Source organism: Methylobacterium sp. 174MFSha1.1 (genome assembly GCF_900116815.1).
In the GTDB taxonomy this organism is placed as follows: domain Bacteria; phylum Pseudomonadota; class Alphaproteobacteria; order Rhizobiales; family Beijerinckiaceae; genus Methylobacterium.
Map to the genome: position 1 here is coordinate 54980 of NZ_FPCB01000014.1, position 112205 is coordinate 167184.

Below are 112205 nucleotides of genomic sequence, written 5' to 3' on the forward strand. Positions count from 1 at the left end.
CCTGGCGGCCGTCCACCCACACCGCGTCCACCGCCCGCGAGCCGGCGGCGAAGATCCAGCCGTCGAGGACGGCGTCGCCGCGTCGCTCGATCAGGGCCGGGTCCGCCCCGGCGAGCGCCACGCAGTCGGCCGGCGCCCCGGCGGCGAGCCCCCCCGCTTCCGCGTCGAGCGCCTGGGTGCCGCCGGCGAGGCCGGCCTCGAACAGCGCCCGGCCGGTCGAGGCGCCGGGCGCGGCGAGCACGTTGCGCTGCCGGTTGCCGAGGCGCTGGGCGTATTCGAGCTGGCGCAATTCGTCGGCGGCACCGACCAGCACGTTCGAATCGGTCCCCACCCCGTAGCGCCCGCCGGCCGCGACGAAGCCGGGAGCGGGGAAGATGCCGTCGCCGAGGCTCGCCTCGGTCACCGGGCACAGGCCCGCGACGGCGCCGCTCCGCGCGAACCGAACCGTCTCGTCGGCGGTCATGTGGGTGGCGTGGATCAGGCACCAGCGGGAATCGAGCCCGGCTTGGTCGAGGAGCCACTGCACCGGCCGGGCGCCGGACCAGGCCTCGCACTCCTCCACCTCCCGCACCTGCTCGGCGGCGTGGATGTGGATCGGACCGCTGCCCGCGAGCGCCACCGCGGCGGAGAGGTCCTCCGGCGTCACCGCCCGCAGGCTGTGGGGCGCGACGCCGAGCGTCGCCCCGGGAAGAGCCGCCAGAGCGGCGCGGGACTCGTCGACGAGGCGGGCGAACAGGTCGAGGTCGCTGATGAAGCGACGCTGGCCCTCGTTCGGCGCGAGCCCGCCGAAATTCGACCAGCGGTAGAGAACCGGCAGCAGCGACAGGCGAAGCCCGGTGAGCGACGCGGCGGCGGCGATCCGCTCCGCCATCTCGGCGACGTTGGCATAGGGTCGGCCGTCCAGCGCGTGGTGCAGGTAGTGGAACTCGCCGACCCGGGTGAAGCCGGATTCGAGCATCTCGACATAGGCCTGTGCGGCCACCGCCTCGGCCTCGTCCGGGCTCATCCGCAGGGCGAAGCGGTACATCGTCTCGCGCCAGGTCCAGAACGTGTCGGAGGACGGCCCCCGCCGCTCGGCGAGCCCCGCCATGCCGCGCTGGAAGGCGTGGCTGTGCAGGTTCGGCAGGCCCGGCACCAGCAAAGCCACCCGCGTGTCGCCCGGCTCAGGCCTCCGGCCGGCCTCGACGGCGGCGAACCGGCCCGCCTCCAGGGTGAGCCGGAGATCGGCCTGCCAGCCCGTGGGCGTGAGACCTTGCGCTGCGTGCAATACGGTCATCGGCGCGTCTCCTGCATGGGCCTGTCGCGCTCCTGCGCGTGCCATCATGTCTATACAAAGCACATCGCTCATGTCTATACATATGCGGCGAATCACGGAGGAGACGCGTATGAGCGGGAGTGAAGGCGTGCCGCAGGTCTGGCGCAACGTCCGGCTCGCCACTTTCGCGAGCGGCCTCCCCGGCCTCGGCGCGGTGGAGGGTGCCGCGCTCGCGATCCGCGGCGGCCGCATCCTGTTCGCCGGCCCCGAGGCCGACCTGCCGGGCGCGGCGCTCGCCGGCGCGGAGGTGATCGACGGCGAGGGCCGCTGGATCACCCCGGGGCTGATCGACTGCCACACCCATCTCGTCTGGGCCGGCGACCGGGCGCACGAATTCGAGCTGCGTCTCGCCGGGGCCTCCTACGAGGAGGTGGCGCGGGCCGGCGGCGGCATCGTCTCCTCGGTCGGGGCCCTGCGAGCGGCGAGCGAGGACGACCTCGTGCGCCAGACCCTGCCGCGGCTCGACGCGCTGATCGCGGAGGGCGTCACCACGGTCGAGGTGAAGTCGGGCTACGGCCTCGATCTCGCCAGCGAGCGCAAGGCGCTGCGCGCGGCCCGGCGGCTCGGGCAGATGCGGCCGGTCGGCATCCACACCACCTTCCTCGGCGCCCACGCCCTGCCGCTGGAGGCCGGCGGCGACAAGGACGCGTTCATCGCGGAGGTCGCCGACACGATGCTGCCGGCGCTGACAGCAGAAGGGCTGGTCGATGCGGTCGATGCGTTCTGCGAGGGCATCGCCTTCTCGCCCGACCAAGTCGCCCGGGTGTTCGACCGGGCGCGGGCTTTAAGCCTGCCGGTGAAGCTCCACGCCGACCAGCTCTCGAATCTCGGCGGTGCCGCGCTCGCCGCGCGCTACCACGCCCTCTCGGCCGACCACCTCGAACACACCGACGAAGCCGGCGCCGCCGCCATGGCGCGGAGCGGCACCGTCGCGGTGCTGCTGCCGGGCGCCTACTACTTCATCCGCGAGACCAGGCTGCCGCCGGTGGCACTCTTCCGCCGGCACGGCGTGAGAATCGCGGTCGCGACGGATGCCAATCCCGGCACCTCGCCGCTGACCTCGCTGCTGCTCGCCATGAACATGGCCGCCACCCTGTTCCGCCTCACCGTCGACGAGTGCCTCGCCGGCACCACCCGCGAGGCCGCCCGCGCCCTCGGGATCCTGTCCGAGGTCGGCACCTTGGAGATCGGCAAGCGCGCCGACCTCGCGGTGTGGTCGGTCGAGCGGCCGGCCGAGCTCGTCTACCGCATGGGCTTCAACCCGCTCCACGCCCGCATCCGGGGGACACGATGACCGAGACGATCACCCTGGTGCCGGGCGCGGTGCCGCTCGCCGGCTGGCGCGCGATCTATCGCGGCGCTCCGGCCGTCCTCGATCCCGCCTGCGCCCCGGTCGTCGCCGAGAGCGCGGCGGCGGTCGCCCGCATCCTCGCCCGGGGCGAGCCGGTCTACGGCATCAATACCGGATTCGGAAAACTCGCGAGCGTGCGGATCGACGCCGCGGATCTCGCGACGCTCCAGCGCAACATCGTGCTCTCCCACGCCGCCGGCGTCGGCGAGCCGAGCCCCGTGCCGGTGGTGCGGCTGATGCTGGCGCTCAAGCTCGCGAGCCTCGCGCAAGGCGCCTCGGGCGTGCAGCCCGCGACCCTCGACCTGCTCGGGGCGATGCTCGACCGCGACGTGATCCCGGTGGTGCCGTGCCAGGGCTCGGTCGGCGCCTCGGGCGACCTCGCGCCGCTCGCCCACATGGCCGCGGTGATGATCGGCGTCGGCGAGGCGGATACCCCGCAAGGCCGCCTGCCCGCCGCCGAGGCCCTGGCCGCGGCCGGGCTCGCGCCGGCCTCGCTCGGGCCGAAGGAGGGCCTGGCGCTCCTCAACGGCACTCAGTTCTCGACCGCCAACGCGCTCGCCGGCCTGTTCGAGGCCGAGATCCTGCTGCGCACGGCCCTCGTCGCCGGGGCGCTCGCCACCGACGCGGCGCGGGGCTCGGATGCGCCGTTCGATCCGCGCATCCACCTGCTTCGCCGCCACCGCGGCCAGATCGAGACCGCCGCGTCGCTCCGGGCGCTCATGGCCGGCAGCGCCATCCGGGCCTCGCACCTCGTCGGCGACGAGCGGGTGCAGGATCCCTACTGCCTGCGCTGCCAGCCGCAGGTGATGGGCGCCTGCCTCGACCTCCTGCGCCAGGCCGCCGAGACGCTCGCCACGGAAGCGAACGGCGTCTCCGACAATCCCCTCATCTTCCCCGAGACCGACGAGGCCCTGTCGGGCGGCAACTTCCACGCCGAGCCGGTGGCGTTTGCCGCCGACATGATCGCCATGGCTTTGTGCGAGATCGGCTCCCTGTCCGAGCGGCGCATCGCCATGCTGGTCGATCCGGCCCTGTCGGGCCTGCCGGCCTTCCTGACGCCGAAGCCGGGGCTGAATTCCGGCTTCATGATCCCGCAGGTGACCGCCGCGGCGCTCGTCTCCGAGAACAAGCAGCGGGCGATGCCGGCGAGCGTCGATTCGATCCCGACCTCCGCCAACCAGGAGGACCACGTCTCGATGGCCGCCCACGGCGCCCGCCGCCTGATGCCGATGGCCGAGAACGCCGCCGCGGTGGTGGCGATCGAGGTGCTGGCCGCCGCGCAGGGCTGCGACTTCCACGCGCCGCTCACCTCCAGCCCGGCTTTGGAGGCGGTGCGGGCGCGGCTGAGGGCGGAGGTGCCGCATCTCGACGAGGACCGGCATTTCCATCCGGACATCGCGGCGGCTTTGGCGCTGGTGCGGGACGGGAGCCTGGTCGCGGCGGTGGACGGCGTGCCGCTGCCGGTTCTCGGCTGACGCTTCGCCTGAGTCACCCGGCAGATCCGACACCCTCCGCGTCATCCCGGGGCTCGCCGTAGGCGAGAACCCGGGATCCATAACCGCTGACGCCGAAGAATCGGGCGATACGCGTTCCGACTCGTCCTCGACCGTCAGCGGTTATGGATCCCGGGTTCCGCTTTCGCGGCCCCGGGATGACGATGGAGGACTTCAATTCTGCTCGTTGAAACAAAGACTTCCTCCTACCCGGAGCCCCCGCCCATGACCCGCATCGACAACGCCCGCATCGTCCGCGCGCCCCACGGCCCGGACCTCACTGCCAAGAGCTGGCTCACCGAGGCCCCGCTCCGGATGCTGATGAACAACCTCGATCCCGACGTCGCCGAGCGGCCGGGCGAGCTGGTGGTCTATGGCGGCATCGGCCGGGCGGCGCGGGACTGGGCGAGCTTCGACCGCATCGTGGCGGCGCTGCGCGATCTCGACGACGACCAGACCCTGCTGGTGCAATCGGGCAAGCCGGTCGGGGTGTTCCGCACCCACGCGGATGCCCCCCGCGTGCTGATCGCGAACTCGAATCTCGTGCCGCACTGGGCGACCTGGGAGCATTTCCACGAGCTCGATCGCAAGGGCCTGATGATGTACGGCCAGATGACGGCCGGCTCCTGGATCTACATCGGCAGCCAGGGCATCGTGCAGGGCACCTACGAGACCTTCGTCGAGATGGGGCGCCAGCACTATGCCGGCGACCTGTCGGGCCGCTGGATTCTCACCGCGGGCCTCGGCGGCATGGGCGGCGCCCAGACGCTCGCGGCCACCATGGCGGGCGCCTCGTGCCTCGCCGTCGAGGCGCAGGCCTCGCGCATCGAGTTCCGGTTGCGCACCGGTTACGTCGACGTCCAAGCCCGCGACCTCGACCATGCCCTGGAACTGATCGAGGAATCCTGTCGCACCAAGACGCCGCGCTCGGTCGCGCTGCTGGGCAATGCGGCCGAGATCTTCGCAGAGCTCTACGCCCGCGGCGTGCGCCCCGACTGCGTCACCGACCAGACCTCGGCCCACGACCCCGTCAACGGTTACCTGCCGGCGGGCTGGACGGTCGGCGAGTGGGAGGCCAAGCGCGAGACCGACCCCGCTGCCGTGGCCGCGGCGGCGAAACGCTCGATGGCTGTGCACGTGCGGGCGATGCTCGATTTCCACCGCGCCGGCGTGCCGGTGGTCGATTACGGCAACAACATCCGCCAGATGGCGCTGGAAGAGGGCGTCGAGGACGCCTTCGCCTTCCCAGGCTTCGTGCCGGCCTATATCCGCCCGCTCTTCTGCCGCGGCGTCGGGCCGTTCCGCTGGTGCGCCCTCTCGGGCGATCCCGAGGACATCTACCGCACCGACGCCAAGGTGAAGGAGCTTCTGCCCGACAACCATCACCTCCACCGCTGGCTCGACATGGCGCGGGAAAAAATCCGGTTCCAGGGCCTGCCGGCGCGGATCTGCTGGGTCGGCCTCGGCGACCGCCACCGCCTCGGCCTCGCCTTCAACGAGATGGTGCGCAAGGGCGAGCTGAAGGCCCCGATCGTCATCGGCCGCGACCACCTCGATTCCGGCTCGGTCGCCTCGCCGAACCGCGAGACGGAGGCGATGCGCGACGGTTCCGACGCCGTCTCCGACTGGCCGCTCCTCAACGCCCTCCTCAACACCGCGTCGGGCGCCACCTGGGTGTCGCTGCACCATGGCGGCGGGGTCGGGATGGGCTTCTCGCAGCATGCCGGCATGGTGATCGTCTGCGACGGCAGCGAGGCCGCGGACCGGCGCCTGGAGCGGGTGCTGTGGAACGATCCCGCCACCGGCGTGATGCGCCACGCCGATGCCGGCTACGAGGATGCGGTGGCTTGCGCCCGGGAGCACGGGTTGGATCTACCGTCGCTCGGCTGAGCGCCCTTGCAATTGGACCGGTCCAAGCCCTCTCTGTCATCCCGGGGCCGCGCAGCGGAACCCGGGATCCATAACCGCCGACGCCTCAGGACGAAGCGGAACACCTTGAGCGAATTCTGCACCGTCAGCGGTTATGGATCCCGGGTTCTCGCCTTCGGCGAGCCCCGGGATGACGCCGAGGGATGTCGATCCATGTGCCAGTTTTCCGAGATAACCAAGGAACTGGTGTTGGCGTAGCTCCATCGTTTTGGAGGAGCTGTCCGCACCCTGCTCGACGTACTTCAGGAACTTGGTGTCCGCCTGCTTCGATTGCTTCAGGAGGCTTCCGGGCGGCGAGATCCGCGGGACCTCGAATTCACTCGCCGCCGACCCGACATCGCTCCTCCTGCGCCCACCTCGTCCACACCGGCAGCCTCCGGGATTGCGGGGAGACCGTGCACAACCCTCCGCGCCGATCGATCGTTCTCCCCGCTGTTCCCGATATACGTCCGCGTGGCATCGCGCCCGTCCCGCCAACCCCGGGCATCGCGCAGGCGGTCGTCCGTGAACCGGGATCATGACGGTCAATCCATCCCCCGCTCCGCCGCGCCTCTCGATCATCGATCCGACTTGCCGCCGACCGCCGGGGCGTACTTCACGAACGCTTCACCCTGGCGAGACCCCTCGATCTCCCGCCCATGCGCATCGCCGTCCGATCCCATCGACCCCCTGAATCCGCTCGTACGATGCGAGGTCAGACGAGTCGAGATCCCGATCCTCCACCCCGGAGAGTCCCACAGGAAAGCTTCCGCGAGTCGAGTCCAGCTTGCTCGCTCCCGTTCGACAGATGCCGTGGCGGGGTGATTCGTTCCGGAGAGTCCGGTGGACTCCTGTGGGTGCCCTGTGGACCCCGTCTCGACTCGCGATTGCCGTCCCCGACTCGGGGTCGGACTCGCCATCCGACTTTTCCCCAGAATGCACCGCTTAGAGTGTTACAGGAATCTTTATCGATTTAGGCGCTCGGGCGGCGGCGATTCCTGGAACTCGCCCAAATGCTTAATACGGGTGGGCCGTTCCCGAAGTACCGAGGATTCGTCCCCGAAGTACCGCGCCTCCTGTCCCCGAAGTACCGTGCCGGCGTTCCCGATCGCACGGTGGGCGTTCCCGAAGTGCCGTTCCGACCCCGCAGCGTTCCCGAAGTGCCGACTCGACCTGAGTCATTCACAGGGATTCCGGGGATTTCCCCTCGGGGCCGTTCCTGCCGCTCACCGTCTCCCCCGTACATCGGGAACGGGCGGGCCTGTGGATCAATGGGCGTCGCGCACGAAGCGCTCTGCGAACCCCAGGAAGGCGCTCTCGTAGTGCTTCGGCTCGCGGGTCGCGTCGCCCTCGAGCCAGTGGTCGAACTCGGTCTTCAGCCCGTACACGTCCCAACCCGGATGGGCCTTGCGGCAGAGCGCGATCGTCTCGTCGGAGAGATGACGGAAGAGCGGCAGCACGGACGCGGCCTTCGGCTTGCGGGTGCGTGTGGAGCCGGATTTGGGCTTCGGGCTCGCCTCGATCAGCCCCTCGCCGGTGACGAGGTCGCGGCGGATCATCCGCAGGTGCGGCTCGCCGCGCTCCTTCTCCTCAATGCGCAGGACGAAGCCCGGCAGCTCGTCCGCCTTGGCGATCTTGGCGATCTCGAACTTGAACCGGCGGTAGGTGCCTTCCGCACCCGACTTCTCGAACAGGGTCGGCAGGCTGATGGCGAAACCCCCCTCCCCCGCCCCGCCGGCATGCTTGCGGGCGATGCGGTAGAGCCAGCGCTCGCGCCCGCCGGTGATACCGAAATAGGCCGGGTCGATGGCGAGCACGCCGCCATCCATCAGCACGCCCTCGTAGAACCAGTCCGACAGGGTGATCGACATGCCGCGGCTGGCATTGGTCTCCTCGTCGATCGTGTCGTCGAACGCGTCGATCCAGCTGAACTGGCGCTCCTTGCGCTTGGCCTTCTCGGCCCGGATGTTGGTGCGCACCGAGGTCGATTGCAGGCGAAACAGCGCGTCGCGCAGGAGCTTGTACTGCCGCCCGCCGGTCTCGCGGCCGATCCCCTTCAGGAGGTCGTAGGGCATGAAGTGGAGCTTGCGCGGGATGTCGTTGCGGCCGCGCTTCTTCATCTCGCAGATCGTCGAGGCGGCCCAGATCAGGATGTCGGCGTCCCAGATCGTCGCCATGCCGTAGGCCTGGTTCGGCAGCACCCGCACCCAGACCGAGCCGTCGGGGCTCGTGTAGTCGATCTCCTTCAGGCGCTTCTGTTTGGCGATCGAGAAGAACGGCCGCTCCATCGTCTCCCGCTGGTCGCGGAAGTGCACGAAGGGCACCACCATGTCGATCTGGTCGTTGCGCCGATGGCTCATCGTCACGCCCGTGTCGCGTCCCTGGCCGGCATGCAGGCCCGTCCCCGCGCCGTGCCGCCCCCTGCCGTCCCGTCGTTCCGCATCGCTCTCATGGCGCCGACGCTAGGGGCCGCCCGCCTTCCAAATCGTGGACGGAACAGGGTTTTCGGATCTCGTCCCCAATCCTCTTCAATCGCGGTTAACGTCGAATCCGAGAATCCGGCCCCGGAACCTCCGCCGCCGGCCCGCCGTTCTCCCGCAACAGCCAAGCTGCCTTTTCGAGACTCCGCCATGCGCCTCGCCCTCGCCGCCCTCCTCCTCGCCACCGGCGTCGCCGCTGCCCACGCCCAGGGCACCGCCCGCGGGGCGCAGGACGGCGCGGCGCGGGGCGAGGCGATCGCCGGGCCGGTCGGCGCGGTGGTGGGGGGCGCCATCGGCGCCGCGGTCGGCACGGCCAACAGCATCCTGGGCATCGACCGGCGCGAGCGCTTCCGCATCTACGCCGCCGGCGAGCACCGCCCGTCCTTCCGCCACGAGGGGCCTCTGCGCGTCGGCACGGTGCTGCCGCCCGAGGGCGTGGTCTACTACGACGTGCCGCCCGAATTCGCCCTCAAGGGGTTCAACTACACCATCGTCAACGACCACCCGGTCCTGGTCGAGCCGGGCACGCGCCGCGTCGTCGAGGTGATCGATTGAGATGTGCGGCGCGCGATCGTCCGTGACGCGAGGGGCGTATTCGGGCTAAGAGCCGGGGTCACCCTCCCCGGCCCGCGATGTCACGCCCTCCCGATCCGCCGACCGCCCTGTGCGATCCCGATCGCCTCGCCGCGCTCGACTCCTACGCGATCCTCGACACCCTGCCCGAGCGGGGGTTCGACGACGTCGTGCGCCTGGCGGGCCGGCTCTGCGACGCGCCGATCGCGCTGGTGAGCCTCGTCGCCGGCACCCGGCAATGGTTCAAGGCCCGGACGGGCTTTCCGCTGCCGCAGACCGATCTCGGCCGCTCGGTCTGCGCCCACGCCCTGGCGCAGCCGGATTCGCTCCTCGTCATCCCGGACCTGACCCGGGATCCCCGCACCCGCGACAACCCGCTCGTCACCGCCGAGCCCGGCATCCGGTTCTATGCCGGGGCGCCCCTGCGCACGCCCGAGGGCCACGTGCTCGGCACGCTCTGCGTGATCGACTACGTCCCGCGGCCGGAGGGCCTCACGCCGAGCGAGGCCGACGACCTGCGGGCGCTGGCGCGCCAGGTGATGGGCCAGCTGGCGCTCCGCCGGGCGAATGCCGAGCAGGAGGCGGCCCTGCGCGTGGCGCGGGCCACCGAGGAGCGCTACCGCCGGGCGGCGCAGGCGACGAGCGACGCGATCTGGGACTGGGATTTCGCCACCGACCACGTGCTCTGGAACGAGGCGCTGGAGGCGGCCTACGGCCACCCGCTCGCCGATGTCGTGCCGACCGGCGCGTGGTGGATCGACCACATCCATCCCGACGACCGCGCCCGGATCGATGCCTCGATCCACGCCGTCATCGACGGGACCGGGACGGCGTGGCGCGACGAGTACCGCTTCCGGCGCGCCGACGGCACGTTCGCCCACGTCTTCGACCGCGGCTCGGTGATCCGCGACGAGGCCGGCCGGGCGGTGCGGATGATCGGCGCCATGCTCGACCTCACCGAGCGCCGGCGCGCCGAGGCCGAGCGGCGCGACTCCGAGCGCCGGCTCGACCTGGAGCGCGGCCTGCTCGAAGCGGTCTTTCGGCAGGCGCCGGTCGGCATCTCGGTGGCCGGCCTCGGCCCGGGGGCGCCGAACCTGATCAACGCCCAGGCCGAGGCGATCCTCGGCCACGCCCTCGGCGAGGCCGGGCTCTCCCGCTACGAATCCTTCTGCGCCGTGCACGCCGACGGGCAGCCTTACGCCCCCGACGAGTACCCCTCCCTGCGCGCCCTGCGGGATGGCGCGATGGTGACCGCCGAGGCGATGCGCTACCGCCACGCCGCGACCGGGGCGCTTCGCCTGCTCGAAGTCTCGAGCAGCCCGGTGCGGGACGAGGACGGGACGATCCGCGCGGCGGTGACGGTCTTCCTCGACGTGACCGAGCAGCGCGAATCCGAGGCGGCGCTCCGCCGCCTCGCCCTCGTCGCCGAGCAGTCGAGCGACTTCATCGCCATCGCGGATGCCGACGGGGTCATCGATTACGTCAATCCGGCCGGCCGGACCCTGGTGGGGCTGGGCGACGACGCGGCGCCGGGGGCGCGCCTGACCGATTTCTTCCCGCCCGACGACCTGCCCTTCGCGCAAGGAACGATCCTGCCCGCCATCCGGGCCGGCGGGAGCTGGAGCGGCGAGTTCCGCCTGCGCAACCTCGCCACCGGGGCCGTCACGCCGGTGCGCTACAGCCTGTTTCCGCTGCGCGGACCCGGCGGCGCCTTCGAGGGCTTCGCGGCGGTGAGCCACGACATCTCGGCCCGCAAGGCGGCGGAGGCGCAGCAGGAGATCCTCAACCGCGAGCTGAGCCACCGGCTCAAGAACACCCTGGCGATGGTGCAGGCCATCGCGGTGCAGACCCTGCGCAATGCCACCGACCCGGCGGCCGCCCGCGAGGCGCTGGTGGCCCGGCTGGTGGCTTTGGGCAAGGCGCACGACATCCTGCTCACCGGCGAGGGCGAGAGCGCCGACTTGCGGGCGGTGCTCGCGGGCGCGCTCGCCATCCACGACGACGGCCGGCCCGGCCGCTTCCGGCTGACTGGGCCCCCGGTGCCGTGCGGAGCGCCGGCGGCCCTCTCCCTCGCCCTGATGACGCACGAGCTCGCCACCAACGCGGTCAAGTACGGGGCCCTGCGCGTGCCGGAGGGCTACGTCACCCTCGACTGGACGGTCGGCGGCGCGGGCGCGCCGGTCCTGGCCCTGCGCTGGCAGGAGCATGGCGGTCCGCCGGTGACGCCGCCGACCGCCAGGGGGTTCGGGTCGCGCCTGATCGAACGGGGGCTGGCCGGCACCGTCGACGGCGAGGTCGCCACGCATTACCCGCCCGAGGGGGTGGTGTGCACGCTGACGGCGCCGCTGGCGGAGCTGCGGCGGGGGGAGTGAGGGACGCGGGTGCGGTTGCCCCACCGGGATTCACACCCTCCGGGTCATTCCGGGGCCGCGCAGCGGAACCCGGGATCCATAACCGCCGACGGTCGAGGACGAAGCGGGACGCATATCTCTCGGTTCTTCGGCGTCAGCGGTTATGGATCCCGGGTTCTCGACTGCGTCGAGCCCCGGGATGACGTGGAGAGTGGTCGGTGTACGTCCTGGAGTCACTCACGTGACACGAGATCGTGTGGTCTCTCAGAACCGCACCACCTCGCTCCCGTTCACCGCCCGCACCACCCCGCTCGGCCGCCCCGCCGTCCCGCTGAGCCTGAGGTGGCGCTCTCCCCCCGGCGCCAGATGGAACCAGTTGTCGGACGGGCGCCCTTCGCCGTCGAGCGCCACGTGCACGCCGAGCGCGTGCCGCTCCGCCGCCACCCGCAGCACGGCGCCGTCCCGGTCCTCGGTGAGGGCGGCGGAGAGGCCGATCTCCCGCGGCGTCGCGTCCCGGCCGGCCGGGAAATGGAATGCCTCGGCCAGGAGCGTCCCGTCGGCGCGCACGAGCCGCAGATGCGCGAGGTCGTGTGCCGCCGGGCCGAAGCGGTAGGATGCGGTCGCGTCGAAGAAGCGGCCGAGCAGGGCGGCCGAGGACAGGGTGATCGTCCCGCGGGGTGCGAGCGACAGGGCCCGCTCCGCCCGGGCGGCGACCTTGCCGGCGGCGGTGGCGAAGGTGAGCGCCAGGGTGACGTCGAGGGCCTCGGCGGTCTCGTTCACCACGTGGGCGTGGAGGCCGTTCAGCCCCTCGTCCGAGAGCAGGGCCTGGACCGGCCGGAAGGCGCGCTTGAGGGCGTACCAGGCCGATTTCGGCCGCCCGGCCACGTCGATCACGCCCCAGCCCGCCCCCGGCGCGAGGTCGCGCCAGAGCCAGACCAGGCCGCCGGCGGTGAGCGAGCCGGCGCGGCGCCATTCGGCGAAGGTCGTCTCCATCACCTCCGCGACCGCGGCCCGTCCCAGGGTCAGGTAGCGCTCCGGATCGTCGCGGCGCACGGTTTCCGGATCGACGCGGTAGAGGGCGCCGACGTAATGGTCGCGCACGCCCTCGAAATCCCAGTCGGCGCCGCGGTCGCGCGGCACGCCGCGGGCCCAGGCGGGATCGCGCGGATCGCTCAGGCCCGCCTCGTGCAGGGAGACGGGTTCGGGCACGTTGGCGAAGGCCAGGCACTCGGAGGCGAAGCGCACCTCGGCCCGGCGCGCATCCTCGAACGGCCGGCCATAGGCGCCGACGCCGTAATAATGGGTCACGCCGGCATTCGTGGAGAACGGCAGGTCGCCGCCCGAGGGCGAGTTCGGTACCACGATGAGGTCGGGCCGGCGCGCGGCCGCGGCCTCGCGCAGCATCGCCTCCACCGCCGTGGCCCGCCAGGCCGATTCGGGAAAGCCGAGCATGGCCGCCTGCTGCTCGACCTCGCTGCCGCCGCCGACGACGCAGAGCGAGGGCGAGGCTTGCAACCGGTCGAGGAGCTGCGCGATCTCGGATTCAAGCGCCGTGCGGAAGGCGGGATCGTCGGTCGGGTAGTCAAAATTCGCCAGCATCAGGTCCTGCCAGACCAGGATGCCGAGCTCGTCGCAGAGGTCGTGGAAGGCTTGCGCCTCGTACAGCATCGTGCCGCCGACCCGCAGCATGGTCATGCCGGCCTCGGCGGCGAGCGCGAGCAGCGGGGCGTACGACGCGCGGTCGCCCGGGAGACCGACGAGGTCGGCCGAGGTCCAGCAGGCGCCGCGGCAGAAGACCGGCACGCCGTTGACCGCGAGGCTCAGGCCCTCCGCGAAGGGGCGCAGCTGCGTGATGGTGCGGAACCCGACCCGGCCGAAATCGAAGGTCTCGCCCCCGGCCTCGACCGAGACGGCGTGCAGCCGCGGCTCGCCGTGGCTGTGCGGCCACCACAGGGCGACGTCCGGCAGGGCGAGCCGGCCCGCGTACCGGCCGGGCGCGGTCTCGGCCAGCAAGGTCTCGCGGCCGTCGCAGCGGAGCGTCACGGGGCCGCCGGCCCCGGGCAGGCTCACGGCGAGGTCGAGGATCCCGGTCCCGTCCTCGACGCGCGCCCGCAGGTCGATCCCGGTCGGCCGACCCCCCTCCCCTCTCCGGGTGATCGGCCGGTACGGGCCGACGGCGTCGACGCTCGGGCACCAGCCGGGCATGAAGCCGAGCAGCGTGGTGCGGGCGTGGCGCAGCGATCCGGGCGTGGCGAGCTGGGGACGCCAGCGGCCGCGCTTGTGCGGCCGGGCGAGGTCCTGCGCCAGCGAGCGGAACGCCAGCGCGAGCGTGTGGTGGCCGTCGAGACCGACCGCGACCTCGTGGGCGAGGAACATCGAGCGCGAGGTGAGGAGGAGATGACCGTCGAGCCAGACCTCGCAGAGCGTCGCCAGCCCCTCGAAGCGCAGGATCTCGCGGCCCGCTCCCGAGAGCGGCGTGCGGTACCAGATGTCGGAGCCGTGCAGCGGCGTCGGCTCGCGGTCCGACCATTGGCCGGCGGCGCGCAGCGCCCCGGCGGCGGTGCCGGGCACCGGGGCGGGGAGGAAGCCCGAGAGGCCGTCGAGGTCGCCGGGACCGGCGCAGGCACCGGGGGCGATCACGATCATCTCCCACGGACCGTCGAGGGTCCGGTCGACGGTCCGCAGAAGGGCCATGCTGGTGTCGGTGCCTGTGTGATGGGAATGGGTCAAAAATATCCCACCCACGACCTCGGGATGAGGTCGTGGGTGGGATCGGAAAGTCGACGACGTCGCTTGAGCATTTTTCGACCAAATGGCCGCCGGGTTCGCTTGATCTATTCCGAACAAGTAGAGCGCGGGATCCCCTCTCCCGTGTGGGAGAGGGGTAGGGGTGAGGGTGGAGACGGTGCCGCAGGAAGACTGAACTGTTCCGCGGCTCAGCTCCACGGTTCAGGGTCATTGCGGAAGCCGAGCCACCCTCACCCCTAACCCCTCTCCCACACGGGAGAGGGGGACGCGCTTCATTCTGAAGTCGAACAGATCATGCGGACAATCTGTCAACCCGCCGCGAGCGCCCGGTCGAGCGCCGCGAACACCGCCGCATAGGTCGCCTCGGCCGCCGCCAGACGCTCCGGCAGCCCCGCGAGCTTGCCGCGGGCGAAGGCGCGGGCGAGCTGGAACTGGAACGCCTTGGCCTCCTGCCCCAATCGCGTCGCCGCCTCCGCCGCCTCCCCGAATGGCCCCGCCCCCTGCGCCGTCAGCCAGGCGAGGTGGCTGCCCAGCAGCTCGAAATTGGCCCCGAGCTGGCGGGTGGTGTTGAAGGCGTAGGAGTGGAAGGCCGAGAGCGGGCGCTGCACGAAGGCGTCGGGCTTGCCCGCCAGGGTCTCGCGGAAGGCGGTGACCGGGTTGCGCTCGGGAGCGTGGGCGCGGTGGCGCCGCAGCAGCGCCAGGGCGGCGTCCGCCAGCGCGGATCCGGTCAGGGCCGGGCCGCACGGCTTCACGAACTCGGCGTAGGGCAGGAGGCGGCCCTTCGCGAAGATCCCGTCGTAATCGGCGCCGTGGAGCTGGAAGCGCCCGGCATTGTGGAGGTAGTCGAGGAACCGCGTCTCCGGGTCGAGGGAGAGGATCGCGATCGTGGTCTTCGAGGCCTCGCGGCCGTAGGTGGTGCCGGCGGTGTCCGGCAGGTAGAAGGCGTCGACCTCGACGAGCACCGGCAGGCCCCGCGCCGCCTGGACCAGGCTGTGGCCCTCCAGGGTCTCGTAGAGCGCCAGCTCCAGGATCTCCAGACCGTAGAGCGCCTCAAGGTCGGCGGCCTTCGGCTTGAAGAAGGTGAACTGGTCGCCCTCGAAAGCCTGCCGCAGGGTGAAGCCCAGCATCGCCTCGGGCGCGAGCCCCCGCAGGTGCAGGAGCTCGATCCAGAGGTCGACGTAGCAGTTCGTCTCCGGCCAGGTCCGGTCGGCGGCGTGGAGCGCGTGCGGGAGATGGGGGGCCGCGGACGGAGACGTCCGCGGCTTCTCAAGAGACAGGGCGAGGGCGGCCGACATCGCCGCCTCAGCCGAAGAGCTGGTCGCGGACGCTCGCCGGCCAGGCGTCGAGGTCGAGGCCGTGATGGCGCAGGAGCGCGAGGGTGATCCGCTCCAGCCCGAAGCCGACGCAGGCGGTGTGGGCGACGGAGCCGTCGGCCTGGTCGATGCCCCAGGTCGAGCCGAAATGGTCCTGGTGGTAGTTGAAGCTGAGGCAGGCGGTCGGCTTCTCGACGCTGTTGACCGGCACGTTCAGCTCGAACTTCAGCGCCTGGGCGCGCTGGTTGTTGGCCAGCATCTTGCCGGCGCGGCCGAAGAACGGGTCGTTGGCCGGGTCGATGGCGAGTGGCAGGCCGAGGTCGCTCATCATCTTGGTGCCGCGCGCGAGCCACAGCTCGCGGAAGGCCAGCACCTGCTCAGGGGTCCCCATGCGGACATATTCGCGCATGCGGAACAGCTGCATGCGGGTCGGCTCCAGCGAGGGCTCGTGCCGGAAGCAGTAGGATTGCAGGTCGAACAGGAGGCCGTCCGCCGGCAGCCGGCCGCGGGCTGCGGCGACGGGGTAGAGTGGGTAGCAGGCGGCCGGGGTCAGGACGATGTCGGTCGCAGCCTGCTTGGCGGTCCAGTCCTCGTCGGCATCGAGGCAGGCGAGCAGCCGGGCGTGGTCGGCCTCGTTGCCGCAGAAGCTGTGCACCGTGCCGGCGAGGTGCGGGAAGCCCTTGAGGTAGCCGCTGCGCTCGAAGCTGGAGCGGGCCATGCCGGGCGGGAAGCGCAGGGCCTCGGCGCCGTCGGCGCCGCCGATGCGCGAGACGAGGCGGTCGAGGGCCTCGACCACGCTCTCGAAGGCGCCGGAGCGGCCGTAGAGGCCGTCGACCCCGGTACGGATCAGGAGGCCGCGGTCGAACAGCCGGTCGAGGAACGAGCGCGGCGCGGGCGCGTCGGTCTCGTCGTCGAGGGCCGGGAGGAGGTCGGAGGAGAGGCTCTGGTCCATCACGCGCTCAGGAGCTTGCCGCTGCCCTTCTGCACCAGCAGGAGGTTGGCGGTGTTGGAGAGGATGCGGTCGTTGCTGATCATCAGCGGCGCCGAGAGGACGTCGCGCAGCTGCCGGCCGAGGCTGAACGGGGTGCCGTTCTTGTAGCCGAGGATGCCGACCACCGAGAGGGCACGCTGCACGATGTCGACGGCTTGGGCCGAGACCGTGGTCTTGACGTTGTTGAGCATGATCGAGAAGCCGATGGCGCTCAGAGCGTCGGGGTCGCCCTTGGCGGCCTCGTAGCGCTCGAGCCCGGCGACCACCGTGCTCTTCATCGCCTGGAGTGCGTTGGCGGCCTCGGCGAGGCGCAGCGCCCCGGGTGGCACCTGGCCCGGCTTCTTGCGCGCCTCGCCCTGCACGAAGGCGCGGGCACGGTCGACGGCGTAGCTCGAAATCCCGAACCACACGCTGCCCCAGAGCAGGTGCGAGGCGGCGAGCATCGATTGCGCGGCGATCTCCGCGAAGGGCTTCTGCAGGACCTGCACGAGGGGCAGGCCCTCGGCCTTGAGCAGGAAGCCGTCGCTGCAGGTGCCGCGCATGCCGAGCGTGTCCCACACGCTGGTGCGCTCCAGGGTGATCTGGTCGGCGAGGAGCGCCACCAGCACCTGGTCGGAGGTCGCGGCCTCGGGGTGGCGGCGGGCGGTGGCGAGGATCAGGTCGGCCTGCGCGCCGTAGGAGATGACGCTCGCCTCCTTGGTGAGGCGGAAGGTGTCGCCGTCAGCCTCGACGGCGCAGAGGCTGTTGCGCAGGTCGCCGCCGATGCCGGCCTCGGTGGTCGAGGAGGCGATGAGCAGCTGCTCGTCGGCGATCCGCTCCATCAGCCCGCAATGCCAGGCGCTGTCGACGCCGTGGGTGACGAGGCTCGCGAGCTTGATGTGGTGCATCGCGAACACCATCGCGGAGGCCGAGCAGGCGCGCCCGAGGATGGCGCAGAGCTCGGCGATCTCGCTCATCGAGGCCCCCTCCCCGCGCAGGGAGCGCGGGATCTGGATGCCGAACAGGCGCTCGGCCTTGAGGGCCGCGACCGCCTCGGCCGGAAACCGGCCCTCGCGGTCGACCGCGTCGGCATGGCGGGCCGCGATCTCGGCCACCCGCTTGGCCCGCGCGTCGAGGGCGCCGGCCGGAGGTGCCGCGACGGGCAGAGCCGCCGCGACCTCGACGTGCATGTTCATGCGGCCTCCTGCTGGCGAAGGCCCGCGACGGTGTCGCGGATGATGCGGATGGTCGAGAACGAGCGCCGGCCCAGGGCCGAATCGGGGAACTCGATGTCGAACCGCTCCTCGAGGGCCAGCATCAGCTGCACCGAGCCGAACGAATCCAGCCCCTTCTCGAACAGGTCGTCGTCGTCCGAGAGCGTATCGACCACGTTCTTGAGTGCTTCGAGCGACTTCAGCACGTCCCGGATGTCAGAGATCTCGACCATGAGGCACCACCTTCCTGTCTGAGGCACGAGTCGCATCTGGCAGATGAGGATGCAATCTCGGGCGCAAGGCTTGGTAAATTTTCTGATGTTTATTTTAGTGAAAGATCTGATCCATTGCGGCGGCGGGGAGTGGAGCCGAGTGGATGCAGGACACTAAACTCTGAACAGCTTAACGGCCGGCAAACCGCCGGAGCGATGGCGCGACAGGATTTCGTCAAGCTTACGGATTTCGTCGGGAGAGGGCGTGAGGCCTGCCGCGCCGCGCAAGGTCTCGCGTCGTGTCGCCGTCCGGTGGCGGGATGAAGCGGGGTGCTTTCGGTGGCTGTCGATTGGCGCCGATCCGGACCCTAGACCCGGCGGGACCCGCGATGAAGCGGCCGGCGCCGCCCCACTTCGGTGTAGTCCGCCTGCCCGTCCGGAGGGGCCGCTGCCGCTCCGGGTGGAGGGGCGCCAGCCGAAAGCCCCCTCCCCCGCCGGTGGCGCGGCCCATCGGCGGGAGGACCCGGGCACGTCGCAGGCGCGTTTGGCTTGCGCGGGGCTTGCGCCGCATCCGGTCGGGCGATTGCGAATCGGGTGGGAAACGGGCCAATTGCAGTTTCAGCGCCGAACCGGCGAGTTTTCTGCAAACAGGGCCAGCGAGGATGAATCAGCATAGGCCGCCGCAACCCCCTGCCCCGGTCGCGCCCGCCGCGATGATCGGCGCCCATGCGGCGACGCTCCGCGAGCAGCTGCAGGCGATCTCCTCCGGGTTGTTTCCACCCACCGCCGCCAAGGGCCTGCGCCGCTTCACCTCGACCGAGGCCGCCCGGATCATCGGCGTGACGGTGTCGCGGCTGCAGCAGCTCGCCGCCGACGGGCTCGGGCCGCAGCCGGAGGTCTCGGCCAACGGGCGCCGCTCCTACACGCTGGCCGACATCCACGGCCTGCGCGCCTATCTCGACGAGAACACGAGGGGTGGCCGGCGCTACCAGCCGCGGCGCTCGGCCGCCGAGCACCTGCAGGTCGTGGCGGTGGCGAACTTCAAGGGCGGATCGGGCAAGACCACCACCACCGCCCACCTCGCCCAGGCCCTGGTGCTGCGCGGCTACCGGGTCCTCGCCATCGACCTCGATCCCCAGGCCAGCCTCTCGGCCCTGATGGGCGTGCAGCCCGAGCTCGATGTCGGGGCCGACGAGACCCTGTACGGCGCGATCCGCTACGACGACGCCAAGCCGCTGCGCGACGTGGTGCGCCCGACCTACTTCACCGGCCTCGACCTCGTGCCGGCCAATCTCGAGCTGATGGAGTTCGAGCACGAGACGCCCCGCGCGCTGAGCCGCCGCCGGGCCGGCGAGCCCCTGTTCTTCGACCGGGTCGCCCACGCGATCGACAGCGTGGCCGAGTCGTACGACGTCGTCGTCATCGATTGCCCGCCGCAGCTCGGCTACCTGACGCTCTCGGCGCTCTGCGCCGCGACCTCGCTGCTGATCACCGTGCATCCGCAGATGCTCGACGTCGCCTCGATGAGCCAGTTCCTGGCGATGACCGAGGACCTGCTCGGCGTCGTGGCGGAATCCGGGGGTAAGCTGCAATACGACTGGCTGCGCTACCTGGTGACCCGCTACGAGCAGCAGGACGCGCCGCAGACCCGCATCGTCGGCATGCTGCGCACCCTGTTCGAGGACGCGGTGCTGACCGCCCCGATGCTGAAGTCGTCCGCCGTCTCGGATGCCGGCCTGTCGAAGCAGACCCTCTACGAGATCGGCCGCGAGAGCGTGACCCGCTCGACCTACGACCGCGCGCTTGAATCGCTCGAGGCGGTCAACGGCGAGATCGAGGGCCTGATCCGCCGCGCCTGGGGCCGGCCATGAGCCGCAAGTCGAACCTCGACGCGTTGTTCGGCGCCCGGCCGAAGCCGACACCCGCCCCCGAGGCCCCGCCGGCGCCGGAGGCCGAGGCGTTTGCAGCTGCAAACCCCGCGCCGCCCGAGCCCGGGTTTGCAGCTGCAAACGCGGGCACTCAGGAGCCCCGCCCTCCGGAGCGCAGCCGCAGCGGGCCGGTGCGGGCGATGAGCAGCACCCTGCGCGGGCTCGCCGCCCGGGCCGACGCCGCGGCGGAGATCGAGGCCGGCACCGTCATCGTCGAGATCGAGCCCGAGCGGATCGACGATTCCTTCATCGCCGACCGGGTGGCCGACGCCAACGATCCGGGCCTCGCGGCTCTCGTCGAGAGCATCCGCGAGAGCGGCCAGCAGGTCCCGATCCTGGTCCGGCCGCATCCCGAGAACCCGGAACGCTACCAAGTCGCCTATGGCCGCCGCCGCATCCAGGCGGCGCGGCGCCTCGCGCGGCCGGTGCGGGCCGTGGTGCGCCCGCTCAGCGATGCCGAGCTGGTCGTGGCGCAGGGCAAGGAGAACCTGGAGCGGCAGGACCTGAGCTACATCGAGCGCGCCTTCTTCGCGCTCCGGCTCGAGGAGCACGGCTTCTCCCGGGCCACGATCACCGCCGCGATGGGCGTCGGCAAGGGCGACCTCTCGACCCTGATCTCGGTAGCGCGCACGGTGCCGGCAGAGATCGTGCGGGCGATCGGCCCGGCGCCCGCCGCCGGGCGGCCGCGCTGGATGCTGCTCGCCGAGCGGATCAAGGCGGCCAAGCCCAGCCGGATCGACGGCCTCCTCGCCGAGCCCGGCTTCCGGGACAAGCCGACCAACGAGCGCTTCGCCGCCGTGCTGACCGCGCTGGCGCCCCCCGCCGCGAAGCGGCCGGCGCCGCAGGTCTGGAGCGACGAGGCCGGCCGCGGCATCGCCCGGATCGAGCGCAGTGCCGACCGGGTCGCCCTGTCATTCGACGAGAGCCTGGAGCCCGGCCTCGCCGATTACGTCCTCGACCGGCTGCCGGAAATCCTGGCCGCCTACCGGGCCGGCCGCGCGCGATCGTGACGGCGCACCCGGCCGGGAACCGAAGCACCCGGCCGGGCCTGTCTCCGGACGATTGTCCGCAGAAAGGTTCGCCATGCGCCCCGTCCTCCTGCTTCTCGCGCTGCTGAGCCCCGCCGCGGCGACCGCCCAGACCGCACCCGATCCGGCCCCGGCCGAGGGGCGCCGGACCTGCGAGGCCAAGGCCGACAGCAGCGGAATCACCGGCGACAATCGCGCGACGTATTTGCGCGAATGCGAGGCCGGCGAGCGCCTGAAACAGGGGGCTCAGCCACGCTGAGGCGAACGGCGGCGGATCCGGCGCGTTGGTGCCGCACAGGCACTCGCCGCGGAGCATCCGATGACCGATTGGCGGCCCATCGATCGCGCGCCCCAGGACGGGCGCTGGATCATCGCCATCCACCGGGACGAGCCGGACCGGCGCGCCGTGATCCGCTGGGATCCCGGGCGGCTCGGGGACGGCCGGCCCTGGCACGTCGCCACCACCGATTACGGCTACGCGCCGGACGCGTTCACCCACTGGACGCCGTTCCCGGACCCGCCGGAACCGGGGCAGGGGACCTGACCGGTGCCATGCCCCCCGACGCGACCGCCTTCACCCTCGGGGAGATCGTCGCGCGCCTCGGCGCCGCCACCCTGTGCGGTTTGGTCCTCGGGTTCGAGCGGGAGTGGCGGGCGAAGGATGCGGGCCTGCGCACCCATGCCCTCGTCGCCTTGAGCGCGGCGGTCGTCACCACCTCGGCGCTCAGCCTCGACGCGATGGTGCGGCGGGAGGGGGGCGACGCCGATCCGCTGCGGGTGATCCAGGGATTGGCGCAGGCCATCGGCTTCATCGCGGCCGGAACGATCTTCGTCGCCCATCGCAGCGTGAAGAACCTGACCACGGCCGCGAGCGTCTGGTTCTCGGCCTCCGCCGGGATCGTGGCCGGGGCGGAGCAGTTCACGCTGCTTGCGGTCGCGATGGGGTTCGGCCTGACGATCCTGATCGTCTTGCGGCTGCTCGACCGCTTCGGCCTGCCGGGCCGCGAGGAGGAGTGACCGGCGAGATACCCCAGAGGTCTCGGCCTCAAGGGTCTCGTCCTTTTGGACGGATTGCACTGTCCGAGCCGACATGGGACAAAATACGAGCACCGCCGCGATGGCGTCGCGGCGGTGCTCGCCCTCGACGAGGGCCTTCCTCCCCAGACTTCGGGCCGCTCTCGAGGGCGGCCTTTTTCGTGTCTGTGATCACACTGGTATCCGGCGATGCGCGCCGGCACAAGCACAATTGTGCGTCATTCGCGGGCATCTGGCATTTTCGTGCGCAAGCGGCGGCCGGCCCGGGGGAGGGGAGGGCGGTTCGGTTGTGTTGGACGGGGCACGGATCTTCTTTTCTCCCGGCGAAGATATGACCTGTTGGATGAAAGAAGAGACGCGTTCCCCTCTCCCGTGTGGGAGAGGGGTTAGGGGTGAGGGTGGCTCGGTTTCCGCAATGACCCTGAACCGTTGAGCCGAGCAGTTCTACACTGGGTGTTTGATTCTGAGCCCGAGCCACCCTGCGCGATCTGCGATCGCCCCGACCCCTCTCCCGGACGGGAGAGGGGATCCCGCGCTTCAATTCGTCCCGACATCTTTCCCGAACGGTTCGTTTGACTTCGGGAGGAGGAGCGCGCACCGCCGAAAATTGCAGGACCGACCGATAGGGCAGGGGAGGGGGACCCGCTCCCTCAGATCGGATGCGCCCCGTGCCCCGTCGGCACGCGCCGGTCGGTCTTCGGGCCGCCGGCCTCGGGCCGGATCCGCACCGGCACCGACTTCGCCGCCGGGGTCCCCGACTGGATGTCGTGATGCGAGAGCGCCATAAGGGGGTTCATCTCTGGGTAGTAGGCGCCCAGGCAGCCATCCGGCAGCGAGAACGGCGTCACCGTGAGGCCCGTGACCTCGCGGGTGATCCCGTCGCCGGCGTCGCTGACCAGCGAGACGACCTGGCCCTCGCTCAGGCCTGCCCGGCGGATCTCGCCCGGGTTCATCAGCAGCACGTCGCGGGTGCCCTCGATCCCGCGCAGGCGGTCGCTGTAGCCGTAGATCGTGGTGTTGAACTGGTCGTTCGACCGCATGGTGATCAGCCGGTAGCGGCCGGGCGCGTCCTCGAAGCCCGTGGCGGACATCACCTCGGGCGCGGTGAACTCCGCCTTGCCGCTCTCGGTCTTCCAGATCCGCTCGCGCGCCGAGTTGCCGCGATAGAAGCCGCCGGGGATCCAGAGCCGGTCGTTGAAGTCGTGGAACTCCTCCCGGTAGGTCTTGGCGATCTCGTCGCGGATCAGGCCGTAATCGCCGACCCAGGCGTCCCAGGGAACCTTCGGATTCGGCGCGAGCGTCGCCTTGGCGAGCCCGGCCACGATCGCGACCTCGGACTTCAGGAAGTCGCTCGCCGGGGTGCGGCGGCCTTGCGAGCCGTAGATGCAGCTGAACGTGTCCTCGATGCTCACCGCCTGCGGGCCGCTCGCCTGCCGGTCCTCCTCGGTGCGGCCGAGGCAGGGCAGGAGGTAGGCGATCTCGCCGTTGACGAGGTGGGAGCGGTTGAGCTTCGTCGCGACCTGCACGGTGAGGCGCATCCGCGTCCAGGCCTTCTCCATCCGGTCCTGGTCGGGGATCGCCCGCACGAAGTTGCCCCCTAACCCGATGAAGCTCTTGATCTCGCCCGAGACGATGCCCTCGCAGGCCTCGATCGTGTTGACGCCCTTCTCCCGCGGCGGCGTGAAGCCGAACTGCTCGGCCAGGCGGTCGAGGGGCACCAGCTCCGGCTTCTCCGAGATGCCGACGGTGCGCTGGCCCTGCACGTTGGAGTGTCCCCGCACCGGCGACACCCCGGTGCCCTCGCGCCCGATATTGCCCCTGAGCAGCAGGAGGTTGACGACCATCGCGACGTTCTCGAAGCCGTGCACGTGCTGCGTCAGGCCCATGCCGTAGAAGGTGCAGACCCGCTCGGCCTCGACGTAGACCTGTCCCGCCGCCTCGATGTCGGCGCGGGCGATCCCGGATTCGCGTTCGATCTCCTCCCACGGGGTCGCCCGGACCTTCGCCTCGAAGGCCTCGAGCCCGGTCGTGTGCTGGGCGATGAAGTCGACGTCGAGGACGCGGGTGCCCTTCGCCTTGGCGGCGTCGTCGGCGGCAAAGACGTGCTTGCACAGGCCGAGCATCACCGCGATGTCGCCGCCGGGCCGGACCTGATGGTACTGCGCGCTGATCGGCGTCGCCTTGCGGGTCAGCATCTCGACCGGGCTCTGCGGGTTGGTGAAGCTCTCCAGGCCCCGCTCGCGCACGGGATTGAAGGTGATGATCTTCACCCCCCGCTTCGCGGCCTCCTGCAGCGGGTGCAGGAACCGCGGCGAGTTGGTGCCGGTGTTCTGGCCGAAGAAGAACATCGCGTCGCATTTCGACAGGTCGTCGAACACGACCGTGCCGACGCTGGCGCCGATCACCTTCTTCAGCGCCACCGAGGTCGTCTCGTGGCACATGTTGGAGGAATCGGGCAGGTTGTTGTTGCCGTAGAGCCGGGCGAACAGGGCGTAGAGGTACGAGGTCTCGAGGCTGGCGCGGCCCGACGAGTAGAACACCGCCGATTTCGGATCGAGCCGGCGCAGCTCCGCGCCGATCTCGCGGAACGCCTCGTCCCAGCCGCAGGCGACGTAGCGGTCGCTGGCGCGGTCGTAGCGCAGGGGGTGGGTCAGGCGGCCGGTCTGCTCCAGGTCGTAGTCGCTCCAGCCGCGCAGCTCGGTGAGCGTGTGCTTGGCGAAGAAGTCCGGGGTGCAGCGCCGCGTGGTTAGCTCCCACAGGGTCGCCTTGGCGCCGTTCTCGCAGAACTCGAAGGGGTGGTAGTTCGCCGGCTTCGCCCAGGAGCAGGAGACGCACATGAAGCCTTTCGGCTTGTTCTGGCGAAACAGGGTCTCGGTGGCGAGCGGCGTCGCCCATTCCTTGCCGAACACCTCGGCGATGCCGCGCACCGAGCCCCAGCCGCCGGCCGGGCTGTCGTAATGGACCGTGTTCTCCTCGACCGACATGCCGGCTCTCCCCTGCGGCGGGCGAAGGCCGCCGTGGACAGGGAACCCGCAGGGATTGGGTAAGTTCGAAAGCGGCGGTCTCAGCCGCCCTGCGCGCTGCGCCGCAGCCGGACCAGGGCCCGGTCGAGGGCGCCGAGGAAGGCGGAGCGGTCCTTGGCCGAGAACGGTTTCGGGCCGCCGGTCACCGCGCCCGCCTCGCGCAGGGACTGCATCAGGTCGCGGGTGGCGAGCGCCATGCCGACGGAGGAGTCGGTGAAGGCCTTGCCGGTGGGGGCGAGCACGCTCGCACCCGCCTTCACGCAGCGGCTCGCCAGGGGCACGTCGGCGGTGACGACCACCGCCTGCGGCCCGGCCCGTTCGGCGATCCAGTCGTCGGCGGCATCGAACTTGTCGGAGACGATCACCCGCTCGATCCACGGCTCGCGCGGAACATTGATGAAGCTGTTGGCCACCACCACGACGTGCGCACCGTGCCGCCCGGCGACGCGGTAGACCTCGTCCTTCACCGGGCAGGCATCGGCATCGACGTAGACGGTGATCATCGGGTCAGGTGCCGGGATTGAGGAAGAGGCTGTCGAATTCCGGCGGGGCGTAATCCCGCCCGGTGATGTCGGTGATGACGACGTGGTTGTGGCCCTCGGCCTCAAGTTCCTGCGCCTTCTCCAGGGCGCCCTCGGGCGAGGTGCGCTGGTGCGAGAGCGGGCCGGTGGCGGTGTGGGCGGTCACGACGAGCTGCATTGTCATTCTTGTGCGGGCGGGTGCGGCGCTTATCGCACGCTTTCGCGCGGCGCGGCGAGCACCCGGCAGGGGAGGGGAGGGCGGCAGCCCGGCGCCGGAAGGAGGTCCGATGCCGACAGGCCGCTCTCGCCGCCCCGACCTTGACGCCGGAGTGGCCCGGCCAGGGTCGCGGATGAGGGTTAACGGTGTGTTGATGGGGCGCGCCCGCCCTGGACCCTCCCCCCTCTGCGGGGGAGGGTGGCCTGCGAAGCAGGCCGGGAGAGGGGAGCGCGACGCTGGTTCAGATGGCCCCCTTCACACCGGTTCAATCATATCCGGAAGCGGCGTCCCCTCTCCCGCCCCGCATCCACGGGGCACCCTCCCCCGCAAAGGGGGGAGGGTTCTTCAGGCGCACCGCCCTTCGCCCGAAACCTCTCACGCCGCCTTGGCGGCCACCGCCGGCCCGGCTCCCGCGAGCGCCGCCTCGTAGACCTCCACGTAGCGCGCCGCGACGCTCGACCAGCGGTAATCCGACAGGTCCTCCGCGTCGCGCCGGAAGGCGCCATGCTCCAGGCGACCATAAGCCTCGCGGATCGCCGCGGCGGCGCCCGCGGCATCGGCGAAATCCGTGAGCGTAATCGAGGGGTGGCGCTGTTTCAGCCAGGTGAAGGCGTCGTTGGGATGGGCCACCGGGACGAGGCCGGCGCTCAGGGCCTCGATCAGCGCGATCCCGAATCCCTCGTATTGCGAGGCCGAGACGAACAGGCTCGACTGCCCGATCAGGTCGCGGACCGCCGGGGCGTCGAGGCCGGTATGCAGGCTCACCGAACCGGTGAGCCCCAGGCGGTCGATCTCGGCGGTGAGGTCCTGCGCGGTGACGTCGGACGGCACGCCGACGATCCGCAGGCGCCAGCCGGCCCCGTCGGCGTCGAGCGCCCGCATGGTCGCGAGCAGCCGGTCGAGGCGCTTGTTGTGGGCGAAGCGCCCGATCGTCAGGAGCGCGCGGCGGGGCTCGGGGGCGGCGGCGCCGGCGAATTTCTCCAGGTCGACGCCGTTCTGGATCACCGGGACGCCGCCGGGCGTGATGCCCTGAAAGAGCCGGGCGTCGCTGTCGCTGCACGCCACGATCGCCTCGTAGCCGCGCACGCTCATCCGGGTCGGGCCGTCGAACCACAGCTTCTTCAGCCGCGAATGCGCGCTGGTGTGGAAGAAGCCGCCATGGGTCGTCGCCACCATCGGGCGGCGGTGCAGGGGCTTCGCGAGCGCGAAGGCGTCGAAGAAGAAGTCGATGGCGTGGACGTGGACGAGGTCGGCGTCGCCGAGGTGCCGGAAGGCCGAGGGCGCGACGGGGTAGCGATGCGAGCCGAAGAACGGGATCCGCTCGATGTCGATCCCCTTCAGCCGCTCCCGTGCCGGCAGCCGCGCCTCGGGCGCCGAGAACAGCCGGTCGAGGGTGAGCACCCGGACGCGGTGGCCGAGGCGGGCCTGCTCGCGGGCGAGGTTGGCGACGAAATCCTCGAGCCCGCCGCGGTTGGGCAGGAACTGGCGGACCACGTGCAGGATCGAGAGGGAGGAACGCGTCGGGGTGCTCACGATGTCGCTCACGGCTCGCAGGAGGGCTTGGTCCGGCCGGCGGCCTGGATCGCGGCGACGACCGGGGCGGTGGCGCCAGCGGGATCGAGCCGCAGCGGATAATCCGGCGCCCACAGGTCGCCGGCGGCCCACACGGTCCAGCCGACCCATTGTTGCGGGTTCGCGTTGAGGTAGCGCAGGATCGCCCCCAGGCGGTCGGCGCAGCCGCGGTTGCCGGAGGCGCCGATCTCGCCGAGGAAGGCGCGGCGCCCGTTCTGGGCGAGCCAGCCGGTCAGGCGCTCCACCGCCTGCAGGGCGTCGGCGCCGCGGCTGCATTCGGCATGGGTGCCGGAATAGTCGGCGTCGAGGTACTGGTGCACCTCGTAGGCGAAATTGTTGCCCGGATCGACCGTGCCGAGCATGATCGCGGCGTTGTTGCCGGTCGGCAGGTCGGCGGTCCAGCTATGCGCCCCGGTCCAGCCGGAGCCCGGCACCAGCACCAGCTGCTTGGCCCCCGTCTCCCGGATCGCCGCGATGGCGGCGTTGGCGGCGGTGAGCCAGCGGTCGGCCGGGATGTCGTGCGGCTCGTTCATCAGCCCGAACACCACCGAGGCGTCGCCCCGGAAGTGCCGCGCCAGGCGCCGCCAGACGTCGGCGAAGGCCTCCGGCGTCACCATCTCGGTGCCGATCCGCGCCTTGCCGTAATAGGCGTAGTTGTGCAGGTCGATCACCGTGCGCATCCCGGCTTGCGTCGCGGCCGAGACCGCGGCTTCGAGGCGGGCGAGCTCCTCCGGATCGAGGGGCTGGCGCAGGCCCGGCTGCAGCCGCTCCCAGCGGATCGGCAGCCGCATCGTCGTCATCCCCAGACCCGCGAAGCGGCCGATCGTCGGCGCCGAGGGGTAGAGGTAGTCGAAGCCGTAGCGGCCCGGCACGGTGCCGAACTCGGCCCCGCTGATGTTGACGCCGCGCAGGCAGGCGGGCGCGGCCGCGGCAGGGGAGGGGGGAAGCGCCAGGATCAGGCAGGCGAGGGCGAGGAGGCGGCGCATCTCATTCCGCCGCGTGCGCGGGAGCCGGGGAGAGGGGTTGCGCCGGGGCCCAGCCCCGGCGGGTGAAGAAGGCGGTCGCGCGGCTGTCGATGTCCCAGTTCGCCCGCACCCAGCGGGCGAGCACCAGGTTGATGACGATCGTCCAGCCGACATTCGCCACCGCGACGCCCATGATGCCGAACGGCACTGCGACGAGGCAGAGCAGGACCGCGTAGACGGAATACAGGATCGCGTTGCTGATCAGGATGTAGCGCTCGCCGCCGCCGATCGTCAGCAGCGTCGGGCCGGGGCCGAAGAAGGCGCCCACCACCGCCGACAGGCTGAGCACCATCAGCACGTCGGTGTGCGCGGCGAAATCCGGCTTGAACAGGCCGAGCGCGAAGGGCGCGCCGACCGCCATCACCACGGCTCCGGCCGACGAGATCCCGAAGCTCGCCAGCGACAGCCGGCCGATCAGGCGCTGCGCCCCCTCCCGGTCGCGGGCCTGGAAGTGGCTCGCGATCATCGGCATGCTGACCGTGTCGATCGCCGCGCTCGGCAGGTTGATCAGCGTCGCGTAGCGCAGGGCGACGAAGTAGAACGCCGCCTGCTCCATGCCGAGGGCGGCGCCGACGATCACGGTCTCGAGGAAGGCGGCCGCGGCCACGATCACGTTGTTGGCGGTGAACAAAAGGCTCTCGCCGCGCCAGGCCGGCGCCTTGTGCGGGTGGCGGAAGCCCCCGCGCCAGGAATCCCAGCCGTGCAGCCCCGCGAGGTGGCGGATCTGGTAGAGCGTCATCGCCAGCAGCAGCCCGAGCACGATCTCCATCGCGACCGTCGCGCCGGTGAGGAGGCCGGCCGACGCCGCGCCCCAGAGCAGCACCGAGCAGGCGCCGCGCCACACCACCTCCCGGGGCAGGAGCGCGAGCCAGATCCGGCCGTGGACGCGAAAGTAGTTCTGCAGGTACTCGGACAGGGCGAACACGCCCGCGAAGGCGCAGGCGAGGTGGAGCCGGTGATAGGGGTCGGGCAAGGCCTCCTCGGCGACGAAGACCACCGCGCTCGAGGCCAGCATCAGCAGAATCGCGGCGGTGACCCAGCCGAGGTTGTAGCGCACCAGGGCGTCGTTGTGCGGCACCACCCCGTCGCGGGCCCGGTAATGCTTCAGCACCAGGTTCTGCTGGCCGAGGGCCGCGATCAGCCCGAGGCCGCTGCCGAAGGTGAACAGGAACACGTAGACGCCGTACTCGTAGGTGGTGAGCAGGCGGCTCGCGACGAGCAGCATCACGAAGCCGAGGACGGCGCTCGCGATGCGGGCGACGAAGGCGGAGGCGAATTGCTGCGTGCGGCCCGACCGGCGCAGCCGCGCGACGAGTGTCAGCATCGTGTCCGTGGCCTCTCGCTGGGCGCGGAGCCTTTTGCCCGCCCGCCGCTCCGGCTTCCGGGTTAGCAGTCATCCCCTATCGGGACTTTAACGCGATCCCTCGCACCCGCTGCGAATGCCGAGACATCGTCGCCGCGCCGGCCCGGGACGAGAAGCTTATCCATTCGCAACGACTCAGATACGAGGTTGTCGGCATTCGTCCAATCTGTCGTTAACCCTGCGCTGAATTAAGACTGCATCTCCGGTGGGGCGGGCTGCATTCACTTTGCGCGGGGTGCGACCGGCCGGTAATTCTTCATCGATCCCGGCGATGGTCTTGCCTCGACACGGATCTCCTCAACCCCGATTGGATGCGTCCCATGCCTGACCGCGCCCTCGACATGGCGCCCGGAGCCGCGAGCGTCGACCGTCTCGACCTCGAGGGCGTCACCGTCAGCGACCTCACCCGCGACGAGCTGCTCGCCCGCCTGCGCGACGTCCTCGACCGGCGCGCCCAGCTGTGCCTCGGCTTCTGCAACGCCAACATGCTGCTCAAGGCCCTGTGCACGCCGGCCTACGCGGCGTCCCTGCGCAGCTTCCTGCTCGTCAGCGACGGGCTCGGCATCGACCTGTGCTCGGCCCTGTTCCGCGGCCGCTTCTTCCGCCAGAACCTCAACGGCACCGACCTGGTCCCGGCCTTCCTGGCCGCCGAGACGACGCCGCGCACGCTATTCCTGCTCGGGGCCAAGCCCGGCATCGCCGAGGCGGCGGCGCGCAACCTGGCGCTGCTCTATCCCCAGCACCGGGTCGTCGGCGTGCAGGACGGCTACTTCGCGGCCGAGGAGCTGGGGGCGGTGATCGCCGGGATCAATGCCGCCTCGCCCGACATCCTGCTCGTCGCCCTCGGCAATCCGGGCCAGGAGACCTTCATCGCCGAGCACGCGCATCGGATCGACGCGCGGCTGCTGATGGGTGTCGGGGCGCTGCTCGACTACACGGCCGGCGCGTCGGTCCGGGCCCCTGCGGCGTTCCGCCTCGTGCGGCTCGAGTGGTTGTTCCGCCTCCTGCGCGAGCCGCGCCGCCTCGGGCGCCGCTACACCGTCGACATCGTGGTCTTCGTGGCGATGATCCTGCGCCTGCGGCTGGCGAGCCTCGTGCGCGACCGCCCGGTCCGCGTCGCCCGCTCGTGAGCCCGGCCTGCGGCCGCGAGAGCGGCGGCGGCGCGATGGGGGCTGGCCTCTCGTAGACAATTCGGCAAACTTGAAGACCTAGAATAATCGACGAGGGCAACGGCATCGGGCGCTGCTCGGCGGACAGGGCGAAGGACGAGTTCAGATGCTGACCGACCGCGCAGGCAGAGGACCGAACTCGGGGCCGATCTCTGGGGCGATCCTTGGACCGGCCGCGGAGAGCTTGGCGGCGGAGCCGGTTCCGGTCGTGCTCGGCGACGCGTTCGGCTGGTTCAGCCCGGGCGCACGCCGGCGCGGCGTGCTCCTGTGCGGCACCCTCGGCTTCGAGCAATGGTGCGCCTACCGCTCCTGGCGCGAGCTCGCCGCGATGATCGCCGGCACCGGCTGCCCGACCCTGCGCTTCGATTATCCGGGCCAGGGCGATTCCCGCGATCCGGCGGGCCCCGAGATCCCGGCGGCCCTCGACGCGATCCGGGCCGGCATCGCCTACCTGCGCGAGCGGGCGGGGGCGGAGGAGGTCGTGGTGGTGGGCCTGCGCCTTGGCGCGACCCTCGCCGCGCTCTCGGGCGGGGACATCGACCGGCTGGTGATGCTGGCGCCGTTCGCCACCGGCAAGGCCTATCGCCGCGAGATGGCGATGCAGTCGCGGCTCATCGACGTGATGCCCGACCGCACGCCGATGCCGCAGGAGCCCGACTCGCTGATGGTCGGCAGCTTCCTCCTCGGGCCGCGGACCCTCGCCGACCTCGCCCGGCTCGACCTCGCGGCCGCCGAGCGTTCCCCGGCGCCACAGATCCTGATGCTCGGGCCGAAGATCGAGACCCTGGCCGAGCGCTACCGGGCGCTCGGGAGCGTGGTCGAGACCGGGCCGCTCCCCGACCTGACCCAGCTCGTCTCCGACCCGCTCTTCCCGCGCCTTCCGGCCGAGACCTTCGCGCGGGTGCGCGACTTCGCGGTGGCGCAGGCGCCCGCACCGGCGGCCTCCCCACCCGTCCCCGTGTCCGCCCCCTCGCCGTGCCGGCTCGCCGACGTGGCGTGGCAGGAGGAGGTGTCGCGCTTCGGCCCCGGCCTCGTCGGCATCCTGTGCCGGCCGCTTGGGGCCTGGGGCGGCGGCACGGTGCTGGTGGTCAATTCCGGGCGCAACCCGCGCGCCGGCCACGGCCGTCAGACGACGCAGCTCGCCCGCAGGCTGGCCGCGTCCGGCATCGCCTCGTTCCGCTTCGACCTGCGCGGCGTCGGCGACAGCGCCGAACGCCCGGACGGATCCCCGCCGCTCTACACGGTGGACGCGGTCGAGGACGTCCAGGCCGCGCTCAACCATCTCGAGGCCCGGCAGCACACGCCCTGCGTGGTCCTCGGCGTCTGCAGCGGCGCCTTCCTCGCCTTCCAGACCATCTGCCGGGACGAGCGGCTGTCCGCGGCGGTCCTTGTCAACCTGTACTGCTTCGACGTCGAGCCCGGCACCGACGTCGAGACGATGATCCGCGATTCCTTCCGCGGCGAGGTGAGCTACGCGGAGCGGGCGCGGCAGGGCGCCCTCTGGCGCCGGATCGTCAGCGGCGAATTGCCCATCGGCCGGATCCTGCGGGCGGTGGGGCGCGACGCCCGGGCCCGGCTCGCGGCCTGGACGGCGCGCATCCCGGGCCTTGCGCCCGGCGGCGTGACGGTGGCCCGGCGGGTGGCGCGGCTGCGCCGCCGCGGTGCACGGATCCACGCGGTCTACGGCCGGGGCGACCGGGGCATCGCCGCGCTCGCCGCCAATCTCGGCCAGTCGCCCGAGGGCCTCGCGCGCCAACTCGGCTATCCGGTCACCGTCCTCGACGACGTCGACCACAACCTGAGCCGGCCCGCCGACCAGGAGCGGCTGTTCGCGATCGTGCGGGACGCCGTCGCGGATGCGCGCCGCGCCCGCGGCACGGAGCCCGAAGCCGCCCCGGCGGCCCGCGCGCGCGACGTCCCGGACCCGTCCGGCGCCCGACCGGCCTCCGTCGCGGCGGTGCGGGCGTGAGCGGGGTCGCGATGACCGGCAGCCCGGGGAGCGCGCGGGCGACCCTCGTCGTGACGGCCAAGACCGGAGCGCGCTGCGGCGTCTCCGACTACACCGAGAAGCTGCGCACGATCATCGGCGAGCGCGGCCTCGACGTCCGGGTGGAGCGCCTGCCGACCTGGTCGGTCCGGGGCCTGCTGCGCGTCTGGCGGCAGGGGGCCGGCCGCCGGTCGGTCCTGCACGTGCAGTACCCGTCGATGAACCTCGGCAAGTCGCCGGCCGTCGCCCTCGCGCCGATCCTGGTCGGGGGCGCGCGCCTCTACCTGACCCTGCACGAGTTCACGATCTTCAACCGGGTCCGGAAATGCTATTTTCTGACCTTCGCGCTGTCGCGCGCCACGGTGATCTTCTCGAACGAGTTCGAGCGCCGCGCCTTCGAGGGGTTCTTCCCTGTCCGCCGCTGCCGCACGCTGGTGGTGCCGATCGGCTCGAACATCGCGGTCGGCCGGCCGGACGTCCCCTCCGAGGCGCGCGAGCCGACGCTGGTCTATTTCGGCCAGATCGGCCCGGACAAGGGCCTTGAGGATTTTCTGGCGGTGGCGGAGCGGCTGCGCGCCGAGGGCGATCGGCTCGGCATCGCGGTCATCGGCTCGCCCTCCGGCCCCGATTGCCCGGTCTTCCGGCAGGTCTCGGCGCGGGCCGAGCGGCTTGGAATCCGGCTCGTCCTCAATGCCGAGCCGGAGCGGGTCTCCGACGAATTGTCCCGGGCCCGCGTCGCCCTCCTGCCGTTTCCCGACGGGGTGAGCGAGAAGCGCGGATCGGCGCTCGCGTGCCTGGAGCACGGCCTGGCGGTCGTCACCACGCACTCGGCCAAGACGCCGGACTGGCTCGAGGCCGCGACGGTGCCCCATCTCTCGGTCGAAGCGACGGCGGCCGCCATCCGCGGGCTGGTCTCGACGGAGGGCCACCGCGCGGCCCTCGCCGGCCGCGATCCGGACGCCCTGCGCGCCCGCACCTGGCCGAGCATCGCCGAGCGGCACCTGGCGCTTTATGGGTTGGGGTGACGCGAAGCCTGGTTGACCGGTGGCGTCACGGCTAATCTGGCACGCACACCGACATCTCTCTACGTCATCCCGGGGCTCGACGAAGTCGAGAACCCGGGATCCATAACCGCTGACCTTGGAGAATGAAGCGGATCCGTTCCGCCTTACCCTCTGCCGTCGGCGGTTATGGATCCCGGGTTCCGCTGCGCGGCCCCGGGATGACATCGAGGGTGTTAGGACTGCCGGGCGAGCGGAACACGGGTCTCCGGATCAGCCCGCCGCCGCCGCGAAGGCCCGGCTCAGGCCCTGCCACACCTCCATCCCGTACATGACCTCGCCGCCCGGCGGCGGCCGGAAGAAGTCGTAGACCGGCGCCGACCGGAAGCGCTCGGGGCCGAACCCGAACAGGGCGAGGTTGCCGGTCTGGCTGCGGTGGCAGGCGAAGGCCGCCTCCTTGCGGCGGGCCGCCTCCGGCGTCAGCGGGACGACGATCTCCGGGCAGTCCGGGTCGTCGAGGAAGCGCCCGGTGCGCAACGCCCCGTTCACCCGATGGTAGCTGGCGAATTCGAGCCGCGCCGGGGCGTGGCCGCCCTGGCGCGCGAGGCGCGCGCAGGCCTGCTGCACCGCGAAGGCCGCCGCGTCGTGGTCGAAATGGCCGCCCTCGTAGGGATGGGTCAGGACCGCGTCGACAGTGATCAGGTCCTCGGCCAGCCGCTCGATCACGGCCGCCAGGTGGTCCGCCAGCCGCCCGTCCGGGACCTCGTAGAAGGCCTGCCGGGCGAGGCGGCCCTCGACCAGCACGGCGAGCGCGTCGACGAGTTCGCCGCGCCGGGCCGCCGCGTAGGCCTGGCGCGTCGGGAATCCGGCCTGCGCCGCGTAGGCCGGATCGAGCGGCGCCCCGTCCGAGAGCTGCAGCAGGGTGAGGTCCCGCAGATGGGCCATCACGCCGCCGAGCCCGATCGTCTCGTCGTCCGGATGCGCCGTGACGACCGCCACCGCCAGGTCGAGGGGCTGGCGCGCCGCCAGGGTGCGCAGCACCCGCGCCCCGGCCGCGCCAGGATCCATCGTCACGGTCGTCGTCATGGCGGCTCCGGCCCGGGTGGTCATGCGGTGAAGCTCATCGTGCGCCCGCGGGGCCGGGCTGGTCGCCGGTCTCGAGGCGGTAGCAGGCGAGGTCGGCGAGGCCCGGGCGGGTCGCCTTGCCGGACCACGCATCCGCGATCGACCCGATATCGACGGCGACGCCGCCGCGGGCGGCGATCTCGCGGCAATAGAGCTTGCCCAGGTAGCCGGCCGCGACGAGCCAGAGCACGCCCGGCCAGTCCCGGCCGCGCAGCCGCGCCGTCACCCGCCCGAAGGCGTCCGGGAAGTGCGGGCCCGGCATCCCGGTCGCCCCGATGACGGCGGCGAAGCGCTTCTCCTCCGGCACGAGCAGGGCGGCCGCGACCCGGGTGCCGGGCCGGCGCGCCAGCGCGGCGGCCAGCGCCGGGTGGCAGGTGATCAGGCCGACCGGGTGGCCGGAGGCGAGCAGCCGATGCAGGGCGCCCGAGAGGTGCAGGTCGAGGTGGATGTCGTGGGTGCAGAAGGCCGTGTCGCCCTGCTCCAGCAGGGGCGCGACGTGGCGCAGCACGTTGGTGCAGCTCGGCACGCCGTCGGGGCTGGCGATGCCGTATTCGTGCCGGATCCGCTCGGGGTAGGTCACGCCCACCACCGAGGCGGCCCGGATCGCCTCCAGCACGCGCTCGCGCAAGGCGAGGAAGTCCGGGCGGTCGACCAGGGCGTCGCTGCCGAACCAGGTCCGCAGGATGCGCTTGCGGTTGTGGCGGTAGAGGTTGCGGAAGCGCCCGTCCTCCTCCTCGGGATCGCTGATCCAGGCGCCCTCGCCGTCGCCGAGCCGGACCAGCGAGAAGGGGTTCCGCCCGGCCAGGGCCGCGGCGATGCGCGCCTCCACCGACGCGGTGTCGAGGTGGCGCGGGCTCTCGCGGACCGCCATGGCGAGGCGCATCGCCTCCGCCTCGGGATGGCGCTGCATGTAGGCGATCAGCTGCGCGAGCCGCTCCACCCGGCCCGCCTGCGCCGGCCTGGCCGGGAAGGCCGAGAGGCAGGCCTGCGCCTCGGCGAGCCGGCCCGCGCCGGCGAGCTGGCGCACGGACTGGACCAGGGTGAGGAGGTCGCCCGGATCCGCCGCCCGCGCCCGCGCGAAGTCCTGCGCGGCGCCCGGTCCGTCGCCCGCCCGCCGGCGCAGGACCGCGCGCTCGCGCCAGCCGTAGGGCAGGTGCGGAAAAAGCCGGCACAGCTCCGCCACGATCGCCGCCGCGCCGAGGACGTCGCCGCAATCCCGCAGGGCCTCGGCGGCCCGGACTGCCGCCACGGGATCGGCGCCGGCCCGCGCCCAGCCGCCGCGCGCCGGCGCCCTCGGCATCGGTTCGGCAGCCATCATGGTGCGCCCGCCGGCGCGCCCGTCGTGGCAGGGGAGGGCGCGCCGGGCCCGCTCACGGCGCGTCGCCCGCGATCTTCTCGATCTCGAACACGAAATGCGTGCAGAACAGGAGCCGGAGCAGGTTGGTGGTGCGGATGTCGAGGCCGAGCCGCTGCCCGGTCTCGATCAGGGTGCGGTGGACGAAGCCCTCCGGTCCCATCATGCGGTTGAACGGCGTCTCGTCGCTCGCCGTCAGGGTGATCAGCAGGCGCCGGAGCAGGAACACGAAGGCGTCGTGCTTCGGCTCGACCCGAGTCAGCCGCAGGCCCGCCTCCCGCGCGGCGACCTTCATGCCGTAGGGCGTGAAGTTGAAGGTGCCGTAATCCTGCATCTGCTCCAGGTAGGCCACCTGCCCGATCAGCTTGCCGCCGGGCCGCAGCACCCGGGCGATCTCGCCGAAGCTGAGATCGATGTGCTGCACGTGGTGGAGCACCACCATCGCCCAGACCACGTCGAATTCCCCGTCGGCGAAGGGCAGCACCCGCCCGTCGTAGAAGCGCACCGCGTCGCCGAGGCGCGCCACGTCGTCCCGCACCGTGCCCGAGACGCTGTCGAGGTAGTCGACGCCCTGCCAGGCGTAGCCGAGCGATTCGATGAAGGGCCGGCTGTGCATCGCCCCGCAGCCGAAATCGAGCAGCCGCGCGCCGGGCCGGAAGGCGGCGGCGAGCAGGTCCTCGGCCGACGCTGCCTCCAGGCTGTCGGCGCGCAAAGCCGGGCCGACCTCGTGGTAGAACGAGCCGTCCATGGCCAGCGTCGTCGCCCGGGCGGTGATCGCGCCGATGAGGCGCTCGAGCTGGGCGTCCAGGGTCTCTGGCGCCGGGCTTTCGGGTTCCGGGGGCGCGGCCGGCGCGGGATCCGGCGAGGCGGCGGGCACAGGAGCCGGGGCCGGTGCCGGGAGGGCGGCGGCGGGCCCGCCGCGGTCGGGATCGAGGATCCGCGCGAGGGTGCGGCGCAGGGCCGTGAGGCCGGGGCGGGTGGTCGGGCGCGTCACGGCCGTCGGCTCCGGAGGGTGTCGATCAGGGTGCGGTACGCCGCGGCGGCGGCCTCGGGCGCGTGCGTGCTGCGCAGGCGCCGCGCCGCTCCCGACCCGAGCGCCGCGCGCCGGCCCGGATCGGCGACGAGCGCGGCGAGGGCGGCCGTCCAGGCGTCCCGCCCGGCGGCGAGGTGGACGTCGACCCCGTCCTGCAGGGTCTCGCGGTGGGCGGGCGTGTCGCCCGCCAGGGTCGGGATCCCGAAGCGGGCGGCGGCGAGCCAGCCGGTCGGCGCCAGGCAAGCCTCGGCCTCGCTGCCATCCGCCGGGACGAGGTTCAGGTCGCAGCCGCGCAAAGCCTCCTCCCAGTCCCGGACGGGGCCCGCTTGCGTGATGCGGTCGGAGAACGGCGCGAAGGCGTCGTCGAGGAGGACGAAGCCGGCCGTCGTCAGCCGGACCCGCGTCTCCCTCTCCAGGACGTGCAGCAGCGCTGCGCCGGCGGGATCCGCCGGGCCCACGACCCGCGACCGTGCCGCGTGGAGGAACAGGTGGATCTCGTCGCCGGTCTCGCGCGAGGGCGCGTCCGGCACCGCGACGTCCCGGACGACGAAGCTGCGGCCCGTCCCGACGACGCGGTCGAGATGCGCGGCCAGCGCCCGGGTCGGCGCGAGGCCGTAATCGCAGAGCGCGGCCGCCCCGCGGTAGAGCGCCACCCCGAAGACCAGGTCGTCGTAGACCCGCTCGCCGATCCGGCCCGCGAAGGCCGCGAGCGGCGGCGGGGCGTGGCGCGGGTCGACCGTCAGCTCGTCGGTCTCGTACAGGGTCGGGACGCCGAGCCGCCGGGCGCGCACGAGCGCCTGGACCACGGTGGGCCAGGCCGGCATCCGCACCACGAGGGCGGCGTGCGCCCCGGGCAGGGCCTCCTCGAACGCCCGGACCGCGCCGAGATCGAAGACGCGCACGGTGCAGCCGAGCAGGTCGACCGACCGCTCCAGCCGGCGGCGGGCGCCGTCCGGCAGGCCGTCGGCCAGCACCGCGACGAAGGGCTCGGGCGCCGGCGCCCGCGTGCCGGCGGGCAGGCAGGCGGCCGACAGGTCGGCCACAGCGCGGATGGCCTCGGCGAGGCAGGCGTCGCCCTCCTCCCGAGATCCTTGCGCGTAGAGCGCCCGGGCGGCGCGGCTCCGCTCAGCAAAGTAGCGCTCGGCGGCGTCGCGGACCAGGGCGTCGCCCGCGGGCGCGGGCACCGGGCCGGCGAGCGCCCGAGGAAGGCGGGCGAACAGGCGCGGCCACGCGGCGCGCGCCGCCGCCGCGGTCACGAAGCCGCGGAGAGCGACCTCGGCGGCGACCGCCGGATCGTCAGAAAGATCGCCCGCAAGGCCGTCCAGCAGTTCCTCGTAGAGGGCGAGGGCGGCGCTCCAGGCGCCGGCGCGGCCATAGGCCTCGGCGAGCCGCACCTGCGTCGTGGGGGAGGGCACGCGCGCCGCGGCCAGCTCGTAGGCCCGGATCGCCGCGGGAGAGTGGCGTGCGGCGAAATGGTCCCCGACCGCGATCAGGAACGACGCCGCGTCCTCGCCGTAAGGAATCTGCTCGCCGGATTCGGCGAAGCCCTCGCGCAGGAAATGGGCGAGGGCCGCCCAGCGATGGGCGGCGGCGCGCGGGTAGAGGCGCGTGTAGAAGCGCCACGGGAAGGCCGCGGGGTAGGCCCGCAGGGACAGGCCGAGGCGTGCGAGATGCGCCGCCTGGTGGCCCGGATCGCCCGCCGCTCCGCCCTGCGCCTGCCAAGCGGCGAGGCTGGTCGCGTCGTCGGCATGGGCGAAGGCCGGATGGGTCTCGCGAAAATGGTCCGGATCGAAGCCCGCCATCTGGTCCGGCCGGTAGGCGAGGCCCGAGGCCTTGCCGATCGCGGCGTAATGCAGGCCGGCCTCGTCGTCCGAGAGGTCCCGGAACTCCGGGTTGCGGTCGCGGTAGCCCTGCGGGCTGAAATCGGCCGGCAGGCGCGGGGTGCCGCGCGCCGCGCCGCCGCCGGGTTCGCGCCCCGCCCCGCCGTCGCGACCGGCGGGTCGGTCAGTGCCATCCCGTAGCGGCTCCGGACCGCCCAGGTGAGGATGGGGACTTTGATTTAAGTTTGTGCGCAATTCGTTGGGAAGACGCTGATCGTCACCCCCCGTTGCCGGGCGATGTCTGCGAAGCAGGTGAATATTTCTTGATATATTCTTAAGTAATTTCATGCTTCGCCGCGCAAGACCAATGCACCATGGAACTACAAATTTGCGGGCTTGCTGACTTACGATCTGCCCGCCGTATCAGGCCGCGCTGATCCTGTAAAGTAACGAGGGTGTGGACGACGACTTGCCGGGCGATGGAGATCCAGGATGAGACTGTCATGCAGGTCGTGAGAGACAGACCGGCCCGATCGCGCAATCCAAGATTGCAGAGCCGCGACGAAACGATGACGAGGCGCGGATCGTCCACCCGGCGCACGTGATGATCGGCGGCCCGACGAGTGGGTGTACCGTCGCGTGCTGACGGGCAAGAGTATGGACCGGTGACGGCGCGACTTCCGTCTGAAGGTGCCCCAGGCCTTCGCGAGCCTGTTTGACGGCTCCGTCATGATTAACACCCTCCGGGTCATCCCGGGGCCGCGCAAGCGGAACCCGGGATCCATGACCGCTGACGGTGCAGGATAAAGCGGCGCACGATCCGCTTCGCCCTCCGACCTCGGCGGTTATGGATCCCGGGTTCTCGCCTCCGGCGAGCCCCGGGATGACGTGGAGAGCGTGAAAATCGATAGAGGCCGCTGGAGCGTGTTATGAGTCCGTGCTTCCAATGAAGATCGGGGTGGCGCAATGAACAATACGTTGACCTACAAGGGTTTCGTCGCCCGGGTCGAGTTCATCGCCGATGACAGCGCTTTCATTGGTCGTATCGCCGGGATCAACGACATCATCGGTTTCCACGTCGAGAGCGTGGCGGATTTGACGAGCGCTTTCCACGAGGCGGTGGATGATGACATCGAGACCTGTGTTCCGAAACGTCAGAAGTTCATCGGACCGCATGATCACCAGGCTGCAACCACGGCGCACGATGGTGCGCGGCGAGCCGACCGTGCAGGCGGACGTTCGTCATAGAATTCCCTTTCCCGGACGACTGAAGCGTTAGCGGAAGGAGGTCCGGGAAAGGGGAGAGGTGGAAAACAGGCGGTCCGACCGACGAACCTTGGCTGTATCTGACCGACAGCAACGGGCAGCGGAGCATCGCCAGGATCACCCCGCCGCCCCCCGCGTCAGATCAGCATCGCGTTGAGCGCCACCGTCAGGGCGGCGCCGACGACGGCGAAGCCGAGCAGCGTGACGCTGCTGACCTGATCGACGGAATCGATGTCGTGGCCGGTGCGGTGCTCGGGGGCATTGGCGGACATGGGCGTCTCCTTGTCGGATGTCTCCCGGGCCAACGCCCCTCGGGCCCCGTGGGATCGACGGCGGACGGGCCGCGTTTTGCCGCAGGGTCCGGTTTCGTCCAACCGGCAACGGGCCTAGTGCCCGGGGCTCTCGTGTCCGTGGCTGGTGCCGATCACGCAGAGCGCCAGGCCGGCGATGCCGCCGAGGGTGCCGATCGGGGTCTGGAAGCGCCAGGAGGCGTAGTAGCCGGCGCTGCCGATCACGACGCCGAGAAGGGTCAGCCCGATGCTGCGGGCCGAGGCCCCGGGCTTCTCCGGATGACCCCGCTTCTCGGGGTGCGCGCGGGCGGAATCGTGCTGCATCGTCCGTCTGCCTTCGCCGCGCCGTGGGGTCTCGGCCGCCCGGGGCGGCGGGAGCAGGGGGGCGGCCGCCCTCTCCCTTCGGAGGAACGCGGCAGGCGCGGAATCGCTCACGCTTGGTGGCGCAACTCGCCTTTTCCCTGACATGCCAGCCCGGAACCGGGCTGGTAACGTTCAGAAATCGCCCTCGCAACCGACCGGGCGCGGGCCGACCGGTGACGGCCGAGCCGCACCCGCCCCGTCCCTCGGACCGTGGTCAGCCTCATGACGCAGCGCTACTTCTTCAACCTGGTCGGCCCGGCGCGTGCGATCGAGGACCCGACGGGCGTCGAGGCCGCCACGCCGGACCAGGCTGAGGCCGAAGCGCGGGCGGTCGTCGCCGAGATGCGGGCGAGCGGCGAGCTGCCGCTCCTCGGGGAGGGCTGGCAGCTCGAGATCCGCGACGGCGTCGGACGGCTGGTGCGCTCAATTTCCCTCGGTTGAGGCGCCGGATCCCGCCTGCTTCAGGACCTGCCGCACATGCGCGCGAACCTGCGCGCCCGTCGCGGCCTCGTGTCCGGCATCGCCCGGCGCGCGCGTCGCGTTCCGGTCGCTCCCATGCGGCACGGATGTGTCCGGCGTCAGGGGAGCCGCCTGCTCCTTGGATCGAGCCTTACCGCCGAGCGCCATCGTGGCTGTCTCCTGCCTTGCGTCCCCGGTCCGGCGGCCGGGCGCCCGCGCGGGAGTGAACGACCGTCCGCAGCACCTCGCGGTGCATGGCGGCACAGGTGGTCTCCCCCGCCGACGCCGTGCGCCGAACTTTCCTGTTGATGAGAATCGAACCGGTTCAGTTTGTACCGGCTCTCGGCGCCGACAAACAATGAAAAAGTCGTAAAAGCGTTCCCTGGCGAAGTGCTGAGGCTCTTCTGCAACGCATCCTATGTTAATGCCTCTCAGCGGCCCTCGCCGCCGATGCGGGAGAAGTCCGCCACTTCCCGGGTCGCCGCCCGCAGGGCATTGAGCAGGGCGAGGCGATTGGCGCGCAGACCCGCGTCCTCGGCATTCACCGTCACCTTGTCGAAGAAGGCGTCGACCGGCGTGCGCAGGGTCGAGAGCGCCCGCATCGCCCCCTCGAAATCCTCTGCCGCGACCGCTCGGGCCGCCTCGGCCCCGGCCGCCTGCAGGGCGTCAGCGAGCGCCGTCTCCTCGGGCAGGCTCAGGAGGGCCCGGTCGGGTGCGGCGTCGAAGGCGCGGCCGTCCTTCTTCTCCTCGATGCGCAGGATGTTGGCGGCGCGGCGGTAGCCGGCGAGCAGGTTCTTGCCGTCCTCGGTGTCGAGGAAGCGGCCGAGCGCCTCGACCCGGCGCACCACCATCAGCAGGTCGTCCTGACCCGGGAGGGCGAAGACGGCGTCGATGAGGTCGTGACGCGCGCCCTGGTCGCGCAGGTAGACCTTCAGCCGGTCGGCGAAGAAGGCGAGGAGATCGTCCGCGAAGCCGTCCGAATCCCGGCCGTGCCCGGCCGCCGCGGCGCCGATCTGCGCCCGCAGGGGCAGCCGCGCCTCGCTGGCGAGGATCAGCCGGATCACGCCGAGCGCCGCCCGCCGCAGGGCGTACGGATCCTTGCTGCCCGTCGGCTTCTCGTCGATGGCCCAGAAGCCGACCAGCGTGTCGAGCTTGTCGGCGAGGGCGACCGCCACCGAGACCGGCTCGGAGGGCACCCGGTCGCTGGGCCCGAGCGGCTTGTAATGCTCCTCGATCGCCGCGGCGACCGCCGGGTCCTCACCCTGCTCGGCCGCGTAGTAGCGGCCCATCAGCCCCTGCAGCTCCGGAAACTCGCCGACCATCTCGGTGACGAGGTCGGCCTTGGCGAGGCGGGCGGCGCGCTCCGCCAGCGCCGCATCCGCCCCGACGACCGGCGCCAAGGCCCGGGCGAGAGCCGCGATGCGCTCCACTCGGCTGGCCTGCGTGCCGAGCTTCTCGTGGAACACGATGCTCTCGAGCTTGGGCAGACGGTCCTCCAGCCGCACCTTGCGGTCGGTCTCCCAGAAGAACGCCGCGTCGGAGAGGCGTGCCCGCACCACCCGCTCGTTGCCGGCGACGATCGCCGCGCCGCCGTCGGAGGCCACCAGGTTCGAGACCAGGATGAAGGCGTTGGCCAGGCGCTCGCGCCCGTCCGGGCCGGGGGCGCTCCGCAGCACGAAGCACTTCTGGTTCGCCCGGATCGTGGCGCGGATCACCTCCGGGGGAATCGTCAGGAAGCGCTCGTCGAAGGCGCCCATCAGGGTCACCGGCCACTCGACGAGGCCCGCCACCTCCTCCAGCAGGCCCTCGTCCTCGACGAGATCGAGGCCGCGGGCGAAGGCGAGGTCGCGGGCGTCGTGCAGGATGATGTCCTTGCGCCGGTCCGCGTCGAGCACCACGAAGGCCCGCTCCAGGGCCGGCAGGTAATCGGCGAAGCGGCGCACCTCGATCGGCTGCGGCGCCAGGAAGCGGTGGCCGCGGGTGGTGAACCCCACCTCGACCCCATCGATGGCGAAGGGCACCAATTCGGGCGTCTCGGTCTCGGGGCCGAAGCTCGCGACGATCGAGTGCAGCGGGCGCACCCAGCGCAACGAGCCGGGCTCGCGCGAGGCGGCGCCCCAGCGCATCGATTTCGGCCAGGGGAAGCTTTTTACGATCGCCGGGATGATCTCGGCCAGGACCTCAATGGTCTCGCGGCCGGGCCGCTCGATCACCGCGACGTAGAACTCGCCCTTCTTCGGGTCGGAGACGATACTGGCCTGATCGAGGCTCGTGAGGCCGGCGCTCTTCAGGAACCCCTGCACCGCGCCCTCGGGGGCGCCGACGCGGGGCCCTTTGCGCTCCTCGCGCACGTCCTGGCCGCGGGGCGGCAGGCCGGCGACGTGGAGGGCGAGGCGGCGGGGCGTCGCGAACGCCTTGGCGCCCTCGTAGAGGAAGCCGCGCTCGACCAGCGCGTCGGTGACGAGCTTGCGCAGGTCCTCGGCCGCGCGCCGCTGCATGCGGGCGGGGATTTCCTCGGAGAAGAGTTCGAGCAGCAGGTCGGGCATCGGGCGGCCTCAAGGCCCTCCCTCGGGAGGACCAGGAATCAGGAGGGGATGATCGAGGGCGGGTTGCGGCGGAGGCGTCAGGCGGCCGGCGCCTCGGCGAGGCCGCCGGCCTCGGTGCGCCGCCACGCCTCGCCGCAGGCCTTCGCCAGCTCGCGCACCCGCAGGATGTAGCTCTGGCGCTCGGTCACCGATATCACCCCGCGCGCATCGAGCAGGTTGAAGACGTGGCTCGCCTTGATGCACTGGTCGTAGGCCGGCTGCGCCATGCGGTGGCGCGCGTCGTTGCCGTGTCGGTCGGCTTCGCCGACCGGGCCGGGCTCGCCGGCCTTGAGATAGGCGCGGCAGGCGGCCTCGGCGTCGCGGAACTGCCGGAAGAGCATCTCGGTGTCGGTGGCCTCGAAGTTGTGGCGCGAATATTCCTGCTCGGCCTGCAGGAACACGTCGCCGTAGGTGACCTTCTCGTCGCCCTCGCGGCCGTTGAAGTTGAGGTCGTAGACGTTCTCGACGCCCTGGACGTACATCGCCAGGCGCTCGAGGCCGTAGGTCAGTTCGCCCGCCACGGGTGCGCATTCGAAGCCGGCGACCTGCTGGAAGTAGGTGAACTGGCTCACCTCCATCCCGTCGCACCAGCATTCCCAGCCCAGCCCCCAGGCGCCCAGCGTCGGGCTCTCCCAGTCGTCCTCGACGAAGCGGATGTCGTGCAAGCCGAGATCGACCCCGATCGCCTTCAGCGACTCGAGATAGAGCTCCTGGAGGTTCGGCGGGTTCGGCTTCAGGATGACCTGGAACTGATAGTAGTGCTGGAGCCGGTTCGGGTTCTCGCCGTAGCGCCCGTCCTTCGGCCGGCGCGAGGGCTGGACGTAGGCCGCCTTCCAGGGCTTCGGCCCCAGCGCCCGCAGGGTGGTGGCCGGGTGGAACGTGCCCGCGCCCACCTCCATGTCGTAGGGCTGCAGGATCACGCAACCTTGCGCGGCCCAGAACCGCTGGAGCGTCAGGATCAGCCCCTGGAACGAGCGGGTCGGCTGAAGGTCGGCGTCGGTCATGGTCGTAACGCTTGCGGCTCGGGCGGATCTCGCCGCGACCCTTGGGAACCGGCGGCGCCCGAGTCAAGCGCGGGTGCGTCCGCGCACGACGCCCGAGCTCGACCGGAACCGAAAAACGGTCAAGCTCGTTGACAGTACAGATCGGAGCACACGACGCCCGCCGGGGCGCTAAGACTTCAGGGAGACTGTCCGTGACCCATCGCCTGACCTTGGTCGCCGCCGCCGCGCTCCTGTCCCTGGTCGCGACCCCGCTGGTGGTGCGGGCGGGTTCGGGTGCGCCGAAGGCCGAGCCGGCATCTGTCATCGCCGAGGTCGCCCGGCCCGTCGCCGCCGAGGCGCCAGCCCCTGCCTGCCGCTCGGTGCGGGTGGTCTATGCGGGTTATGCGGCGCCGGCCTGCGGGCGGTAAACGCGCTCCCGACGAATCTGACATCCTCCGGGTCATCCCGGGGCCGCGCAGCGGAACCCGGGATCCATAACCGCTGACGTTCCTGGACAAAGCGGAACGCGATCCACCTCATTCTCCGGCGTCGGCGGTTATGGATCCCGGGTTCTCGCCTGCGGCGAGCCCCGGGATGACCCTGTGTGCCGGCAATCGGACGCTGGTCTCACGTCATAACGGATGTGATGCTCACAGCACCGGCATCGCCCCCGCCACCGTCACCAGCGCCCCCGACGTGTAGCTGCTCTCGTCCGAGGCCAGCATGACGTAGGCCGAGGCGAGTTCCGCCGGCTGACCCGGACGGCCGAACGGGACCTGGCTGCCGAAGGATTTGACGGAATCTTCCTCCATCCCGGACGGGATGAACGGGGTCCAGATCGGGCCCGGCAGCACGCCGTTCACCCGCACGCCCTTCTCGGCCAGCAGCTGCGCCAGACTCAGCACCAGGTTGCTCAGAGCGCCCTTGGTGGCGCTGTAGGCGAGCAGCGACGGCATCGGGTGCTTGGAGTTCACCGACGAGGTGAAGATCACCGAGGCCCCGGGCTTGAGGTGCGCCATCGCCGCCTTGGTGACGGTGAACGACCCGAACACGTTGGTGCGGAAATGCTCCTCGAAGACGTCCTCGTCGAGCGAGGCGAGGTCCTGGTTGGGCTGCTGGAAGGCGCCGTTGTTCACCACGACGTCGAGGCGGCCGAAGGTCTCGGCGGTGCGGGCGACGATCTCGCGGCCGTAAGCCCGCTCCTTCAGGTCGCCGGGCAGGAGCAGGGCGCGGCGCCCGGCCTTCTCGACCCACTGCGCGACGGCCTCCGCGTCGCCCTGCTCGGAGGGCAGGTAGGAGATCGCCACGTCGGCGCCCTCGCGGGCATAGGCGATCGCGACCGCCCGGCCGATGCCGGAATCACCCCCGGTGATCAGCGCCGCCCGGCCGGTGAGCTTGCCCGAGCCCTTGTAGCTCGCCTCGCCGTGGTCAGGCTCCGGCTTCATTCGGCCGGTGAGGCCCGGGAAGCTCTGCGGCTGGCCCTCGAAGGGCGGACGGGAATGCTTGGTGAGGGGGTTGGGGACGTCTGACGACATGGGGGAGGGGTCTCCTGCGGTCGGGAGGTCGGGCCGCCGTCAACCGGGGAGGCCCCCGGCCGTTCCCTGCTCTCCCTCAGTATCCCCTCACGCCTCGTCGCTCAGTCCTCCCGCGAGCCGTCGTCCTGACCGAGAGCATCGTCCTCGCGGCCGGGGATGGCGTAGCGCCCGCTGAGCCAGCGCTGCAGGTCCACGTCGGCGCAGCGCTTGGAGCAGAACGGCTTGAACTCCGGCACCGCCGGCTTGCCGCAGATCGGGCAGGGCGGCGCCTTGGCGTCCTCGGTCGTCGTCATGCGGGCCTCTCGTCCGTGTCATACGAAATCCGATTGATTGCTTCGCAATGCGGATTTCGGCTTCGCTCAGTCGCCGCGCGGGCTGGTGATACGAATTCCGGAAGGAATCTTCCGGAATTCGTATCAGGCCGCGTCGCGCCAGGCGCCGCGGACCGGGAAGCCCTCGCCCTCGAGCAGCCCGACCGTCTCGTAGAGCGGCAGGCCGACCACGGCGCTGTAGGAGCCGACGAGCTTGACCACGAAGGAGCCGGCGAGCCCCTGGATCGCGTAGCCCCCGGCCTTGCCGCGCCACTCGCCGCTGGCGAGGTAGCTGTCGATCTCCCGCGCCGAGAGGCGCTTGAACCGCACCCGGCTCTCGACCAGGCGCTCGCGCGGCCGCTCCTTCGGGCCGACGACGCAGACCGCCGTGTAGACCCGGTGGGCCCGGCCGGAGAGCAGCCGCAGGCAGGCCGCCGCCTCGTCGGTCACCTCGGCCTTCGGCAGGATGCGCCGGCCCACCGCCACCACCGTGTCGGCCGCCACCACGTAGCCGTCGCGCAGGTCCTCGGTGCCCCGCGCCGCCGCCACCGCCACGTCGAGCTTGGCCCGGGCGAGCCGGCGCACCAGGTCGCGCGGCTTCTCGGATTTCAGCGGCGCCTCGTCGAGGTCGGCCGGCAGCAGGGCGTCCGGCTCCAGCCCCGCCTGCTGCAGCAGGGCGAGGCGCCGGGGCGAGGCCGAGGCGAGGACGAGCTTCGGGCGCGCGGCCTGCGGGATCGGGGAGGTCTCGGTCATGGGCGCCCGTGTCTCGAAGGGGATGCATTGCCCGATGCCCTATCTGGCTGGCGAAATCCAGCATCGCGGGTTCGCGCACAGGACCCCCGTGCCGCCGGCCGGAACGGAAACGGGCCGGGCGCCCTTCCGCGTCCGGCCCGCAACCAGAGTCGTGGCCGGCCCGGGATCGCGTCCCGGGCCGGATCGTCCGTCAGGCCATCGCCTGGTTGCGCAGGCGGTCGTACTCGGCCTGCGGCAGCGGCACCGCGCGGGGCTGGCCCAGGTCCTTCATCGGGATGCGGTAGGTCTCCCGGGCGCTCCAGGCCGCCACCGCCGCCACCGCGGTGATCGCCAGGGCGATCGACCCGATGGTCAGCGGGATGTTGGCCGAGCCGGGGGGCGCCACGGTGGCGAACAGGGCCGGCAGCATCGCGGTGATGGCGGTGCCGACGTTCTGCGAGATCGCCATCGCGGAGACGCGGGTCCGGGTCGGGAACAGCTCGGGGTAGAAGCTCGGGAAGACCGCGTTGTAGCCCTGGTAGACCACGCCCCACATCAGCAGCGACATCACGATCGCCAGCGGCACGTTGGCGATGCTGATCGCGTAGAGGTAGCCGAAGGACAGCAGGCCCGAACCGAGGGCGCCGACGATGATCGGCGGGCGCCGGCCGATCTTGTCGGACAGGTTGCCGACCATCGGGATCACCACCACCGCCAGGATGTTCCCCAGCACCGGGATCCAGAGATAGACGTCCTTGTGGAAGCCGACGCCGTAGGCCGCCTGCACCGCGTAGGCCGCGCCGAAGATGGTGGTGACCACCGGGATCACGTTCATCAGCGCCATGCACACCACCCGCAGCATGTCGGGCCAGGAGGTGGCGAAGGCCTCGACGATCGGCGCGCGGGCGACCTCGCCCTGCTTCTCCTCCGCGGCGAAGGCCGGGGTCTCGTCGACCTCGCGGCGGATGATGTAGCCGACGATGATGACGATGAAGCTGAGCAGGAACGGGATGCGCCAGCCCCAGGTGTTGAACGCCTCGGTCGGCATGTAGGCGGCCAGCGGCAGGAAGACGGCGGCGGCGAGGATCTGGCCGGCCTGGACGCCCTGCAGGGTGAAGCTGGCGAAGAAGCCGCGGCGGCCGAACGGCGCGTGCTCCATCGTCATCGAGCTGGCGCCCGAGATCTCGCCGGCGACGGCGAAGCCCTGGATCAGCCGCAGGATGACGAGGAGGATCGGGGCGAGGATGCCGACCTGGCTATAGGTGGGCAGGAGCCCGACCGCGATGGTCGAGAAGCCCATCAGGAACATGCACAGGACGAGCACCTGCTTGCGCCCGTGGGTGTCGCCCCAGTGGCCGAGCACGAAGGCGCCGATCGGCCGGCTGACGTAGCCGACGCCGTAGGTGGCGAGCGAGGCCACGATCGCCACGGTCGGGTTGTTCGACGGGAAGAACAGCTGCGGGAAGATCAGCGAGGCCGCCGTCGCGTAGATGAAGAAGTCGTAGTATTCCAGCGCCGAGCCGATCCAGGCGCTCGCCGCGGCCTTCTTGGATTGCTGACGGTCGTGGGCATGATCGCCTGGTATCGCACTCATCGGGTGTTCCTCCGCTGTAGCATTAGGATCTGTGCCGACTTCGGGATCCGGGTGGTCATCGTCCCGGGAGCCCTGGGGTCAGCTTGGTTTTCTTCGAGGTTAGCGAGACGAATCGCGTAAAGTAAAGATCAATCAAAACCCATTGCGCGCAATTCCATATCCGTCCCCGGAATGCAAGGGCACGGCCGGGCTTGCGCCCGGACTTCGCGCGTGCGTCAGGCGGCGAGCGGCGCCACCGCGCGGTCGAAGGCCCGCTCCATCGCGGAGGCCGGCGCCTCGCGCCCGGTGAACAGCGCGAAGGCGTCGAGGGCCTGGTGGATGGCGAGCTCGCGCCCGGTCATGGTGCGGGCGCCGATCCGGGCCGCCTCGGCGAGGAGCGGCGTCCAGAGCGGGGAATAGACCGCATCCGCCACCCACATCTCCGGGCGGAGCAGGCGCAAGGGGACCGGCGTGCCGCGATCCGGCAGCATCCCGACCGGCGTGCCGTTGACGAGGCCGCGCGCGCCCTCGACCGCCTCCTCGACGCTGCGGCAGACCCGCACCGAGATGGTCCCGTCGAGCGCGGCCGCCACCGAGGCAGCCTTGGCCGGGTCGGCATCGACGAGGCGGACCTCGAGGCCGGGAAAGCCCGCGAGCGCCGCCGCCACCGCCTTGCCGACGCCGCCGGCGCCGATCAGCGCCACCGGGCCTTCAGGGCCCGGCCCGAAGGCCTGCCGCAGGGCGCGGGAAAAGCCCGTCATGTCGGTGTTGTGGCCGGTGAGCCGTCCGTCCCGGACCACGATCGTGTTGACGGCGCCGACGGCGCGGGCGCCCGGCGACAGGTCGTCGAGGAGCGGCAGCACCGCTTCCTTGTAGGGGAAGGTCACGTTGACGCCCGAGAAGCCGATCGGGGCGAGCGACGACAGCAGGGTCCGCAACTGCGCGGCATCGGCGCCGGCGACGTCGATGAGCTGGTAATGGGCCCGCAGCCCGACCGCCTCGGCGGCGGCCTCGTGCATCGCCGGCGAGGCGGAATGGGCGATCGGCGATCCGATCAGCCCGAGCAGGACGGGTCTGGCATGCCCGTGAGCCATGGTGCGAGGCCCTTCGTTTCCGTGCCCGCCCGCGGCGAGCTCTCCCTTGGGCTGCACGATATCTCCACCTCGCCCGCCTCCCGAATACCAAGTTGCGCGCCGATCGTAACATCATGTTACGGTTGGGGGGCGATCTGCCCCGGCCGCGCCATCTCTCGGCGCAGGAAGCGCACGAAACTGCCGGCGAACATGCTGAGCGCGGTGCCGGCCTTCATGGCGATCCAGGTCTCGAAGACCGGCGCCTCCTCGATCGGCAGCACGCGGATGCCCGGGAAGGCGTCGTACGCGATGGTGAACTGGTCGATCACCGCGATGCCGAGGCCCGCCCGCACCAGCGAGCACACCGTCGAGCCGAACCGGGCCCGGATCGTGATGCCGTAGGACAGGCCGCGCTCGCGAAAGATGTCGGACATGATCCGGCCGTAGGGGTCGTTCGGGTCGATGCCGATGAGCGGGTGGCGGACGATCTCCTCGGCCGAGATCGAGGTCCGGGCGGCGAGCGGATGGTCGAGCGGCACGATGCAGAACAGGCCGCCGCGGGCGAGCGGCTCGAAGGTGAGCGCCGGGTGGTCGAAGCGGTAGCTCATCGCCACCACCTCGCCCTTGCCGAGCAGCAGATAGTCGATCGCCTCCTCGAGCTTGAGGATGTTGATGTCGATGACGAGGTGCGGATAGGCCGCGCGCACCCGCTCGATCGCGCGGGGTACCATCACGTGCGAGATCGACGGCACCGAGCCGATCAGCAGTTCCTGGCCCCCGCCGCCCTGGGTGCGCTCCAGGACGAAGCGCAGGTCCTCGACCTTGTCGAACACCGCGTTGATCTGCTCGAAGACGTGGCGCGCCTGCTCGGAGGGCACCAGTCGCCCGGCCCGCCGGTCGAACAGGCGGATTCCGAGCGAGGTCTCGGTGTACTTCATCAGCCGGCTGATGCCCGGCGCCGAGACGTTGAGCAGCCGGGCCGCGCCGGCGATGGTCCCGGTCACCATCACGGCGCGGGCGACCTCGATCTGGCGCAGGGTCAGCATCCGGTGTCCTTCGCGGGGTGCAAGCACGCTCCAGATGGGCGCAAAGCCGGTCCTAACGCAAACGGCCCGGCAAGCCGCCGGTCCGGCGAGGCCGCAACGGCATTTGCCGGGAGCGCGAATCAGTGGCACGCCAACGACTCGTGCGCTTGGCATATCGGAGTGCCGGGGCGCCAACCGGTCCGGACGAGAAGGGGAGGGGCCTGTGACGACGCCGAGCTTGCATAGCGTCGCGGACATGCCGGCAGGAGACATGTCCGCCGGAGAGGTCCCGGCCGGGGGCATCCCGCTGTCCGAGCTGCTCGGGGCGCTCAGCCACGCCCTCGACCTCACCGAGGGCCAGCCGCCCGGCCACTGCGTCCGCGCCACCTGGATCGGCGTGCAGGTCGGCCGGGAGATGGGCCTTCCGCCCGACCGGCTCTGGGAGCTCTACTATACGGTGATGCTGAAGGACCTCGGCTGCTCCAGCAACGCGGCGCGGATCTGCGAATTGTACCTGTCCGACGACATCGGCTTCAAGCGCGACTTCAAGACGGTGAGCGACAGCCTGCCCCAGGTGCTGGGCTTCGTCTTCTCGCATACCGGGCTCAGGGCGGGCCTGGCCGAGCGCTTCCGGGCGGTGCTCAACATCCTGCAGAACGGCGGCGAGATCGTCGACGACCTGATCCAGACCCGCTGCCAGCGCGGGGCCGAGATCGCCGCGCGGCTGCGCTTCCCGCCGGTCGTGTGCGAGGCGATCCACGCCCTCGACGAGCACTGGAACGGCAAGGGCCGGCCCGACCGCCGCGCCGGGCCCGGGATCCCGCTCTACGCCCGCATCGCCCTGCTGGCGCAGGTCGTCGACGTCTTTCACACCAGCGCCGGGCCGGCGGCGGCGCTCAATGAGGCGCGGGCCCGGGCCGGCAGCTGGTTCGATCCCGATGCCGTGGCGGCCTTCGAGCGGGCGGCGCGGGCGCCGGGCTTCTGGGAAGTCCTGGCCTCGGATCGGGTGGCGGATGCCGTCGCGGCCCTGGAGCCGGCGCGGCCCGGCCTCGTCGTCGACGAGGACTACCTCGACGACATCGCCCGGGCCTTCGCCCAGGTGATCGACGCCAAGAGCCCGTTCACCTCGGGCCATTCCGAGCGGGTCGCGGTCTATGCCGACCTGATCGCGGCGGAGCTCGGCTACGACGCCCGGGCCCGGCGCTGGCTGCGCCGGGCGGCGCTCCTGCACGACGTCGGCAAGCTCGGGGTCTCGAACGCGATCCTCGACAAGGCGGCCAAGCTCGACGAGGCCGAGTGGCGCGACATGCGCAACCACGCCCTCCTGTCCGAGACGATCCTCGCCCGCGTCGCCGCCTTCCACGCCCTCGCGCGGATCGGCGGCGCCCATCACGAGCGCCTCGACGGCAAGGGCTATCCCCGCGGCCTCATGGGCGACGCCATCGCGCCGGAGACGCGGATCGTCTCGGTGGCGGACGTGTTCGACGCGCTGACCGCCGACCGTCCCTACCGCGCCGCGATGCCGGTTCCGAAGGCGCTCGGCATCATGCGCGCGGAGATCGGCACCGCTTTCGACTCGGCCTGCTTCGCGGCTCTGGAGCGGGTGATCGCCGGGCTCGACGGGGACCTGTCCCGGGCGGCGTGACGCCGCCCGGGCCTAAGCAGATTTCGCAAAAGTGGTTGCCGGTTTTGCGACGAAAATCTGCGACAAATCAAGGTTCTAACCAGAATCGCGTTGGCCTGCCAACGCGATTCTGGTTGGTTATTCGATCGAGGCCGTCGCCTCGACGGTCTCCCGCGCCCGGGCCGGCGTCACCGTGACGGCGTCGCCCGTGCGGGCGATGGTGACCGTTCGGGCGGTGCGGCCGGCCTGGCGCGGCGTCGAGACGGTGACGCTCTGCCCGGCGGCCAGCACCGCCTCGAACCGGGAGGCGGGAGCGGCGGCGCGCGGGGCCAGCGTCACCACCACGCGGTAGCCCGCGGGCTCGGGCGTGTAGTAGGCCACCCCGGCGAGCGAGCCGAGGTCGAGGCTGGCCGCACCGGCCGGGCGCAACTCACCGGCGGAAGCCGCGCCGGCGGCGAGCGTCGCGACGGCGGCGAGAAGGGGTTTGCCGAGGGCTTTAAGAAGGGTCGTCCGGGTCATGGTCGTCGTCCTGTCCGTGGCGGGGAGCGGCGAGCGCCCCGCATCCATGGACGTGATATGCGCTGCGGTGCAGCATGGATCAAACAGATCGTATCGATAATGACTATTGATCATATCGATCTATCCCGGATCGACCTCAACCTCCTGGTCGCCCTCGACGCCCTGCTCGCCGAGCGCAGCGTGACCCGGGCGGCCTCCCGCATCGGCATCGGCCAATCGGCGATGAGCAGCGCGCTCGCCCGCCTGCGGGTCCTGTTCGACGACGAGCTTCTGACCCGCGCCCCCGAGGGGATGCGGCCGACGCCGCGGGCGCTGGCGCTTTCCGAGCCGCTGCGGATCGTGCTGCGCCAGGTCCAGGTCCTGGTGCGCCGGGACGAGGCCTTCGATCCGCGCACGGTCGAGCGCACCTTCACGATCAGCCTGCCGGACAGCACCGAGGTGCTGCTCGGCACGCGCCTCCTCGCCTACCTGCGGCAGGAGGCGCCGGGGATCAGCCTGCTGCTGCGCTCGGTCGACCGGGCGCACGTCCTGCAGGAGATCGATGCCGACCGGCTCGACCTCGCCATCGACCTGTCGTTCCGCGGGCAGATGCACCACAAGCAGCGCCTGCTCTACCGCGACAGTTACGTCTGCCTGTTCAACGCCGACCTGGTCGGGCTGACGCCGCCGATCTCGCTCGACGATTACCTGCGCTTTCCCCACGTGCTGACCAGCCTGCGCGAGACCGCCCACGGGGTGGTGGACGACGCCCTGGCCAAGATCGGCCGCAGCCGCACCCTCGCGGTCACCTCGCCGCGCTTCATCGCGGTGCCGTTCCTGGTGCGCAGCGCGCCGGTGCTCACCACCATGCATGCGCGCCTCGCCACGCTCTTCGCCGAGACCCTGGGACTCACCGTGAGCCCCGCCCCGGTCCCCCTCGACGACGTGGCGATCGGCATGCTCTGGCACGCCTCCTACGACGACGACCCGGCCCATCGCTGGCTGCGCGACCTGCTGCGGCGCCTCGCCGGCGAAGGCCGGCTTCTTCTCGACTCCGGCGAAGGCCGGCCTCTTTCCGACTTGGGCGAGGGCCGGCCCCTTCCCGATTCCGGCGAGGCGCCGGTCGTTTCCTGATATCCAGGCCCTGCCGGTGCGGCGCGCGAGCCGCTATGCTGGCGGGATTCACCTTCGACCCGAACCGACCCGGACCCTTTCCCGTGCGCCTGACCCAGATCACCCACCACGACCTCGACGGCTACGGCGCCGCGACCCTCGTCGCGGCCTATGCCGAGCCGGCCCGGATCGTGCACGTGCCGCGCTACGGCGATGTCGGCCCAGTCGTCGACGACGAATTGAAGCGCTTAGGCAAGACCAAGGCGGCGGAGATGGTGCTGATCACCGATCTCGGCATCGAGGAGCCGACGATCGCCTTCCTGCGCCGCTTCGCCGCCATGAACCGCAAGCGTGACCCGGAGGCCCAGCACCGGCTGGTGGTGCTCGACCACCACACCTCCTCGATCGACCAGATGCGCCGCCAGGGGCTGGAGCCGAAGGCCGATTCCGAGAATCCGCGCCTGTCGCGGTTCGATCTCGGCGACCCGTCGGTCACCGTGCTGGTCGACGAGGGCTCGAGCGCGACGAAGATGGTCGCGACCCACCGCGCCCTGTTCGCCACGCGGGAGGCCGACCCCGCCCGCGCCGAGGATCTGGCGCTGCTGGCGGCTTCCGTCGACGCCCTCGACCTCTGGCGCAAGGACGATCCCCGCTTCCCCGGCGGCTTCGCCCTCGACGAGATTTTTTGGGACAATGTCGGCACCCTGGTGCCGGTCGGGCATCCGGCGCACGATCCCTTCGTGGCCCGCCTGCTGCTGGAGGCGATCGCGCGCCTGCGCGCCGGCGCCACCTCGGCCGAACTGGAGCGCGCCGTCCCGGAGATCCGCGGCGCGATCGTCGACGACCTGATGCGCGAGGCGCCCGACGACGATGCGAGCCTCACCACCCGCCAGCGGATGGCCCGGGCCCTCGCCCGCTCCGACGCGCTGTTCCACGCGCTCCCGGACGGCACGCTCCTGTCCTTCGCCCTCGATGCCGGCACCTTCCAGCGGGTCTCGGACCTGGTGATGGCGAGCGGGCGCGCCAAGCGCCTCGTCAACGTGCAGCGCGCCGGCACCCTGTCGTTCCGCTCGATCGACGGCACCGCCCTCGACGGCGCCCGCCTGTTCCGCGGCGGCGGCCACCAGGACGCCGCCGGCGGCAAGCTCCCGAGCGGCACCGCCTTCTCGCTCGCCGACGCCGTGGCGCAGGTCGAGCCGGTGCTGAGCCCACCGAAGGGGGCCGCCGCCGACAGCCCGTTCGCGGCGCTGAAGAACTGGAAGGGGTAGGGCGGGTCACGGGGGCGGCTCCCGCCGGATCCTTGCGTAATCGTGCGATGGAAGAAGAGGTGCGGGTTCCCTCTCACCGTGGGCGGCAGGGCTGTCCGGGGAAAAGAAGTGGCGCGGCTTTTCCCCTCCCCCCTCTGCGGGGGAGGGTGCCTGGCGGAGCCGGGCGGGAGAGGGGCAGCGCGACGTTGATTCAGGGGGCCCGTCAGAACGGCTCTGCTTTATCCTGAAGCGTGGCTCCCCTCTCCCGACCCCCGCTGACGCGGGGGCCACCCTTCCCCGCAGAGGCAGGGCTGTCCGGGGAAAAGAAACGGCGTGGGTTTCCCCTCTCCCCGCGGGCGGGGAGAGGCTTTCGTCCCCCTTGCCGGGGACGAAAGAAGCGGAGGCGCAGCCGGAGCGAGGGTGAGGGGGTATTCCCGGATGAGCCTCCTCCGGCACCACCCCCTCACCCTCGGCTGCGCCTCGCTGCGTCCCCTGAACGGGGACACAGCCCTCTCCCCGCCCGCGGGGAGAGGAGGATTCCCGCGCCTCACTTGTCTCCCGGGCAACCCTGCTGCCCCCGGGCGGGCCCGGGTCCGCCGGCATCCCGGTCCCGCGTCCCCTCGGGTCTCGGATCCGCCGCGCCGCGGCCGAAGGTCTGGGCCCAGGTCAGCGTGATGATCTCGGCACCCGCGCTGCCGACGGTCCGGTCCTTCCGGGCCGCGCGGCGACGCCCGGCGCCGATCCAGCGCCGCACGAGCGGCTCGCCGTCGCGCGGTAGGCCGACGGGTTTCCGTCGCCACCCGTTCCCTCGCCGCACCTGCCGCCTCCCACCCTCCGAAGATGGAGCAGCATGTCGGGCGCGGACGGCGCCGGGACGACGGCGATTCGTCCCAATTCCTTCATCCGGCGTCCCAATCGGCCGGTTCAGGCGTCGAGCGTCATGACCCAGTCGTAGAAGCCGTCCCAGCCCCCGGCCGTCCCGTCCGGCGGGCTGCGCCGCTCCGGGCCTGCGCCCCGCGCCGCCGCCCTCACGTCGGCGGGGCTCACGTCGAACTCGGCGCGAAAGGCGGCGGTGAAGCTCGCCGGGCTGCCGTAGCCGTAGCGATAGGCGACCTCCGAGACCCGCGCGGCCTGCCCGCTCCCCTCGGCGAGGTCGCGGTAGGCGCGGGCGAGCCGGCGGCGGCGGATATACTCGACCACGCCGCCGAGCGGCGCGAACAGGCGGTAGAGCGCGCTGCGCGAGACGCCGAAGCGGCGGCAGATCTGCTCCACGCTCAGCTCCGGCGAGCCGATCTCGGCGTCGATGTGGCCGCGGATGGCGAGGAGGATCGGCGCGCGCTCGAAGGCGCGGCCGGTTGGGCCGGCCTCGGTGGCCTTGCCCGCCGCGGCGGACAGCAGGCACGCCGTCGCCTGGGCGGCGACCCGCGCCTCCGCGGGGGTGAAGTGGGGCACGTTCCGGCCGAGCGAGCGCAGGTGGTCGCCGACCAGCGCCCCGAACGGGTCGCCGGCGCGCAGGACCGTTCCGTGCGCCTCGCCGAGCCGGGCCCCGCCCTCCGGAAACAGGCCGCGCGGGATGATGACGGTGATGGCGCGGTAATCGGTCGAATCCAGGGAGAGGGCCTGCGCGAGGTCGAGCAGGGCGACGTCGCCGGGACCGACCGGCGCCTCGTCCCCGGAGGCCCGGATCGTCGCCCGCCCCTCCATCCGCAGCTGCGCCGCCACGTGGTCGACGCCCATGCGGGCGACGAGGCTGCGCGAGCGCTCGTTGCGCAGGCCGGAGGCCGCGGTCAGGCCGATGATCGCGTTGCCGAGATGGTAGACCTCCGACCGGCCGCGGAAATCCGGGGTGTCCTCCTTGCGGACCTCGACGTCCCAGAACGGCGCCACGGCCTCGCGCCAGGCGGGGATCGTCCGCGGCCCGAAGGTCGTTCCTTCCAGACGGAGGTTGGGGCCGCGAAGGGTCATGTCAGGCGGGGATCCCATCGGGCTCGAAGCGGGGGTGGCGCACCGACCCTGGTTGCATCAGGCTCGCATGGCGGTCACGGTTGTGCAAATCGATTTGTCGCAAGACATCGCGCGTCCCGCCGGAATCCGCGGCCGGTGGCCACTAGCGCGGACCCGCCCCGTCCACCCGCTCGCCGATCCACACCACGTGCCGCCCGCTGCCCCCGGCCGGGCGGACCTTGTGCTCCTCGACCGTGAAGCCGCCGCGCTGCAGGCGGGACTTGAACTTGCGGTCGGGGCTCTCCGACCACACGCCGAGGACGCCGCCCGGCCGCAGCGCCCGCCGGGCGCGGCCGAGGCCCGCGACGTCGTAGAGCCGGTCGTTGCTGCGCTGGACCAGGCCCTCCGGGCCGTTGTCGACGTCGAGCAGGATGGCGTCGTAGGCGCCGGGGCGGTCCGCGATGAGGTGGTGGACGTCGGTCTCGTGCAGGCTCACCCGGGGATCGTCGAGGCTGCCGGCGAAGATGTGCGCGAGCGGTCCCCGCGCCCAGGCGGCGACGGCCGGGATCAGTTCGGCGACGACCACCTCGGCCAGCGGCCCGAGCTCGCTCAAGGCCGCCCGCAGGGTGAAGCCCATGCCGAGCCCGCCGATCAGCACCCGCGGCGCCGGGAGCCGGTTCAGGCGCGCGCAGGCGAGGCTGGCGAGCGCCCGCTCCGAGCCGCTGCGGCGGCTGTTCATCAGCTCGATCGAGTCGACCACGATCGCGAACTCGTCGCCCCGGCGCATCAGGCGCAAGGACGCGGTCTCGCCGGGGATGGCGCTGGTGTCGAGGTGAACCCAGGGAATCAAGAATCGCACTCCATCGGACTCAAAGCCGTGCCGGCGGAGCGGCCTCGGGATCGGGCAGGATGATCGGGACGCAAACGCGGGCGGGGCGTTCTTCCGCGACGAGAGCCGCCGGAGGCCGGCCCGCGGCCGCGACGGCGCGCCGACGAGAGACCGGAACGGGGCCGGCTATCGCACGCGCGGGGGCGGCGCGTCGAGGCCGGCATCGCGGCCGGCCCGGCTCTGGAATCGGACAGGGGATCGGGGCGGCGGGATGTTTGTCCTTCGCGGGGGTTCCGTGCCATAGTTCCGCGGATGAGCGAGAACGAATTCTACCCCTTCACCATCGAGGTAGCCCCGCTGAGCAGCCCGAAAGGAAAATTCGGCTGGGCGATCCGCAAGCACGGCAAGCTGCTCGAGCGGTCGGACCGGCCGCACGACAGCGAGGAGCGGGCCTATGCCAGCGCCACCGCCGCCGTGGAGCGCGCCTTCCGCCCGGCCGATCCGCGCCGGCGCTAGGACCGCCCGGGCTCGCCGGAGGCGAATCACCGCCCTCCGTCCGGCCCGTGCCGCGACGACGACCGGTCGCACGAGAGAATTCGCCTTGTGGGCGACGACGAAACCGTTCATCGTCGAACGGTCGATCGTCGGCGGCCGTCCCGGATCCTGGAGCTCGCTCCGGCTCGGGCACGTCTGTCCGATGTGATCGCGAAATCTGTCCAGCGGCACCGATCGCGGGCAGATGCGCCTCCGGCGGGTCCGCCATCCCGCACGAGAGGATCGGCCATGGCCAAGATGTTCATCACCGGCTCGGCCCGCAGCCCGTCGAACGAGGAGTTCAAGGCGCGCGTCGCGCGGCTGGCGGAGATGCCGACCCACACGGCCTCGCCCGCATCGGCCCGGAAGAACAAGCCCGCGAAGCCCGCCTACACGCAGCCCGCGCCGTCGCCGGACGACGGCCCGGCCGAGGAGACTCCTTCCGAGGAGACCCCGGGCGAGGAGACGGAGACGGACTGAACGCGCCGGGCCGCTTTACGCCCGACGCCGAAGCTCCCGTATGTTAGATCCTGCCGGCCGGCCCGAGGCGCGCCGGCCCCGCGGCAGGAGATAATCCGATGAGCTTCGTGACCACCGGCGACGGCGTTCAGATCTTCTACAAGGATTGGGGCCCGCGGCAGGCCCAGGCCATCATGTTCCATCACGGCTGGCCGCTCTCCGCCGACGACTGGGACGCGCAGATGCTGTTCTTCGCGGCCCGCGGCTACCGGGTCGTGGCGCATGACCGGCGCGGCCACGGCCGCTCGTCGCAGGTTCCGGACGGGCACGACATGGACCATTACGCGGCGGATGCGGCGGCAATCGTGCACCAGCTCGGCCTCATGAACGTGATCCATGTCGGGCATTCGACCGGCGGCGGCGAGGTTGCCCGCTACGTCGCGCGCCACGGCGAGCCGCAGGGGCGGGTCGCCAAGGCGGTCCTCGTCAGCGCCGTGCCGCCCCTGATGCTCAAGACCGAGGCCAATCCCGGCGGCCTGCCGATCGCGGTCTTCGACGGGTTCCGCGCCGCGCTCGCCGCCAACCGGGCGCAATTCTTCCTCGATGTGCCGAGTGGGCCGTTCTACGGCTTCAACCGGCCGGGCGCCCAGGTGTCCGAGGGCACGATCCGCAACTGGTGGCGCCAGGGCATGATGGGCTCGGCCCTCGCGCATTACCACGGCATCAAAGCCTTCTCGGAGACCGACCAGACCGGGGACCTGCAGGCGATCTCGGTTCCGACCCTGGTGCTCCACGGCGAGGACGACCAGATCGTCCCGATCGACGCGGCCGGCCGCAAATCGGTGTCGCTCCTGCGCAACGGCACGCTCAAGACCTATCCGGGCCTGCCGCACGGCATGCTGACGACCGAGGCCGAGACGCTCAACGCCGACCTCCTCGCCTTCGTGAAGGGGTGATCCCGACGGGCCGGGTCGATCCACGGGCATGCGGGCGGCGCACGCCGTCCCGCCTCTTGATCAAGGACATGCGGGCGGCGCGCGCCGCCCCGCTTCTTGATCACGGACATGCGGGCGGCGCGCGCCGCCCCGCCTCCCGCACCACGTCGAGGAAGGCGCGCAGCGGCGTCGGCACCTGCCGGCGGCCCGGATAGTAGAGGTGGAAGCCCGGGAAGGCCGGGCACCACGGCGCGAGCAGCCGCACCAGCCGGCCGTCGGCGAGGTCGTCGGCGACGTAGCCCTCGAAGAGGAGGGCGATCCCGAGCCCGTCGAGGGCGGCGAGCCGGATCAGGTCCTGGTCGCCGAGGATCAGCGGACCGTCGACCGCGACCGGCGCCGGAATCCCGTCGCGCTCCAGCTCCCAGTGGAACAGGCTCCCGCCGGGAAAACGCTGGCGCAGGCAGGCATGGCCCGACAGGTCGCCCGGTTCGTCCGGCGTGCCGCGTCGCGCCAGGTAGGCGGGCGCCGCGACGACGGCGAAGCGCTGCGGCCCGCTCAAGGGCAGAGCCACCATGTCGAGGGCGAGGCGCTCGCCGAAGCGTATCCCGGCGTCGTAGCCCTCGCCGACGATGTCGGTGAGCGCGTCGTCGCTCGCCACCTCGACGCGCACGTCGGGATGGAGGGTGAGGAAGCGGGCGATGAGCGGCATCAGCACCAGCCGGCAGGCGCTGCGCGGCGCGTTGAGCCGCAGGGTGCCGGCGGGGCGCGCGGCCGTGGCGGAGGCTGCCGCCATCGCGCCGGCGATGTCGTCGAGGGCGGGGGCGAGCCGCGCCAGCAGGGCGGCGCCGGCCTCGGTCGGGGCGACGCTGCGGGTGGTGCGGTTGAGGAGCCGCACGCCCATGCGCTCCTCCAGCCCGCGCAGGGCGTGGCTGAGCGCCGAGGGCGACAGGCCGAGCGCGGCCGCGGCGCGCCGGAAGCTGCGGTGATGGGCCACCGCCGCGAAGGCCGCGAGGTCGGGAAGGTCGTCGCGGACCATTGGTGAGCCTGGCTCATCGGTTCATGCGGAGCGGCGCAGCTTATCCGGTGGGCGCCGGAACGCCAGATCCGCCCCGTCCGCGAACAAGGAGTGCTTCGATGCAGCGACGTTCCCTCGGCCGGTCCGGCCTCACCGTCTCCGCCCCCGGCCTCGGCTGCATGGGATTCTCGGAATTCTACGGCCCGACCGACGCGGCGGCGGCGCCCGCCGCCCTCGAAGCCGCCCTGGCGTTGGGCTACGACTTCCTCGACACCGCCGACCAGTACGGCCACGGCCGCAACGAGGAATTGCTCGGCCGCGTGCTGAAGGGTCGGCGCGACCGCGTCGTGCTGGCGACGAAGTTCGGCATCGTGCGCCGGGAGGGGTCGAGCGAGCGGCGGATCGACAACAGCCCCACTTACCTCGCCGCCGCCTGCGAGGCCTCCCTGCGCCGCCTCGGCGTCGAGACGATCGACCTCTATTACTGCCACCGCCGCGACCCGTCGGTGCCGATTCCCGAGATGATCGGCGCCATGGCGCGCCTCGTCGAGGCCGGCAAGGTGCGGGCGCTCGGCCTGTCGGAGGTCTCGCCCGAGACCCTGCGGGCCGCCCACGCGGTCCACCCGATCGCCGCGGTGCAGACCGAGTATTCCCTGTGGAGCCGGGAGCCGGAGCAGGGCCTTCTGGCGGCCTGCCGCGACCTCGGTGTCGCCCTCGTCGCCTATGCGCCCCTCGGCCGCGGCTTCCTCACCGGAGCGCTCGACGTCGAGACCCTCGCCCCGGACGACTTTCGCCGCGGCAACCCGCGCTTCCAGGGCGAGGCGCTGGCGCAGAACCGCCGGCTCGCGGAGGCCCTGGGCGCCTTCGCCCGCGAGCGCGGCGCCACCCCCGGCCAAGTGGCCATGGCCTGGCTGATGGCCCGCAGCCCCGACGTGATCCCGATCCCCGGCACCCGCCGGCCCGAGCGCCTGGCCGAGAACGCGGCCGCCGCGGACCTCGCTCTCTCGCCCCCGGACATCGCCGCCCTCGACGCGCTGTTCGCCCCGGGCACGGCGGCCGGCGCGCGCTACGCTCCGGGCGGGATGGCGGGGATCGAGAGCGCGGCCGGGTAGCGTTCCGGTCAGCTGATACCAAATCCGGAAGATCACTTCCGGATTTGGTATCACCAGCCCGCGCGGCGCCTGAGCGAAGCCGAAATCCACATTGCGCCTGCGATCCGACAGGATCGCCTGAAGCAATCAGTCGGATTTCGTATGACGCCGCCCGGAGCGGCTTGGCTCGGAGCCTGTTTGGTTGATCGGTCGATATTACCCCACTCACAACCTCATCCTGAGGTGTCAGCCGATCGAAAATCGGCTGACCTCGAAGGAGGGCTCAGAAGTCTCAGGGCTATCTGGAGGCCTCCTTCGAGGCTCACTCCGTTCGCCCCTCAGGATGAGGTCGAGGTGGGATAGAAAAGTGCCTCGTATTGTCGGCTTCAAGGTCAAGCAGGTGCTCAAAGCAGCCTGCGGATGCGGGGAGACCGGCGCAGCGCCCAGGCGCCGCCCCAGCTCGCCGCGAACGCGACGACGAACACGATTGCGCCCTTGAAGGGAGCGCCGAGCGGCAGGCCCAGGAGTGCGGCCTGGACCCAGGTCACGGCCGGGTAATGCAGCAGGTAGATGGCGAAGGCGTTCGCCGACAGGCTGTCCCAGGCGCCGGAGCGGCCTCCGCCGAAGCGGAGGAACAGGACCGGGAGCGCGAGGGCGGCGGCGGCGCAGAACAGGGTCCGCGCTGCGCCCTCCAGGACGAGCGCCTCCCGCGCCGGCAGCCGGCCCCCGATCGCCGTTGCGGCGACGAGGGCGGCGCCCGAGGCGAGGGCGAGGAGGACCCACGAGCGCCAGCGCGCGGCGAGCGCGCGGCCGACATCCAGGAGTGCCGGCCTCCCGCCCCGTCCGAGCGCGACGCCGGCGGCGAAATAGACCGCGTAGAGCCCGATGCGGCTGGCCTGGATCGCCAGCGGCCCGATTCCGATCCAGAGCGCCGGACCGACGGCGAGGAGGAGGGGCAGGTAGGCGAGGCCGGAGAGACCGACCAGCAGGAGGAAGTCCCGGCCCGGTGCGAAGGCCCGCCCCGCCCGGTCGCGGGTCCTCAGGACGAACAGCAGGGCGGCCGCCGCGTCGAACGCCAGGAGGACGCCGATGAACCAGGGCGGCCCGCTCGGCCAGGGCCCGGTCGTCACCGTCCGGACCCAGAACGCCGCGAAGCCGGCCCGGCCCCCGGCCTGCAGGTACGAGGGGTAGTAGGCGAGCGGCATCAGGGTCGTCACGGCGACCGCGAAGGGCAAGCCGAGGCGCCGCGCCCGGCCGCGCAGGTAGGCGCCGGCCCCCTTCCGCGCCAGCCCGTCCCGGACGAACAGGCCCGACAGGAGGAACAGCAGCGGCATGAAGAAGGCGTCGTCGAGCAGCACGAGGCCGTCGAAGCCGCGCCAGCGCTCCGGATCGACGATCGGTGCCGTCGACAGGGCGTAGTGGGCGCAGTCGACATGTCCGAAGGTGCAGTAGGCGAGGACGGCGTGGTGCAGGACGACGAGCCCGACGAGGGCGCCCCGCAGCCGGTCGAGGGCGGTGAGGCGCGCCTCCGGCGCGGCGGGCGGAGCCGGAGGCGCGGGCGGGATGCGGCGGAGGAGGAGCATCGCGGACCCGGCGGCAGTGACGGGTCCGTTCTACGCGGCAAGGGCGCGACGCTCCACGGCCGAGCCGCCCCGCGGCCCGCAAAAAGCGGCCATGAACAAGCCGGAACCGCCGGGGCGAATGGATCAGGCTCTTACAAATTTACTGAATATCTCGATCTCATATTAAAAACCACAACCCCCTTGTGTGTTCGAGCTGAGAATCAGCATCGTCACGCAGCGGCATCAGTAATGATTGTTCAATCACTCCGCCGCACGGTGTGAATCCGCGCCGCAGCCGTCACGGGGTGCCATGTATCGTGCGTTCGTCTGCCTGACCGTCGAGCATACGGTCTGGGCCGTTCCGCTGGCGGCATTGGTCGCGTGGTTCTCCTGCCATACGGCCCTGCAGCTCTTCGGGCAGGCGCGCGCCGAGCGCGGCGGGCGCTCCCTCGTCTGGCTCCTCGGCGCGGCCTTCTCGGCCGGGGCCGGAACCTGGAGCACGCACTTCATCGCCATGCTGGGCTACGATCCGGGGGTGGGCGTCGGCTACGATCCGGCGGCGACCCTCGCCTCGCTCCTCGTCGGCGTGGCCGGCGCGCTCGCGGCCCTGGGCCTGCTGCGCCGGGCCCGCGGCACCTCCGGCCGCCTCGCCGCGGGTCTCCTCCTGAGCCTCGGCGTCGCCGCCATGCACGCCACTGGCATGCAGGGCGTACGCGTGCCGGGCACCTTCGTCTGGCATCCGGGCCTCGCCGCCGCGGCCCTGGTGGTGGGGTCCGCCCTGTCCTGCGCCGCGTTCCTGATGTTCCGGCGCCGGGGCGAGCGCCGCAGCCTGATCCCCGCGGCAACCCTGCTCGCCGGCGGGATCGTGCTGCTGCACCTCCTCGCGATGGCGGCGGCGGAAGTCGTGCCCGATCCCCGGGCGGGCGACGGGGCCGACAGCCTGCCCCGGGCCGTGCTCGCCGCCGGCATCGCCGCCGTCACCCTCGCGGTGCTCGCCTGCTCGGCCCTGGCGCTGGTCGCCGACCGCCTGCGGCGGATGAACGGCGTGCTGAGCGGGCAGAAGGCGGCCCTGCTCGCCAGCGAGGAACGGATGCGGGCGCTCACCGACGCGCTCCCGCAGATGGTCTGGGTCGTCAGGGACGACGGCACGACCCTCTATTCCAACCGGCCGTTCCGGGCGTTCTTCGGCGCGCGCGCCGCCGCTTACGCGCTGCGCATCGAGCTCCAGCACCCCGACGACCGCGACGCGGCCGCCGCCACGTGGCTGCGGGCGCGGGCGGAGCGGCGGGCTTTCGCGGCGGAGCTGCGCTGGCGCGATCCCGCGGGCGCGTATCGCTGGCACAAGATCGTCATCGCCCCGGCCCTGCAGCAGGGGGGCGTCGTCGAGTGGATCGGCACGGCGCTCGACATCGACGACATGGTCCGGGCCCGCGAGGCGCTGCAGGTGAGCGAGGAGCGCCTGGCGCTGGCGCTCGACGCGAGCAGCGACGGCCTGTGGGATTGCGACCTCGCCACCGGCGCGGCCTGGACCTCGGACCGCTGGTGGCACATGCTCGGCTACGCCCCGGGCGAGCTGCCGTCCCACAGCAGGACCTGGCGCGCGCTCCTCCATCCCGACGACCGGGCCGAAGCCCGCGCCAAGCTCGCAGCCCATCTCGCCGGGGCGACGCCGGTCTTCGCGTGCGAGCACCGGCTGCGGCGCAAGGACGGCACCTGGGGCTGGTTCCTCACGCGCTCGAAGGTCGTCGCGCGCGGGGCCGACGGGCGGGCGACCCGGATCGTGGGCACCCACGTCGACATCGGCGTGCGCAAGGAGGCGGAGAGCCGGATCGCCCACATGGCGGCCCACGACGCCCTCACCGACCTGCCCAACCGCACCCTGTTCCGCGAGCGGCTGCGGCGGCGGCTGTCCGAGACCGGGCGCGGCGAGGGCGCCTGCGCGGTCCTGTGCGTCGATCTCGACCGGTTCAAGGAGGTCAACGACGGCCTCGGCCACCTCACCGGCGACGCGCTGCTGCGCGAGGTCGCGCACCGCCTGCGGGCGGGTCTCTCGGGCCAGGACATCGCGGCGCGGCTCGGCGGGGACGAGTTCGCGGTGCTGCTCGCCGCCATCGACGGCCCGGGCGACGCGATGGCGCGGGCGCAAGGGCTCGTGCGGGCGATCGGCCGGCCGATCCGGCTCGGCGATCAGTCGGTCGAGATCGGCGCCAGCATCGGCATCGCCACCTCGCCGGCGGACGGGACCGACGAGGAGACGCTGATGCGGCGCGCCGACCTCGCCCTCTACAAGGCCAAGGCGGAGGGGCGGAACGCGGCCCGCGCCTTCGACCCGGAGATGGACCTGGCGCTCGCGGAAAGGCGGCAGCGGGAGACCGACCTGCGCCGGGCGATCGCGCGGGACGAGCTGGTGCTGCACTACCAGCCGCAGGTGCGGCTCGGTCAGGGCCGGCGCTCCCCCGGGCCGGCCTCCGGGGGAACGCTCGTCGGCTTCGAGGCGCTGGTGCGCTGGCAGCATCCGTCGCGCGGCCTGGTGCCGCCGGGCGCGTTCATTCCGCTCGCCGAGGAGACTGGCCTCGTCGTCCCCCTCGGCGAGTGGGTCCTGCGCGCGGCCTGCCGAGAGGCGGCGGGCTGGGCCTACCCGCTCAAGGTCGCGGTCAACCTGTCGCCGCGCCAGTTCCAGCAGGTCGACCTGCCCGAGCGCGTCCTGGCGATCCTGACCGAGACCGGCCTGCCGCCGGAGCGGCTCGAGATCGAGGTGACCGAGACGGTCATCATCAACGACATGGCCCGCGCCCTGACATCCTTGCGCCGGCTGAAGTCGCTCGGGATCCGGATCGCCATGGACGATTTCGGCACCGGCTACTCGTCGCTGGCGACGCTGCAGGCCTTCCCGTTCGACACGATCAAGATCGACCGGTCCTTCGTCAGCCAGCTCGAGCGGCGCCCGGCCGCGGCCGTGATCGTGCGCGCCGTGCTCGGCTTAGGCGCCAGCCTCGGCATCCGGGTGGTGGCCGAGGGCGTCGAGACCGAGGCGCAGATGCGCGTCCTGATCGGCGAGGGCTGCGCGGAGATGCAGGGCTACCTGTTCGGCAAGCCGCAACCCGTCGCGCAACTCGCGACGGTGATGGCCGGGGAGGGGATTTTCGCCGCGGCGGCGGGGCGGCTGGTCGCGAACGGGTGACCGGAGTGGGCGCGGTCCGCGACGAGCCGTCGAATAGGTTGCCTCCACCCCTTTCCCGGACGACTGCAGCGTCAGCGGAAGGAGATCCGGGATCCAGCGAAAAAAGTCGCGAAGCGTCCGGTTGCCTTTAGCGTTGCAAGATACGGAGCCGCTTCGCGGCACTTCTCCCCTGGTTCCCGGATCTCCTTCCACTTCGTTCCAGTCGTCTGGGAAAGGGCGGGGGTGAATGGAAACACCGCTGTCGCCGGTGCTTACCGCGCCGCCCCCACCTCCAGCGTCCCGAACGCCGTGCGCCCGTAGCGCTCGGGGCGGTACATGTCCTCGATCGTCGCCGCCGGGTGGACGTAGCGGCCGGGCGTCACCGCCCGCACCGTGTAGGCGACGCTGAAGAAGGCGGACTGGCTCGGGTCGCGGTCGTAGGCCGCCACGAAGCGGTCGTCGCGGAACTCGGTGTGGGTGGGCTTCACGTCGGATTTCGCCCAGGCGAGGCCGGCGGTCGCGTCCGCGTCGAGGAGCTTCGGGTTGTCGATCTCAAGGCCCGCCGGCAGGCGGTCGACGAGGAGCAGGCGGCCGGCGCTGGCCTTGGCCTCGGTCACCTTCAGCACCACCACCAGGCGGTCGTTCTGGCGCAACGCCGCGAGGTCGGCCGGGCTGCCGTCGAGGCGGTGGTAGCTGCGCTCGATCGTGTAGCCCTTCGCCTCCGCCGGCTCCGGCACCGCCGGGTTGCCCGAGACGCCGAGGGCGAGCTGCACCGGGGCGGTGCCGCGATTGGTCACCGTCACCGGCTTCGCCTCCAGGGCGGCGCCTGGGACCGTGCGGTAGAGCGCGCCCGTCACCGGCGCGCCGTCGAGGGCGAGCGAGGGCGCGTCCTTCGCCGCATCTTTGGCGAGCTCGGCCGCCGCCAGCACCATCCAGGCCTGTTCCTGGGTGCTGGTCGGGCGGCCGGAATCGCGCTCCTCGCCCACCACGGTGCCGAGCGGACCGAGCGCGTCCCGCGCGACGCCGGTCTCGGCGGCCAGCGCGATCAGCCCGGCGCCGTCGCGCAGGCGCGAGCCGTAATCGGCCCGGTAGGCACCGCCGTCACGCTCGGCCCGGAGCGCCGCCACGGCGGCCTCGAAGGCGGTGCGGGCCCGCGTCCGGTCGCCGAGCAACGCGAGCGCCGCCGCGATCTGGCCGCGGGCGAGCGGCGTCGCGAAGGAGGCGAGCTTGGTGTCGGCGAGGTAGCGCAGGTCGCCCATCACCGGCCGGCCGTTGCGGGCGAGCACGTAGGCCGCGTAGGCGAGGTCGAGGCCGCCCTCCGTCACCTCGCTGGCATTCGCCACGCTGTTGCGCAGCCGGTCGAGGGCGAGGGTGAGCGCAGTCGGCGGGACGGCGAAGCCGCGCTCCTTCGCCCGGGTCAGGAAGTCGGTGGCGTAGGCGGTGAGCCACAGATCCTCGGCCTGGCCCGCCGACCACAGCCCGAAGGCGCCGCTCGAATCCTGGCGCGACAGCACCCGGTCGATGGCCCCCCGCACCCGCTCGTCGGCGCTGCCGTCGAGGCCGAGCTGGGCGAGCGCCGCCAGCCGGTTGACCGAGAGCAGCGGCAGGGCCCGGCTCACCACCTGCTCGGTGCAGCCGTAGGGATAGCGGTCGAGGGCCTGGAGCAGGGCCGGCACGTCGATGCCACCGAAGGGCGAGGCCGCGAGCGTGACGGAACCGGTGCCCGGGATCACCTCGGCGAGGAGGTCGCCCGACACGGTCAGGCTCGCGCCGGGCGCGAGGGTGCGGACCTCGCGGCGCAGCAGCGCCCCGGTGCCGGGCTGGATGCCGAGGGAAAAACTCTGGCCGGCGGGCTCGGACAGCCCCGGGCCGGTCAGCCGCAGGTCGATCCGGGCGAGGCCCGGACCCGCGGCGGTGAGCGGAATCTCGACCGACCCGCGCCCGCCCGGCTCCAGGCGGAGCGAGCGGCTGAGGGAGCCGGCCGGCACCACGACCGGCCCGGCGAGGTCGACATCGACCGCGTAGTCCCCGGCCTGCCCCTCGACATTGTCGAGGGCGACGTGCAGGCGCGAGCGGTCGCCGACATCGAGGAAGCGCGGCAGGGTGCCACTCGCCACGACCGGATCGCGGATCACCACGTCGGCCGAGGCCGCCCCGACCCGCGCCGCGCTCCAGGCCGTCACCATCACCCGGGCGGTGCCGTTGAAGGCGGGCAGGGGAAAACTCACCTCGGCCCGGCCGTCCGGCCCGACCGTGACGACGCCCGAGTAGCGCGCGAGCGGCGCCTGCGCCGGCGGCGCGCCCTCCAGCTCCGCGCCGCCGGCGTCGCCGCCGGAGCGGATGGCGCCGAGGGTGCCCTGCATGCCGTCGATCAGGTAGCCGTAGAGGTCGCGGATCTCGGCCGAGAGCGCCTTCTGGCCGAAGAAGAACCCGAACGGATCCGGGCTGGCGTAGCGGGTGAGATTGAGGATGCCGACGTCGACCGCCGCCACGGTCACCCGCGCCTCCTCTCCGGGTTTCAGGCCCGCGAGGCGGATCGGCAGGCGCAACTCGCCCCGCGGCCGGACCTTGGCCGGAGCCTCCACCGTGACGCCGAGGCTGCGGGCGTCGCGGTCGATCCCGAACCAGGCCAGCCCCATCGCCCGGCCGGGCAGGCGCTTGGCCGCCTGGTCGAGGGGCCGGTAGGCGGTGGCGACGAGGTAGGCGCCAGCACCCCAATCCGGCTTCACCGGGATCTCGACGGTGGCGCCGCCCGCCGGCAGGTCGAGGGTGCGGATCTCGTGGACCTTGTCGCTCACCACCGCGACGGTGGCGGTGCCGGCAAAGCGCGGGCGCAAGTTGGCCTTCAGCGTCTCGCCCGAGGCGTAGGCGTCGCGGTCGAGAGTCAGGTCGAGGAGGTCGGGCGCATCCGCCGTTTCGGACCCGCTCCAGCCGACGCTGAACGACAGACTCGCCGCCTCGAGGCCGGGACCGCGCACCTCCAGGCGGTACTGGCCGAGCCCGACCGGCATCGCCAGCTTCGCCGGCGCCTCGGCCGCCAGGGCGACGCGGCCGTTGGCGATCTTGGCGGTGGTCTTGACCGGCTCGTAGGACCAGCGCCCGTCGGCGCGATACCATTGGTAGCGCCGGTCGACCCGCAGCAGGGTCCAGGTCGCCTCGGCCGGCAGCCGCGTGCCGTCGGGCCGCGCGGCCGCCACCTCGAAGGTCGCGGTCGCGCCCTCGCGCAACTCGCCGAAGGTTTTTCTGAGCCCGATCACCGGACCGGCGGGCAGGATCGGCAGGGTCAGGCTGCGCTGCACCGCCCGGCCGCCGGGCTCGCCGACCTGGAGCGAGACCTTGGCCTCGAAGGGCCGCGGCCCGCTCGACGCCGGCACCGGCGCCCGGACCGTCGCGCGCCCCTGCGCGTCGGTGGTGACGGGGCCCTCCAATTCCGCCGTCACCGGCTCGACGCGCTCGTCGTCGAGGCCGGTGGAGAACTCCTCGAAGCCCTTGATGCCGCTGCGGGCGGCCGGCTGCACCGCCACCGCGCCGCCGACGCTCAAGCCCGCGCCGGGCGCGCCGTAGAGGTAGCGCGCCGCGACCGCGACGGTCGCGGGCTCGCCCGGCTTGAGGGCGGCTTCGGCCGGCGTCAGGGTCACGTCGAGGCGCTCGGGCACGTAATCCTCGACGAGGAACGTCGCCTCGCCGACCGGCGGCGCCTTCGGGTCGGTATAGGCGGCGACCCGCCAGGTGCCCGCCTGCGCGCCCGGCAGCAGCGGCAGCGAGAAGGCGCGGCCCCCGAGGCCCGCATCCGCCACCTGCGCCCGGCGATACTCGACCCCGTCCGGGCGCTTCGCCACCAGGGTGAGCGGCAGGCTCGGGATCGCTGCGCCCTTGGCGTCGCGCAGGAGCGCGGTCAGCTGCACCGTCTCGCCCGAGCGGTAGACCCCGCGCTCGGGGTAGAGGTAGGCCTCCGCGGCGCCGGGGGCCGGCCGGCCCTTCACGCCGCGGTCGGCGAGGTCGAAGGCGCTCAGATTCAGGTCGAGAAAGCCGTAATCGTCGCCGAGCCGCGCCACCACGAGGCTAGGGCTTGCCCCGCCCTCGCCGCGGGCGAGCCCCGGATCGAAGGCGGCGAGGCCCTGGCCGTCGGTGCCGCGGGTCGCCAGCACCTCGTTGTTGCGGGCGACGAGGCGGATCTCCGCCCCCTTCAGCACGGCGGCCGAGGCGAGGGAGCGGGCGAGCACGTGGATCCCGTCCCGGCCCTTGAAGGCTGTGAGCCCGAGATCCGAGACCACGAACCACTGCGTCGCCTCGCTCTCGTAGCCGCCCTCCTCGTCGGCGAGCGACGCGGTGCCGCTCGGGCGCGCCGTCATCACGTAGAGCCCGGGTTCGACCTTGCCGACCGCCTGGAGCACCGGGAAGGCGGTGACAGCCTCGCGGTTGATCTCGACGGGTGCGGTGTCGAGCGTGCCCTTCCAGACCTGCACGCCGCGCTCGCGGGCGATGGTGCGGAGGCCGGAGCCGGAGAGCTGCGACAGGAACTCGTCGCCGCGCAGGGCCGGCAGCAGCCCACGGTCGCCGATGCGCACCACCTCGACATCGACCTTGGCCGCATTGACCGAGACCAGCGGCACGCCGGCCTGGCCGGTGCGGGGCAGCACGTAGTTGCGGCCGGTGAAGCGCACCTGCGGGCTGCGGTCGCGGACGTAGATCTCGTAATCGGCCGCCTTGCGCAGGGCCTCGCCCACGCTCGACGGCAGGCCCTGGCGCAGGACCATGCCGTAGCGCTCGCCGTGGCGCAGTCCGTCGACACAGACCTGCTGCCCCTGCGCGGTCACGGCGGTGCCGGAGGCACCGGAGACCGCTACGAAGGGCGCCACATCCGCCTTCGGGTCGATCGCCTCCGACAGGGTGAAGCAGGCCCGCGGCGCGGCGGCGTCGGAATCGACCTTGTAGTCGAGCACCCGGAAGCCGTGCGCGTCGCGCAAGGCCTCGTAGGTCTTGGCGGTCTCCGGATCGCCGGCCAGCGCGAGGCTCGCCGCGTAGGCCTCCAGCGCCGGGCGCCAGGTCTCCTGCTTGGCGAGCACCGCGCCGAGGAGGGCGAGCGACCGCGCCTCGTCGGCCGGGGCTCCGGCCCGCTGGTAGGCGAGGTAGGCGCCGGCCCGGGCCTCCGCCTTCAGCATCCGGTTGGTGTCGTAATCGTCGTTCTCGGCGCCGTTCGCGGTCTCGGCCAGGGCGACCCAGTTGCGCCAGTCGGCCGGCTCGGCCGCGGCGGCGCGGCGGTAGGCGGCGAGCGCCCCGTCGGTCTCGTCCTTGGTCTTGAGGGTCTCGGCCTCGCGGCGCCACTGCGCGGCGGATCGGCCGCCCGCGCCGCCCTCCTCCTTCACCCGCGCCTCGAGCCGCACCGCCTCGCTGGCGAGGGACGGGCGCACGAAGCTCTTCGGCTTCTGTATCGGCTGCACCAGGGCGGCGCGGCGGGGCGCCGGGCTCGGGGGCTGCTGGCCTTGCGCGCTCGCGAGCCCCGCCAGAAGACCGGCCAGACCGACGGCAACGCGACCGACCCGGGTGATGAGCGACATGTCCGGCCTCGCAAGCGATTCCCCGCGCGGGCGGAGCCTAAGCAGCGTCCGATCGCGGTGCAATCCGATGTCGCCCCGGAGCGATCGATTTCGCCCTGTCTTGCGTCGCCCACGCCTCCACTTCGTCCGGGCCTGGATCGATCGGCCCCAACGGCCGGAACGACGCGCAGGGCCGCTGGAAGTCCGGCCCCGCCTCTGCCAAGGTCTGGCGCCTCGTCTTCGGAGAGCCCGATGCCGCGCCCCGCCCGCCTGCTCGCCGCCGGCCTGATGCCGCTCCTCGCCTGGGTCGGCCTCGCCCCGGCGGCCGTCGCCCAGATGCCCGCTTCGCCGGCACCCGCCGCGAAGGTCCCGGCCCCGCGCCCCGCGGCCACGCCCGATCCTGCCTTCGAGGCGGCCCGCGCCGCCTTCGAGGCCCGGCCCGAGGCGGAGCGACGGGCGGTGCAGGACGCCCTGGTCTGGGCCGGCAGCTACAACAGCGTCGTCACCGGCGCCTTCGGCCGGCGCACCTACGAGGCGATCGGCGCCTGGCAGGCGAAGGCGGGCGCCCCCGTCACCGGACTCCTCGACGAGCCGGCCCGCGCCGCGCTGCTCGCCGCCGGCGAGGCGGCGCGCCGGGCGGCCCGGTTCACCGTGGCGGCGGATCCCGCCACCGGACTCGTCCTCGGCGTGCCGGAAAGGCTCCTATCGAAGCGCAGCCGGGTGGCCGGCGGCACCCGCTGGCAGAGCCCGGACGGGCGCGTCACCCTCGACACCCGGGCCTACGCCCCCGGCGAGACCGACCTCGACGCCCTGTTCGCGCAGGGCGCCGCGGCGACGCCGGAGCGCAAGGTGACCTACACCCTCAAGCGCCCCGACTTCACGGTCGTCACCGGCGAGACCGCGGGCGGCAAGTTCTACATCCGCCACGCCGCCGGCCCGGCGGGCCTGCGCGGCTTCACCCTCGCCTACGACAAGGCCTCGGCCCGGGAGATGGACCGGCTGGTGATCGCCATCGCCAACAGCTTCGTGCCCTTTCCGGGCGAGGCCCCGGCGGCGGCCCCGCGCCCGGTCGCGGCGGTGGCGGAGCCGGCCGCCCCCGCGACAGGACCCGCGCCCGCGACCGGCCTCGTCGTCGCGCCCCGCCGGATCGTCGCGGTACTGCCCGGCTCCTGCCCGGGTCCCCTCGTCGCCGGGGAGCCGGCCCGGGTGCTGCGGCGCGACGAATCCAGCGGCCTCGCGCTCCTCGACGGCGTCACTCCGTCAAGCGCGGGCACGGCCCCGCCCGCCCTCGCGCCGGCCCCGGCCGCCCCGGGCGAGGCCGCGCTCGTGCTCGCGGCCGGTCCCGACGGCCCGACCGTGACCACCGGCGAGGTCGCGGCGGCGGGCCTCCTCGCCCCGCTCCAGCCCGGCGCCGCCGGTGCCCCGGTCCTCGACCGCGCCGGCCGCCTCCTCGGTGTCGTCGCCCGCCTACCGGCGCAGCCCCGCCTGATCGCCGGCGTGCTGCCCCCGCTCACCCATCCCCTCGTCGGCCCGGCGGCGCTCAAGGCCCTCCTCGGCCCCGACGCCCGGACGGCCCCCTCCGGCGATGCCCCGCCGCTCACCGCCGGCGCGGTCGCCGGGCGCTTCGCCGGAGCGGTGGTGGGGGTGCGGTGCGGCGGGTGAAGGCGGTACGCGGACGGTCCGCGCCTCCGTGCGGGTGACGCGCCTCCCTCGTTCGGCGACGCTGCCGTCCCCAGAGGTCGGCCCATCGGAGAAGGCGGCCCGGCGCCGGCTTTGCGCTACGCTCAGGCGACGAGGCGACGAGGCGGGAGCGGACGATGCGGCGCGCGATCCCGGGGCTTCTGGCTCCGGTGGTTCTGACACTCCTGGCGGCCACGGACGCGAAGGCTGCCCCGGCCGATGCAATGGAGGCCCAACGCTGCATCTGGCGCTGCGGCGACGCCACCAACCTGCGCCAGCCGGCCTACAACCAATGCATCGCGCGGCGATGCGACACCGGGCAGACGAAGCGCAGGCGGCGGCGGTGAGGGGCGGCCGAGCCGGGGCGCGTCTACTTCTCCGGCCACCCGATCGTGATCGACGACAGGGACGGCTTCACGGCCCGCAGCGCGGGATCGGACGAACCGAACTCCTTCTCGCCTGAGACCCTGTCGAGCGCCTTGCCTTTCACCTTGGGATCCGGATTGAAGCGCGCGGACAGGCTGCATCCGCCGGCCATCCGATCGAGCCTGCCGCCCTTCCAGCCCATTCCGTAGCCGCCGTAATCCCAGCCGAAACCGTTGATCTGGAACGGCTTCTCGTTGGCGGCCCCGACCTCGTCGAGGCCCGCCCCCAGTCCGATCGTCGGGCGCGCCGCGCCGGGCGTGCGCACCAGCCACGCCGACCGGTCCTTCACCGTGATGCCGGCGAGACCCCGTCGCTTGCCCGTATCCCACCAGCTGATCTCGAGACGGCGGGCCGGGTCCTTCGGATAGACGATCGTGCCCGGCACGGTCTCGCCCTCGGCGCCGTCCAGCTTGCCGCGGACGACGTTCTCCTTGCCGAAGCGCTTGATGAGCTCGGCCTCGTCCGTCTTCTTCGAGAAATCGGCGCAGTCGAGGATCGGGCGCTCGGCCGGCGCAGCCTGTGCCAAGGCAGCCTGTGCCAAGGCGGTGCCCGTGCCCGCGATCAGCAGACAGGTCGCGAAGGACACGACGTTCATGACAGGCGACCCTTTGCCCGAGGTGCCGCGCCGGCGCCTCCCCGGAAGCACCCTGCGCGCAGAGGAGGGCTGGAGATTGGTCGATTCAGCCGCCCGGCGTCCAGTCGATCTTCGGATGTTGCGACAGGATTCGCCCGAGGTCATCGGTCACCGCCCGCGGGCCGCCGGCAGGTCTCCCTGAGGGGCAGGCGTTGCTGCGTGCTCCGTCGCCGATGCCTGACCTTGCGGTTCTCAGTCGTATTCGAGGCCGACCGAGCGCTCGAATGCAGTCCCGTTGGTCTGCTGCCCTTTGGGATCAGTGACCGAGATGTCGCGGAAGCCTCGCCCCATCAGCTCCCGAACCTTGTCGAGTGCCTGCAGATCCGTGCCGCAGGCGAAGGTCTGCGTGCGGCCGGTCGGGTCGGTTCCAGTCACCTTGTACAAGCTCGGTTCCCTGTTCGGCGCCGAGCGTGCGGCATCAGCGATGCGCCCGCTCGTCTGTCGTTGGCTTCATGGCAGGGCCAAACCTCAGCCGCCCGGCGTCCAATCGATCGTGGGCTTCTGCGACAGGATCCGCTCGAAATAATCGGCCACGGCCTGCGCGCCGCTGGCATGCATCATCGCGACCGGGTGGGCGAGGTAGGCCCGGGCCAAATCGATGGGAATCTCGCCGGCCTGGAGCGCGCCCAGCACCGCATCGATGAAGGCGTCGTTGGCCTCGTTGAAGTCGGACGAGAGCTTCTTGCGGTCGTTGAGCGCCTTGATCGGCATCGTGCGAGTCGTCCTCTCGAGGGTCTGCCCGGCCGCTGGGGCGGAGCGCCCGTTTTCAGAGGCGAGGCAACGTACGTTATCCAACCACACCGAGGCGCAGTGTGGTTTTCGCTGCTTCCGCAGCGCTTCCGCGACCCGATCAAAACCGGGGCCGCATACCAACTAAGACATTAAGGAAGATGGCGCACCCGACACGATTCGAACGTGTGACCTTTGCCTTCGGAGGGCAACGCTCTATCCAGCTGAGCTACGGGTGCTGACCGCGAAGCCTCTGTAGCCCGGCTCACGGCGGAGCGCAACAGGGAAAGGGGCGGAGGGCCGCCGGCCTCATGCGGCGGCGCCGGGCCCGAAGCCGAGGCCGGCGACGAAGCGGTTCCAGGTCTCCCGCGTCACCTGCCCGCCCGTGGCGCGCCGGTGCCCTCGCGCGAACTGGTCGTCGGGACCGAGGGGAGGGGCGCGCTCCTGCAGGAAGGCGATCAGGTCGGGCACGGTGGCGCTGCGGGCGGCGAAATGGACGAAGCCCTCGCGAAACCCCGCATTGGCGCCGATCACCACCTGCCGGCGCAGGCGGTGGGTCCAGGACTGGGCGACGAGCGGGTGGATCTGGAGGGCTGAGTCGCAGCGGATCAGCGCGACTGGGCCGGCGAAGAGCGGCGGCAGCTTGCGCGCGGCGTCGAGGCCGCCCTCCGCCAGGGCGGTAATCGTGAAGCTGCGGCGGCAGCTTGCGCGCGGCGTCGAGCGCCTGCTTCACCTCGGCGCGGGCCTGCCGGAGCGCCTCGCCGTCGGGCGAGGCGTCGGAGACGACGGCGTCCGGCCCGTCCGCCCGCAGCAGCAGGCGCAGGGCTGGCGCGGCGTCACCGCGGCTGGAGCGGCGCGGGGCGTTCACCAGGCTCACGGCCTCGCGCAGGGCCTTGAGGGTGCCGAACCGCCGCGCACCCGCCATCACGGCGGGAAACTGCGCCGCGCTCGCGCGCTCGCCGAGATCGCCCACGGCCCCGAGGGCGGCGAGCCAGACCAGCCTCTCGGCCTCCGCCTCGCCGACGAGCGCGGCCGCGCAGGCCTGGGCGAGGAGGCTCGAGGTCGGCGTCGGCTCCGCGCCGTAGCCGCTGATGACGGTCGCGACCTCCGGGCCGGGCTCGCTGCGCGGGACGTGGTGATCGACGAGGATCGTCGGCACCCCGGGCAGGATCGGTTCCGCCTGCACGCCGAGATCGGCGACGACGAGGCCCGCGACCGGCGGACCTGCGGCGAGCTCGGCCCGGACCGCGTCGGACCAGGCGCTTTCGCCGCGCCCGATCACCCGCACCCGCGCCGGGCCGTAGTGGGTCCGCGCGAGGGCGCGGGCGAGGAGCGCGCCGGCCGAGAGGCCGTCGGCGTCGTCGTGGCACAAAACCACCGGCGTGCCGGCGCCGAACCGGGCGAGGGTCTCCGTGAAGCCGGCGGCGGCGGTCACGGCCGCGCTTCGGCCCGGAGGCTGGCGACGAACCGGCGCGCGATCTCGCGCACGGCCTCGTTGTCCTGCGTCGCGGCGGCGCCCGGATCGCCCAGGTGGTCGATGCTGCCCTCGAGGGCGGCGAGCAGATCCGGGTGCCGCCCGGCGAGGAAGCAGAGGGTGGTGAAGAGCAGGTGCTCGGCGACGATCTCGCGCCGGCGGGCCTGGATGGTCGGGTCGGAGGGGGCTTGCGTGTCGGTCATGCCGGGGCAACACGCGGAAGCGCCCGCGGTTCGGCTCAGGCGCCCTTGTCTCAGGCGCCCTTGTCCCGCCGGTCGGCCCGGCATCGGATGCCCCCGTCCCGGCCCGGGCCGCGCTCGGGGCGATGGAGGCCGCCTCGTCGCGGAAAATACGGTACAATCAAACAGCTAGAGCATCGCCGATTGCAACGCGATCGGGTGATGCTCTAGAGAGCCTCCAGAGCCGCGGCTCGGCAACAATACCCTCAGGGCAGGAAACTCACCGTGGAAGAGATCGAAACCAGGACGATCCGTAAGGTCATGTGGCGGCTGATGCCGTTTCTGGTCGTTTGCTACTTCGTTGCCTACCTCGACCGGGTCAATGTCGGCTTCGCCAAGCTGCAGATGAACGCGGCCCTCGGGCTGTCGGAAGCCGCCTACGGCTTCGGCGCCGGGCTGTTCTTCATCGCCTACTTCCTGCTCGAAGTACCGTCGAACCTGGCGCTGGACAAGTTCGGCGCCCGGCTCTGGATCGCCCGCATCATGTTCAGCTGGGGCCTCATCTCGGCCCTGTTCGCCTTCATCTCGCCGATCTCGCGGGCGACCGGGATCTCCAACGAGTACGTGTTCTACATCCTGCGCTTCCTGCTCGGCATCGCCGAGGCCGGCTTCTTCCCGGGCATCATCTTCTATCTGACGCTGTGGTTCCCGTCGGTCTACCGCGCCCGCGTCGTGGCGATGTTCATGCTGGCGATCCCGTTCTCGTCGATCGTCGGCGCGCCTGTCTCGGGCGCCCTCCTGAACATCACCGGGGGCGGGCTCGAGGGCTGGCAGTGGCTGTTCATCCTCGAGGCGCTGCCGTCGCTCGTGATGTCGGTCGTCGTCATTTTCTACCTCACCGACCGCCCGGCCCAGGCGAACTGGCTGCAGGCCGACGAGAAGACCTGGCTCGAGACGCGCCTGGAGACCGAGCGCAAGCAGAAGGTCGCCGTCGAGCACATGAGCATCGGCAAGGCGCTCTCGGATCCGCGGGTGCTGGCCTGCTCGTTCGTGTATTTCTGCCTCAACGCGGCGAGCTACGGCGTGGCGTTCTTCCTGCCGACCATCGTCAAGGGGTTTGGGGTCAGCAACTTCCAGACCGGCCTGCTCTCCGCGCTGCCCTTCGTGTTCGGGGCGGTCGGCATGGTGCTGCTGGGCCGCAGCTCGGACCGGACGCTGAAGCGCCGGGAGCACGTCTGCTTCGCCATGATGGTCGCGGCGGTCGGCGTCGCCGGGGCGGGGCTGGTCTCGAGCCCGGTCCTGATCCTCGGGCTGCTCTGCCTCAGCCAGATCGGCGTCTCGGCGACGCCGCCGCTGCTCTGGCCGATCCCGAGCGCCTTCCTCACCGGAAGCTCGGCCGCCGCCGGCATCGCGGCGATCAACTCGATCGGCAACCTGTCCGGCTTCGCCGGGCCCTACGTCATGGGCTACCTCAAGGACCTGACCGGCACCTTCACCGCCGGCCTGCTCGTGCTCGGCGCCGTCACCCTCGCGGGCGGCCTCGTGGCGATGACCCTCAAGGTCAGCCGCGACCTGGAGGACGCGACGGCCCGCAAGGCGGCGCCGGCGGAGTGATGTCTGCCCGATCTGCCGGGTAAGAATAGAGCACGTCTCCCCTCTCCCGTTTGGGAGAGGGGCCGTGGGGATCGAAGATCCCGCGTGAGGGTGACACGCTTCAGTATAAAGCGCTGAGCGTGGTGCTGGCAGCGCAACGGTCGAGATCTATCCGGAACCGTGTCACCCTCACCCTACCCCTCTCCCACACGGGAGAGGGGATCGCGCGCTTTGCTTTTATTTGTGCAGATCTAGTGGAAATCATGGAGGGGGGTGGGCGGCCCGATTGCGCAGTGTCGCCGCCGCTGCCTCTCATCCGGCAAGCGCCTTCAAGGCCGGATACAGCCCGCGATAGCGTACGAGGCGCGCAGCATAGGCTTCGGCCAGGCCCCGGTCCGGCAGCACCGTCGCGCCGCGCTCCGGCGGCGTGCAGACCGCCTCCGGCGCCTCGCCGGTCACCGCCAGGCGGGCGAGGCGGGCCGCCCCGAAGGCGCCGCCCTGCTCGCCCTCGGCGAGCGGGCGCAAGGGCAGGTCGAGGACGCTCGCCAGGATGCGGATCCACGCGCCCGATCGCGAGCCGCCGCCGATGACGTCCGCCGCCTCGATCCGCGTGCCGGAGGCCCGCACCGCGTCGAGGCTGTCGCGCAGCGAGAACGCCACCCCCTCCATCACCGCCTGCGTCAGGGCCGCCCGCTCGGTGCCCGCCGACAGGCCCGCGAAGGCGCCGCGCACCGCGCCGTCGTTGTGCGGCGTGCGCTCGCCGGCGAGGTAGGGCAGGAACAGGGCCTCGCTCGGGCGCTCCACCGGGCCGATTTCCGCCACCAGGCGCGCCTCGTCGATGCCCGCGATGCCGGCCCACCAGGCGAGCGAGGCGGCGGCCGAGAGGGTCACGCCCATCTGGTGCCAGCGGCCCGGCAGGGCGTGGCAGAAGGCGTGGACCGCGCCCTCCGGGTAGGGCCGTGCCCCGTCGGTGTTGGCGAACAGCACGCCGGAAGTGCCGAGCGACACGAAGGCGTCGCCGGGCCGGATCGCCCCGAGCCCGACCGCGCCGGCGGCGTTGTCGCCCGCGCCGCCGGCGAGGAGCGGCGGGCTCGCCATGCCCCAGCGCCGGGCGAGGTCCGGGCGCAGCCGACCCGCTTCCTGCGAGCCCTCGACGAGGCGCGGCATCGCGGCGGGCGTGAGCCCCGTCGCCGCCAGGGCGTCGTCCGACCAGCGTCTCGCCGCGACGTCGAGCCAGAGGGTGCCGGAGGCGTCCGACATCTCCTCGATCGCCTCGCCGGTGAGCGCGAGGCGCAGCCAGGCCTTCGGCAGCAGGACCCGGGCGGTCCTCGAAAAGATCTCCGGCTCGTGGCGGCGCACCCAGAGCAGCTTCGGGGCGGTGAAGCCAGGCATGGCGATGTTGCCGGCGACCCGGCGCAGGTCCGGCCAGGCCGCCTCCAGGGCGGCGCATTCGGCGCTGGCCCGGGTGTCGTTCCACAGGATGCAGGGGCGCAGCACCCGGTCCGCCGCGTCGAGGAGCACCGCGCCGTGCTGCTGGCCCGACAGGCCGATGCCCCGGACCGCCGCGAGTTCCGCCGGGTGGCGCGCCTTCAGGGTGTCGAGGACCTGATCCAGGGCGCGCCACCACTGCGCCGGATCCTGCTCGCTCCAGCCCGGATGCGGCCGGCTGACGGTCAGCGGCGCGGTGGCGCTCCCGACGACGGCTTGCGCCTCGTCGGCCAGGACGGCCTTGAGGCCGGAGGTGCCGAGATCGAGACCGAGATACATCAGGCGGATACTTCTCCGGAGAGCACCGACAGCAGGTCGCCGCGGGTCGGCAGGTCGGCGCCGAGGCGGGTGCAGGTGATGCCGGCCGCCGCCACCGCCTCGGACAGGATGTCCCGGAGGGACTCGGCGTCGAGGCCGAGCAGCGCGTCGCGCGAGAGGCGCCCGTCCCGGTCGAGGCGCGCCAGCAGGGCGGCGTGGAAGGTGTCGCCGGCGCCGACCGTGTCGATCACCGTGACCGGGCGGCCCGGGACGGCGACCGGTCCGGCGGCGTGGTAGGCCCGCGCCCCGTCCGGCCCGGCGGTGACGACGACGAGCGCCACGCCTGCGTCGAGCCAGCCCTGCGCGAGGGAGGCCTCGTCGGCGTGCGTCCCGTAGGCCGCCCGCAGGTCCTCGTCGGAGAGCTTGACGATGTCGGCGTTGGCCACGAGTTCGTCGAACCGCGCGTGCCAGCGGTCGAGATCCGGGATCAGGCCGAGGCGCAGGTTGGGATCGAGGCTGATCACCCGCCGCCGCGCCTCGCGCGCGGCAAGCGCCGCGTAGGCGGTGCCGACCGGCTCCGCCACCAGCGAGAACGACCCCATGGCGATCGCCCGGACACGCTCGGGCAGAGCCGCCGGCAGCTCGGCGGGGCCGAGATCGGCATGCGCGCACGCCTCCGCGTGGAAGGTGTAGGCGGGGTGGCCGTCCGCACCGGTCGAGACGATGGCGAGCGGCGTCGGCCGCGGGCTCTCCTTGGCGAAGGCGAGATCGACGCCCTCCGCCGTCAGCCGGTCGGCCAGCATCCGCCCGAAGGCATCGGCGGACAGTCCGGCCAGGAAGGCGCTGTCGGCCCCGAGCCGGCGGATGCCGATCGCGAGGTTGAACGGCGAGCCCCCCGCCACCGCCAAAGCCGGCAAGCCGCCGCGCTCCGGCGCCGGGCGTCCGGATTCGACGAAGAGGTCGATCAGGGCTTCGCCGCAGACCAGGATCATGGGAGATTCCTCACGCCGCCAGCGGGTGCCGCGCCCGGTGCGGCAGGGCCCGGCCCTCGCCGTCGAACAGGTGCGTCGCCGCGGGATCGATCGCCAGGCGGATCGCCTCGCCGGTCCGCACGGCCGCGCTCCCCTCGATCTGCGCCACCACCGTGGCGCCGTCGGCGACAGTCACATGCGCCAGCGTCAGGCCGCCGAGCCGCTCGACGTGGCTCACCTCGCCGGCGAGCGCCCCGTCGGCGCTTGGCTTCAGCGCCTCCGGGCGGATGCCGAGGGTCACCCGCGTGCCGGGCGCGGCGCGGCCGGCCTCCACCGGTACCACCACCTCGCCGCCGCCCGGCAACGCCACCCGCACGCCGGCCGGATCGCCGGCGCTCACCTGCACCGGAAGCAGGTTCATCCGCGGGCTGCCGATGAAGCCGGCGACGAACAGGTTCGCCGGGTGGTGGTAGAGTTCGAGCGGCGAGCCGACCTGCTCGATCCGCCCGGCCTGGAGCACCACGATCTTGTCGGCCATCGTCATCGCCTCGACCTGGTCGTGGGTGACGTAGATCATCGTGGCGTTCAGATCGCGGTGGAGCCGCGCCAGCTCGATCCGCATCTGGCCGCGGAGCGCCGCGTCGAGGTTCGAGAGCGGTTCGTCGAACAGGAAGATTTTTGGGTGCCGCACGATGGCCCGCCCGATCGCGACGCGCTGGCGCTGGCCGCCCGACAGGTCCTTCGGCTTGCGGTCGAGATAGGCGTCGAGCTGGAGGATGCGCGAGGCCTCCGCCACCTTGGCGGCCCGCTCCGCCTTCGAGGCCCCGGCGAGCTTGAGCGCGAAGGCCATGTTGTCGCGCACGCTCATGTGCGGATAGAGCGCGTAGGACTGGAACACCATCGCGAGGCCGCGGTCGGCCGGGCCGACGTCGTTGATGCGCTTGCCGTCGATGAATAGGTCGCCGCCGGTGATCTCTTCCAGGCCGGCGATCATCCGCAGCAGCGTCGACTTCCCGCAGCCCGAGGGGCCGACGAAGACCGCGAATTCGCGGTCGGCGATGTCGAGGTCGACGCCCTTGATGATTTCGGCGTCGCCGTAGCTCTTGCGCAAGGACCGGAGGCGAAGGGTAGCCATGGTTCAGGGCTCCTACTTGACGGCGCCGAAGGTGAGGCCGCGCACCAGCTGGCGCTGCGACAGCCAGCCGAAGACCAGGATCGGCGCCACCGCCACCGTCGAGGCGGCGGACAGCTTGGCGAAGAACAGGCCTTGCGGGCTCGAGAACGAGGCGATGAAGGCGGTGAGGGGGGCTGCCGCCGACGAGGTCAGGTTGAGGCTCCAGAACGCCTCGTTCCAGCACAGGATCAGCGAGAGCAGACCCGTCGAGGCGACGCCCGGCAGGGTCAGCGGCAGGAGCAGGTGCCAGACCTCGGCACCGGTGCGGGCGCCGTCCATCCGCCCGGCCTCCAGGATGTCGTTCGGCACCTCCTTGAAGAAGGTGAACAGCATCCAGACCACGATCGGCAGGTTCATCAGCATGTAGACGAGGATGAGGCCGATGCGGCTGTCGAGGAGACCGAGGGTGCGGAACAGGAGGTAGATCGGCACCAGCACGCCGACGGAGGGCAGCATCTTGGTCGAGAGCATCCACAGCAGCGTCGAGCGGGTGCGCTTCGTCGGGTGGAAGGCCATGACGTAGGCCGCCGGGATGGCGAGCGCCAGCGCCAGCACCGTGCCGCCGACCGAGATCAGCACCGAGTTGAGCGCGAAGGAGAGGTAATCGGCCCGCGCCAGCACGTCGCCGTAGCTCTGGAGCGTCGGCGCGAAGGTCAGCGACGGCGTCACCGCCTCCGGCTCGCTCTTCAGGCTGGTGAGCAGCATCCACAGGAGCGGAAAGAACAGCACGAAGGCCGCCCCCCAGCCGAGGAATGCGATGCCGGCGCGCTTCAGGGGGGATTGTTTCGCCACCTCACACCTCCAGCCGGCGCGCGATGGTGCGCACGAGGAAGAACGCCACGATGTTGGCGAGGATGATCGCCACCACGCCGCCGGCCGAGGCGCCGCCGACATCGTATTGCAGCAGCGCGCGGGCGTAGATCAGGAAGGCGAGGTTGGTGGTGGCGTTGCCGGGCCCGCCCGCGGTGGTGACGTAGATCTCGGCGAAGACGGTGAGCAAAAAAATCGTCTCGATCATCACCACCACGCTGATCGCCCGGGAGAGGTGCGGCAGCACGATGTAGAAGAACTGCGCCATTGCGCCGGCCCCGTCCATGCGGGCGGCCTCCAGCTGCTCGCGGTCGAGGGACTGGACGGCGGTGAGCAGGATCAGGAGCGCGAAGGGCAGCCACTCCCACGACACGATCAGGATGACGGAGAGGAGGGGATAATCGGCGAACCAGTCGACGGCGGGAAGGCCCAGCGCCCGGGCCACGGCGCCGAAGACGCCGTAGATCGGATGCATCATCAGGTTCTTCCAGATCAGCGCCGCGACCGTCGGCATGACGAAGAACGGCGCGATCGCGAACAGCCGGGCGACGTCGCGGCCCGGGAACGGCTGGTCGAACAGAACCGCCAGCAGCGTGCCGCCGACCACCGTGATCACCAGCACCGAGCCGACGAGGAGCAGCGTGTTGGTGAGCGAGGCCCAGAAATCCGGATCGGTGACCAGGAACTCGTAATTGTCGAACCCTGCGAAGCCCGTCACCGTCGGGTCGAGCAGGTTGTAGCGCTGGAACGAGAACCACACGGTCATCACCAGCGGCACGATCATCCAGATCAGCAGCACGGTGACCGAGGGGCCGATGAGCGGCAGGCCGTTGAAGCGGCGGCCCTTCGCGGGAGCCGTGGTGGGGGTGGACATCCGGCGTCGCCTCGTCGCGCGGGTCGCGGGTCGGGGCCGCTTGCGGCCCCGGTGTCGTCGGATCTTTCCGAGCCTGACGGACTTGCCCGGATCAAGGGAAGGCGCGGGATCCCCTCTCCCGTGTGGGAGAGGGGTAGGGGTGAGGGTGCTGCGGTCCTGAGTCTGACGCTAAGCGTCGAGCTGCCAGCACAACGGTCTGAGCTTTACACTCAAGCGTAGCACCCTCACCACCCAACCCCTCTCCCACACGGGAGAGGGGAGTGCGCCTCTTCTTGTCCCGGGATCGGTCCCGTAACTCGGTCCTACTTCGGATACCCCGCCTGCCGCATCGTCCGCTCGGTCGCCGATTGCGCGGCCTTGAGCGCCGCGTCGATCGTCTGCTGGCCGGTCAGCGTCGCCGCGACCGTCTGGCCGACCTGGGTGCCGATGCCCTGGAACTCCGGGATCGCCACGAATTGCGCGCCGGTATAGGGCCGGGGGTTCCTGGTCTGGCCGCTCGGGTTGGCGCTGTCGATCGCCTTCATGACGAAGCCCGCGAAGGGCGCGGCCTTCTGGTAGTCGGCGCTTTTGTAGGTCGATTCGCGGGTGCCCGGCGGCACCGCGACCCACCCATTCTCCTTGGCGACCATCTCGACATACGCCTTGCTGGTGGCCCAGGCGACGAAGGTCTTGGCGGCGTCCTTCTGCTTGGAGGAGGCCGGGATGCCGAGGTTCCAGCTCCACAGCCAGGTCGGCCCGCCCTTGAAGGTGCCGACCGGCATCGGCGCGAAGGCCACCTTGTCGGCGACCTGAGACTGCTTCGGGTCGTAGAGCAGGCCGGCCGCGACGGTCGAGTCGATCCACATCGCGCAGCGGCCGCTGGCGAACAGCGCCAGGTTCTCGTTGAAGCCGTTCGAGGTCGCGCCGGGCGGGCCGTAATTCTTCAGCACGTCCGTGTAGTAGGTCAGCGCCTGCTTCCACTCGGGCGTGTCGATCGTGGTCTTCCAGCCGTCGCCGAACCACTGCCCGCCGAAGGTGTCGACGAGGGTCGTCACGTAGGCCATGTTCTCGCCCCAGCCCGGCTTGCCGCGCAGGCAGATGCCGTAGGTCTGGCTGGCCTTGTCGGTGAGCTTGGCGGCGAAGCCCTTGATCTCGTCGTAGGTCGGCGCCTCCGGCATGGTCAGGCCGGCCTTGTCGAACAGGTCCTTGCGGTAATACGTCATCGCGCTCTCGGCGTAGAACGGCAGCGCGTAGAGCTTGCCGTCCCGGCTCACGCCTTCGCGGACGGTCTTGAGCAGGTCGTTGGCGTCGTAGTCGGCCGGCAGGCCGTCCATCGGCTCGAGCCAGTTTTGCTTCGCCCAGATCGGCACCTCGTAATTGCCGATCGTCAGGACATCGAACTGGCCGGCCTTGGTGGCGATGTCGGTGGTGACGCGCTGGCGCAGCACGTTCTCCTCCAGCACCACCCAGCGCAGCTTGATGTCTGGATGCGCCTTCTCGAAGGCCGAGGACAGCTTCTGCATCACCACCATGTCGCCGTTGTTGACGGTGGCGATGGTCAGGGTCGACTCGGCCAGGGCCGGCGTGCCGGCGAGGAGGGCCCCGGCGAGCAGCAGAATGTGCGTCCGTCTCACGTCGTATCCTCCCGTCGCGCCGCTCTCACCGGGTGGGGGCGCCGTTGCGCACAATTGGTGAGCGTCCGGCGGGACGGCGTCAAGCGGGGAGGGCGGTGGGGCGGTGCCGCGGCGGCAGCGTCGTCCTCGGGGCTTAGTGTGCGTGTCGAGGATGTCGGGGCTATGATATGACGTAGAGAAAATATGTCGCTGTGAAGCTTTTTTGGTGAAAAAAATTGGCGCGGGATCCCCTCTCCCGTGTGGGAGAGGGGTAGGGGTGAGGGTGGAGACGGTGCCGCAATTAAACTGAACCATTGAGCTTCGCAGCTCGACGCTTGGCGGCCTATCCGGAAGCCGAGCCACCCTCACCCCTAACCCCTCTCCCACACGGGAGAGGGGGACGCGCCTCGTTCTGAACTGTCGCGAGTTTGGTCAGGGACAGGCATCCTCGCCGCAAAGCATCTCGCCAGACAGGAGTGACGCCATGCCTCTCGAGACCGTCCCGTGGGACGTTGTCGACAGCCTCGACACGCCGGAGCGCGTGGCGCTCTACCTGGAAGCCGTCCTGGAGGAGGGCGACCCTGTACTGCTCGCCGCCGCGCTCGGCGACATCGCCCGGGCGCAAGGCATGGCCCAGGTCGCCCGGGAGACCGGCCTGTCCCGGGAGACCCTCTATCGCACCCTGTCCGACAAGGGGAATCCGCAGCTCACGACTCTGATGGCGGTGCTCAAGGCGCTCGGGCTGAAGCTGACCGTCACCCCAGTCACCGGGGCGGCCTGAAGGACCGCCCCGCCGGCCTCACGCCGCCCGCCGCGCCGCCTCGTCGAGCGTCGCCTGGATACCCTTCCCGTCGAGCATCCCGAGCCATTCCGCGACCGGCTCCACGAGGCGCGGGTCGTCGCCGAGCTCGCCGAAGAGCGGGCGGATGCCGAGCAGCGGGCGCGGGTCGTCGCCGCCCTCGACGGCTTTCTCGCGCAGGAGCGCCGCCATCGGGTGGCGCACCTCGATCGCGCCGCCGCGCTCGTCCACGCCGCGGACCCGGCGCAGCCAGGCGGCCAGCGCCAGGGCCAGGAACGTGACGCTGCCGCCCTGCGCCAGCCGGCCGCGGATCGGATCGACCAGCACGTTGAGCGGCGCGTCGGTGTTGACCCGCTCCACCGTGTCGCGGATCGCCGGGTTGGCGAAGCGCGCCACCAGGGTGCGCTTGTACGCGGCCAGATCGATCCCCGGCACCGGCGGCACGGTCGGGCCGGTCTCCCGGTCCATCAGCGCCGTCATCACCGCGGCGATGCGGGAGTCGGCCATCGATTCGTCGATCGTGACGTAGCCGGCGAGCCGCCCCAGCCCCGAGACCGCGAGGTGGCTGCCGTTGAGGAGGCGCAGCTTCATGAACTCGTAGGGCGCGACGTCCTCCACGAATTGCGCGCCGACCTTTTCCCAGGCCGGGCGGCCGGCGGGGAAGCGGTCCTCGATCACCCACTGGGTGAAGGTCTCGCTGAAGACCGGCCAGGCATCGGCGAGGCCGTGGCGCTCGGCGAGGCCCGCGACGGCGGCCGGCGCGGTCACCGGGGTGATGCGGTCGACCATGGTCGAGGGGAAGACGACGTCCGTCGTGATCCACTCGGCGAGGGCCGGGTCGCGTTCGCGCGCCAGCGCCGTCACCGCGTCGCGCAGGACGTCGCCGTTGTGCTGGATGTTGTCGCAGGTCAGCGGGGTGAAGGCGGGGCGACCGGCGGCGCGCCGGCGCCGCAGGGCCTCGACGATGACGCCGATCGCGCTCTTCGGCCGCTCGGGCGCGGCGAGATCCGCGCGGATCAGCGGGTGGTCGAGGTCGAGCCGCTTCGTCGCCGGGTCGAGGCAGTAGCCGTTCTCGGTCACCGTCAGGCTGACGATGCGGATCGCCGGGTCGTCGATGGCGTCGAGCACGGCCGCGCTGGTCTCGCCCGCGAAGGCGACGCCGGCGAGCGACCCGATCACCGTCACGGTCTCGTCCGCGCCCTCGCGCTCGACGAGGGTGTAGAGCGCGTCCTGCGGCGCCAGCGCGTCGATCATCCGCCGGTCGCCCGGCATCAGCCCGACCCCGAGGATGCCGAAGGCCAGCGCGTCCGGGTCGCGCTCCATCAGGTCGTGGGTGTAGCGGGCCATGTGCGCCCGGTGAAAACCCCCGAGGCCGAGATGGACGATGCCCGCGCGCATCCGCGTCACGTCGTAGGTGGGCACCCGCACGCTCGGCGAGAGGGCAGCCAGCGTGGCGCGGCGGAGGGGCACGGGATCGCGGTCTGCGCTCATGGTCGTCGCTCGGATCGGCGGCGGGCGAAGGTGCCCGCAGGAGCCTCTGAATTAATGCTCTGCCGCGGCAGCGTCGATGGTTCCCCGGTGGGGCGCAGGGCAGACCGGACGACGCATCGGGTCGCGTCGTCGTCCGGATCGGCTGTAGCGGGCCGACGAGGCACATGCGATCCTGCCGTAGGGACAACCGGGCGCCGCATCCCGGTCCGCTGGCCCTGGAGGGACGACCCCATGCATATCCTGGTGAACGGCGTGCGCCTCTTCGTCGACGTGGCGAATGTCGGCCTCGTGCCGGGGCCGGAGGGGATGCGCGAGAAGCCGACCCTCCTGATGCTGCATGGCGGACCGGGCTTCGACCATGTCCCCTTCAAAGAGGCTTTCGCGCAACTCGCCGATGTCGCCCAGGTGGTGTTCTACGACCATCGCGGCAACGGCCGCAGCGAGGGCGACGATCCCGCGACCTGGACTCTCGCGCAATGGGCCGACGACGTGAAGGGCCTGTGCGACGCGCTCGGCCTCGTTCGGCCGATCGTCTGCGGCCTGTCGTTCGGGGGCTTCGTCGCGCAGGCCTACGCCACCCGCTATCCCGGCCATCCGGGCAAGCTCATCCTGCTCAGCACGGCGGCGCGGATCGATTTCCCGACCGTCTTCTCCGCCTTCGCCCGCGTGGGCGGTCCGGAGGTCGGGGCCATCGCCGAGAGCTACTGGACGAACCCGACCGCCGAGGGACGCGCCCTCTTTATCGAATGCTGCGTTCCCTTCTACCGCCACCGCCGGGACCGACCGGCCGCCGACCTCTCGCGGGTGATCATGCGCACGGAGGTGGCGCTGCACTTCAACGGCCCGCGCAACGAGCACGGCCGCTTCGATTTCCGCGCCGATCTCGGCCGCTTGCGCTGCCCCGTGCTGCTGATGGCGGGCGAACACGACCCCATCGCGCCGATGCCCCTGGTCGAGGAGATCGCTGCCGCGATCCCCGCGCACCTGCTGCGGTTCGAGCGCTTGAGCGAGTGTGGCCACGACATCCACGGCGACGACCCGGAGCGGGTGTTCGGGGTGATGCGGGCGTTCATCGCCGGGCCGGATGCGTCGGCCGTATGAGCGGGTCGAGGGCCTTCACCCCGGCCCCGCCTCCTCCCGCATCGCCGCCAGGCCGAGGCGGACGTGGTCGCGAAACAGCCGCACCCGGGCCGGCAATTCGCGCCCGGCAAGGCTGACGGCGCGCAGCACGCCGCCGCGGCTCGCCCAGTCGGGCAAAACCGGCACCAGGGCGCCCTCCTTGAGCGCCCGGGCCGCCACCAGGCTCGGAATGTGGCCGATGCCGGCGCCGGCCCGGGTCAGGCGCAGCACCGTGGCGTAGTCGGTGGCGCGGATCGCCGGCTGGGCGGTGACGTGGGCCTCGCGGCCCTGGCCGTCGGAGAGCCGCATCTGGGCCGCCCCCAGGCGCTCGCGCGACAGGATCAGGTCGTGGGCGCCGAGATCGTCGAGGCTCTGAGGGTGCCCGCGGGCGGCGAGGTAGGCGGGCGCCGCGTAGAGCCCGATCATCAGGTTCGCCAGGACCGGCGCGCGGTAGCCGCCATCCTGGCCCTCGCCGCTGCCGAGGCGGAGCGCCAGGTCGATGCGGTTCGCCGCGAGGTCGAGCCGCGCATCGGTGATGAGGAGGTCGATCGTGACCTGCGGGTAGAGCCCCCGGAAGCTCGCGACGAGGTCCGGCATCACCTCGATGCCGAAATCGATCGAGGTGGTGACCCGCAGGTGGCCCCGCGGCAGGGTGCGGGCGTTGCGCGCGGTCTCGAGCGCGCCGTCGAGGAGGCCGAGGCTCTCCTGCGCCTTGGCGTGGAAGGCCAGCCCCTCCACCGTCGGCGAGACCGCCCGCGGCGTGCGCGCGAGCAGGGTGACGCCGAGTTCCTGCTCCAGCCGCGAGATGCGGCGGGAAATGCTGCCCTTGGTTTCCCCCAGAACTTCCGCCGCCTGGGTCACAGTTCCGTGATCGACGACGGCGCAGAACGCCCGCACATCGGAGAGCGCGCCCCGGAAGGTTTCCGATCCAGCAACCATGTGTCCCGGTTTAGCTGTCTTACGCCCGCGACGGAACCGGCTTAATCGAAGCGCCGCCCGCGGAGTGCGGTGCCGCGAGCCCGGGTCCCGGGCCGCGCCCGTCCCGCCGACACGGAGTTGGTCACGTGAAGCTGTCCGTCCTCGCCCTCGGCCTCGTCGCCGGTCTCGCCCTCGCTGCCCCGGCCGGCGCTCAAGGGGCGGCGACCCGCGACCCCGCCCAGATCCCGGCGGGCACCTACGTGGTCGATCCCGGCCACACCCAGGCGGTGTTCACCGTCAACCACTTCGGCTTCTCGCAGTATACGGGTATCTTCTCGGACGTCTCCGGCACCCTGGATCTGCAGCCGGCCAAGCCCGCCGAGAGCCGCCTGAAGGTCACCATTCCGGTGAAGTCGCTCTACACCCCGAGCCAGCACATGCTGGACTCGCTGAAGAGCGACAAGTTCCTCGACGTCGCCCAGTTCCCGGAGATGACCTTCACCTCCACCAAGGTGACGCCCGAGGGCAAGGACAAGGCCAAGGTCGTCGGCGACCTGACCCTGCACGGCGTGACCAAGCCCGTCACCCTCGAAGTGACGCTGGTCGGCGCCGGTGCCAACCCGATGAACAAGAAGCAGACCGTCGGCTTCGAGGCCAAGGGCACGCTCAAGCGCTCGGACTTCGGCGTGAAGGCCTTCGTGCCGGCGGTCAGCGACGAGGTCCACCTCGTCCTCAACGGCGCCTTCGAGCGCAAGGACTAATCTCCCGGAAGCCGAAGGTCCCGATATCCATGCGCACGGTCGCGACGCCCCGTCGCTACACCCTCGTCGCGATCGTGCTGCACTGGCTGATCGCCCTCGGCATCCTGGCCCTGCTGGCCTTAGGCCTCGTGATGACGCGGGGCTCGCTCCCGCCGATGGACCGCTTCGCCTACTACCAGTGGCACAAGTCCATCGGCCTCACGGTGCTGGTGCTGATGGTGGTGCGCGTCGTGTGGAGGCTCTTCCACCGGCCGCCGCCGCTGCCCGAGACGATGCCGCGGGCCGAGCGGCGGGCGGCGCATCTGGCGCATCTCGCGCTCTACGGCCTGCTGCTGGCCATGCCGCTCGTCGGCTGGGCGATGGTCTCGGCCTCGCCCTACAACATCCCGACGGTGCTCTACGGGACGATCCCGTGGCCGCACCTGCCGGTCCTGCCCGAGTTGCCGAACAAGGCGGCGGTCGAGGGTGCGCTGAAGCTCGTGCACAGCTACGGCGCCTGGCTGCTGATGGCTCTCCTGGTCCTGCATGTCGGCGCGGCCCTGCGCCACCACCTCGCGCTGCGCGACGACACCCTGTGGCGGATGCTGCCCCTGGTGCCGCGGCCCAGCCCGAAGCCTTGAGGTTCCTCGCGATGAAGTCTCTCGTCCTCGCCCTCGGCCTTCTCGCGGCGCCGGCCGCCGCGCAGGCCGCCGACTGGACCGTCGATCCGGCCAAGAGCCGCATCGGCTTCTCCGGCACCCAGGTCGGCGCGCCGTTCAAGGGCCGCTTCACCCGCTACGACGCGCAGATCAGCTTCGATCCGCAGAAGCCCGAGGCGGGCAAGGCCGTGGTGCTGATCGACCTGACCAGCGCCGAGACCGGCGACAAGCAGCGCGACGAGGCCCTGCCGCAGGCCGACTGGTTCAACGCGTCGAAGGACAAGCAGGCCCGCTTCGAGGCGACCCGCTTCGTCGCCAAGGGCGGCGACGCCTACGACGCCGTCGGCACGCTGACGATCCGCGGGATGCGCAAGGACGTGATCCTGCCGTTCCGCCTGACCGTCTCGGGCGGCACCGCCCACGCGGTCGGCCACCTCGACCTCGTGCGCACCGATTACGGCGTCGGCCAGGGTTCGTGGGCCAACGACTCGATGGTCGCCCTGCAGGTCGGGGTGGATGTCGACCTGACGGCGAGCGCGAAGTCGGGCGGCTGAAGAGTCTGTTCGACTGTCTCGACGGTTCTGACGCCCACCGCGTCATTCCGGGTTCCGCTGCGCGGCCCCGGAATGACGCGGTGGGTGACAAGTCTGTAAAGACCCATCACGCAGTTCCGAGCTCTATCCCCCGGAGAGCGGCCCTCTTGGACGATCGGCGCCCCGCCCTCCCGATCATCGCTCTTGCGCGACGCCGTCGTACCTTGGCAGACAAGCCGGATGGACGGCCCGCCCCGGTGAACGGGCGCAAAGGTGCCGCCGAACGGGAGGAGACGGGACATGGCCCAGAACATGGCGCAGGACACGGCGACGAATCTTGCCGGCAAGGTCGCCTGGGTGACGGGTGCGGGCAGCGGCATCGGCGAGGCGGCGGCTCTGGCCCTGGCCGGGGCGGGCGCCCGGGTGGTGCTGACCGGGCGCCGGGAGGAGCCGCTGCGGGCGCTCGCCGCGCGGATCGCCGAAGCCGGGGGCGAGGCCGTGGTCGAGCCCGGCGACGTCACCGATGCGGCCCGCATCGCGACCCTCGTCGAGGGCATCGCGTCGCGGTTCGGCCGGCTCGACGTGCTGGTGAGCAATGCCGGCAGCAACGTGCGCGAGCGGCGCTGGGACGCCCTGTCGCCGCAGGGCGCGCAGGAGGTGATCCAGGCCAACCTGTCGAGCGCCTTCTACGCCTCCCTCGCGGTGCTGCCGCTGATGCGGGCCCAGGGCGACGGCGTCCTGATCCACACCGCCTCCTGGGCCGGGCGCTTCGTCAGCCCCGTGAGCGGGCCGGCCTACACGGCGGCCAAGCACGCGGTCGTGGCGATGAGCCACAGCATCAACATGGAGGAATGCGTCAACGGCATCCGCTCGACGGTCCTGTGCCCGGCCGAGGTCGCGACCCCGATCCTCGACAAGCGCCCGGTGCCGGTGACGCCCGAGGACCGGGCCCGCATGCTCCAGCCCGACGACATGGCGGCGCTGATCCTGTTCGTCGCCACGCGACCGAAGCATGTCTGCCTGAACGAGGTGGTGATCAGCCCGACCTGGAACCGCGGCTACGTGCCGGATGCCCGCCTGGGCTCGCGCCTGGGGGCGTGAGAGCCTGTTTGGGCGGGCTGACCGACTCCCACCCTCCGGGTCATACCGGGTTCCGCTGTCGCGGCCCCGGGATGACGAGGAGGGTGTCATGTCGGTCAGGCAACGTGAACAGGGTCTGATTTCAGGCGCCCTGCGACGGAGCGGTGCCGGCCGCGTCCGATTCGGCTCTCCGCTGCATCTCGGCCCGGTGCAGCCGGCTGAGCAACATGAGCATGCGGCCCGGCAGGGCCGTATCCTCGGCGGTGAGCGGCGCCGCACGGCGCCGGATGGCGGTGTCCCGCGGGACGGAAATGTCCCGGACAGAAGTCTGAGCCGGGTTGGCGGACGCATCCGGCAGACCCTGCTCGCGCACTCGGGTACGCATCGTACGATCCTTCAACGGCCGGTTTCTGACGACCGGCGCCGCTAAGAACGCCGACTCGCTGCGCCGGTTCCGCGGGGGCGGGAAAGGGTTCCCGAACGACGGAGCGACCGTGCCGTCCGTGCCACACCGAAGTCTGAGGCGGCCAGGCGACTCGGCTGGCGAGAGAGATGCCGCGCGGGCGTGACGGGGCGGTGACGGCGGGCGGCGCGGATGCTATGGCGCCAGGCATGCTCGAAGGCCTGCCGCCCCACCGCCCGACCCACGTGCTGCGTCTCGACACGAACGAGCGCGCGGCCCGCGCCATGACCGACCTGATCGGCGAGGTGTTCGACCCGACCGAGACCGCGGTCGCGGCCTTCGAGGCCGAGGACGGCAAGACCTGGCACCTGGAGGCCTACTTCTCCGAGGAGCCCGACGAGGAGGCGGTGCGCGAGCTGATCCGCCCGATCCTCGGCGACGCCGCCGACGAGGCCACCTTCGCGGCGATCGACCAGCAGGACTGGGTCCGCGCCTCGCTGGAAGGGCTGAAGCCCGTGCGGGCCGGGCGCATCCTGGTCCACGGCTCCCACGACCGCGGGCGGGTGCAGCCGAACGACCTGCCGATCGAGATCGAGGCGGCGCTCGCCTTCGGCACCGGGCATCACGGCACCACGCTCGGCTGCCTCATGGCCCTCGTCGACGAGGTGAAGCGGCGCCGGCCCCACCGCATCCTCGATGTCGGCACCGGCACCGGCATCCTGGGGCTCGCCGCCGCGCGCCTGCTGCACACGACGGTCGTCGCCGGCGACCTCGACCCGGAGGCGGTAGCGACCGCGCGGACCAACGCCGCCTTCAACGGTCTCGCCAACCTGATGGCCTTCTACGAGGCGCCGGGCCTGCGCCACCCGCTCGCCCGCCACACCCGCGCCTTCGACCTCGTCTTCGCCAACATCCTGGCCCGGCCGCTGACCCGGCTGGCGCCGAGCCTCGCCCGCGCGGTGGCGACCGACGGCACCCTGGTGCTCTCCGGCCTGATCCCCCGCGACGTGCCCGGCGTGCTCGCGGCCTATGCCGCGCAAGGCTTCCGCCTGCGCCGGCGCCGCGTGATCGAGGGCTGGGCCACCCTGGAGTTGCGCCGCGGCGGAGCGGCATCCAGGCCGCGCTGAGGCGCGAGCCCTCCCTGGGAGAGTCCGCGCTGAGCGCCGCGAACCCCAAGGAACAGCCCTTGCGCTGATCGGTTGTCCGGGCATCGCCGCCTACCGGTAGGGAGTATGAGCATCCCGACCGGCGAGCGGTCCGTGCGCGCGGACAGCCAATCCCGGTCTCCGCGCCACGAGCCCCGGAGACCGAACAGCGATGAAGGCCCTCGTCTGGCACGGCACTGCGGATATCCGCTGCGACACGGTTCCCGATCCGACGATCGAGGACGGGCGCGACGCGATCATCAAGGTGACCTCATGCGCCATCTGCGGCTCCGACCTGCACCTCTACGACCACTTCATGCCGGGCATGAAGTCGGGCGACATCATGGGCCACGAGACCATGGGCGAGGTGGTCGAGGTCGGGCGGGACAACAAATCGCTCAAGGTCGGCGACCGGATCGTGGTGCCGTTCACCATCATCTGCGGCCAGTGCGACCAGTGTAAGCGCGGCAACTTCTCGGTCTGCGAGCGCACCAACCGCAACGCCAAGCTCGCCGAGACCGCCTTCGGTCACACCACCGCGGGCCTGTTCGGCTACACCCACCTCACCGGCGGCTATGCCGGCGGCCAGGCCGAGTACCTGCGGGTGCCCTTCGCCGACGCCACCCACATCAAGGTGCCGAAGGGCATCCCGGACGAGAAGCTCCTCTTCCTCTCCGACATCTTCCCGACCGGCTGGCAGGCGGCGGTTCAGTGCGACATCCAGCCCGAGGACACCGTGGCGATCTGGGGCTGCGGCCCGGTCGGTCAGATGGCGATCCGCTCGGCGATCCTGCTCGGCGCAAGGCGCGTCATCGCCATCGACCGGGTGCCCGAGCGCCTGGCCATGGCGCGGGCCGGCGGCGCCGAGACGATCGATCTCGAGGAGGAATCCAACGTCGTCGCCCGGCTCAACGACATGACCGGCGGCAAGGGGCCGGAGAAGTGCATCGACTCGGTCGGCATGGAGGCGCATGCCACCTCCTCGCTCGACGCGATCTACGACCGCGCCAAGCAGGCGGTGATGCTGGAGAGCGACCGGCCGCACGTGCTGCGCCAGATGATCATGGCCTGCCGCCCGGCCGGCGTGCTGTCGATCCCCGGCGTCTATGGCGGCCTGATCGACAAGGTGCCGTTCGGCGCGGCGATGAACAAGGGCCTGACCTTCCGGATGGGCCAGACCCACGTCAACCGCTGGAGCGACGACCTGCTGCGGCGGATCGAGGAGGGGCAGATCGACCCGTCCTTCGTCATCACTCATACGGTCGGACTGGAGCAGGGGCCGGAGATGTACCGGACGTTCCGGGACAAGCAGGACGGCTGCATCAAGGTGATGATCCGGCCATGAGGGACTCGACCATGAAGCGCACCGTCGATCCCCGTTCCCGCTCCGCGCACGATGCGCTGGCCCGCGGCCTCGGCTGGTTCTCGATCGGCCTCGGCCTCGCCGAGATCCTGGCGCCCCGGGCCCTGTGCCGGGCGCTCGGCCTGGAGGGCCGCGAGGCCCTGATCCAGGCCTACGGCGCCCGCGAGGTCGCCACCGGCGCCGCGATCCTGATGAGCCACGACCCCACCCCGTGGATCTGGGGCCGGGTCGCGGGCGACGCTCTCGACCTCGCCACCCTGGCGACCGGCTTCGAGGGCGACAACCCCCGCGCCGGCACCCTGGCGCTGGCCACCGCGGCGGTGGCGGGGGTGACGCTCGCCGACATCGTCTGCGTCCAGGGCCTGACGGCCGACAAGCGGCCGGCGGCGCGGGGCGCCTACGACTACCACAACCGCAGCGGCTTCCCCCGCGGCCTCGCCGCTGCCCACGGCGCCGCCCGCGACTTCGCGGTGCCGCGGGACTTCCGCATCCCCGGCCCGCTGCGCCCCTGGCGCGACGGCCGGCCGGCGGCGTGAGTGCCGGCTCGGATCGCCCGACCCGCCGAACCAGCAAGTCTCGACGTCATCCCGGGGCCGCGAAAGCGGAACCCGGGATCCATAACCGCTGACGGTGCAGGATGAAGCGGAGCATCGCCCGCTCTGTCCGGTGACCTCGGCGGTTATGGATCCCGGGTTCCGCTGCGCGGCCCCGGGATGACGATGGAGGATTGCAGGTCCGTTGCGCCGAACGAGAAAGGGCCGCCTCGCGGCGGCCCTCCATCCCCGATCGGGGAAAACCCTTACTCCTTGTCGCCGCGATGGATGCCCTTGTCGCGGTTCTCCTTCAGGCGGCCGTCATCCGAGTGCTGCACGGTGCCCTGGTTCGGGGCATCCGGATTCTTGTGGTTGTGGCGGGTGTTGTCATCAGTATTGTGAGACTGAGACTGCTGCTTCTTGTCCGCCATATCCGTATCTCCCGTGATCTGCGGCATGCCGCGGTGAGTGTTTCGATAACATATGACCGGATGGGAGGTTCCTGATTGAATCGTACGACTGTACGGAGCCGAGCGCGACATTCTGCCGGTGCGCGTATGGTGTCGCAGGGGACTGGACGGATCTTGCTGTCGAGCCATGGCCGGCGAGCGAGTTTAGCTGATCGAAAGCCGTCGCGGCCGCCCACCGGTCCGCCCGCGCCCACGGTCCCGGCCGGATCGACGCCGTTGACGCATGAAATGGTCGGCCCTATCAGTTATAGCATTAGCTATAATGATGAGTCGTTGCGATGCGTCATGCCCGTTCCCCCGTCCCGCCCGGCGCTGCCGCCCTCGTACTGGCCTGTCTGGCGATCGGGCCGGGCATTCACCGCGCCCATGCCCAGTCCCTTCCCACCGCCGCCGAGAACCTGACTCCCGGCGACATCGACAGCGAGCACCTGTTCGGCTTCGTCGAGGGCAGCGACCTCGGCGTACCCGGCGAGACGGAGCTGGAATGGGAAACGAGCGGACGCCTCGGCAAGCGCCTCGGCCGCTTCCTCGCCGTCGACAGCGGCCTCGCCCTGAAGATGCCGCTGTCGAACGACTTCCGCCTCGCGCCGGGCCTCACCTTCAACGCCTACGACATCGGCGCCGTCGGCGACCCGGCCCGCACCACGGGCGGTTTCAACGGCGGCTTCCTCGAGACCCGACTGCGCCTGCTCGACCGCCGCGCCGCGCCGTTCGGCCTCACGCTCAGCATCGTGCCCGCCTACGGCACCGTCGATGGCGGTTCGGGCGCGTCCGCGCGCAGCTTCGGGACGGATATCGGTCTCCTGGCCGACCGCGAGCTGATTCCCGGCAAGCTGGTCGCGGCGGTGAATCTCGGCTTCGCCTTCTCCGCGACGCGGCTCGGCGCCACGGACGAGCAGGTCCGCGGATCGGGCATCGAGGCCGCCGCCGCCCTGTCCTACCAAGTCCGGCCCGGCCTCTTCGCCGGGGCCGAGGCGCGCTACGCCCGGACCTACGAGGGCCTGGCGCTCGGCCGGCTCGCTGGGGAGGCGGTCTATCTCGGGCCGACGCTCTACACGACCCTCTCGCCGCAGGCCTGGGCTTCGTTCACCTGGAGCTTCCAGGTCGCCGGCCGGGCGGCGGACGCGCCGGGCCCCCTCGACCTGTCGAGCTTCGACCGGCACCAGATGCGCCTGCGCGTCGGCTACAATTTCTGAGACGCGACGGATCGGGGGTGTCGCGACAGGTTCCGGTTGCCGTTGCGGGAGGCTCACGCTAGCATCATGGCATGAGCCCGACCATCCCGACGATGATCGTCCGAGGCCGACGCCGCGTTCGACGCGGTCGGCGGGACGGGGGCGTGTCGCTTCAAGCCAGCTAGAGCGGCCCCGCGCCGCTCGCTCGGCACCCCACACCGACATCGCGTCCTCCCGAGCCTCGCGGCCGTGGGCGCGGCGGGGCCTCACTGGCCTCGTGCGGTGGAGCCCGATCTCTCGGGGCCGGGGCTCGACAAGCCGAGCGAACGACCATGACGATTCTCGACCCGCCGCCGATCTGGACCGTGCCGGAGCCGTTCCGCACGATCTACACCCACGCCCGCACGGCGCCGGCTGGCCGCACCCTCTTCGTCTCCGGCCAGTTCGGCGTCGCGCCGGACGGGCGGATGCACGAGGACTTCGCGGACCAGCTGGGCCAGGCGATGGACAACGTCGAGGCGCTGCTCGTTGCTGCCGGCCTGGGGCTGGCGGACGTCGCCAAGGCGACCTTCTTCCTGACCCGCACCGGCGACCTGCCGGTGCTCGGCGAGGTGCGCCGGGCGCGCTGGGCGTCCGACGCGCCCGCCGCCGTCACCGTCCTCGTCGTCGCCGGCCTGGCGCGGCCGGACGCGCTGGTCGAGGTCGAGGTGACGGCCGTCGCGGCCGATCCGGCGGGACGCGGGCCCGGCCCACTGCGCCCGGCCACGAAGGAGGATGTGCCCCGGATCGAGGCGCTGGTGAAGGCGGCTTACGCGAAGTGGGTCCCGGTCATCGGGCGCGAGCCCGTGCCGATGAGTGCCGATTACGCCCTCGCGGTCCGCCAGCACCGCTTCGACCTGCTGGAACGGGACGGCGCGCTCGTCGCCCTGGTCGAGACGGTCCCGCGCGCCGATCACCTGTGGATCGAGAACCTCGCGGTCTCGCCCGCCCATCACGGGCAGGGGCTCGGCCGCCGGATGCTGCGTCACGCCGAGGATGTCGCGCGGGCGCTCGGGCACCCGACGGTCAGGCTCGCCACCAACCAGGCCTTCGCCGGCAACGTCGACTTCTACCGGCGGGCGGGCTTCACGGTCGAGCGTGAGGAGCCGTTCCGGGGCGGGGTCGGCGTCCATCTGGCGAAGACGCTCTGAACGGGACGGGCTCGGCCTTGCGCCGGCCCGTCCTCCCGTCGGGTGCTATCCCACCCCAGTCGGTCCATCGAGCGTCAGCCGCACCCGCCGCGCGAGCTCCATCCGCCGGTACGGCTTGTTGATGATCTCGAACTCGCTGCCGCCGGCATCCGTGCGCTCGATCGAGGCCTCGGCGTAGCCGGTGGTCAGCAGCACCTTGATCCGCGGCTGGCGCTCGCGGGCCGCGCGGGCCAGCAGTACGCCGTTCATGCCGCCGGGCATGATCAGGTCGGAGAACAGCAGGTCGACCTTGCCGCTGCTGTCGAGGAGGTCGAGCGCCTCCTCGGCGCCGTGGGCGACGAGCACCGTGTAGCCGAAATCGTCCAGGATCACCCGGGCGGTCTCGGCGACGTCCGTGCGGTCGTCGACCACCAGGATGGTCTCGGTGCCGGTCCGGTCGGTGGCCCGCGGGGCGGGGCGGCGCTCGGCCACGACGGCCTGGTCGGTCGCCGGGAAGAGAAGGCGCACATTCGTGCCCTGGCCGACCTCGGAGGTGATCCGCACCGTGCCGCCGGATTGCTTGGCGAAGCCGTAGACCATGGCGAGGCCGAGGCCCGTGCCGCGGCCCTCCTCCTTGGTGGTGAAGAACGGCTCCATCACCCGCGCCAGGATCTCCGGCGGCATGCCGAGGCCGGTATCCTGCATCTGCACCACCGCGTAGGCCCCCGGCCGCACCAGCAGCAGCAGGGCCATTTCGTCGTCGATGGTCAGGTTCTCGGTCCTGATCGTCACCGTGCCGCCGCCCGGCATCGCGTCGCGGGCGTTGAGCAGCACGTTGAGGAGAGCCACCTCGGCCTGGGTCGGGTCGATCCGGCAGTTCCACAGGTCGGGCGCGAGCTCGGTCTTCACGACGATGTGGTCGCCCAGCGTGCGCCCGGTGATCTCGTTCATGCCGCGCACGAGGGTGTTGAGGTTGAGCGCCCGGCCGTCGAGGCGCTGCTTGCGGGCGAAGGCGAGGAGCTGGTGGGTGAGGCGCGCGGCCCGGTCGGTCGCGGCGCGGATCGCCTCGCCCGCGCCCGTCAACCGGCTCGCGTCGATCCGCGGATGCTCGGCGAGCGCCAGCACCACGTCGGTGTAGCCGCCGATGACCTGGAGCAGGTTGTTGAAGTCGTGCGCGATGCCGCCGGTGAGCTGGCCCAGCGCCTCCATCTTCTGGGCCTGGTGCAGCGCCTGCTCGGCGTCGCGCCGACGCGACACGTCGAGCTGCGAGCCGAAGAAATAGACCAGCTCGCCCTTCTTGTCGTAGACCGGCGAGATGAACAGCGCGTTCCAGAAGGTCGAGCCGTCCTTGCGGTAGTTCAGGATCTCGGTCGCGATCTCCTTCCGCTCGGCGATGGCGCGGCGGACCTCCGACACCGTCTCGCGGTCGGTCTCCGGACCCTGCAGGAAGCGGCAATTGGTGCCGACCAGCTCCTCCGGCCGGTAGCCGGTCATGCGCAGGAAGGCCTGGTTGGCGAAGACGATCGGATTGTCCGGCTGGTGCGGATCGGTGACGATCATCGGCATCCGCGTCGTCTCGACGGCGGCGAAGAAGATGTCCGAATGGGTATCGTGGACGGCGCGCGGGCCGCGCGCGGTAACGGCAGGCCCCAGCCCGCCGAGATCCGGCTTCTCCGCTATGTCCGCCATCCGATACCCCCATGCCGCTTCTGAGCCACGCGGCACGCGGTCCGGCCTCAGTCACCCGCGATCAGATAGGCACCGGCTGCGAAGATCAACTGACCCCAAAGGATAGCGCACGATTTTCGGTAGCGCGACTTTGCCGCGGTTTTATTCTGGAACGAATTGATCCGAGTAGTGAGGGCCGGAAGAATCGCCCTCGTCTGGAACAAAGGCTTCGGGGCCGTCCCGGACAGACCCGTCATCTGCGATCGGACAGAGCCGGATGGCGGGTGATCCGGCCTCGCCCCGGCTCCGTCCCGCCCTCCCCGGGCGATCTTTGCCGTGGCGGCGAACCCTTCGCGGGGCTAGGCTCCTGGCGCCCGTTTCGCTTGCCCGCGAGGTTTCGATGCAGCCCGCCACCGTCCCGGACGTGACCTTCCACATCCGCGTCAGGAACGAGGCCCTCGGCGGCCCCAACCCGTTCGAGTGGAAGGAGCTCACCTCCGCCGAGGTGTTCGGCGGCCGCAACGTCGTGCTGTTCGCGCTCCCCGGCGCCTTCACGCCGGCCTGCTCCGACGACCATCTGCCGGGCTACGAGCAGCACGCCGACGATTTCGCGGCTCTCGGCATCGACCAGGTGGTCTGTCTGTCGGTCAACGACGCCTTCGTGATGTTCCAGTGGGCCAAGTCCAAGGGCATCGAGAAGGTGTTCATGCTGCCCGACGGCAATGCCGACTTCACGCGCCAGATGGGCATGCTGGTCAAGCGCGGCCGCCAGGGCATGGGGATGCGCAGCTGGCGCTACTCCATGCATGTCGAGGACGGCACGATCCGGAAGATGTTCGTCGAGCCCGGCTTTCGCGACGATCCGCCGGGCGTCGGCCTCGCGGTCTCGGATGCCGGGACGATGCTCGACTATCTCAGGAGCCGGTAGACGCTGCCGCCAGCACGATCCGCGCCGCGCTGCGGCTCGGGTCGTCGCCGTCGGGCAGCCGCATCGTGGCGTCGAGGCGGGCGAGCGCCGCCTCCTGCGCCGCCCGGGCCGGGCCGTCGGGCAGGAGAGGGGCTAAGGCCGCCGCCAGCCGCTCCGGCGTGCACTCGGCCTGGATCAGCTCGGGAATCGCGTTCTCGCCCAGGATCAGGTTCGGCAGCACGATCGTCGGCACCTGGATCAGGCGGCGCACGATCACCTCCTCGATCTTCGGAACCTGGTAGGCCACCACCATCGGTACGCCGGAAAGCGCCAGTTCGAGGGTCACCGTGCCGGAGGCGGCGAGCGCCGCGCGGGCCCGCCGGAAGGTCGCGAGCTTGTCGGCCTCGCCGTCGATCAGGCGCGGGCGCACGGGCCAGGCGGCGGAGAGGCGCTCGATCAGGGCGCGGTGGCGCGCCACCGCCGGCAGTTCGACCGTGAAGGCGTGGCCCTGCGCCTGCACGCGCGCCAGCGTCGCGCCGAAGATCGGCATCAGCCGCTCGATCTCGGAGCGGCGCGAGCCCGGCAGCACTGCGAGCACCGGGGAGGGGCCTTGGCGGGAAGCGACCTCGGCCGGGCCCGGCCGCAAGTCCCCCAGGCGCTCGATCAGCGGGTGGCCGACATAGGTGCAGGTGGGCCCGCCGAGCCGGCGATGGGCGTCGGGCTCGAACGGCAGCAGGGCGAGCACGTGGTCGATGTAGCCGCGCATGGTCTTCGCCCGCCACGGGCGCCAGGCCCAGACGCTCGGGCTGACGTAATCGACCACGGGGAGGTCCGGCACCTGCCGGCGCACCCGGCTCGCCACCGCGTGGGTGAAGCCCGGGCTGTCGATGATGACGAGCACGTCGGGACGGGCCGCCACGCAGGCCCGCACGGTCTGGCGGATGCGGCGCATCAGCAGGCGGATGCGCGCCGCCACCGCGAGGTAGCCGATCACCGCCACGTCCTCGAGCGGAAACAGCGACGCCATCCCCTCCGCCGCCATCGCGTCGCCGCCGACGCCGGCGAGGACGAGGGGCCGGTCGGAGAGGGCGCGCAGCGAGCGGATCAGCTTGGCGCCGAGCTGGTCGCCGGATTCCTCGCCGGCCACCAGCCAGACGGTGAGAGGACGGTCGGTGTCGGGATGCGCGCTCAACGGGCGGGCTCCGGATCGGGCGGTAACGGGTCGGGGGAGAAGGGATCGGGGGGCAAGCCGAGGAGGAAGAGGCCGAGCCGGTCGGCGAGCGCCACCGTCTCCGCCCGGTCGAGCACCAGGGTGTCGCCGGCCCCGACCGCGATGCCGAGGCAGCCCGCCTCCGCCGCGCGCTGGACCGTGCGCGGGCCGATCGCCGGCAGGTCGACGCGCAGGTCCTGGCCGTCCTTCGCGCGCTTCACCAGCACCATCCCGGCGGGCGGGCGCCCGAGGCCGAAGGGGCGGCGGGCGAGCGCCCGGGCCCGGGCCAGCATCCGGTCGGTGCCCTCCGGCCCCTCGACCGCCAGCACCCGCCGGCTCGCCACCACGGCGGCCTGGCCGACATCGTGCGGCGACAGGCTGGCGAGCAGCGCCCGGCCGGCCTCCACCGAGGCCTCCGCCGCCTCGTCCGGCCCGCTCGCCCCGAGGCGGCCTTGCGGCGCCATCAGGTTCGGCGCGAGGTCGCGCACCCCGAGGACCTGCAAGCCGTGCTCCTCCAGGAGCGCCAGCACGCCGCGCAGCAGATGGTCGTCGCCGCCCGACGCCAGCGAGCGCAGGGTCTCGCGGTTGCGGTAGGCGGCGAGCGTATTGAGGAGGGCGGCCGGGCTCGGCCGCGCCACGGCGCCGGCCAGCGTCACCCCGGCGGGCGCCCAGGCGGTCAGGGTGTCGAGGGCGCCGCGCACGTCGAGGAGGTCGACGGTGGCGTCGGCCCGACGCCGCGTCGCCGGGTCGGCGAAGCCCCGGATCGCCAGCACGCGGCAGGAGCGCCCGGCCCGGTCGAGGGAGGCGGCGATGAGGAGCGGCAGCCGGCCGGCCCCGGCCACGATCGCGACCGGGCCCGTCGCGGTCGAAGGCCGCGCCGCCGCGGCGGCCATCACACGGGGCTCGTCACGCAGGGCCCGGGGCCTCGCGCGGCGTGCAGACCGAGCGCTTGCCGCCCTCGCGGATGAAGGCGAGGATCTCCTGCACGATCGGGTGCTGGTCGAACTCCGTCGCCACGTCCTCGACCCGCTCCATCAGCGTGCCTTCGAGGGCGAAGAGCAGGCGATAGGCCTTGCGGAGCGCGTGGATCTCCTCGCGGGAGAAGCCGCGGCGCTGCAGCCCGATGATGTTGAGCCCCGACAGGTGGGCGCGGTTGCCCACCGCCATGCCGTAGGGGATCAGGTCGTTCTCCAGCCCCGACAGGCCGCCGACGAAGGCGTGCGCGCCGACCCGGGCGAACTGGATCACCGCCGCGCCGCCGCCGAGGATCGCGTAGTCGCCGACCTGGCAATGGCCGGCCAGCATCACGTTGTTGGAGAACACGACGTGGTTGCCGACCCGGCAATCGTGGCCGACATGGCTGTTGGCGAGGAAGGCGCACCCGTCGCCCACCACCGTGGTCAGCCCGCCGCCGGCGGTGCCGGGGTTCATCGTCACGCCCTCGCGGATCTGGCAATCGGCGCCGATCGTCAGGGTCGAGTCCTCGCCGCGGAACTTCAGGTCCTGCGGCGGATGGCCGATCGACGCGAAGGGGTAGATCCGGGTGCGCGGCCCGACCGTGGTGCGGCCCGCCACCGCGACGTGGCTCACCAGCCGCACCCCGTCCCCGAGCACGGCCTGCGGCCCGACATGGCAGAACGGCCCGATCTCGACGCCGGCGCCGATCACCGCGCCGTCCTCGACCACCGCGCTCGGATGGATCCGGGTTTCGGCCACGTCGCTCATTCCGTCACCAGCATCGCGCCGATCTCGGCCTCGGCCACCAGCACGCCGTTCACCTTGGCCTCGCCCTTGAACCACCACATGAAGCGGCGGTTGCTGGTCTTGCGCATATGGTACTCGACCACGTCGCCCGGCACGACCGGCTTGCGGAACTTCGCCTTGTCGATGGTCATGAAGAAGACCTTGCTCGGCTTGGCGTCGCCCTTGAGCTTGTGGGCGCAGCAGATCGCGCCGGCGGTCTGGGCCATGCCCTCGATCAGAAGCACGCCGGGAAAGACCGGGGCAGCCGGAAAATGACCGGTGAAGTGCGGCTCGTTGATGGTGACGTTCTTGATGCCGATGCAGCTCTCGTCCCGGTCGATCTGCACGATCTTGTCGATCATCAGGAACGGGTAGCGGTGGGGCAGGAGCTCCATCACCCGCAGGATGTCGGCCGTACCCAGCTCGGCAGGCATCTCGGTCATGGTGTCAGGCTCCCTCGTGGCTGCCCCGGACGTGATCCGGTCGTCGGTGCGCCGTCTTTGGCGAGAAGCGGCGCGGATGCAAGCGATTTGCGGCGGGAGCGCGGCGGACCGCCTCTTCCTCGGTGTCCCGGCCCGAGGCCGGGGACGTCCGGCGCATCGGCGCCGGCGCCCGGTCGGGCTTGCCGGCGAGATCGAACGCATCGTTCGACCTCGCCGGACATCGGATTCAGCCTTCGCCGGCCTCGTCGCGGGCACGCGCCGCGAGGTTCTTCAGCGTCGTCATCTCGCGGAACCACTCGCGCACCGGCTTGGCCGGCGTGCCGCCCCAGCGGGCGCCCGCCGGCACGTCCTTGTTGATGTTGCTCGATCCGGCGATCTGGGCGCCCATGCCGATGCGCAGGTGGCCCACCACCCCGACCTGGCCGCCGAGCACGACGTAATCCTCGAGCGTCGTCGAACCCGAGATGCCGACCTGGGCGACGATCACGCAGTGGCGGCCGATGACGACGTTGTGGGCGATCTGCACCAGGTTGTCGATCTTGGTGCCCTCGCCCACCACCGTGTCGCGGCTGGCACCCCGGTCGATGGTGGTGTTGGCGCCGATCTCGACGTCGTCCTGGACGATGACGCGGCCGACCTGCGGCACCTTGAGGTGGCCGCCCGGCCCCATGGCGAAGCCGAACCCGTCCTGGCCGATGCGGGCGCCGCCATGGACGATCACCCGATTCCCCAGGAAGGCGTGCAGCACCGAGGCGTTGGGCCCGACGGCGCAGCCCCGGCCGATCCGCACCCGCGGGCCCACGACGCAGCCCGCCGCCAGCACCGTCTCGGCGCCGATCTCGGCCTCCGGCCCGATCACCACGCCGGGATCGACCACCACGCCGGGTTCGAGCCGGGCGGTCGGGTGGACGAAGGAGCCCGGCGACACGCCGGTGGCGCCGAACAGCGAGACCGGGCGCGCCGCGCTCGGGAACAGCCGGGCCAGCACCGTCGCGAAGCCCCGGTAGGCCTGCGGCGTCACCAGCGCCACCGTGCCCTCCGGCACCCGGGCGGCGAAGCGCGGCGTGACGAGGCAGGCCCGCGCCCGCGTGGCGCCGAGCGCGTCGGCGTACTTGGCGTTGTCCATGTAGGCGAGGTCGTCGGGACCAGCGCTCTCGAGGGGGGCGGCCGCCCGGATCGCCGCCTCGCCGTCGGCGCCCGGCGGCAGCGCCGCGCCGGAGAGTGCCGCGACCTCGCGCAAGGAGACGGGACCCGCGAGGGGAAAGAAGACCGGTTCCGACATCGCCTGCATCCGCCTGAGCCCCGGCGGGCCGGCTCGGGCCGGACCGCCATCCTCCCGTCGAGGGGAGGGCGCCCGGACTAACCGGTCGGGGCGGAGGGCACAAACGAAAACGGCCGCGGAAGCTGCGCGCTCCGCGGCCGTCGGTCGATGCGGGGGCGCCGGCGGCGCCCCCGGATGGGGTCAGAAGCGCGAGCCGCCCGAGAAGCGGAAGGCCTGCGTCTGGTCCTTGCCGACCTTGCCGTAATAGGTGCCGTCGGCGCCGAAGACCTTCTGGCCCTCGTCCTTCGAGAGGGCATAGGCGTAGTCGAAGCGGATCGGGCCGAGCGGCGAGTTCCACAGGATCGACGCGCCGACCGACGAGCGGATCGTGGCCTTGTCGCGGACGTTCACGCATTCCGGCTCGACGCCGATGGTGAGTGCGTTGAAGTTGCAGGCGCCGCCCGGGGCGGTGCCGTTGATGAAGCCGTCGCGGTTCACGTCGAAGGCGCGGCTGCCCTTGTAGCCGAACAGCGTACCGGCATCGGCGAAGACCGCGCCCTTCAGGCCGAGATCGCGGGGCAGACCCCAGATCGGGAACTGCACCTCGACCGAGGCGCCGACATAAGTCGTGCCGCCGATCGCGTTCGAGCGGGCGTCCGCCGAGCCGACGTCGCGCGGGCCGATGCCGTTCGGCGCGAAGCCGCGCACCAGCGACGGGCCGAGGAAGAACTGGTCGGTGACGCGCAGGGCATTGCCCTCGGTCGGCAGGACGTGGCCACCCTGGACCTTCACGAAGCCGACGACGTCCTCGTACAGCTCCTTGTAGTACCGGGCCTCGCCGGTGACGCGGAAGAACTTCGAGTCGCCGCCGATGCCGGCATATTCGGGCTTCAACTCGCCGTAGAAGCCGTTGCGCGGCAGCTGCAGGTTGTCGAGGGTCGAGTAGGCGAGCGTCACGCCGGCGAGCGAGGTCAGCGTCGAGCCGACCGCTTCCTTGAGCGCGATCGAGGCCTCGCCGTCATAGGCGCAGTTCGGGTACTGCGCCAGGCCGCCGACGTTCTGGCCGTTGATGATCGTACCCGGATCCCAGGTCTTGGTGTAGCCCGGGATCGGGAACGAGCAGTCGTTGTACGGCCGCTTGAGCGTGTTCGGGATCTTCAGGTCGGTGTTGTAGATCGAGTAGCGCAGCGTGATGCCGAACTCCTCGGTGATCGGCAGGCCGAGCCGGAGCTGACCGCCGACCACGTCGGTGATGTAGCGCGAGTAGCGGGTCTGATCGCTGTACTTGTTGAAGACGTCGAAGCCGGCCGCCAGGCGGTAGCCGAGGAAGTACGGCTCGGTGAACGAGAAGTCGACGCCGCGGGTGTACTGGCCGGCGGTGCCGGCGAGGCGGACATACTGGCCGCGGCCGAGGAAGTTCGACTCCGAGACCGAGACCTCGCCGATGATCCCGTCCGCCGTCGAGTAGCCGCCGGCGACCGAGAACGAACCGGTCGGTTGATCCTCGACGTCGATGTTCACGACGACGCGGTCGGGGGCGGAGCCCGGCTCGTTGGAGAACCGCACCTTCTTGAAGAAGCCGAGGCCGTTCAGGCGCCGCTCGGCCCGGTCGACCAGGACGCGGTTGTAGGCGTCGCCCTCGGTGAGGTCGAGCTCGCGCCGCACGACGTAGTCGCGGGTGCGGGTGTTGCCGCGCACGTTGATGCGCTCGATGTAGACCTTCGGGCCGTCCTCGACGATGTAGCCGAGGGCGACGGTGCCGGTGGCGCGGTCGCGCTCGCCGGTCGGGCGGACCTGCGCGAAGGGATGGCCGGCGCGGGCCACCGAGGTGGTGACGCCGGTGAGCGTCTTCTCGACGTCCTCGGCGTTGTAGACGTCGCCGACGCCGGTGCGCAGCTCGTCGCGCAGCACCGTGCCGTCGACGCCCGGGATGCGGGAATCGACCGAGACCGCGCCGACGCGGTACTGCTGGCCTTCCTCGACCGTGATGGTGATGATCCAGCCGCCGGCGGCGTCGTCGAAGCGCGAATCGGCCGAGGCGACCCGGAAGTCGGCGTAGCCGTTCTTCAGGTAGTAGCGCCGGATCAGGTCGAGGTCGTTGGCAAGGCGGTCGGGATCGTAGACGTCAGAGGTCTTGACGAAGCTGAGGAGGTTCATCTCCGACAGCGTCATCAGGTCCTTCAGACGGCCGTCCGAGTAGACCTGGTTGCCGACGAAACGGATCTCCTTGACGCCGGTCTTGTCGCCCTCGTCGATCGCGTAGACGACGTCGACGCGGCCGTTCGGCAGGTCGACCGTGCGGACCGACACCTTGGCGAGGCCGCGGCCGGCCCGGCGGTAGACCTCGCGGATGCGCTCGAGATCGGAGTTGACCGTCGCCTGGCTGTAGGGGCCACGCGCCTTCGACTCGACGATGCTCTCGAGCGTGCCCTTCTCGACCTTCTTGTTGCCTTCGAAGAAGACGCGGTTGATCGTGTTGTTCTCGCGCACCGACACGACGATGCGCCCGCCATTGTGCGCCACGCGCACGTCGGAGAACATCCCGCTGGCGATCAGGTTGCGGCGGCCCTCCTCGGGCGACACGCCGACCACGTAGGAACGGACCGTCTCTGCGTCGATCCGGGTGTTGCCCTGAACGACGATCTGCTGCGCGAAGGCGCTGCCGCTGGCGGCGATGGTGGCGGCCATGACAATGGCGCCTCTCGCCGACGCACGCCGGCGCTTACCCGTCATCGACATCATCAAATGGCCCGTCTCATTTTTTACCGGCGCGGATTCACACCCGCGGACGATCACACTCTCGCGAGTGCGAAGGCCCCTGGTCCTAGCCTCGCTTCTATCGGGAATCCCCGGCGAAGCAAACGCCACGCTCCCGGCCGAAGGGGATTTTGCCCACACGTTGCCTTCCGGTCACGGGCGCCATCCACGCCTTTCGCCCGTCAGAGTCAGCGCGCGATGAACGGTCCGTCGGGGCCAACGACCCGGAATGGCACGCATTTTAAGAAAATTGTCGGCATCCACGAAAAGAGCCGCCCGCGCAGTGCGGGCGGCTCTCTCCGGCCTGTGGAAGAGGGATTTTGGAAGGGGAGGGAGGTGTCAGGTGCCTCGGTTGAACGCGGCGCCGATGTGCAGGATGTCGTTCCAGGTCGCGAACAGCATCAGCATCAGCACCAGGGCGAGGCCGATGCGGAAGCCGATCTCCTGCGCCCGCTCGCTCAAGGGACGGCCGCGCACGATCTCGACGGCGTAGAACATCAGGTGGCCGCCATCGAGCATCGGCACCGGGAAGAGGTTGATGAGCCCGATCGACACCGACAGGACCGCGATCAGCCCGACGAGCGCCCCGATGCCGCCGACCTTGGCGGCCTGGCCCGAGACCCGCGCGATGCCCATCGGGCCCGAGAGCTGGTCGGCGGATTCGCGGCCCGTGACCAGCTTGCCGATGTAGCTGAAGGTGCGGTCGACGACGAAGTAGGTCTCGAAGACGCCGATCCTCAGCGAGTCGAGCGCGCCGTAGCGCACCAGCTTGACGTCGGCGGCGTCGCGCGGGCCCTGGATGCCGAGCCGCCCGATGCGCTGGGTGCCGAACGGGGTCTTGTCCTCGTAGACGTCCGGCGTCGCGGTGAGCGGGGTGGTGACCCCGCCGCGCTCCACCGTGAAGTCGAGCCGGTCGCCGGCGGCGCCCGAGACGGTGCGCTGCATGTCGGCGAAGTTGGCGATGGGGCTGCCGTTGATCGTCAGCACGACGTCGCCGGCCTGGAAGCCGGCCCGGTCGGCCGCGCTGCCGGCCTGCACCGCCGAGACCCGCGGCGCCACCTCGTAGCGGCCGGTGGCGTAGACGGCGCCGGCGAAGACCGCGATGGCGAGGAGGAAGTTCGCGATCGGCCCCGCCGCCACGATGGCGACCCGCTTCCAGACGTTCTGGGCGTGGAAGCTGATCGCGTGGTCGGCCGGGTTCATGCGCGCCATCGCGTCCGGATCCGGCACGCTGGCGCCGTTCATGTCGCCGACGAACTTGACGTAGCCGCCGAGCGGGATCGCCGAGAGCTTCCAGCGCGTGCCGCGGCGGTCGTTGAAGCCGACGATCTCGGGGCCGAACCCGATCGAGAAGCTCGTCACCCCGACGCCGCACCACCGCCCGACCAGGAAATGGCCCATCTCGTGGATGAACACCACGACGGTGAGGACGAACAGGAACGGCACGATGTAGCCGAGCAGGTTCGTCGTCGCGCCGCCGACGACGTTGAGCAGATCCATGGTCACCTCGATGCGGCGCGGCGGGCCCTCCCTGGCCCGGCGCGGCGCCTTGCCGATCCCCCTTCATACAGAGTCCCGGGGACGGCGAACAGAGCGCGAAACGACCGAGGGTTAACTTAACGGAAGGTTAAGCTCCCGGTCGGGCGGCCAGGGCCTCCCGGCTCCAGCCGCGCACCTCCTCGTCGATGGCGAGCGCCTCCTCGACGTCGGCGGGCGCGGCGGGGAAGCGCGAAGCGAAGTGCTCGCAGGCCCGCTCGACCAGGGCGGCGATGTCGTAGAACCCGATTTTTCCGGCGATGAAGGCCGCGACCGCGATCTCGTTGGCCGCGTTCATCACCGTCGGCTGGGCGCCGCCGGCGGCGAGC

The 112205-nt window shown here is 71.7% G+C and carries 97 protein-coding genes and 1 tRNA gene (2 of these 98 running past the window's edge); 39 read left to right on the forward strand and 59 right to left on the reverse strand.

The window, feature by feature from the left end; all coding sequences use genetic code 11:
• On the reverse strand, positions 1–1276 hold the 5' portion of the coding sequence (locus BM430_RS13165; RefSeq protein WP_093567718.1) for a formimidoylglutamate deiminase. The gene continues 83 nt to the left of window position 1, outside the view; the window shows 1276 of its 1359 coding nt (coding positions 1–1276); its start codon is at positions 1274–1276; its stop codon lies off the left edge, out of view.
• Between the two features lie 109 nt (positions 1277–1385).
• Between BM430_RS13165 and hutI the strand changes: the two genes are divergently transcribed.
• From hutI to hutU, 3 genes are all read left to right on the forward strand, one after another.
• On the forward strand, positions 1386–2609 hold the full coding sequence (hutI, locus tag BM430_RS13170; protein WP_093567719.1) for an imidazolonepropionase: 1224 nt from the start codon (positions 1386–1388) through the stop codon (positions 2607–2609).
• Positions 2606–4141: a histidine ammonia-lyase gene (gene hutH / locus BM430_RS13175; RefSeq protein WP_093567720.1), complete on the forward strand. Its 1536-nt coding sequence runs from the start codon at positions 2606–2608 to the stop codon at positions 4139–4141. The genes hutI and hutH overlap by 4 nt, the downstream gene beginning before the upstream one ends.
• A 243-nt stretch (positions 4142–4384) precedes the next feature.
• A complete protein-coding gene (gene hutU, locus BM430_RS13180) occupies positions 4385–6049 on the forward strand; it encodes a urocanate hydratase (RefSeq protein WP_093567721.1) in 1665 nt (554 codons plus the stop codon).
• 1286 nt (positions 6050–7335) lie between these two features.
• Here hutU and BM430_RS13185 read toward each other — a convergent pair.
• Entirely contained in the window at positions 7336–8427 is a 1092-nt protein-coding gene (locus BM430_RS13185) for a replication initiator protein A (protein ID WP_093567722.1), read from the reverse strand.
• Positions 8428–8697: 270 nt separating this feature from the next.
• Between BM430_RS13185 and BM430_RS13190 the strand changes: the two genes are divergently transcribed.
• Together BM430_RS13190 and BM430_RS13195 are read left to right on the forward strand one after the other, a co-directional pair.
• Entirely contained in the window at positions 8698–9102 is a 405-nt protein-coding gene (locus BM430_RS13190) for a DUF1236 domain-containing protein (protein ID WP_093567723.1), read from the forward strand.
• Between the two features lie 77 nt (positions 9103–9179).
• Complete coding sequence (locus BM430_RS13195) at positions 9180–11492, forward strand: PAS domain S-box protein (protein WP_093567724.1); 2313 nt, start codon at positions 9180–9182, stop codon at positions 11490–11492.
• Between the two features lie 243 nt (positions 11493–11735).
• Here BM430_RS13195 and BM430_RS13200 read toward each other — a convergent pair whose 3' ends face one another.
• The 5 genes from BM430_RS13200 to BM430_RS13220 all read right to left on the reverse strand — a co-directional run bounded on the left by BM430_RS13200 (position 11736) and on the right by BM430_RS13220 (position 17949).
• Positions 11736–14165: a glycosyl hydrolase 2 galactose-binding domain-containing protein gene (locus BM430_RS13200; protein ID WP_093567725.1), complete on the reverse strand. Its 2430-nt coding sequence runs from the start codon at positions 14163–14165 to the stop codon at positions 11736–11738.
• Positions 14166–14527: 362 nt separating this feature from the next.
• On the reverse strand, positions 14528–15514 hold the full coding sequence (locus BM430_RS13205) for a DUF1839 family protein (RefSeq protein WP_093567726.1): 987 nt from the start codon (positions 15512–15514) through the stop codon (positions 14528–14530).
• 7 nt (positions 15515–15521) lie between these two features.
• Positions 15522–16484: an amino acid--[acyl-carrier-protein] ligase gene (locus BM430_RS13210; protein ID WP_093567727.1), complete on the reverse strand. Its 963-nt coding sequence runs from the start codon at positions 16482–16484 to the stop codon at positions 15522–15524.
• Positions 16484–17692, reverse strand: a complete 1209-nt coding sequence (locus tag BM430_RS13215) for an acyl-CoA dehydrogenase family protein (RefSeq protein WP_093567829.1) — start codon at positions 17690–17692, stop codon at positions 16484–16486. Before BM430_RS13215 ends, BM430_RS13210 begins: the two co-directional genes overlap by 1 nt.
• 2 nt (positions 17693–17694) lie before the next feature.
• Positions 17695–17949, reverse strand: coding sequence for an acyl carrier protein (locus tag BM430_RS13220; RefSeq protein WP_093567728.1), 255 nt, complete (start codon positions 17947–17949; stop codon positions 17695–17697).
• Between the two features lie 641 nt (positions 17950–18590).
• Between BM430_RS13220 and repA the strand changes: the two genes are divergently transcribed.
• From repA to BM430_RS13245, 5 genes are all read left to right on the forward strand, one after another.
• Positions 18591–19799, forward strand: coding sequence for a plasmid partitioning protein RepA (gene repA / locus BM430_RS13225; RefSeq protein WP_093567729.1), 1209 nt, complete (start codon positions 18591–18593; stop codon positions 19797–19799).
• A complete protein-coding gene (repB, locus tag BM430_RS13230) occupies positions 19796–20866 on the forward strand; it encodes a plasmid partitioning protein RepB (protein ID WP_093567730.1) in 1071 nt (356 codons plus the stop codon). Before repA ends, repB begins: the two co-directional genes overlap by 4 nt.
• A gap of 73 nt (positions 20867–20939) precedes the next feature.
• Positions 20940–21143: a hypothetical protein gene (locus tag BM430_RS13235; RefSeq protein ID WP_093567731.1), complete on the forward strand. Its 204-nt coding sequence runs from the start codon at positions 20940–20942 to the stop codon at positions 21141–21143.
• A gap of 60 nt (positions 21144–21203) precedes the next feature.
• On the forward strand, positions 21204–21428 hold the full coding sequence (locus BM430_RS13240; RefSeq protein WP_093567732.1) for a hypothetical protein: 225 nt from the start codon (positions 21204–21206) through the stop codon (positions 21426–21428).
• A gap of 8 nt (positions 21429–21436) precedes the next feature.
• Positions 21437–21901, forward strand: a complete 465-nt coding sequence (locus tag BM430_RS13245; protein ID WP_093567733.1) for an MgtC/SapB family protein — start codon at positions 21437–21439, stop codon at positions 21899–21901.
• A 668-nt stretch (positions 21902–22569) separates the two neighbouring features.
• On the opposite strand, the gene BM430_RS13250 is transcribed toward BM430_RS13245, so the two are convergent.
• From BM430_RS13250 to BM430_RS13275, 6 genes are all read right to left on the reverse strand, one after another.
• Positions 22570–24903, reverse strand: a complete 2334-nt coding sequence (locus BM430_RS13250; protein ID WP_093567734.1) for an FdhF/YdeP family oxidoreductase — start codon at positions 24901–24903, stop codon at positions 22570–22572.
• 80 nt (positions 24904–24983) lie between these two features.
• Positions 24984–25445, reverse strand: coding sequence for a YaiI/YqxD family protein (locus BM430_RS13255; protein WP_093567735.1), 462 nt, complete (start codon positions 25443–25445; stop codon positions 24984–24986).
• Positions 25446–25449: 4 nt separating this feature from the next.
• On the reverse strand, positions 25450–25641 hold the full coding sequence (locus tag BM430_RS13260; protein WP_093567736.1) for a hypothetical protein: 192 nt from the start codon (positions 25639–25641) through the stop codon (positions 25450–25452).
• A gap of 414 nt (positions 25642–26055) precedes the next feature.
• Positions 26056–27213 (reverse strand): glycosyltransferase family 4 protein, encoded by a 1158-nt coding sequence (locus BM430_RS13265; RefSeq protein ID WP_244539478.1) that lies wholly within the window; start codon positions 27211–27213, stop codon positions 26056–26058.
• A gap of 8 nt (positions 27214–27221) precedes the next feature.
• The gene (locus BM430_RS35255; RefSeq protein WP_093567737.1) at positions 27222–28238 is read right to left on the reverse strand and encodes a glycoside hydrolase family 5 protein; all 1017 of its coding nucleotides are present in this window, start codon (positions 28236–28238) and stop codon (positions 27222–27224) included.
• A gap of 1 nt (position 28239) precedes the next feature.
• Positions 28240–29601, reverse strand: a complete 1362-nt coding sequence (locus tag BM430_RS13275; protein ID WP_093567738.1) for a lipopolysaccharide biosynthesis protein — start codon at positions 29599–29601, stop codon at positions 28240–28242.
• Positions 29602–29960: 359 nt separating this feature from the next.
• Here BM430_RS13275 and BM430_RS13280 point away from each other — a divergent pair, with 359 nt between their 5' ends.
• The 3 genes from BM430_RS13280 (at position 29961) to BM430_RS13290 (ending at position 33821) form a co-directional block, all read left to right on the forward strand.
• Positions 29961–30770: a WecB/TagA/CpsF family glycosyltransferase gene (locus BM430_RS13280; protein ID WP_093567739.1), complete on the forward strand. Its 810-nt coding sequence runs from the start codon at positions 29961–29963 to the stop codon at positions 30768–30770.
• Positions 30771–31017: 247 nt separating this feature from the next.
• Positions 31018–32778: an alpha/beta fold hydrolase gene (locus BM430_RS13285; RefSeq protein WP_177303035.1), complete on the forward strand. Its 1761-nt coding sequence runs from the start codon at positions 31018–31020 to the stop codon at positions 32776–32778.
• A gap of 11 nt (positions 32779–32789) precedes the next feature.
• Positions 32790–33821: a glycosyltransferase family 4 protein gene (locus BM430_RS13290; RefSeq protein ID WP_093567741.1), complete on the forward strand. Its 1032-nt coding sequence runs from the start codon at positions 32790–32792 to the stop codon at positions 33819–33821.
• Positions 33822–34070: 249 nt separating this feature from the next.
• Here BM430_RS13290 and BM430_RS13295 read toward each other — a convergent pair whose 3' ends face one another.
• From BM430_RS13295 to BM430_RS13310, 4 genes are read right to left on the reverse strand one after another with little or no spacing between them, the layout of a single operon-like run.
• Positions 34071–34883: a PIG-L deacetylase family protein gene (locus BM430_RS13295; protein WP_093567831.1), complete on the reverse strand. Its 813-nt coding sequence runs from the start codon at positions 34881–34883 to the stop codon at positions 34071–34073.
• A 34-nt stretch (positions 34884–34917) separates the two neighbouring features.
• A complete protein-coding gene (locus tag BM430_RS13300; RefSeq protein WP_177303036.1) occupies positions 34918–36240 on the reverse strand; it encodes a tetratricopeptide repeat protein in 1323 nt (440 codons plus the stop codon).
• Between the two features lie 52 nt (positions 36241–36292).
• Complete coding sequence (locus BM430_RS13305) at positions 36293–37270, reverse strand: class I SAM-dependent methyltransferase (protein WP_093567742.1); 978 nt, start codon at positions 37268–37270, stop codon at positions 36293–36295.
• Positions 37267–39384, reverse strand: coding sequence for a glycosyltransferase family protein (locus tag BM430_RS13310; protein ID WP_093567743.1), 2118 nt, complete (start codon positions 39382–39384; stop codon positions 37267–37269). The genes BM430_RS13305 and BM430_RS13310 overlap by 4 nt, the downstream gene beginning before the upstream one ends.
• 723 nt (positions 39385–40107) lie before the next feature.
• On the opposite strand from BM430_RS13310, the gene BM430_RS13315 reads away from it, so the two are divergent.
• Positions 40108–40377: a toxin-antitoxin system HicB family antitoxin gene (locus tag BM430_RS13315; RefSeq protein WP_143132020.1), complete on the forward strand. Its 270-nt coding sequence runs from the start codon at positions 40108–40110 to the stop codon at positions 40375–40377.
• Between the two features lie 155 nt (positions 40378–40532).
• Here the strand turns inward: BM430_RS13315 and BM430_RS35555 are convergent, their stop codons facing one another.
• Both BM430_RS35555 and BM430_RS13320 read right to left on the reverse strand, forming a co-directional pair.
• Complete coding sequence (locus BM430_RS35555) at positions 40533–40667, reverse strand: hypothetical protein (protein WP_280142275.1); 135 nt, start codon at positions 40665–40667, stop codon at positions 40533–40535.
• 114 nt (positions 40668–40781) lie between these two features.
• Positions 40782–41009, reverse strand: coding sequence for a hypothetical protein (locus tag BM430_RS13320; protein WP_093567745.1), 228 nt, complete (start codon positions 41007–41009; stop codon positions 40782–40784).
• A 261-nt stretch (positions 41010–41270) separates the two neighbouring features.
• On the opposite strand from BM430_RS13320, the gene BM430_RS13325 reads away from it, so the two are divergent.
• Positions 41271–41489 (forward strand): DUF6894 family protein, encoded by a 219-nt coding sequence (locus tag BM430_RS13325; protein WP_093567746.1) that lies wholly within the window; start codon positions 41271–41273, stop codon positions 41487–41489.
• Here the strand turns inward: BM430_RS13325 and BM430_RS33945 are convergent.
• The 3 genes from BM430_RS33945 to BM430_RS13335 all read right to left on the reverse strand — a co-directional run bounded on the left by BM430_RS33945 (position 41472) and on the right by BM430_RS13335 (position 45096).
• Positions 41472–41675: a hypothetical protein gene (locus tag BM430_RS33945; protein ID WP_143132021.1), complete on the reverse strand. Its 204-nt coding sequence runs from the start codon at positions 41673–41675 to the stop codon at positions 41472–41474. The two genes, BM430_RS13325 and BM430_RS33945, sit on opposite strands and share 18 nt — an antisense overlap.
• A 263-nt stretch (positions 41676–41938) precedes the next feature.
• Positions 41939–44053, reverse strand: coding sequence for a glycine--tRNA ligase subunit beta (glyS, locus tag BM430_RS13330; RefSeq protein ID WP_093567747.1), 2115 nt, complete (start codon positions 44051–44053; stop codon positions 41939–41941).
• A gap of 77 nt (positions 44054–44130) precedes the next feature.
• Entirely contained in the window at positions 44131–45096 is a 966-nt protein-coding gene (locus tag BM430_RS13335; RefSeq protein ID WP_093567748.1) for a glycine--tRNA ligase subunit alpha, read from the reverse strand.
• Between the two features lie 191 nt (positions 45097–45287).
• Here BM430_RS13335 and BM430_RS13340 point away from each other — a divergent pair, with 191 nt between their 5' ends.
• On the forward strand, positions 45288–45503 hold the full coding sequence (locus BM430_RS13340; RefSeq protein WP_093567749.1) for a hypothetical protein: 216 nt from the start codon (positions 45288–45290) through the stop codon (positions 45501–45503).
• A 222-nt stretch (positions 45504–45725) separates the two neighbouring features.
• Here the strand turns inward: BM430_RS13340 and BM430_RS13345 are convergent, their stop codons facing one another.
• The 6 genes from BM430_RS13345 to BM430_RS13370 all read right to left on the reverse strand — a co-directional run bounded on the left by BM430_RS13345 (position 45726) and on the right by BM430_RS13370 (position 51345).
• Positions 45726–46610 (reverse strand): SDR family oxidoreductase, encoded by an 885-nt coding sequence (locus BM430_RS13345; protein WP_093567750.1) that lies wholly within the window; start codon positions 46608–46610, stop codon positions 45726–45728.
• 101 nt (positions 46611–46711) lie between these two features.
• The gene (gene yacG / locus BM430_RS13350; RefSeq protein WP_093567751.1) at positions 46712–46903 is read right to left on the reverse strand and encodes a DNA gyrase inhibitor YacG; all 192 of its coding nucleotides are present in this window, start codon (positions 46901–46903) and stop codon (positions 46712–46714) included.
• 123 nt (positions 46904–47026) lie between these two features.
• Positions 47027–47674: a Maf-like protein gene (locus BM430_RS13355; RefSeq protein WP_093567752.1), complete on the reverse strand. Its 648-nt coding sequence runs from the start codon at positions 47672–47674 to the stop codon at positions 47027–47029.
• A 190-nt stretch (positions 47675–47864) separates the two neighbouring features.
• The gene (locus BM430_RS13360; RefSeq protein WP_093567753.1) at positions 47865–49247 is read right to left on the reverse strand and encodes an MFS transporter; all 1383 of its coding nucleotides are present in this window, start codon (positions 49245–49247) and stop codon (positions 47865–47867) included.
• Between the two features lie 215 nt (positions 49248–49462).
• A complete protein-coding gene (locus tag BM430_RS13365; RefSeq protein ID WP_093567754.1) occupies positions 49463–50320 on the reverse strand; it encodes a shikimate dehydrogenase in 858 nt (285 codons plus the stop codon).
• 116 nt (positions 50321–50436) lie between these two features.
• Positions 50437–51345, reverse strand: a complete 909-nt coding sequence (locus BM430_RS13370) for a LysR family transcriptional regulator (protein WP_093567755.1) — start codon at positions 51343–51345, stop codon at positions 50437–50439.
• Positions 51346–51595: 250 nt separating this feature from the next.
• On the opposite strand from BM430_RS13370, the gene BM430_RS13375 reads away from it, so the two are divergent.
• Positions 51596–52969, forward strand: coding sequence for an HD-GYP domain-containing protein (locus BM430_RS13375; protein WP_093567756.1), 1374 nt, complete (start codon positions 51596–51598; stop codon positions 52967–52969).
• 117 nt (positions 52970–53086) lie between these two features.
• On the opposite strand, the gene BM430_RS13380 is transcribed toward BM430_RS13375, so the two are convergent.
• A complete protein-coding gene (locus BM430_RS13380; protein ID WP_093567757.1) occupies positions 53087–53467 on the reverse strand; it encodes a hypothetical protein in 381 nt (126 codons plus the stop codon).
• A 99-nt stretch (positions 53468–53566) separates the two neighbouring features.
• Here BM430_RS13380 and BM430_RS13385 point away from each other — a divergent pair, with 99 nt between their 5' ends.
• Entirely contained in the window at positions 53567–54580 is a 1014-nt protein-coding gene (locus tag BM430_RS13385) for a LysR family transcriptional regulator (RefSeq protein WP_093567758.1), read from the forward strand.
• 83 nt (positions 54581–54663) lie between these two features.
• A complete protein-coding gene (locus BM430_RS13390; RefSeq protein WP_093567832.1) occupies positions 54664–55827 on the forward strand; it encodes a dimethylmenaquinone methyltransferase in 1164 nt (387 codons plus the stop codon).
• Between the two features lie 903 nt (positions 55828–56730).
• Here BM430_RS13390 and BM430_RS13400 read toward each other — a convergent pair.
• Both BM430_RS13400 and BM430_RS13405 read right to left on the reverse strand, forming a co-directional pair.
• On the reverse strand, positions 56731–57771 hold the full coding sequence (locus BM430_RS13400; protein WP_177303037.1) for a helix-turn-helix domain-containing protein: 1041 nt from the start codon (positions 57769–57771) through the stop codon (positions 56731–56733).
• Positions 57772–57913: 142 nt separating this feature from the next.
• Complete coding sequence (locus BM430_RS13405) at positions 57914–58600, reverse strand: spermidine synthase (protein ID WP_093567761.1); 687 nt, start codon at positions 58598–58600, stop codon at positions 57914–57916.
• A gap of 291 nt (positions 58601–58891) precedes the next feature.
• On the opposite strand from BM430_RS13405, the gene BM430_RS13410 reads away from it, so the two are divergent.
• From BM430_RS13410 to BM430_RS13420, 3 genes are all read left to right on the forward strand, one after another.
• Entirely contained in the window at positions 58892–59095 is a 204-nt protein-coding gene (locus BM430_RS13410; RefSeq protein WP_093567762.1) for a hypothetical protein, read from the forward strand.
• 267 nt (positions 59096–59362) lie between these two features.
• Positions 59363–59593 (forward strand): hypothetical protein, encoded by a 231-nt coding sequence (locus BM430_RS13415; RefSeq protein WP_093567763.1) that lies wholly within the window; start codon positions 59363–59365, stop codon positions 59591–59593.
• A gap of 98 nt (positions 59594–59691) precedes the next feature.
• The gene (locus BM430_RS13420) at positions 59692–60528 is read left to right on the forward strand and encodes an alpha/beta fold hydrolase (RefSeq protein WP_093567764.1); all 837 of its coding nucleotides are present in this window, start codon (positions 59692–59694) and stop codon (positions 60526–60528) included.
• 100 nt (positions 60529–60628) lie between these two features.
• On the opposite strand, the gene BM430_RS13425 is transcribed toward BM430_RS13420, so the two are convergent.
• On the reverse strand, positions 60629–61543 hold the full coding sequence (locus BM430_RS13425; RefSeq protein WP_093567765.1) for a LysR family transcriptional regulator: 915 nt from the start codon (positions 61541–61543) through the stop codon (positions 60629–60631).
• Between the two features lie 98 nt (positions 61544–61641).
• Between BM430_RS13425 and BM430_RS13430 the strand changes: the two genes are divergently transcribed.
• The gene (locus BM430_RS13430) at positions 61642–62634 is read left to right on the forward strand and encodes an aldo/keto reductase (RefSeq protein ID WP_093567766.1); all 993 of its coding nucleotides are present in this window, start codon (positions 61642–61644) and stop codon (positions 62632–62634) included.
• 383 nt (positions 62635–63017) lie between these two features.
• On the opposite strand, the gene BM430_RS13435 is transcribed toward BM430_RS13430, so the two are convergent.
• Positions 63018–64196, reverse strand: coding sequence for an acyltransferase family protein (locus BM430_RS13435; RefSeq protein WP_093567767.1), 1179 nt, complete (start codon positions 64194–64196; stop codon positions 63018–63020).
• A gap of 289 nt (positions 64197–64485) precedes the next feature.
• On the opposite strand from BM430_RS13435, the gene BM430_RS13440 reads away from it, so the two are divergent.
• On the forward strand, positions 64486–67356 hold the full coding sequence (locus BM430_RS13440) for a bifunctional diguanylate cyclase/phosphodiesterase (RefSeq protein WP_093567768.1): 2871 nt from the start codon (positions 64486–64488) through the stop codon (positions 67354–67356).
• 251 nt (positions 67357–67607) lie between these two features.
• Here the strand turns inward: BM430_RS13440 and BM430_RS13445 are convergent, their stop codons facing one another.
• The gene (locus tag BM430_RS13445; RefSeq protein ID WP_093567769.1) at positions 67608–72893 is read right to left on the reverse strand and encodes an alpha-2-macroglobulin family protein; all 5286 of its coding nucleotides are present in this window, start codon (positions 72891–72893) and stop codon (positions 67608–67610) included.
• Positions 72894–73124: 231 nt separating this feature from the next.
• Between BM430_RS13445 and BM430_RS35560 the strand changes: the two genes are divergently transcribed.
• Entirely contained in the window at positions 73125–74534 is a 1410-nt protein-coding gene (locus BM430_RS35560) for a peptidoglycan-binding protein (protein WP_093567770.1), read from the forward strand.
• Between the two features lie 155 nt (positions 74535–74689).
• A complete protein-coding gene (locus BM430_RS13455; RefSeq protein WP_093567771.1) occupies positions 74690–74899 on the forward strand; it encodes a hypothetical protein in 210 nt (69 codons plus the stop codon).
• 23 nt (positions 74900–74922) lie between these two features.
• Here the strand turns inward: BM430_RS13455 and BM430_RS13460 are convergent, their stop codons facing one another.
• The 6 genes from BM430_RS13460 to BM430_RS13490 all read right to left on the reverse strand — a co-directional run bounded on the left by BM430_RS13460 (position 74923) and on the right by BM430_RS13490 (position 78018).
• Entirely contained in the window at positions 74923–75573 is a 651-nt protein-coding gene (locus BM430_RS13460) for a hypothetical protein (protein WP_093567772.1), read from the reverse strand.
• Positions 75574–75804: 231 nt separating this feature from the next.
• Complete coding sequence (locus BM430_RS13465) at positions 75805–75996, reverse strand: hypothetical protein (RefSeq protein ID WP_093567773.1); 192 nt, start codon at positions 75994–75996, stop codon at positions 75805–75807.
• Between the two features lie 84 nt (positions 75997–76080).
• Complete coding sequence (locus tag BM430_RS13470; protein ID WP_093567774.1) at positions 76081–76323, reverse strand: hypothetical protein; 243 nt, start codon at positions 76321–76323, stop codon at positions 76081–76083.
• Between the two features lie 180 nt (positions 76324–76503).
• Positions 76504–76580, reverse strand: a tRNA-Arg gene (locus BM430_RS13475).
• A gap of 26 nt (positions 76581–76606) precedes the next feature.
• A complete protein-coding gene (locus tag BM430_RS33955; protein ID WP_143132023.1) occupies positions 76607–77776 on the reverse strand; it encodes a hypothetical protein in 1170 nt (389 codons plus the stop codon).
• Positions 77773–78018, reverse strand: a complete 246-nt coding sequence (locus BM430_RS13490; RefSeq protein ID WP_093567777.1) for a hypothetical protein — start codon at positions 78016–78018, stop codon at positions 77773–77775. Before BM430_RS13490 ends, BM430_RS33955 begins: the two co-directional genes overlap by 4 nt.
• A 261-nt stretch (positions 78019–78279) precedes the next feature.
• Between BM430_RS13490 and BM430_RS13495 the strand changes: the two genes are divergently transcribed.
• On the forward strand, positions 78280–79608 hold the full coding sequence (locus tag BM430_RS13495; RefSeq protein WP_093567778.1) for an MFS transporter: 1329 nt from the start codon (positions 78280–78282) through the stop codon (positions 79606–79608).
• A 291-nt stretch (positions 79609–79899) separates the two neighbouring features.
• Here the strand turns inward: BM430_RS13495 and xylB are convergent, their stop codons facing one another.
• The 6 genes from xylB to BM430_RS13525 all read right to left on the reverse strand — a co-directional run bounded on the left by xylB (position 79900) and on the right by BM430_RS13525 (position 86673).
• The gene (gene xylB, locus BM430_RS13500) at positions 79900–81354 is read right to left on the reverse strand and encodes a xylulokinase (RefSeq protein WP_093567779.1); all 1455 of its coding nucleotides are present in this window, start codon (positions 81352–81354) and stop codon (positions 79900–79902) included.
• A complete protein-coding gene (locus tag BM430_RS13505; RefSeq protein WP_093567780.1) occupies positions 81354–82325 on the reverse strand; it encodes a carbohydrate kinase family protein in 972 nt (323 codons plus the stop codon). Before BM430_RS13505 ends, xylB begins: the two co-directional genes overlap by 1 nt.
• Before the next feature lie 10 nt (positions 82326–82335).
• Positions 82336–83439, reverse strand: coding sequence for an ABC transporter ATP-binding protein (ugpC, locus tag BM430_RS13510; RefSeq protein ID WP_093567781.1), 1104 nt, complete (start codon positions 83437–83439; stop codon positions 82336–82338).
• Between the two features lie 12 nt (positions 83440–83451).
• A complete protein-coding gene (locus tag BM430_RS13515) occupies positions 83452–84270 on the reverse strand; it encodes a carbohydrate ABC transporter permease (protein WP_244539479.1) in 819 nt (272 codons plus the stop codon).
• 1 nt (position 84271) lies between these two features.
• The gene (locus BM430_RS13520) at positions 84272–85162 is read right to left on the reverse strand and encodes a carbohydrate ABC transporter permease (RefSeq protein WP_093567783.1); all 891 of its coding nucleotides are present in this window, start codon (positions 85160–85162) and stop codon (positions 84272–84274) included.
• 302 nt (positions 85163–85464) lie between these two features.
• The gene (locus tag BM430_RS13525) at positions 85465–86673 is read right to left on the reverse strand and encodes an ABC transporter substrate-binding protein (protein WP_244539486.1); all 1209 of its coding nucleotides are present in this window, start codon (positions 86671–86673) and stop codon (positions 85465–85467) included.
• A 565-nt stretch (positions 86674–87238) separates the two neighbouring features.
• On the opposite strand from BM430_RS13525, the gene BM430_RS13530 reads away from it, so the two are divergent.
• A complete protein-coding gene (locus tag BM430_RS13530) occupies positions 87239–87535 on the forward strand; it encodes an addiction module antidote protein (protein ID WP_093567785.1) in 297 nt (98 codons plus the stop codon).
• A gap of 18 nt (positions 87536–87553) precedes the next feature.
• Here BM430_RS13530 and BM430_RS13535 read toward each other — a convergent pair whose 3' ends face one another.
• Positions 87554–89044 (reverse strand): mannitol dehydrogenase family protein, encoded by a 1491-nt coding sequence (locus tag BM430_RS13535; RefSeq protein ID WP_093567786.1) that lies wholly within the window; start codon positions 89042–89044, stop codon positions 87554–87556.
• A gap of 231 nt (positions 89045–89275) precedes the next feature.
• Between BM430_RS13535 and BM430_RS13540 the strand changes: the two genes are divergently transcribed.
• Positions 89276–90145, forward strand: a complete 870-nt coding sequence (locus tag BM430_RS13540; protein ID WP_177303039.1) for an alpha/beta fold hydrolase — start codon at positions 89276–89278, stop codon at positions 90143–90145.
• Positions 90146–90160: 15 nt separating this feature from the next.
• Here BM430_RS13540 and BM430_RS13545 read toward each other — a convergent pair whose 3' ends face one another.
• Positions 90161–91102: a LysR family transcriptional regulator gene (locus BM430_RS13545; protein WP_093567788.1), complete on the reverse strand. Its 942-nt coding sequence runs from the start codon at positions 91100–91102 to the stop codon at positions 90161–90163.
• A 125-nt stretch (positions 91103–91227) separates the two neighbouring features.
• On the opposite strand from BM430_RS13545, the gene BM430_RS13550 reads away from it, so the two are divergent.
• From BM430_RS13550 to BM430_RS13565, 4 genes are all read left to right on the forward strand, one after another.
• Complete coding sequence (locus tag BM430_RS13550; RefSeq protein ID WP_244539480.1) at positions 91228–91842, forward strand: YceI family protein; 615 nt, start codon at positions 91228–91230, stop codon at positions 91840–91842.
• 29 nt (positions 91843–91871) lie between these two features.
• Positions 91872–92462 carry a cytochrome b gene (locus BM430_RS13555; RefSeq protein WP_093567789.1) on the forward strand — a complete coding sequence of 197 codons (591 nt, stop codon included), beginning with the start codon at positions 91872–91874 and terminating at the stop codon, positions 92460–92462.
• A gap of 11 nt (positions 92463–92473) precedes the next feature.
• Positions 92474–93034 carry a YceI family protein gene (locus tag BM430_RS13560; RefSeq protein WP_177303040.1) on the forward strand — a complete coding sequence of 187 codons (561 nt, stop codon included), beginning with the start codon at positions 92474–92476 and terminating at the stop codon, positions 93032–93034.
• Positions 93035–93313: 279 nt separating this feature from the next.
• Entirely contained in the window at positions 93314–94114 is an 801-nt protein-coding gene (locus BM430_RS13565) for an SDR family oxidoreductase (protein ID WP_244539481.1), read from the forward strand.
• A 121-nt stretch (positions 94115–94235) separates the two neighbouring features.
• Here BM430_RS13565 and BM430_RS13570 read toward each other — a convergent pair whose 3' ends face one another.
• On the reverse strand, positions 94236–94478 hold the full coding sequence (locus tag BM430_RS13570) for a hypothetical protein (protein WP_093567791.1): 243 nt from the start codon (positions 94476–94478) through the stop codon (positions 94236–94238).
• A 227-nt stretch (positions 94479–94705) separates the two neighbouring features.
• On the opposite strand from BM430_RS13570, the gene BM430_RS13575 reads away from it, so the two are divergent.
• The 3 genes from BM430_RS13575 to BM430_RS13585 all read left to right on the forward strand — a co-directional run bounded on the left by BM430_RS13575 (position 94706) and on the right by BM430_RS13585 (position 97540).
• Entirely contained in the window at positions 94706–95623 is a 918-nt protein-coding gene (locus BM430_RS13575; RefSeq protein ID WP_093567792.1) for a 50S ribosomal protein L11 methyltransferase, read from the forward strand.
• Between the two features lie 190 nt (positions 95624–95813).
• Positions 95814–96986, forward strand: coding sequence for a zinc-dependent alcohol dehydrogenase (locus BM430_RS13580; RefSeq protein WP_093567793.1), 1173 nt, complete (start codon positions 95814–95816; stop codon positions 96984–96986).
• Positions 96983–97540, forward strand: a complete 558-nt coding sequence (locus BM430_RS13585) for a cyclase dehydrase (RefSeq protein WP_244539482.1) — start codon at positions 96983–96985, stop codon at positions 97538–97540. The genes BM430_RS13580 and BM430_RS13585 overlap by 4 nt, the downstream gene beginning before the upstream one ends.
• Before the next feature lie 263 nt (positions 97541–97803).
• On the opposite strand, the gene BM430_RS34670 is transcribed toward BM430_RS13585, so the two are convergent.
• Positions 97804–97968, reverse strand: a complete 165-nt coding sequence (locus tag BM430_RS34670) for a hypothetical protein (protein WP_162596075.1) — start codon at positions 97966–97968, stop codon at positions 97804–97806.
• A 317-nt stretch (positions 97969–98285) separates the two neighbouring features.
• Between BM430_RS34670 and BM430_RS13590 the strand changes: the two genes are divergently transcribed.
• The gene (locus BM430_RS13590) at positions 98286–99203 is read left to right on the forward strand and encodes a hypothetical protein (protein WP_093567795.1); all 918 of its coding nucleotides are present in this window, start codon (positions 98286–98288) and stop codon (positions 99201–99203) included.
• 311 nt (positions 99204–99514) lie between these two features.
• Positions 99515–100372 carry a GNAT family N-acetyltransferase gene (locus BM430_RS13595; RefSeq protein WP_093567796.1) on the forward strand — a complete coding sequence of 286 codons (858 nt, stop codon included), beginning with the start codon at positions 99515–99517 and terminating at the stop codon, positions 100370–100372.
• A gap of 45 nt (positions 100373–100417) precedes the next feature.
• On the opposite strand, the gene BM430_RS13600 is transcribed toward BM430_RS13595, so the two are convergent.
• The gene (locus BM430_RS13600; RefSeq protein WP_093567797.1) at positions 100418–102040 is read right to left on the reverse strand and encodes a hybrid sensor histidine kinase/response regulator; all 1623 of its coding nucleotides are present in this window, start codon (positions 102038–102040) and stop codon (positions 100418–100420) included.
• Between the two features lie 379 nt (positions 102041–102419).
• Here BM430_RS13600 and BM430_RS13605 point away from each other — a divergent pair, with 379 nt between their 5' ends.
• Positions 102420–102947: a peroxiredoxin gene (locus BM430_RS13605; protein ID WP_093567798.1), complete on the forward strand. Its 528-nt coding sequence runs from the start codon at positions 102420–102422 to the stop codon at positions 102945–102947.
• Here the strand turns inward: BM430_RS13605 and lpxB are convergent.
• From lpxB to dxr, 8 genes are all read right to left on the reverse strand, one after another.
• Positions 102934–104118, reverse strand: coding sequence for a lipid-A-disaccharide synthase (lpxB, locus tag BM430_RS13610; protein WP_093567799.1), 1185 nt, complete (start codon positions 104116–104118; stop codon positions 102934–102936). The genes BM430_RS13605 and lpxB overlap by 14 nt on opposite strands.
• Positions 104115–105029 (reverse strand): LpxI family protein, encoded by a 915-nt coding sequence (lpxI, locus tag BM430_RS13615; protein ID WP_093567800.1) that lies wholly within the window; start codon positions 105027–105029, stop codon positions 104115–104117. Before lpxI ends, lpxB begins: the two co-directional genes overlap by 4 nt.
• A 13-nt stretch (positions 105030–105042) precedes the next feature.
• Positions 105043–105861: an acyl-ACP--UDP-N-acetylglucosamine O-acyltransferase gene (gene lpxA, locus BM430_RS13620; protein WP_093567801.1), complete on the reverse strand. Its 819-nt coding sequence runs from the start codon at positions 105859–105861 to the stop codon at positions 105043–105045.
• Positions 105858–106322 carry a 3-hydroxyacyl-ACP dehydratase FabZ gene (gene fabZ, locus BM430_RS13625; RefSeq protein WP_048434935.1) on the reverse strand — a complete coding sequence of 155 codons (465 nt, stop codon included), beginning with the start codon at positions 106320–106322 and terminating at the stop codon, positions 105858–105860. The genes lpxA and fabZ overlap by 4 nt, the downstream gene beginning before the upstream one ends.
• A 226-nt stretch (positions 106323–106548) precedes the next feature.
• Entirely contained in the window at positions 106549–107604 is a 1056-nt protein-coding gene (gene lpxD / locus BM430_RS13630) for a UDP-3-O-(3-hydroxymyristoyl)glucosamine N-acyltransferase (protein WP_093567835.1), read from the reverse strand.
• Between the two features lie 180 nt (positions 107605–107784).
• The gene (gene bamA, locus BM430_RS13635; RefSeq protein WP_093567802.1) at positions 107785–110325 is read right to left on the reverse strand and encodes an outer membrane protein assembly factor BamA; all 2541 of its coding nucleotides are present in this window, start codon (positions 110323–110325) and stop codon (positions 107785–107787) included.
• Between the two features lie 354 nt (positions 110326–110679).
• Positions 110680–111840, reverse strand: coding sequence for an RIP metalloprotease RseP (gene rseP, locus BM430_RS13640; RefSeq protein WP_093567803.1), 1161 nt, complete (start codon positions 111838–111840; stop codon positions 110680–110682).
• A 127-nt stretch (positions 111841–111967) separates the two neighbouring features.
• Positions 111968–112205, reverse strand: the 3' portion of a protein-coding gene (gene dxr / locus BM430_RS13645; protein WP_093567804.1) for a 1-deoxy-D-xylulose-5-phosphate reductoisomerase. 938 nt of this gene lie beyond the right edge of the window; only the last 238 of its 1176 coding nucleotides appear in the window; its start codon lies off the right edge, out of view — the gene reads right to left on this strand; its stop codon occupies positions 111968–111970.

What these genes read in the sequence shown, in the direction of transcription:
- hutI (WP_093567719.1), top strand. Translation starts at nt 1,386, where the DNA reads ATGAGCGGGAGTGAAGGCGTGCCGCAGGTCTGGCGCAACGTCCGGCTC.
- hutH (WP_093567720.1), top strand. Translation starts at nt 2,606, where the DNA reads ATGACCGAGACGATCACCCTGGTGCCGGGCGCGGTGCCGCTCGCCGGC.
- hutU (WP_093567721.1), top strand. Translation starts at nt 4,385, where the DNA reads ATGACCCGCATCGACAACGCCCGCATCGTCCGCGCGCCCCACGGCCCG.
- BM430_RS13185 (WP_093567722.1), bottom strand. Translation starts at nt 8,427, where the DNA reads ATGAGCCATCGGCGCAACGACCAGATCGACATGGTGGTGCCCTTCGTG.
- BM430_RS13190 (WP_093567723.1), top strand. Translation starts at nt 8,698, where the DNA reads ATGCGCCTCGCCCTCGCCGCCCTCCTCCTCGCCACCGGCGTCGCCGCT.
- BM430_RS13195 (WP_093567724.1), top strand. Translation starts at nt 9,180, where the DNA reads ATGTCACGCCCTCCCGATCCGCCGACCGCCCTGTGCGATCCCGATCGC.
- BM430_RS13200 (WP_093567725.1), bottom strand. Translation starts at nt 14,165, where the DNA reads ATGGCCCTTCTGCGGACCGTCGACCGGACCCTCGACGGTCCGTGGGAG.
- BM430_RS13205 (WP_093567726.1), bottom strand. Translation starts at nt 15,514, where the DNA reads ATGTCGGCCGCCCTCGCCCTGTCTCTTGAGAAGCCGCGGACGTCTCCG.
- BM430_RS13210 (WP_093567727.1), bottom strand. Translation starts at nt 16,484, where the DNA reads ATGGACCAGAGCCTCTCCTCCGACCTCCTCCCGGCCCTCGACGACGAG.
- BM430_RS13215 (WP_093567829.1), bottom strand. Translation starts at nt 17,692, where the DNA reads ATGCACGTCGAGGTCGCGGCGGCTCTGCCCGTCGCGGCACCTCCGGCC.
- BM430_RS13220 (WP_093567728.1), bottom strand. Translation starts at nt 17,949, where the DNA reads ATGGTCGAGATCTCTGACATCCGGGACGTGCTGAAGTCGCTCGAAGCA.
- repA (WP_093567729.1), top strand. Translation starts at nt 18,591, where the DNA reads ATGAATCAGCATAGGCCGCCGCAACCCCCTGCCCCGGTCGCGCCCGCC.
- repB (WP_093567730.1), top strand. Translation starts at nt 19,796, where the DNA reads ATGAGCCGCAAGTCGAACCTCGACGCGTTGTTCGGCGCCCGGCCGAAG.
- BM430_RS13235 (WP_093567731.1), top strand. Translation starts at nt 20,940, where the DNA reads ATGCGCCCCGTCCTCCTGCTTCTCGCGCTGCTGAGCCCCGCCGCGGCG.
- BM430_RS13240 (WP_093567732.1), top strand. Translation starts at nt 21,204, where the DNA reads ATGACCGATTGGCGGCCCATCGATCGCGCGCCCCAGGACGGGCGCTGG.
- BM430_RS13245 (WP_093567733.1), top strand. Translation starts at nt 21,437, where the DNA reads ATGCCCCCCGACGCGACCGCCTTCACCCTCGGGGAGATCGTCGCGCGC.
- BM430_RS13250 (WP_093567734.1), bottom strand. Translation starts at nt 24,903, where the DNA reads ATGTCGGTCGAGGAGAACACGGTCCATTACGACAGCCCGGCCGGCGGC.
- BM430_RS13255 (WP_093567735.1), bottom strand. Translation starts at nt 25,445, where the DNA reads ATGATCACCGTCTACGTCGATGCCGATGCCTGCCCGGTGAAGGACGAG.
- BM430_RS13260 (WP_093567736.1), bottom strand. Translation starts at nt 25,641, where the DNA reads ATGCAGCTCGTCGTGACCGCCCACACCGCCACCGGCCCGCTCTCGCAC.
- BM430_RS35255 (WP_093567737.1), bottom strand. Translation starts at nt 28,238, where the DNA reads ATGCGCCGCCTCCTCGCCCTCGCCTGCCTGATCCTGGCGCTTCCCCCC.
- BM430_RS13275 (WP_093567738.1), bottom strand. Translation starts at nt 29,601, where the DNA reads ATGCTGACACTCGTCGCGCGGCTGCGCCGGTCGGGCCGCACGCAGCAA.
- BM430_RS13280 (WP_093567739.1), top strand. Translation starts at nt 29,961, where the DNA reads ATGCCTGACCGCGCCCTCGACATGGCGCCCGGAGCCGCGAGCGTCGAC.
- BM430_RS13290 (WP_093567741.1), top strand. Translation starts at nt 32,790, where the DNA reads ATGACCGGCAGCCCGGGGAGCGCGCGGGCGACCCTCGTCGTGACGGCC.
- BM430_RS13295 (WP_093567831.1), bottom strand. Translation starts at nt 34,883, where the DNA reads ATGACGACGACCGTGACGATGGATCCTGGCGCGGCCGGGGCGCGGGTG.
- BM430_RS13300 (WP_177303036.1), bottom strand. Translation starts at nt 36,240, where the DNA reads ATGATGGCTGCCGAACCGATGCCGAGGGCGCCGGCGCGCGGCGGCTGG.
- BM430_RS35555 (WP_280142275.1), bottom strand. Translation starts at nt 40,667, where the DNA reads ATGTCCGCCAATGCCCCCGAGCACCGCACCGGCCACGACATCGATTCC.
- BM430_RS13320 (WP_093567745.1), bottom strand. Translation starts at nt 41,009, where the DNA reads ATGCAGCACGATTCCGCCCGCGCGCACCCCGAGAAGCGGGGTCATCCG.
- BM430_RS13325 (WP_093567746.1), top strand. Translation starts at nt 41,271, where the DNA reads ATGACGCAGCGCTACTTCTTCAACCTGGTCGGCCCGGCGCGTGCGATC.
- BM430_RS33945 (WP_143132021.1), bottom strand. Translation starts at nt 41,675, where the DNA reads ATGGCGCTCGGCGGTAAGGCTCGATCCAAGGAGCAGGCGGCTCCCCTG.
- glyS (WP_093567747.1), bottom strand. Translation starts at nt 44,053, where the DNA reads ATGCCCGACCTGCTGCTCGAACTCTTCTCCGAGGAAATCCCCGCCCGC.
- BM430_RS13335 (WP_093567748.1), bottom strand. Translation starts at nt 45,096, where the DNA reads ATGACCGACGCCGACCTTCAGCCGACCCGCTCGTTCCAGGGGCTGATC.
- BM430_RS13345 (WP_093567750.1), bottom strand. Translation starts at nt 46,610, where the DNA reads ATGTCGTCAGACGTCCCCAACCCCCTCACCAAGCATTCCCGTCCGCCC.
- yacG (WP_093567751.1), bottom strand. Translation starts at nt 46,903, where the DNA reads ATGACGACGACCGAGGACGCCAAGGCGCCGCCCTGCCCGATCTGCGGC.
- BM430_RS13355 (WP_093567752.1), bottom strand. Translation starts at nt 47,674, where the DNA reads ATGACCGAGACCTCCCCGATCCCGCAGGCCGCGCGCCCGAAGCTCGTC.
- BM430_RS13360 (WP_093567753.1), bottom strand. Translation starts at nt 49,247, where the DNA reads ATGAGTGCGATACCAGGCGATCATGCCCACGACCGTCAGCAATCCAAG.
- BM430_RS13365 (WP_093567754.1), bottom strand. Translation starts at nt 50,320, where the DNA reads ATGGCTCACGGGCATGCCAGACCCGTCCTGCTCGGGCTGATCGGATCG.
- BM430_RS13370 (WP_093567755.1), bottom strand. Translation starts at nt 51,345, where the DNA reads ATGCTGACCCTGCGCCAGATCGAGGTCGCCCGCGCCGTGATGGTGACC.
- BM430_RS13375 (WP_093567756.1), top strand. Translation starts at nt 51,596, where the DNA reads ATGTCCGCCGGAGAGGTCCCGGCCGGGGGCATCCCGCTGTCCGAGCTG.
- BM430_RS13380 (WP_093567757.1), bottom strand. Translation starts at nt 53,467, where the DNA reads ATGACCCGGACGACCCTTCTTAAAGCCCTCGGCAAACCCCTTCTCGCC.
- BM430_RS13385 (WP_093567758.1), top strand. Translation starts at nt 53,567, where the DNA reads ATGACTATTGATCATATCGATCTATCCCGGATCGACCTCAACCTCCTG.
- BM430_RS13400 (WP_177303037.1), bottom strand. Translation starts at nt 57,771, where the DNA reads ATGACCCTTCGCGGCCCCAACCTCCGTCTGGAAGGAACGACCTTCGGG.
- BM430_RS13410 (WP_093567762.1), top strand. Translation starts at nt 58,892, where the DNA reads ATGAGCGAGAACGAATTCTACCCCTTCACCATCGAGGTAGCCCCGCTG.
- BM430_RS13415 (WP_093567763.1), top strand. Translation starts at nt 59,363, where the DNA reads ATGGCCAAGATGTTCATCACCGGCTCGGCCCGCAGCCCGTCGAACGAG.
- BM430_RS13420 (WP_093567764.1), top strand. Translation starts at nt 59,692, where the DNA reads ATGAGCTTCGTGACCACCGGCGACGGCGTTCAGATCTTCTACAAGGAT.
- BM430_RS13425 (WP_093567765.1), bottom strand. Translation starts at nt 61,543, where the DNA reads ATGGTCCGCGACGACCTTCCCGACCTCGCGGCCTTCGCGGCGGTGGCC.
- BM430_RS13430 (WP_093567766.1), top strand. Translation starts at nt 61,642, where the DNA reads ATGCAGCGACGTTCCCTCGGCCGGTCCGGCCTCACCGTCTCCGCCCCC.
- BM430_RS13435 (WP_093567767.1), bottom strand. Translation starts at nt 64,196, where the DNA reads ATGCTCCTCCTCCGCCGCATCCCGCCCGCGCCTCCGGCTCCGCCCGCC.
- BM430_RS13440 (WP_093567768.1), top strand. Translation starts at nt 64,486, where the DNA reads ATGTATCGTGCGTTCGTCTGCCTGACCGTCGAGCATACGGTCTGGGCC.
- BM430_RS13445 (WP_093567769.1), bottom strand. Translation starts at nt 72,893, where the DNA reads ATGTCGCTCATCACCCGGGTCGGTCGCGTTGCCGTCGGTCTGGCCGGT.
- BM430_RS35560 (WP_093567770.1), top strand. Translation starts at nt 73,125, where the DNA reads ATGCCGCGCCCCGCCCGCCTGCTCGCCGCCGGCCTGATGCCGCTCCTC.
- BM430_RS13455 (WP_093567771.1), top strand. Translation starts at nt 74,690, where the DNA reads ATGCGGCGCGCGATCCCGGGGCTTCTGGCTCCGGTGGTTCTGACACTC.
- BM430_RS13460 (WP_093567772.1), bottom strand. Translation starts at nt 75,573, where the DNA reads ATGAACGTCGTGTCCTTCGCGACCTGTCTGCTGATCGCGGGCACGGGC.
- BM430_RS13470 (WP_093567774.1), bottom strand. Translation starts at nt 76,323, where the DNA reads ATGCCGATCAAGGCGCTCAACGACCGCAAGAAGCTCTCGTCCGACTTC.
- BM430_RS13490 (WP_093567777.1), bottom strand. Translation starts at nt 78,018, where the DNA reads ATGACCGACACGCAAGCCCCCTCCGACCCGACCATCCAGGCCCGCCGG.
- xylB (WP_093567779.1), bottom strand. Translation starts at nt 81,354, where the DNA reads ATGTATCTCGGTCTCGATCTCGGCACCTCCGGCCTCAAGGCCGTCCTG.
- BM430_RS13505 (WP_093567780.1), bottom strand. Translation starts at nt 82,325, where the DNA reads ATGATCCTGGTCTGCGGCGAAGCCCTGATCGACCTCTTCGTCGAATCC.
- ugpC (WP_093567781.1), bottom strand. Translation starts at nt 83,439, where the DNA reads ATGGCTACCCTTCGCCTCCGGTCCTTGCGCAAGAGCTACGGCGACGCC.
- BM430_RS13520 (WP_093567783.1), bottom strand. Translation starts at nt 85,162, where the DNA reads ATGTCCACCCCCACCACGGCTCCCGCGAAGGGCCGCCGCTTCAACGGC.
- BM430_RS13525 (WP_244539486.1), bottom strand. Translation starts at nt 86,673, where the DNA reads ATGGTGGTGATGCAGAAGCTGTCCTCGGCCTTCGAGAAGGCGCATCCA.
- BM430_RS13530 (WP_093567785.1), top strand. Translation starts at nt 87,239, where the DNA reads ATGCCTCTCGAGACCGTCCCGTGGGACGTTGTCGACAGCCTCGACACG.
- BM430_RS13535 (WP_093567786.1), bottom strand. Translation starts at nt 89,044, where the DNA reads ATGAGCGCAGACCGCGATCCCGTGCCCCTCCGCCGCGCCACGCTGGCT.
- BM430_RS13540 (WP_177303039.1), top strand. Translation starts at nt 89,276, where the DNA reads ATGCATATCCTGGTGAACGGCGTGCGCCTCTTCGTCGACGTGGCGAAT.
- BM430_RS13545 (WP_093567788.1), bottom strand. Translation starts at nt 91,102, where the DNA reads ATGGTTGCTGGATCGGAAACCTTCCGGGGCGCGCTCTCCGATGTGCGG.
- BM430_RS13555 (WP_093567789.1), top strand. Translation starts at nt 91,872, where the DNA reads ATGCGCACGGTCGCGACGCCCCGTCGCTACACCCTCGTCGCGATCGTG.
- BM430_RS13560 (WP_177303040.1), top strand. Translation starts at nt 92,474, where the DNA reads ATGAAGTCTCTCGTCCTCGCCCTCGGCCTTCTCGCGGCGCCGGCCGCC.
- BM430_RS13565 (WP_244539481.1), top strand. Translation starts at nt 93,314, where the DNA reads ATGGCCCAGAACATGGCGCAGGACACGGCGACGAATCTTGCCGGCAAG.
- BM430_RS13570 (WP_093567791.1), bottom strand. Translation starts at nt 94,478, where the DNA reads ATGCGTACCCGAGTGCGCGAGCAGGGTCTGCCGGATGCGTCCGCCAAC.
- BM430_RS13575 (WP_093567792.1), top strand. Translation starts at nt 94,706, where the DNA reads ATGCTCGAAGGCCTGCCGCCCCACCGCCCGACCCACGTGCTGCGTCTC.
- BM430_RS13580 (WP_093567793.1), top strand. Translation starts at nt 95,814, where the DNA reads ATGAAGGCCCTCGTCTGGCACGGCACTGCGGATATCCGCTGCGACACG.
- BM430_RS13585 (WP_244539482.1), top strand. Translation starts at nt 96,983, where the DNA reads ATGAGGGACTCGACCATGAAGCGCACCGTCGATCCCCGTTCCCGCTCC.
- BM430_RS34670 (WP_162596075.1), bottom strand. Translation starts at nt 97,968, where the DNA reads ATGGCGGACAAGAAGCAGCAGTCTCAGTCTCACAATACTGATGACAAC.
- BM430_RS13590 (WP_093567795.1), top strand. Translation starts at nt 98,286, where the DNA reads ATGCGTCATGCCCGTTCCCCCGTCCCGCCCGGCGCTGCCGCCCTCGTA.
- BM430_RS13595 (WP_093567796.1), top strand. Translation starts at nt 99,515, where the DNA reads ATGACGATTCTCGACCCGCCGCCGATCTGGACCGTGCCGGAGCCGTTC.
- BM430_RS13600 (WP_093567797.1), bottom strand. Translation starts at nt 102,040, where the DNA reads ATGGCGGACATAGCGGAGAAGCCGGATCTCGGCGGGCTGGGGCCTGCC.
- BM430_RS13605 (WP_093567798.1), top strand. Translation starts at nt 102,420, where the DNA reads ATGCAGCCCGCCACCGTCCCGGACGTGACCTTCCACATCCGCGTCAGG.
- lpxI (WP_093567800.1), bottom strand. Translation starts at nt 105,029, where the DNA reads ATGGCCGCCGCGGCGGCGCGGCCTTCGACCGCGACGGGCCCGGTCGCG.
- lpxA (WP_093567801.1), bottom strand. Translation starts at nt 105,861, where the DNA reads ATGAGCGACGTGGCCGAAACCCGGATCCATCCGAGCGCGGTGGTCGAG.
- fabZ (WP_048434935.1), bottom strand. Translation starts at nt 106,322, where the DNA reads ATGACCGAGATGCCTGCCGAGCTGGGTACGGCCGACATCCTGCGGGTG.
- lpxD (WP_093567835.1), bottom strand. Translation starts at nt 107,604, where the DNA reads ATGTCGGAACCGGTCTTCTTTCCCCTCGCGGGTCCCGTCTCCTTGCGC.
- bamA (WP_093567802.1), bottom strand. Translation starts at nt 110,325, where the DNA reads ATGATGTCGATGACGGGTAAGCGCCGGCGTGCGTCGGCGAGAGGCGCC.
- rseP (WP_093567803.1), bottom strand. Translation starts at nt 111,840, where the DNA reads ATGGATCTGCTCAACGTCGTCGGCGGCGCGACGACGAACCTGCTCGGC.